This window comes from Brevibacterium paucivorans (genome assembly GCF_016907735.1).
In the GTDB taxonomy this organism is placed as follows: domain Bacteria; phylum Actinomycetota; class Actinomycetes; order Actinomycetales; family Brevibacteriaceae; genus Brevibacterium; species Brevibacterium paucivorans.
On sequence record NZ_JAFBCP010000001.1, the window covers coordinates 2,013,897 to 2,129,239 of the forward strand.

A 115,343-nucleotide genomic window follows, 5' to 3' on the forward strand; every position below is an offset into this window, starting at 1 on the left:
CGCACAGCTACTGCAGGAACTTGCCGGGGGCACCATCGCGCCCGAGGTGACTGTCGTCGGGTCTGTCCCGGAACCTAACGTGATCCCACTCCTCGCCGACGCTGCCGCCAAGCGCGTAGGTGTGGACTACACGAGTGAGCAGGTAGAGAACGCTCTCACTGCGGTGGGATGCAAGGTCGACCACGCGGTTGACGGGCAATCGACCCTGGCTGTCACAGCGCCCAGCTGGCGCCCGGACCTCACGGGGCCCGAGGACCTCATCGAAGAAATCGCGCGCGTCAACGGCTACGACCAGATCCCTTCGGTCGCACCTCAAGCGCCAGGCGGATCGGGCCTGACCCACCGCCAAAAGGCTCTGCGCACGGTGTCGAATCTGCTGGCCCACGTGGGACTGACCGAAGTTCTCACCTACCCGTTCACCGCAGACACCCGTAGCGACGCACTGCTCCTCGAAGCAGACGACCCACGTCGCACAATGGTGCGCCTGGCCAACCCCATGGCCGATGACCAGCCACTTCTGCGCTCCCACCTGCTCGCAACCCTGCCGGACGCGGTCAACAAGAACCTGGGACGCGGCTTCAAAGACGTATTCGTGTTTGAAACCGGCCTGGTCACGCAACCAGAGGCACAGGCCACTGCGACCGGCACATTCGCCCCCGGTTACCACCCAACTGAAGAGGAACTCGAAACTCTGCGTTCGGCCGTTCCGCCGCAGCCACTTCACGCAGCTGCCGTCATGACCGGCAAAATTGAGCGCCTGGGCGTGTGGGGTAAGGGCCGTAACGTCGAAGCCACCGACGCAATCGACCTCGTCCACCGCATCGCCGGAGCCCTGGGCCTGACCCTGGACGTGCGCGCGGCTCAGACAGCGCCATTCCACCCAGGCCGTTGCGCAGAGTTCACACTGGGCGACACCGTGGTGGGTCACGCGGGTGAACTCCACCCCAAGGCGATTGAAAACCTGGGGCTTCCCGCCCGCACGTGCGCCTTCGAAGTGGACCTCGACGCGCTGTTCACTCACTCGCTTGAACGTGCGTGGGACGGTGCCCTGTCCACCTACCCAGTTTCACGCCAAGACGTTGCACTCATCGTGGACGAATCAGTCCCCGCGGCAGACCTTGCGCGTGCTCTGCGCGAAGGTGCCGGGCCGGAACTCGAAGACCTGGACATCTTCGACCTTTACACGGGCGACCAAGTGGGCGAAGGTAAGAAGTCAGTCGCATTCCGCATGACCTTCCGCGCCGCCGACCGTACCCTCACCGCAGACGAAGCTTCGGCTCTGCGTGTGAAAGCCACCGACAACGCCCACGCCAAGTTCGGCGTTGAGGTGCGCTCATGACGATCGCGCTCATCACGGGAGGAACCCGCGGAATCGGAAGCCACCTGGTCCGCGGGTTTCTCACCGCCGGCTACCGCGTCATCTTCACGGCAACTGACGCCTCGAAAGCCAGCGCCCACGCTGCTGAACTGGCCCAAGAACTGGGCATAGAGCACGGCGACCGCGTCCACGGGGAAGGCGTCGACGTCACCGACCCCAACGCAATTGAAGCCCTTCTCACGAGGGTCCGTGAGATTGAAACGGAAACCGGGGACGACCTCGGCGTTCTCATCAACAACGCAGGCGTTATCGAAGCACCCGAAGGTCCCGTGTGGGACGTTCCACCGGAACAGCTGGAGCGCACCATCACTACCAATGTGCTGGGCCCGTTCTACATGATTCGCACGTTTGCGCCACACCTGCTGAGCAAAGCGGAAGCGCACAAACCCGCCCGCATCATTGACATCAACTCCGGTTCAGGCTCGCACGGAACACCGCAGTATGCGGCATATTCGGCGTCTAAAGTCGCGCTGTTTAGGCTGGCGGACTCCGTTCACCACTACGGATATGACAAGGGTCTGCGGATCTTCGAACTTGCCCCAGGTGTCATCCGCTCCGATATGACCACCTCCATGCCCGTTCACGACTGGCGTGGTGATGACGACTGGACCAAACCACAAGACGTGATCGATCTGGCACTGGGCTTCGCGTCCGGGGAACTCGACGCGTTCTCCGGCCGGTTCGCTCGCGCCGGTCACGACACCGTGGAATCGCTCAAAGCCATGAACCTAACCGAGGACCACCGGCGCCTACGTCTGACCTTGTAAAGCGGGGCTCAAAGGGGAAGGATTCTCATGCAAACGATTGTGTGGACCATACTCTTGGGACTACTCAACGCGGTAGTCGTGGGTGTTCTGGTCCGTCGCGTCGTATCCGTGGGTACGGGCATACTTCGCAACACAATCGTGTCCCTGGTGATGGGCATGAGCCTGTGGCCTATCACGCTCCAAGCGTTCGAGATCCTGAAAATTTACGACCACGGCAGTTTCCCCGGCCCCGAAATGGGCTTCGCAGCGATCATGGTGTTCCTGTTGCTCTTCGGCTGGTTCGTGGTTATCCAAATCACGCTACTGCTGGGCATTGAAATCATCATCCCGTCAGGCTCCATGACCAACGTGGTGCGTTCGCTCACCCGGATTCCCGTGCGGTACCGGCGCATGCGAAGACTCGCGCAAATTCAGCGCATCCTCATTCGGTTCGGGCTCGTGAGGTATCTGCGCCCGCGCGTCCCAAGTTTCCGTCTCAACATGCGCGAGATTGCGAAAACGACCGCCGAGGCGTTTGCGGCTGCCGGGGTGACGTTCGTGAAACTGGGGCAGTTCATCGCTACTCGCGCCGATGCCGTCCCCACTGTGTTCGTCGAAGAGTTCTCCAAGCTTCAGTCCGACGTGCCCGCTGTCGATTTCGCTGAAGTGGAATCTGATTTGGAAGAAGAGTGGGGGAGGGGCGTCGACGAGGTTTTTGCGAGTTTCGACCGCACCCCGCTTGCCGCCGCGTCCGTTGCGCAGGTCCATCGGGCGGTCATGCATGACGGGACCGAGGTCGTTGTTAAGGTCCAGCGTCCCAAGATTCGCGCTCAGGTGAGGGCGGACTCCGACATCGTTGTGACCCTGGCTAACCAGATCGAACGGATGGCCGGGTGGGCTAGGAAACTGGGAATTGTGCGCCTGGCTGAAAACTTCGTCGACGCGCTCAACGACGAACTGGACTACCGTGGCGAAGTCGGCAACATGAAGCTGCTTCGCGAATCCGCACTGGAGTCCGGTAGCACACTCATGAGAATCCCGCGAGTGTTCGAAGAGCTGTCCGGCCCCAACGTCATCGTGATGGAACACGTTCACGGCCAAGTCTTGTCAAAGGCCGGGTCTATCGTCGACAACTTGTCCACGATCGCCCGGTACGAACTGGCAGAAGAACTGTTCATCATGATTGCTCGCCAAGTGTTGGTCGACGGCGTGTTCCATTCCGACCTGCACCCAGGAAACATCATTATCGAACCGTCTGGCCGTGGTGGACTGGTCGATTTCGGGTCAGTGGGACACATCGACCGGCGCGACCGCCACGATATCGCAGTGCTCCTCATGGCGTTCGATTCGCAAAACTCCCGTGCGGCAACTCACGCAGTCCTCGACATGCTGGGCACCCCATCCGGCGTAGACGTGCGCGAACTACAGCGCGACATCGGTGAGATCCTCATGTCACTGTCGGGCAACGGGTCCGTGAGCTCCGCGATCGACGAAATGCTTGAATTCTTCCTCCGGGGTGGCTTCTCACTGCCCGGATCCATCGCTCAGGCCCTGCGCGCCCTGGCAACGCTCGAAAGTAGCATCGCCTACATCGACCCCGACATCAACATGCTGGACCTGGCACGCTCCAGAGCCAGTGGCATCATGCGCGAATCCCTGTCCTTAGAAACCGTGCGCAAAGACTCCGAACTGTACGCCCTGACTACGTCATCCCTTGCCTTGGACCTGCCCGCGCAGGTCTCCCGCGTGGTGCGCCACCTGGAGGACGGTAGCTTGGACATCGGCACCTCGGGTGTTGATTTGAGTGCGATCAAGGGTCTGGTCCGCAACGTCGTCGACAAAGGCGTCCAAACCGTTCTCGCCACCGCACTAATTTTGGGTGGTGTGGTCATGATGAGCGCTGACTTTGGCCCACCACTGACCCCAGAACTCAAACTGTTCACCTACTTTGGTGCCTGGGTTCTGCTCACCGGATGCGTACTGGGTGCGTTGGTCTTGGCTCCGTCTTTGCGCCACGAACCAGAAACTTAACCGGCTGTGGTGTAACGTTTCGCGTCAATGTGGATGAGCTGCAGACCGCCAGCTTCTACCGCATTGGCCACTGCGTCTTTGAGTTGCCCGAGGTCGTCCACCCTCACGCCGTGACCTCCGCTGGCCGCGGCCATGAGTGGCCAGTCTGGCTGAGTGAGTTCCACTCCAACGGGGTCAATGCCGGCAGAGATCTCGTTCGTACGGATTTCTCCGTAACCCCCGTTGTCCACCACGATCACTGTAAGGTCTTCGCCCTGTTCTACCACTGTGATGAGTTCTTGCAGACTGAACATAAGTGCCCCGTCACCCACAACAGCAAAAGTGGGGCGGTCCGGTGCACCGATTCGCGCCCCCAGGGCAGCAGGCAGGCCGTAACCCAGAGTCGCATATGTGGCCATATACGGAGTGGAGTTAGGGGTCGTCACTTTGATCGCGTTGAGCAGACCCAAATAACAGATCTGAGACGAGTCCGTGGACACGATCGCGTCGTGCGGAAGCGCAGCAACAATGTCTTCGGCGATCAGCGTGCTTTCCCGCGAAGTCTCCAGGCCTTCAGCGCGTGCAGCCTCCAAAGCTCCTGCGACATCAGCCCGGAAATCACCTGCCGGGCTCGTGACGTCAAGGCCGTCAAGAAGCGCACGCAACGTGGCCTTGGCGTCTCCCACCAGGCCAATGTCAGCCGTGAGATTCTTGCTGATCTGCCCTTCCGCAAGATCAATGCGCACCACGGTTCCCGTGGCTTCCAAGCGTTCGACCCACAGCTCCGCTTCACCGAGCTTCGAGCCCACAACCAGCAGAACATCGGCCGTGCGCGCATACTCGCGTACTTGAGTAAACCGAAGGTTCGCACCCAAGGACAGCGGGTGGTGCTCATCCACGACACCCTTTGCGTTGAGTGTGGTCACGATCGGTGCGCCCAGCGTGTCGACCAATTCGCGCAGTTCCTCCGCGGCACCTCGGGACCCGCCGCCGGCCACAATCACGGGACGTGACGCACCGCGCAAAGCCACACGCGCCTGCTCCAAAAGGGCTTCATCCGTGCATCCCGGACGCTGGTACGTGCGCGCCTCAAGGTCAAGCGAGTTCGCTTGGACCTGCTGTTCCAGAACATCGAGCGGCACCTCAATGTAGGTGGGGCGCGGGCGAGCCGTGGCAAAGCGCTCAAACGCCGCGTGAACCGCTTCCACCGCTTCGCTCGCGCTGGTGACCCGCACCGCGGTTTCGACAATGGCCGCCGCGGCACTGAACTGGTCCTTGGTTTCGTGCAAGGTGCCCTTGTCCGCGAACTCCGCTCCCTGCTCTGGTCCGGGTGCCAAGATGAGCACGGATCGGGATTCGCAGAATGACGTGGCAGCCGCAGACAGTGCGTTGAGAAGTCCCGGTCCCGAGGTGGTAATTACTACCCCCGGAAGTCCCGTCTGGAGGGACCAGCCGTCAGATCCGTAGCCGGCGCCCTGTTCGTGGCGGGTGGTCACTACGCGCATTCCCAAGTCCTTGAGCGACCGGTAGAACTCCAGGTTGTGGGTTCCTGGGATGCCAAAAACGGTGTCGACACCGTAGTTACGAATCGCTGTGAGGATCGCACTGCCTGTGCTGAGTGTGCTCACGTATTCTCTCCTTTGAGTGTGTTGTCTATGCCTTCAAGACCACTTTTCCAGTGGTTTTGCGCCCTTCTAATGCACGGTGAGCATCAGCGGCTTTGTCAAGGGGGAAGGTTGCGCCAACCCGGAATTTCAACCAGCCGTCCTTCAGGCCGGTGAAAAGAACCTCGCTGCGCTCCCGTAGCTCTTCAGGTGTGCGCACAAACCACTGCAACGACGGGCGAGACAAGAAGACACCACCCGCACTGTTCAGGCGCTGCACATCAAACGGAGGAACCTGCCCACTCGCACCGCCAAACACAACAAGTGAACCGCGCACGCGCAGTGAGTCCAGGGACGCGTCGAACGTGTCTTTACCCACGCCGTCATACACCACGTGGACACCTTCACCGTCGCTGAGGTCACGGACAGTCTGGGCGATGTCAACGCCTTCGCCGTACAAGAACACGTGCTGGGCTCCGGCTTCGCGGGCAAGCTGTGCCTTCTCTTCAGTGCTCACGGTGCCAATAACTTTTCCGCCCATGTGCGTAATGAGCTGCGTAAGCAACAGTCCCACGCCTCCGGCGGCCGCGTGAACCAGTGCCGTCTGGCCGGGCTCAATGCGGTGCGAGCCCGTGACCAGGTAGTGCGCGGTGAGTCCCTGCAGAAGAATCGCGGCTGCAGTGTCAAAGTCGATGTCGCCGGGCACGGGGACCAACATGTCTGCCTTGACCGCAACTTTTTGTGCGTATGAACCTGGGGCGTCGTGCCATGCAACGCGGTCTCCCACCTGGACATCCGTGACGCCTTCGCCTATCTGGCTCACCACACCGGCACCTTCAGTGCCCGGAATGTGTGGGAACTGCATGGGGTAGATGCCACTTCGGCGGTAGGTGTCGATGAAGTTCATACCAGTGGCTTTGACGTCGACAAGTACCTCGCCTTCTCCCGGGGTGGGGTCGTCTACTTCGACGTACTCCAGGACTTCTGGTCCTCCTGGGCGCTGTGCCTGTACCGCGTACATGTTCCTCCAATCCAGCTCACGTGAATAAAATTCGGCTGTGATGTATAGTTATTCATATGAAGACTTTTTCCGTCGCCGTCTCCGGTGCGACCGGATATGCCGGTGGCGAAATGCTGAGGCTACTTTCGGCACACCCATGTGCAAACGTAACAACAGTCTGTGGCCATTCTACTGCCGGTTCACTCCTCGGAAACCACCAGCCACACCTGCGCGAATACGCGCATATGGAGATCCAACCGTCCACCGCCCAGGTGCTCGCCGGGCATGACGTCGTTGTCCTGGCGCTCCCACACGGGGCCAGCGGGGAAATCGCTACTGAGCTGGAAAAACTCTCACCGGACACCCTCATCCTTGACTTGGCTGCAGACCATCGCCTCGAGTCAGCTCAGGCCTGGCAGGCGTACTACAAGTCTGAACACCAAGGAACCTGGACGTACGGTCTCCCTGAACTGCTGCGTGCCCAAGGCTCCACGCAACGCGAACTCCTTGCCCAGGCCCGCCGTATTGCAGTACCCGGTTGTAACGTCACCGCGATCACGCTGGCCGTACAACCACTTATCAAAGCTGGTCTCATCGACCACACCGCCCTCACTGCAGTTCTTGCCAACGGAGTCTCCGGGGCGGGTAAAGCCCTCAAGCCACACCTGCTGGCCGGCGAAATCCTAGGCAACGCGAGCCCGTACGCAGTAGGCGGCACCCACCGCCACATTCCCGAAATTGAACAAAACCTCGCCCACGTGATCGGCGAGGACGTTGCGCAATCCACCACGCGCATCACCTTCACCCCCACCCTGGTACCCATGGCGCGCGGAATCCTGGCAACCGTGTCCGCACCCACCCACACGTCGGCCAACCAGATCACCCAAACCCTGGCTGACGCGTATGAAGCCGAACCCTTCGTGACCGTCCTGCCTCACGATCAGTGGCCAAGCACCTCGGCTACGGCAGGCGCCCACACCGCGCACCTGCAAGCCACCGTGGACGAACGCGCCGGAACCGCGATCGTTGTGTGCGCGCTCGACAACCTGGTCCGTGGCACCGCCGGACAAGCGATCCAAAGCATGAACTTGGCATTGGGCCTGGACGAAACAACTGGCCTCACACAGCAAGGAGTGGCACCGTGACCGTAACTTCACCACGCGGATTCCGCGCATCAGGAGTCACCGCGGGACTCAAACCCAGCGGTCACCCGGATCTGGCTCTCGTCGTCAACGACGGCCCCCAGCGCGCCGTGGCCGCGGTGTACACGTCCAACCGATGCAAGGCCAACCCCGTTCTGTTCTCCCAAAAAGTCACCGCAGGTGGCGGGGCTCGTGCCGTTGTCCTCAACTCCGGGGGCGCCAACTGCTTTACCGGCCAGTTTGGGTATGAAACCACTGAGATGACCGCCGCCGAGGTCGCCGCCGGCCTGACAGCGACCGGCAACGAACCCGTGACGGCCAGCGATATCGTGGTCTGTTCGACCGGCCTGATTGGGGTGGGGGACCAGACGTGGCGCGACACTCTTCTGGGTGGAATCACGCCCGCGATCAACGCGCTGAGCACCACCGGAGGAGAAGACGCCGCCCGGGCCATCATGACCACCGACACCGTTCCCAAGAACATCGAGGTGTCCGTGGGCGACTGCACAATCGGCGGAATCGCCAAGGGCGCCGGAATGCTGGCACCTGCGCTCGCCACCATGCTCGTGGTGCTCACCACCGACGCCCAACTGACCCCTGAAGAACTCGACTCCGCGCTGCGCCACGCAACCGCCCGAAGCTTCGACAGGCTCGACTCAGACGCATGCATGTCAACCAACGACACCGTGCTCCTCATGAGCTCAGGCGCCAGCGGTGTTCACCCCGACCTCGACGCCTTCACTCAAGCACTTACCGAGGCCTGCCAAGACCTAGCCCGCCAACTCATGAGCGACGCGGAAGGTGCGGCCCACAACATCGCGATTACCACCTCGGGAGCGGCCAGCGAAGCCGACGCCGTGGAAGTCTCCCGGGCCGTGTCCCGCTCCAACCTGTTCAAAACCGCCATCTTCGGTGAGGACCCCAACTGGGGCCGGATCGTGGCGCAGGTGGGAACCACCTCGGCGGAATTTGACCCAGCAAACATCGACGTGACGGTCAACGGGGTTCCCGTGTGCGTGGCATCCGGCCCGCACGCCGACCCCCAAAGCGTGGTTTTCACCCGCGACGTGACCGTGGACATCAACCTCAACGCAGGCGACCACCAGGCCACCGTGTGGACCAACGACCTCACCCACCAGTACGTCGAAGAGAACAGCGCATACTCGTCATGACACAACTTTCACCCGCCCAGCGCGTGGCCCGCGCGCAGATCAAAGCCTCAACGCTCACCGAGGCGCTGCCGTGGATCAAGAAGTTTTCCGGCGCCACCATCGTCATCAAATACGGTGGCAACGCCATGATTTCCCACGAACTCCAGCAGTCGTTCGCTGACGACGTGGCCTTCTTGCGGTTCGCTGGGATCCGCCCCATCGTAGTCCACGGGGGCGGCCCGCAAATTGGGGCAATGCTGGATAGGTTGGGTATCCCCAGTGAGTTTGTTGACGGGCAGCGGGTGACCAGTCCCGAGGCGGCCGTCGTCAGCCGTATGGTGCTGGCTGGGCAGGTCAACCGCGACATTGTTTCGCGCATCAACCAAAACGGAGATGCAGCCGTTGGGCTGTCCGGAGAAGACGCTGACCTGCTGTTGGCACGTCCCGTCGAACGCACCGAACTGGGGCGCGTGGGCAACATTGAAGCGGTCAACACGCAGGTACTCAATGAGCTATTGGACCAGGGCCGGGTTCCTGTCGTGTGCTCAATTGCAGCTGAAGTTGGTGGCGAACCCGGCATGCCACTGAACATCAACGCCGACCTGGCGGCCGCAGCGATCGCTAAGCACATGAAGGCGGACAAGTTCATCATGCTCACCGATGTTCCAGGCCTGTACGCCAACTGGCCCGACACCGACAGCCTCATCAGCGAAATCACTGCGCAGGAACTACGTGAACTGTTGCCGTCACTCGATGCGGGCATGATCCCCAAAATGACGGCCGCACTGGAAGCCGTCGATGCGGGTGTCAACCAAGTCCACGTCGTAGACGGACGAACCGCCCACTCGATTTTGCTCGAAGTCTTTACCGACGAAGGAATCGGAACCATGGTGCTAGGAGGCGACGCATGACCTGGCAAGACGAACACAGCAACGCAATCCTGCCCGCACTGGGCAAACCGCAGCTCAAGCTGGTGCGCGGCGACGGAGCCTACGTGTGGGACTCCGAAGGTAAGCAGTACCTGGATTTCCTCGCAGGAATCGCGGTCAACTCATTAGGACACGCACACCCTGACCTGGTGAAAGCCGTGAGCAACCAGATGCTCACACTGGGCCACATCTCGAACTACTTCGCATCCGATCCGCAGATCGAGCTCGCGCATGCACTGCTCAAGGTAGCGAACGCGCCCCGAGGCTCGTCGGTGTACTTCTCTAACTCCGGATCAGAAGCCAACGAAGCGGCGCTGAAAATCGCGCGTAAAACCGGACGCCCAAAAATCGTGGCCGTCGAAGGCGGATTCCACGGACGAACCCTTGGCTCACTTTCCGTGACCCACAAACCCGCCTACCGTGAACCTTTCAACCCACTCCTCCCAGGAGTCGAGCACGTTCCGCACGGTGACATCGACGCGCTTACCCGCGCCATCGACGACACCTGCGCAGCCGTCATCATCGAACCCATCCAAGGTGAAGCAGGGGTCCGTCCCCACCCGGCCGGCTACCTGACAGCGGCACGGGAGGCCACCTCGGCGGCCGGAGCTCTTCTCATCCTTGACGAAGTCCAGACCGGGATTGGACGCACCGGATACTGGTACGCCTTCCAGAACCCAGACATTGGGGAAGGGGTCGTGCCAGACGTGGTGACCTCGGCTAAAGGGATTGGCGGAGGAATTCCACTTGCCGCGACCCTCACATTCGGGACGGCCGTGACGAAACTCTTGGCACCTGGCGAACACGGCTCCACCTACAGTGGTAACCCTGTCGCAACCGCAGCCGGACTCGCCGTTCTCAACGTCATCGAACGCGACGGACTACTAGAACACGTCCGTGAAACCGGCAAACACCTGCGCAACAGCCTCGAAAACCAGGGTGGCATCACCGGCGTTCGGGGCAGTGGCCTTCTGCTCTCATTCGAATCCAACGGGGGAGCGAAAGCCTTTGCGACCTCGGCGCTTACACACGGAATCATCGTCAACCCGGCCACCCCGGAGCGAGTCCGCATCGCGCCACCACTTATTGTGACTAGTAGCCAGATCGATGAGTTCATCCACTCGATTCCACAGATTCTTCAGGACATCGCATGACCAGACACTTCCTCAAAGACACCGACCTCAGCCCGGCCGAACTCAACGAAGTACTCGATCTGGCCGCTGAACTCAAAGCCAACCCGTACTCACACAAGCCGTACGCCGGGCCCCAGACAGTTGCGATCATTTTCGACAAGACCTCAACCCGCACACGCGTGTCCTTTGCCGCGGGTGTCGCCGCACTGGGTGGCCAGCCACTCATCATCAACCCCGGTGAATCCCAAATCGGGCACAAAGAAACCATCGAGGACTCCGCGCGCGTCATGTCGTCCATGACGTCCACGATCGTGTGGCGCACCTTCGCCCACGAAGGACTTCAAAAGATGGCGCAGAACTCCACAGTGCCCGTCATCAACGCGCTGTGCGACGACTACCACCCGTGCCAACTGCTGGCAGACCTGCTCACGATCCGTGAACACCGGTCAACCGGTGAGGGAAACGGGCTCGCGGGCCTGACCTTGAGCTACTTTGGTGACGGTGCCAACAACATGGCCCACTCGTACGCACTAGCCTGCGTCAACGCCGGAATGCACGTGCGCATCGCAGCGCCAGAGGGCTACCACCCAGCCACCCACGTACTTAACGAAGCACGTGAACTTGCCACCCAAACCGGCGGAAGCGTCACTGTCACAACAGACGCACAGGAAGCCGCCTCGGGCGCAAACATCCTGGTCACCGACACATGGGTATCCATGGGGCAGGACGCCCACGGGCGCAACGACGCCCAGTCGCCCTTCACCCCCTACACCGTCACGCAGGAACTCATGGACTTGGGCGATAACCCCATCTTCATGCACTGCCTGCCCGCATACCGCGGATACGAAGTGAGCGCAGAGGTCATCGACGGCCCCCAGTCGGTCGTGTTTGATGAAGCCGAAAACCGCCTGCACGCACAAAAGGCCCTCATGGCGTGGCTCATGGCGCAATCGCAGGGGAGTGGCGAACAGGGGAGTGGCGCGTGAGTAAAAACGGGGCCAGTGACACAAACGAAACCAATGGCGTCGCGAACGCGATTCCCGGAACAAAAGCCGCCCGGCACGCTCTGCTGATCGACATCATTCGACGCAACCACGTGCGCTCACAGACTGAACTCATCGAGCTTCTGGCCGGCACCGGAATCGCAGTCACCCAGGCGACCCTGTCTCGCGATCTGGTGGAGCTGGGCGCCATCAAAGTGCGCACACCGGAAGGTAGCGCATACGCTGTTCCCGGTGAAGGAGGCGACCGCTCCCTTGAGCAAGGGGTCAAAGGGCACGTCCTGGACGCGAAACTTCAGCGGCACTTAGAAGAACTGCTGGTGTCGGCCACATGGTCGGCGAACCTCGCAGTGCTGCGCACCCCGCCAGGAGCGGCCCAGTTCCTCGCCTCCACGATCGACCATTCGGTGATTCCCGAAATCATCGGCACAATCGCCGGCGACGACACAGTTCTCATCATTTCAGCAGACCCACAAGGTGGAAAAGACATTGCCAACCAGTTCATTTGCCTGGCTGGCGCGGAAGACAAGGAGTAAACATGACTGAACGTATTGTTCTTGCATATTCGGGTGGTCTGGACACGTCCGTGGCTATTGGGTGGATCCAGGAAGCTACCGGCGCCGAGGTCGTTGCAATGGCCGTGGATGTGGGCCAGGGTGGCGAAGACCTGGATACGATCCGTCAGCGCGCGTTGGACTGTGGTGCCGTTGAGGCCTACGTCGCCGATGCGCGTGACGAGTTCGCAAACGAATACTGCATGCCAGGGCTGAAGGCAAACACGCTGTACATGGGGGCTTACCCAAACGTGTCGGCCCTGTCGCGTCCCGTGATCGCCAAGCACCTGGTGGCAGCAGCCAAGCAGTTCGGTGCATCGACGGTATCCCACGGATGCACCGGTAAAGGTAACGACCAAGTGCGTTTCGAAGTGGCGATTACGTCGCTTGCTCCCGAGCTCAAGACCATTGCACCCGTGCGTGACCTGGCCCTGACCCGTGAGGCTGCTATTGAGTACGCAGAACGCAACGAACTGCCCATCGTCACCACCAAGAACAACCCGTTCTCAATCGACCAGAACGTGTGGGGACGTGCAGTTGAAACTGGGTTCCTCGAAGACATCTGGAACGGCCCCACCAAGGATGTATACGACTACACCGACGACCCGGCATTCCCACCACCGGCCGACGAACTCATCATCACCTTCGAAAAGGGAATCCCTGTGGCCATCGACGGCAACGCCGTGACCCCACTCGAAGCGATCATGCAACTCAACGAACGTGCCGGACGTCAGGGAATCGGGCGTATCGACATCGTCGAAGACCGCCTCGTGGGAATTAAGAGCCGCGAAGTGTACGAAGCACCCGGTGCCATGACCCTGATCGCTGCTCACCAAGAGCTCGAAAACATCACCTTGGAACGCGAACAGGCACGCTTCAAGCGCACGGTTGACCAGCGCTGGACCGAACTTGTCTACGACGGCCAGTGGTTCTCAGAACTCAAGGGCAGCCTCGACGCGTTCATCGACGACACCCAGGAACACGTATCCGGTGACATCCGCATGATCCTGCACGGCGGACGCGCAACCGTCACTGGTCGTCGTTCAGAAAACACCCTGTACGACTTCAACCTGGCCACCTACGATGAAGGCCAGTCCTTCGACCAGTCAGCAGCGCGCGGTTTCATCGACATTTACGGTCTGTCCTCAAAGCAGGCCACCGCACGTAACCAGCGCTTGGGCTACTCACACTAAGGAGAACTATGACCGGCATCAGCCTGTGGGGTGGACGCTTCGCAGACGGCCCCGACGACGCACTAGCAAAACTGTCAAAGTCCACCGACTTTGACTGGCGACTCGCCAGCTACGACCTCGCCGGATCACGTGCTCACGCACGCGTTCTGCACGCAACCGGGCTTCTGGACGAAGACGAACTTCGCGGAATGCTTAGTGCACTGGACGAACTGGAAGCGCGCGTGAACTCCGGGGAGTTCGTGCCCGACGAAGGTGATGAAGACGTCCACTCCGCGCTGGAAAACGGTCTTCTCCAGATTGCCGGTCAGCAACTGGGTGGCAAATTGCGTGCCGGGCGGTCGCGTAACGACCAAATCGCCACCATGGGGCGTATGTACCTGCGCGACTCGGCACGCATTATCTCCTCCCTCGTGTTGGACACGGTTGAGGCCCTGATTGAACAAGCCCAGGCGCATATCGACGCGCCTATGCCTGGGCGCACGCACCTGCAGCACGCGCAGCCCGTTCTGCTGGCACACCAGCTACTGGCCCACGCGTGGCCGCTCATGCGTGACGTGGACCGTCTGATCGACTTCGACAAGCGCGCAGACGTATCCGCGTACGGTTCGGGTGCGCTTGCCGGCTCATCGCTGGGACTTAACCCGCAAGCTGTGGCTGCTGAGCTTGGATTCAGCGACTCAGTAGAAAACTCGATCGACGGAACCGCCAGCCGCGATGTCTTCGCAGAATTCGCGTTCTGCGCGGCCATGATCGGGGTGGACCTGTCGCGTCTGAGTGAAGAAATCATTGTGTGGGCAACCGCAGAGTTTGGCTTCGTCAAACTCGACGACCGGTTCTCCACTGGATCTTCGATCATGCCTCAAAAGAAGAACCCGGACGTGGCAGAGCTCGCGCGCGGAAAGGCCGGGCGTCTCATCGGTGACCTCACCGGTCTTTTGGCAACACTCAAGGCTCAGCCACTGGCATACAACCGTGACCTGCAGGAAGACAAAGAGCCAGTGTTCGACCAAGTCGACACACTCACGCTTCTGCTTCCAGCTTTCACCGGAATGGTCGCCACCCTGAAGTTCAACACCGAACGCATGGCGCATTTGGCGCCGCGCGGGTTCGCACTTGCCACTGACGTTGCCGAATGGTTGGTGCGTCAAGGAGTTCCATTCCGTGTGGCACACGAACTGTCAGGTGCCGCCGTGAAACTGGCCGAATCCCGTGGTGTCGAACTGTGGGACTTAAGCGATGACGACTACGCAAGCATTTCTGAGCACTACAACTCGGACGTGCGTAGCGTGCTGACCACCCTGGGGTCGATCAACTCGCGCAACGCCAAGGGAGGAACCGCTCAGTCGGCTGTTGAACAACAACTTTCCAACGCCCGAGCGGAACTGGCGCGCCTCCGAGAATTCGGGGCAACCACCTCGGGCGGATCAGCTGGATTAGACTGAGCACTGTCATGCAGAATGGCAACAGGAAGTAGGAAAGGTAACCGTGGACATTTTTAGTGACCTAGTCAAGCGTGAGCTTGTCGCTCAGACGACCGACGAAGATGCTTTGCGCAAAGCACTGTCAGAAGAGTCACTGAAGTTCTATGTGGGCTTCGACCCCACCGCTCCCAGCCTTCACATGGGTAACCTTGTCCAGATTCTTATTGCCAGGCGCCTGCAGGCGGCCGGACACACGCCTTTCATGTTGGTGGGTGGGGCTACCGGGCTGATCGGTGACCCTCGGATGACGTCTGAGCGTTCACTCAACCCGCGTGACGTCGTCGAAGGGTGGGTCGAAAAAATTCGAGCCCAGATCCAGCCGTTCCTCGATTTTGAGGGCCCCAACGCCGCCACCATGGTCAACAACTACGACTGGACCGGCGACATCAGTGTGCTCGACTTCTTGCGCGATGTGGGTAAACACTTCTCAGTCAACCGCATGCTCGCAAAAGAAGCGGTGTCTGCTCGGTTGAATTCGGACGCGGGAATTTCGTTCACCGAATTTGCCTACCAGCTGCTCCAAGGAAACGACTACCTCGAGCTCTACCGTCGCTACGGAATCACCCTCCAAACCGGTGGTTCCGACCAGTGGGGCAACCTGACGAGTGGGGCTGACCTGATTCGTCGCGTCGAACGAACCAGTGTCCACGCGATGTCCATCAAACTCATCACAAAAGCTGACGGAACCAAGTTCGGTAAAACGGAAACCGGCACCGTGTGGCTTGACCCCGCACTGACCAGTCCATACGCATTCAGCCAGTTCTGGCTCAACACCGCCGACGCTGACGCCCCGGGCTACCTCAAAGTGTTCTCGCTTCGTGAACTCGACGAAATCAACGACATCATCGAACAGTTCAAAGAAGCTCCCCACACGCGGCTTGTGCAGAAAACACTCGCGCGAGATGTTACAGAGCTCGTGCATGGAAAAGAAGCCACTGACCAGGCCTTTGCCGCCGCCGACGCTTTGTTCGGACGCGGGGAACTCACCGAACTTGACGAACCTACGATTGCAGGCGCCACCTCGGCCCTTCCTGGAACCGACATTGACTCAGCTGCCCTAGCAGCCGGCATCAACGTCGTTGACCTGTTCGTCGATGCGTTCGCTCAGACTGGACAGCTCAAATCAAAGGGCGAAGTACGTAAAGCGATCCAGCAGGGTGGCGCGTACATCAACAACGTCAAGGTCGAATCCGAAGACCATATGATGACCGCGGACCAATTCCTGGCCGCAGGCGATCACGCGGTGGCACTCCTACGACGTGGAAAGAAGACGCTCGCAGTAGCATGTCTGCGGTGAAAAAGTTCGACAACGGTGCCCAGGCCCTTCCGGTTAGTGGAAAGGCCATCGGACTGTATGTCGTTCTTGCGCTAGCACTCGCATGGCTCGTGACGTTGCCCATCTGGTTGATGGGGATCGATCTGTCGCCCACACTTCCTGCGGTCAAAGAAACCGGGGACCCGGGGTCCGGCCCTATGCCCACGGAAGAAGAACAGTTCACGCAGAGCCTGGTCGCGCAGGCGTGCGGCATTGCCATGATGTTCACGCCCGGCATTGCCGCAGTGATCACACTGTTGGTCAGTGGCGTGAAGTTTTCCCGCGTATTTCCGCTGTTGGGGGCCAGTCGACCAGTGGACGTGCCAGGGTTTGGTCCGCGTGTAGCAGGAAACTGGCCATACGTTCGTCGACTTCTCATGGGGCTTGTGGCAACGCTGTGCGTGAGCTTACTCATCGCGCTTGTTATCACTATTGCGACACCCGTGTGGCCGGCGAACGGACATACTCTGGCACACCAGTCAGCATCGGCCTTGGGCATTCCTCTTGCGCTTTTCTTAGTACTGCAGTTCGCGCAAATTCCTGTGGGTGCCATCTTCAACGCACTACCGGCAGTGGGGGAGGAGCTGGGTTGGCGCGGTTATTTGTACCCTGCGTTGACTCAGCGCTTTGGCTTCATGTGGGCTGTGGTCATAGGCGGTGCGATCTGGGGGCTGTGGCATGCTCCCATGATCATGATGGGGTACAACTTTGGGTTGTTCGGACTGCCCGGCGTGGCACTCATGATGGTTTCGTGCATGGGCTTAGGTGCGTTGTTTGCCTACCTGTACGGCGCATCAGGTTCCATTTGGGTTCCAGCGCTTGCCCACGGCCTCTTCAACGCGGCAGCTGGAATCACGTTGCTGTTCTGGCCAGCCGGTACACCATTCAACGGCGTAATTGCGTCAGCTCTTGGTGTGTGGTCCCTTGTAGTTTTGCTCCCTCTTGGTGTCGCTCTCGTATGGCGCGTAGCGAGGTATTCGGGGCCCGCAGAAAAAAGTGGGCAAAACGACTTGCAAACCTCAGGCGAATCGGTATAGAGTTTTCAACGTTGCTCTCAGCGAGGTAACGAGCTAGAGAGCCGAATCTTACTCCAGATCAACTCGATCGCAGCATGTTTCAGATCACTTAAAACTGAAGTTGCAAAGCTGTCTCGAATGGTATAGAGTAAAGATCCGTCGCCAAGGCGAACAACTCACTACGAGCGAGTGAAGCCCTGGTGAACAAAACCACCTTTAGCGTGAGCCGGCTGTGTGTTGGTGAGTGTTTTTGTGTGTGTGTTCTTTTTCAACTCAATAGCGTGTTTGTTTGTTTTTGTGATGCCAGTTTATTTTATTTTTTCTGGTTCTCAGATTGATTTGGCTTGATTATTTTTCTTGTCTTTTCTTTTTGGGTGCTGGGGTTTTTCTTTCTTGTTTTTTGTGGAGAGTTTGATCCTGGCTCAGGACGAACGCTGGCGGCGTGCTTAACACATGCAAGTCGAACGATGAAGCTCTAGCTTGCTGGGGTGGATTAGTGGCGAACGGGTGAGTAACACGTGAGTAACCTGCCCTTTACTTCGGGATAAGCTTGGGAAACTGGGTCTAATACCGGATATTCTGCGTGATCGGATGGTTGTGTAGGAAAGATTTTTTGGTAAGGGATGGGCTCGCGGCCTATCAGTTTGTTGGTGGGGTGATGGCCTACCAAGACGACGACGGGTAGCCGGCCTGAGAGGGCGACCGGCCACACTGGGACTGAGACACGGCCCAGACTCCTACGGGAGGCAGCAGTGGGGAATATTGCACAATGGGGGAAACCCTGATGCAGCGACGCCGCGTGGGGGATGACGGCCTTCGGGTTGTAAACCTCTTTCAGTAGGGAAGAAGCGAAAGTGACGGTACCTGCAGAAGAAGTACCGGCTAACTACGTGCCAGCAGCCGCGGTAATACGTAGGGTACTAGCGTTGTCCGGAATTATTGGGCGTAAAGAGCTCGTAGGTGGTTTGTCGCGTCTGCTGTGGAAACGTGCCGCTTAACGGTGCGCGTGCAGTGGGTACGGGCGGACTAGAGTGCAGTAGGGGAGTCTGGAATTCCTGGTGTAGCGGTGAAATGCGCAGATATCAGGAGGAACACCGGTGGCGAAGGCGGGACTCTGGGCTGTTACTGACGCTGAGGAGCGAAAGCATGGGGAGCGAACAGGATTAGATACCCTGGTAGTCCATGCCGTAAACGTTGGGCACTAGGTGTGGGGTCCATTCCACGGATTCTGCGCCGTAGCTAACGCATTAAGTGCCCCGCCTGGGGAGTACGGCCGCAAGGCTAAAACTCAAAGGAATTGACGGGGGCCCGCACAAGCGGCGGAGCATGCGGATTAATTCGATGCAACGCGAAGAACCTTACCAAGGCTTGACATGCACTAGACCATCGCAGAGATGTGGTTTTCTTTTTGACTGGTGTACAGGTGGTGCATGGTTGTCGTCAGCTCGTGTCGTGAGATGTTGGGTTAAGTCCCGCAACGAGCGCAACCCTCGTTCTATGTTGCCAGCACGTGATGGTGGGAACTCATGGGAGACTGCCGGGGTCAACTCGGAGGAAGGTGGGGATGACGTCAAATCATCATGCCCTTTATGTCTTGGGCTTCACGCATGCTACAATGGCCGGTACAGAGGGTGGCGATACCGTGAGGTGGAGCGAATCTCTTAAAGCCGGTCTCAGTTCGGATCGTAGTCTGCAACTCGACTACGTGAAGTCGGAGTCGCTAGTAATCGCAGATCAGCAATGCTGCGGTGAATACGTTCCCGGGCCTTGTACACACCGCCCGTCAAGTCACGAAAGTCGGTAACACCCGAAGCCGGTGGCCTAACCTGTGTGGGGGGAGCCGTCGAAGGTGGGACTGGTGATTGGGACTAAGTCGTAACAAGGTAGCCGTACCGGAAGGTGCGGCTGGATCACCTCCTTTCTAAGGAGCAACCACCCGTTTGGGTGGGTAAGCCACGCGTGTTGTGTGTGGTGCTTATTTTTGGGTGGAACGTCACAAAAACTCTCACAGTGCATTCTTTGTGGTGTGTTGTGTGCGTGTGTTGTGTGCTCTTTGGATGGGGCATGTAGTGCATGGGTGGGCACGTTGTTGGGTTGTGGGGGAACAGACTGTTGTGTGTTTTTCTTGTTGTTGTTTTTGTTTGTGAATAGTGGACGCGAGCATCTGATGAATGATCGTCGTGATTGTTTGTTGTTGTGTGTTATCTGGTTTGCTGCACGTTTATAAAGTGTGGTGAGTGTGTAAGAGCGCATGGTGGATGCCTTGGTATCAGGAGCCGATGAAGGACGTGGTGACCTGCGATAAGCCTCGGGGAGTTGGTGAACGGACGGTGATCCGAGGGTGTCCGAATGGGGGAACCCCGCTGCATGTGATGTGTAGTGACCTGCCATTGAATGTATAGGTGGTAGGGGGGAACGTGGGGAAGTGAAACATCTCAGTACCCATAGGAAGAGAAAATAATAATGATTCTGCTAGTAGTGGCGAGCGAACGTGGATGAGCCTAAACCGTGTGTGTGTAAGCGTGCTGGTGTTGCATGCATGGTGTTGTGGGGTTGGTTTTTCTGCTCTCAGCATGGAGTGGTGCCGTGATGTGCGTGTAGGTGAATAGTCTGGGATGGCTAACCGTAGTGGGTGAGAGTCCTGTAGCTGAAATGCGTGTGTTGTGGTGTGACTGATTCCCGAGTAGGACGGGACTCGTGTAATCCTGTGTGAATCTGCCAGGACCACCTGGTAAGGCTAAATACTTCCTGGTAACCGATAGTGGATAGTACCGTGAGGGAATGGTGAAAAGTACCCCGGGAGGGGAGTGAAATAGTACCTGAAACCATGTGCTTACAATCCGTCAGAGCCCCCAAGTTGGGGTGATGGCGTGCCTTTTGAAGAATGAGCCTGCGAGTTAGTGATACGTGGCGAGGTTAACCCGTGTGGGGTAGTCGTAGCGAAAGCGAGTCCGAATAGGGCGTGGTAGTCGCGTGTTCTAGACCCGAAGCGGAGTGATCTAGCCATGGGCAGGGTGAAGCGATGGTAAGACGTCGTGGAGGCCCGTACCCACCTAGGTTGAAAACTGGGGGGATGATCTGTGGTTAGGGGTGAAAGGCCAATCAAACTCTGTGATAGCTGGTTCTCCCCGAAATGCATTTAGGTGCAGCGTTGCGTGTTGCTTATGCGAGGTAGAGCTACTGGGTGGCTGATGGGCCCTATCGGGTTACTGACGTCAGCCAAACTCCGAATGCGTGTAAGTGTAAGCGTGGCAGTGAGACTGCGGGGGATAAGCTTCGTAGTCGAGAGGGAAACAGCCCAGACCATCAACTAAGGCCCCTAAGCGTGTGCTCAGTGGGAAAGGATGTGGAGTTGCGAAGACAACCAGGAGGTTGGCTTAGAAGCAGCCACCCTTGAAAGAGTGCGTAATAGCTCACTGGTCAAGTGATTCCGCGCCGATAATGTAGCGGGGCTTAAGTACACCGCCGAAGTTGTGGCAACACCACGTTAAAAGGTTTAACGGCCGTGGTGTTGGGTAGGGGAGCGTCGTGTGGCCGGTGAAGTTGCCGTGTGAACGAGTGATGGAGGCTATACGAGTGAGAATGCAGGCATGAGTAGCGAAAGACGGGTGAGAATCCCGTCCGCCGGATGACTCAGGGTTCCAGGGGCAGGTTCGTCCGCCCTGGGTAAGTCGGGACCTAAGGCGAGGCCGACAGGCGTAGTCGATGGATAACGGGTTGATATTCCCGTACCGGTGAAAAACCGTCCATACCGAATCATGTGAGACTAACTACTCACACTTACCGAACACCTTTCGGGGTGTGGTTGTGGGTGTGGGTAGGACCTGAGCGTGTTGTAGGTAAGCGTGTTAACAGGTGTGACGCAGGAAGGTAGCCAGGCTGCGCGATGGTTGTCGCAGTCTAAGGTTGTAGGCCGTCATCTTGGTAAATCCGGATGACTTTATGGTTGAGAGCTGATGGGCACTCCACGTGGTGGAGTGATCTGGTGATCCTATGCTGCCAAGAAAAGCATCGACGTGAGGTTTGATCCGCCCGTACCGATAACCGACACAGGTAGTCAGGTAGAGAATACTAAGGCGAGCGAGATAATCGTAGTTAAGGAACTCGGCAAATTGCCCCCGTAACTTCGGAAGAAGGGGGACCATCCTGGTATTAGCCTTTTGCGGTGAAAGCTGGTGGTGGTCGCAGAGACCAGAGAGAAGCGACTGTTTACTAAAAACACAGGTCCGTGCGAAGACGTAAGTCGATGTATACGGACTGACGCCTGCCCGGTGCTGGAAGGTTAAGAGGACCCGTTAACCCTTGGGTGAAGCGGAGAATTTAAGCCCCAGTAAACGGCGGTGGTAACTATAACCATCCTAAGGTAGCGAAATTCCTTGTCGGGTAAGTTCCGACCTGCACGAATGGCGTAACGACTTCTCTGCTGTCTCTACTACGAACTCGGCGAAATTGCATTACGAGTAAAGATGCTCGTTACGCGCAGCAGGACGGAAAGACCCCGAGACCTTTACTACAGTTTGGTATTGGTGTTCGGTGTGGCTTGTGTAGGATAGGTGGGAGACTAGGAAGCATGCACGCTAGTGTGTGTGGAGTCATTGGTGAAATACCACTCTGGCCATTCTGGATTCCTTAACTTCGGACCCTGATCGGGTTCAGGGACAGTGCCTGATGGGTAGTTTAACTGGGGCGGTTGCCTCCCAAAGAGTAACGGAGGCGCCCAAAGGTTCCCTCAGCCTGGTTGGCAATCAGGTTTTGAGTGTAAGTGCACAAGGGAGCTTGACTGTGAGACGGACGTGTCGAGCAGGAGCGAAAGCTGGGACTAGTGACCCGGCCGTGGATTGTGGAATCGCGGTCGCTCAACGGATAAAAGGTACCTCGGGGATAACAGGCTGATCTTGCCCAAGAGTCCATATCGACGGCATGGTTTGGCACCTCGATGTCGGCTCGTCGCATCCTGGGGCTGGAGTCGGTCCCAAGGGTTGGGCTGTTCGCCCATTAAAGCGGTACGCGAGCTGGGTTTAGAACGTCGTGAGACAGTTCGGTCCCTATCCGCTGCGTGCGTAGGAAATTTGAGAAGGGCTGTCCTTAGTACGAGAGGACCGGGACGGACGAACCTCTGGTGTGCCAGTTGTACCGCCAGGTGCATGGCTGGTTGGCTACGTTCGGGAAGGATAACCGCTGAAAGCATCTAAGCGGGAAGCCTGCTTCAAGATGAGATTTCCATGAGGTGCCCTACAGACTATAGGGTTGATAGGCCAGACGTGGAAGCACAGTAATGTGTGTAGCTGACTGGTACTAATACACCGATCACTCACACACACTACGTGTGAGTAGACCAGGTAACACAAACAACAAACTGGTTATAACACGAACGAACTTCATCACTACTCGCGTCCACACGAACACGCAAAACAACACCGTGCACACACACTGTGTGCCCCCACAGTTTTTTGCGGTGGTTATAGCGTCAGGGAAACGCCCGGCCCCATTCCGAACCCGGAAGCTAAGCCTGACAGCGCTGATGGTACTGCACACGAGAGTGTGTGGGAGAGTAAGACACCGCCGCAAAACCAACTTCAAAGAAAAGAGGAGACCACAAAGCCGTGGCCTCCTCTTTTCTGCATTCATGACATACTGTCACACATGAGCGTGCTGAACGATCTACGTGTACCCATCCTGTGCGCCCCTATGGCAGGCGGCCCATCGACACCCGAACTCGCAGCCGCAGTCACCAACGCCGGGGGCTTAGGCTCCATCGCAGCTGGCTATCTCAGCCCGGAAGACTTCGATCAGGTCCTGACACAAACACGTGAACTCACTGACCTTTTCAACGCGAACATCTTCGTCCCCGAAACAGTTCGGCCAGACACCGATGACCTCAAACGTTACGCAACTGCACTCGGAGAAGCATTCGGTAAAACAATAGACGTCCCGGAGTTCAACGACGACCACTTCTACGACAAGATTGACATTGTTCTCGAGCACGCACCGGCGGTCGTGACGTTCACATTCGGCCTGCCAGATACAGCAGTCATCCAACGTGTTCAAGCCAACGGAAGCCACGTAGGCGTCACAGTAACTAGTACAGCCGAAGCAGTGGCATCGGTCGAAGCCGGGGCGGACTTTCTGATTGTGCAATCGACGGAAGCCGGTGGGCACCTGTCGGTTCATCGACAAGACCAGGCAGTGACGCCAACCGTACTTCCGGTCTTAGTGCAAGAAGTACGCAGTAAGGTCTCTGTGCCACTTGTGGCAGCCGGGGGAATTGGTACCGTTCGGCAGGGGCAACGAGCCCTCGACGCTGGTGCGCATGCTGTATCCATAGGCACTCGTTTTCTCACTGCCACTGAAGCCGGAACCAAACCCTCGCACGCACACGCTCTGGTCAGCGGGGAGTTCTCGTCAACGGTACAAACCAGGGCATTCTCTGGACGCATTGCACGCGGACTCGCCAATACGTTCACCACCACGATGGAACCTGAACAGATTGTGGGATACCCACACGTTCACTATATGACGTCACCCATCCGCAAGGCGCACGCCAACGACCCGCAGATGCTCAACCTGTGGGCTGGCACCGGCTTCACCCACTGTGTGACACAGACCGCGAGCCACATCGTGTGCGAGTTCTCAGCGTTGAGGGTTGATCGTCGACACGGGTAGAGTAGATGTTCGATCGACATGAACGGAGCGCAGTGAACAACTTCAAGGGACGTCGCCCAGCGCGTCGTGGCGGACAGGATAGACGACGCCAGCAGCAGCCCGGAAAACACTCCCGAGGATATGACCGACCTCGGAAGATGAAAGAACCCGAACTGCCGGAAGGCGTCTCAGGGCGCATTCTTTCTTCCTCCGTTCACCAACAGCTCACTCCGCTTTCGCGCGAACACCGCGAAGTTGTCTCCAACCACTTGGCGGCCGCGGGTACCCTTATCGACTCTGACCCTGAGGCGGCATATCAGCACGCCCGGTACGCAGTCGAATCAGCAGGTCGTATCGCGGCCACGCGCGAAGCTCTAGGACTCGTCGCATACCGCCTGGGCAAGTACGACGAAGCCCTCCGCGAGCTCCGCACCCACAAACGCATCACCGGAGCAACCGAGAACATTCCCGTCATCGCAGATGCCGAACGCGGGCGCGAAAAACCCCAAAAAGCCCTGGACATGTTCGCAGAAGCGAAGCAGTCAGATTTCGACCCGCAGACGTGGATCGAATTCGTGCTCGTAGTGGCCGGGGCGCACATGGACCTGGACAACCTGCCAGCGGCGAAAGCTCTCATCGAAGCACAAGGGTTCACCGGACACGCCCCCGGGTCGGCAGTCCGACTTTTAAGCATGTATGCGGACATTCTGCGCGCTCAAGGGGACACAGAAACCGGAGACAAGTACGAACAACTGGCCCGCCGCACCGCACAGCGCACCAACGTTCTCTTCGGTGACGAAACTCCAGACCCCAACGAGGGCATCCAGATCATCACCATCGAAGAAGAACCAGAAGAAGAACTGGCTGAAGAAGAACCAGCGACAGGAGAACCCGACGAGAAGCCGGAACCAGAGGACACCTCGGCGCCGGACCCCAACATTGACGTCGAAGACGAAGTAGACGAAATCCTGGAAGAAGCCGGCATCGACCCAGAAACCGTTCGCTAAACATGTACGACGCGATCCTTCTTGACCTTGACGGCGTGATCTACCGGGGGAAAGAACCAATCCCGGGAGCATCGCACGCTCTGCAAACGTGGCACAACGCCGGCACCCCGTACGCGTTCATCACCAACAACGCGGCACGTGACGTCGAAGAAATCGCACAGACGATTGCGTCGTTCGACATCCACTGCACGCCACAGCACGTTCGGACGTCCGCGCAAGCGGCGGCCGAAAAGCTCGCGCACGACATCGACACAAACTCCGCAGTGCTCGTTTTGGGCAGCGAGTTCTTGCGTTCGTGTGTCGCGTCGCACGGGTTTACCGTCATTACCCCTGACAACCGCGACTGGCTCACCCAGAACACCCCGGCGGCGGTGGTGCAAGGGTTCGGCCCTAGCACCACGTGGACAGACATCTCCTGGGCCATCACGGCCGTGCGTAACGGCGCCCAGTACCGTCCAACGAACCCGGACAAGGCGATCCCCACCGGCCGGGGGATCATGCCCGGAAATGGGACGTTCGTTGACATCGTGGCCACATTCAGCGGTGCCACCCCCGTGTACGCGGGTAAGCCGGAGCCCACTATGCTCACCCAGACCATCGACGCGATGGGCGCGTCCAATCCGCTCATGGTGGGGGACCAGCTTGAAACCGACATCGAAGCAGCCGTGGCAGCCGGGATCGACTCGGCACTCACACTCACGGGCGTGACCAGCATCGACGCCGCATTGCGTGCCCCGCAGCACCAGCGCCCCACCCGGATCGTGTCCGGGCTACCTGATCTGCTGGAAGAGCTCCCCGCCGCCGAGGTGGGCCCCACCGAAGCGCGGTGTGGTTCGGCTTCCGTGCGGGTTGAGGCGGGTGCCGTGGCCCACGACGGAGATCCGCTACTGGCAGTGAACGCAGCCCTTGCATACATGCACGCCCACAACACGGACCTGGACGCCGGCACCTTGAGCGGGCAACTATGAACTGGGAACAGCGCGCCCAGGACATTCAGGCGTTACCTGGGGGAGACCTCGGCGAGATTGACACCGCAATCACCCAACTGCACGAACTTCTTGACTCCATGGCCACAAAGCTGGATGGGTTACGGCCCTAGTGCCCAGGCTCGACACCGAACTGGTGGCCCGCGGACTCGTCGCCTCGCGTAACCGGGCCGCCCGCGAAATCGCGGCAGGCAACGTCACGGTCAACGATCATCCAGTGACAAAACCCAGCCACACGGTAGGGCCACAGGACCAGCTGGCGCTCACCCAAGCAGACCCGTGGGTATCGCGGTCGGCGCACAAACTCTTAGGCGCGTTCAGTGATCTGGCAGTTGACCGGTTAGACGGGCTGACATGCTTAGATGCGGGTGCCTCGACAGGCGGATTCACACAAGTCCTGCTCACAAAAGGTGCTGCGCACGTCTACGCGGTGGACGTGGGCCACGACCAACTCCACGCGAGCCTGCGTACCGATCCGCGCGTGACGAACCTCGAAGGGCACAATCTGCGTGAACTCACCCCAGAGTGGACGCGTGGCGAAGTAGACCTGGTTGTTGCCGATGTGTCCTTTATTTCCCTCACGCTGTTCATCGACCGGCTCATGGACATCACACGCCCCGGCGGGCACATGCTCCTCATGGTGAAGCCCCAGTTCGAACTGGACCGTTCGGCCCTGGACAAACACGGGGTGGTCACCTCGGAGCAGAAACGCGAAGAGGCCGTCGACCGGGTTATCTCGCACATGCGTTCGGCGGGGGCGCACATTCTGCGAACCCACGAATCTCATCTTCCTGGACCCAGCGGAAATATCGAGTATTTCGTCTACGCTGAAAGTCCGGTAGTTTCACAAGGGGAGGTGACATGAGAAATATCGTCGTCGTTTTGCACCCGCACCGTGCGCACGCCAGACAGGCGGCGCTTAACGTGTGCTCGCTTCTGCACGCAGAAAATGTCACCCCCGTCATGTCCCACGACGATTACGCCGGACTGGTCAGTTACGAAGGCGAACCGTCCACCCCCATCAAAGTGCTGTCTGCCAATGAACTCGAAACCGCAGACCCTGAACTCATCATGGTCTTGGGAGGCGACGGCACCATTCTGCGCGCGGCCGGCATGTACCACGAAACCGCGGTCCCCATCATGGGAATCAACCTGGGCCACGTGGGATTCTTAGCTGAGTCGGAACGCAAGGAACTCGAACAAGCCACCCAAGCCGCCATCATGCGCCAGTACTTTGTCGAACAGCGCATGGCACTCGACATCTCCGTCACACAAGACGGCCACTTGCTCCACCGCGATTGGGCTCTCAACGAAGCCACGATCGAAAAGGGGCGCTACTCCTCAATGATCGAAGTGGTCGTGGGGGTGGACTACCGGCCCGTGTCGTCGTTCGGATGCGACGGGGTCATTTTCGCAACCCCCACGGGCTCCACGGCGTACGCGTTTTCTGCCGGTGGCCCGGTTGTGTGGCCAGAAGTCGAAGCGCTCCTCATGATCCCTATTTCTGCCCACGCGCTTTTCACAAAACCGCTGGTGGTGTCGCCGCGTTCACGTTTGGGCGTGGAGTTCATTCCCACTCAGTCGCACACCGACGCGCAACTGTGGTGCGACGGGCAACTCCGCTTTAAAGTCCCTGCGGGTGCCCGCGTCGAAGCCGTGCGCGCACAGAAGTCCGTCTCGTTGGCTCGACTCAACCGCGACTTGTTCACCGACCGCCTCGTGGCTAAGTTCCAGCTCCCCGTCAGCGGGTGGAGGGGGCCACAAGCGTGATCGAGTCACTGTCGATTAACAACATGGGCGTGATTGAGAACGCCCACGTGGACTTGCGCCCAGGCTTCACCGTGGTGACTGGTGAAACAGGTGCGGGAAAAACCATGTTCGTGTCCGCGTTGAACCTGCTCACGGGCGCACGGGCAGAAACTCAGGCCGTGCGCACTGACGCTTCCAAGGCCGTTGTTGAGGGGATCTTTTCCGTAGATTCCCAGCCCGAGGTCGTTGACCGGGTGGAGGATGCCGGCGGGTCCGTAGATGACGGCGAGTTGGTGGTCACCAGGACGATTCCCACCTCGGGACGGGCCCGTGCCACAGCCGGCGGACGCACGGTACCTATCGCAGTTCTTTCCCAAGTGGGGGAGAAGCTTGTGAGCATGCACGGCCAGTCGGAACAGCTGACGTTGCGCTCCGCGTCTAAACAGCGCGAACTGCTGGACACTTACGGCGGCGAAAACCTGGCGCGCGTGCGTGACGCATACGTGAACGCATTTGAGGAATGGAAGCGCGTTCAAGCGCGAGCACAAGAGTTGCACGCGAGCGAACAGGAACGTAACGCACGCATTGAGTACCTAGAAGGAGCGCTTGCGCACATTGACCGGGTTCGTCCGGTCGACGGCGAGGATCAGCAACTCAAAGGAATTGTGCTGAAGCTAGAAGCCGCCGATGACGTGAAACAGACAGTCCAGACCGCATGCGACATGCTGGTCAGCGACGGTTTTTCAGAAGCGCCCACAGTGGTGGACTTGCTTCACCGCGCAGCCGACCACGTCAACCACGCACGCGCTCACGACGAAGCAGTGAAAGAACAAGCTGAGGCACTCACGGCACTGGCCCTGTCCGCCTCAGACGTGGCCTCGGAACTGTCTGCGTACCTCGCGAGCTTCGCGGAACTCGATGACGTATCGCTCGAAGATACGCACACGCGAATCGCTCAGCTAGCTGAACTCGAACAGTACGGCGATGACGTCGAGGCCATCCTGGAGTTTGAAACGAAAGCCGGTGAAGAGCTTCTTCAGTTGCGTGCCGACAGTTCTGACCTCGCAGGGATCGACGAACAACTCAGTCAGTGCGAAACTTCATTGCACGAGCACGCACGCGCGCTCACCGAGGCTCGCATGAGTGCCACACACGACTTTACCGACGCAGTTCAGGGAGAGCTCACCGCCCTTTCCATGCCACATGCCCGTGTTGTTTTTGACATCGAGCCTACGGAGCCTGGACCCCACGGAGCAGATACGATCCGCCTGCTGTTTTCTGCCCATGGAGGAACCGCGCCGGGTGATATCTCCAAGCTTGCATCCGGTGGTGAACTTTCGCGAGTGATGCTTGCGATTGAAGTGGTGATCGCGCGTGCGCACGCATTCCCCACGTTCATTTTCGACGAGGTTGACTCCGGCGTAGGCGGTGCCGCGGCTACTGAAATTGGGCGCCGCCTGGCGCTTCTTGCACGACACAGCCAGGTGATTGTTGTCACACATTTAGCCCAGGTTGCGGCATGGGCAGACACACATTTGGTGATTCGCAAAGACGATTCCAACCCCTCCGGAGCAGTCTCTGGAGTGACAGAAGTCGCGGATAATCAACGCGAAGCCGAACTGGCGCGCATGCTGGGCGGGGTGAGTGACTCCGCTGCAGCGCGTGAACACGCAACGGAACTCATGCAGACGGCCCGAGCCCAGAAACAGGGCTTTGTGGGCTAAACATGTCACAATGATTCGATAATGACGCAAAAGAAGGACCCGCGCACTCAGCTCGACTCGCTGGTAGGCGAGTTCGCGAGCGAACTTGGCGCCACGTTACACGAACACCCGGACCTCGTTGAGTCCGACATCGAGCTTCCTGAACTTCCTCAGTCGCTTCGCTCACGGCAAGCACTGGTTGTGGTCGCTGGCGCGCACTACAAAGAAGACCTCGAAATGTTGCGCGGGTACATCAAGGAATACAAACCAGTCCTGATCGGCGTCGACACAGGTGCCGACGCCCTGCTGGACGCCCGGCTCACTCCCGACATTATTGTGGGAGACCTCAACTCGGTCGCCGATGCGTCAGCGAACTGTGGCGCACTGCTCTTAGCCCACTCACCTGACGAGGATGGTTCCGCAGGTACGGAACGCATGAAATCGCAAGAGCTGAAGTATCACAAGCTTCCCACGCTGGGCAGTAACCGCGACGCAGGTTTGCTCGTGGCAGATTCGCTGGACGCGCCTCTTATCGTGGCCGTCGGAAGCAATGACGTGCTCACCGACATGGTCGACGACGATGCGACCCTGTACGGCCCCAGCCTCATCACCCACTTACGCTTGGGAACACGCCTGATCAATGCAAAAGGTGTCTCGCTTCTGTACCGCCGGCAGTTCTCCAACTGGTTCTTGGCAGGACTGGCGTTAGCCGGCCTGTTCGCCCTGTTTGTCGCACTCATGGCAACCGCTGCCGGACAGACCTTCTTGGGTCTTTTGGGTGCGCAATTCGATGGATTCTTTAGCTGGATAGGTAATCTCTTTTCGTGGTGATACCTCCCCGGATGGAAGGACAACTGTGATTGATTTTCGCTATCACCTAGTGAGCATCATCTCTGTGTTTTTGGCACTGGCCGTAGGGATCGTCCTGGGCGCAGGGCCACTCAAACAACCCATTGGTGAATCTCTTCAGTCACAGGTCGATTCGTTGCGTTCTGACCGCGATGATCTGCGCACCAAACTCGACACCGCAAACGGTTCAATCGACAAACTGAACACGTACATCACGGAGTCGGCACCTGCGCTTCTCACCGATACTCTCAAGGGAACCAAAGTCACTCTGGTCTCAACCCCAAACACACCCTCGCAGACCATCAAAAACGTGCAAGGGCGCCTAGAAGATGCCGGAGCCACCGTGAGCGACGGGGGACAACTCACTCCTGAGTCACTCAAACCTGAAGAGAGCGATAAAGCAATCGCAGCTCTCAAAGAGATCGACCCCAAGCTTCCAGCCGACCCGCGTGAGGCATTCGAGAAAGCGATTGCTCAGGCCTACGCCGGTGAACACGAAGGCGCGTATAACCCTGATCAAGCCACCAAAGTGATCGACGAACTGCGCTCGGCTAAACGCCTCAACGGCGGAAGCTACGCACGCGCCGACGTCGTGGTGTTCCTTTTAGGCGACTCCACTGAAGAAGACGCGCAACCCGTAGACGACTACACGGGACTGCTCACTGAACTTGGCGCAACAGCACCCACCGTTGCGTCTGGCACAGTGGACAGCGGAAGCCAGGGCGCCGTAAAACAACTGCGTGACCGCAAGGTTCCCGCTACCACGGTCGACGGCGTTGACCTTTCAGCTGGCACCGTCATCACAGCCCTTGCAGTTGCCGATCTCCAGTCCACCAAAAAACACCAATCATACGGTTTCGCTGACAGTGCAAAAGCACTCGTGCCTAACCCTCTTCCTGAACCTCGCAAAGGCTGATCTTGAACTCGGGTGGAATTCGATAGGCTAGGCGTATGGGTCCCACCGGTGAAAGGAACACAATGAGTGAACTGCTACCTGCAGACACACGCATTATGCACGTTCTGACTGACGCTAATTCGGTTCTCGCAGAAGTAGCACGTCACGCAATTCAGGCACAGCTCGACGCTGGCTACCGTGTGGCAGTTGCGTCGCGCGAGTCGGTTTTCAAGGCCTTGAACGTGGCCGGCGACCGCTTGCGTCACATCGAAATCGGGGCAGGTGCAGGCCTTCGCTTGGATGACCCAAACACGGCGCTGACACTGCACAAGTACTACCGTCACATCGACCTGGTCCACGCGCACGGTCTGCACGCAGCGGCTCTTGCCGGCGCTGGTCTCACCGGCCTACCGCAGTCCATGCACCCGTCGATTGTCGCATCCGTAGGGCGTGACGGCAGCATGCTCGCTGACGCCCAAGCACAGATCGTCGCCAAAACTGCCACGGTGGTTTTGGGAACCACAGAACCCATCGTCGAAAAGTACGTGGACACTGTTGCGGTCGTGGAACGTGCTCAGTTGCTCTCAAGCGACGTCGACCCGGTGGCTCAGCCACGGCTGTCACGCGAAGAGGCGCGCGACCTGCTCGATGTTCCGTCTGGTGCGTGGCTCGTGTCGAGCCCGGTCGCTCTCATCGATTCGCCTGCCGTGACCACCATCGCCGAGGTGGGTGTCCGGTTGGCAACGTACCGCTCCGACCGCTCGTGGGTGTTCGCGCTGACCGGTGGCGGACGTTCCCGCTCTACGGTGCGTAGCGGAATCGTCGACAGGGTCGAGCACATGCGTTTGGCAGAAGAAGTGTCCACGGTCGATGTTTTGGCAGCGTCCGATGTCGTTGTGGCGTCTGACCGGATGACCGCGGTTGACGCTGAACGTCTCATGCAGTTGGGCCGTCCAGTTGTGTTCGTCGGCTCGGAACAAAACGGCCGTATGTACGGCGACGGTGTTCCACAGTTCGCACCAGACGATGTGGACGGTGCGCTACACGCTGTCGCGGAACTTATCGACCGTCCGGCCCTGCGCGTGCAAAACGGAATCCACGCTCACGACCGCGTGAGCACCGCGCGCCACACGTTCATCGCTGACCACCTCTTGAGCGTGTACGCACAGGCGCTTGTCCTCAACGACGACTAATGCGCGACCAGTACGTCGACACGCACATTGTCGACAGCTCAGTGGTTTTCACTGGCGCTGTGTGGGACGTGGTTGAACAACGCTTCGTGCTACCAGGAACCGACACCGCACTTACCCGCCAGGTCATGCGCCACCCGGGCGCTGTGGCCGTTGTGGCTCTCGACGACGACAACCGCGTCATGCTCATGCAACAGTACCGGCATCCGCTACGAGTCATCGAGTGGGAAGTTCCCGCTGGACTTCTGGACCACGCTGGAGAAGAACCACACGTGGCAGCTGCCAGGGAACTGCGCGAAGAAGTCGACTTAAGCGCCAAAACCTGGAACGTACTGGCCGATCAGCTGACCTCACCCGGGGGTTCTTCGGAAGCGCTACGCATCTACCTGGCCCGTGACATCACCACGCACCCAGCGAGCGAGCGCACGGCAGAAGAAGCCCAGATCAAACCACACTGGGTGCCCTTAGAGGATGCCGTCCAAGCGGTCATGGCCGGTCACATCACCAATGCAACAGCATGTTTGGGCATCCTTCACACAGCTAGGCACGCAGAAACTGGATTTACGAACCTGCGCCCAGTCGATGACCCGTGGCCCGCACGTAATCACCTGCTCAACGGATTCCTGAACTCGTGACTGGGGCACGGCACGGGGCGTCCCTCCTGCCGGATGCCCCCTCAGGTCTCATCCGCCCCGTGAGCGAGTACCTCACGTACCTGCAATTGGAGCGGGGGAGTTCACGCAACACCGTCGACGCGTACGCCCGCGACCTCGCAAAATACGTCACCTACCTGGCAGACGCAGGGGTCAACGACCTCGGGGCCGTCACCAGCGAACACGTTGCCGGTTTCATTGAACACATTGCGCAACAGAACTTTGCCGTGACATCCAGAGCCCGGATCACGGTAGCTGTGCGCAGGCTCCACCACTTCACCGCGGCCGAAACCGGGGGAGCGAGCCCCGCCGATGACGTGCAACCACCCACCGACACGATGCGGCTTCCCAAAGCGCTGAGCGTCGACCAGGTGGGCCAGATCATTCACGCTGCCGGCGATCCACACAGCGCCGACCCCGCCCAACTGCGCGCCGTCGCTTTAGTGGAGTTCCTGTACGCCACCGGCGCTCGCATCAGTGAGGCCGTAGGGGTTGACCATGACGACGTCGACGTGGACGTCGGCATTGCGCGCGTGTACGGAAAAGGAAACAAGGAACGCCTGGTGCCGTTGGGCTCCCACTCGATTGAAGCGTTGGGGGCGTGGTTGACGCGCGGCCGGCCCGCGTGGGCCGCCTCAAGTCCCGCTGTTTTTCTCAACGCCCGAGGTGGCAGACTGTCCCGGCAAAGCGCGTGGGCGATCGTGAAAAAGGCCGCCGAGGTTGCCGACGTTCCGGGTGTCACGGCGCACTCGTTGCGGCATTCGTGCGCAACCCACTTAGTGGAAGGTGGGGCCGATATCCGAATTGTCCAAGAACTCTTGGGGCATTCGTCCGTGACAACCACTCAGATATACACTCAGGTCACGAGCCAAGCGCTGAAAGAGGTCTATGCATCGACCCACCCCAGAGCGCGATAGGGTGAAAGAAGATCGTTTCGAAGAAAGGCACGTGCGTGGAAGAACAGGAACTCGGACCCACCGGCCGGCCGGTTCGACAATTTCCGGAACCGCCACCGCTTGAAAGCCACGGTCCCGCACGGATCATCGCGATGGTCAACCAGAAAGGTGGCGTGGGTAAAACCACGTCGTCGGTCAACTTGGGTGCCGCTTTGGCGGATTACGGGCGTCGCGTACTTCTGGTTGACTTCGACCCGCAGGGCGCACTTTCGGTGGGCCTGGGGCTCAACCCGCACGACTTGGAACAGAGCGTGTACAACGTACTCATGTCGAGTCGCGTGAACCCGTCAGACGTCATCCAGCACACGGAACACCAGCTCATTGACGTGTTGCCGGCCAACATCGACCTGTCAGCCGCAGAAGTTCAGCTGGTCAACGAAGTCGCGCGCGAACAGGTGCTGGCCCGGGCACTGGACAAAGTTGCTGACGAATACGATGTCATTCTCATCGACTGCCAGCCGTCTTTGGGACTTCTCACCGTCAACGCGTTGACGGCAGCGCACGGTGTCATCATTCCGCTTGAAACCGAATTCTTCGCCCTGCGCGGTGTGGCCTTGTTGGTCGAAACGATTGAAAAAGTTCAAGACCGCCTCAACCCGGGTCTTGAAATCGACGGTATTTTGGCCACCATGTTCGACGGGCGCACACTGCACGCCCGCGAAGTGATCTCACGTGTCGTCGACGCGTTTGACGACAAAGTGTTTGAAACCGTGATCAACCGCACCGTGAAGTTCCCAGACGCCTCCGTGGCCGCCGAACCCATCACCAGCTTCGCGCCCAAACACTCGGGCGCGGAGGCGTACCGGCAACTGGCCCGTGAACTCATCTCCCGAGGTGGGGCTCCCTGAGCCACGAATTCGTTGTTGAACTCGACAACTTTTCCGGCCCGTTCGACCTTCTGCTGGGGCTCATCAGTAAACGTAAACTCGACATTACCGATGTAGCCCTCGCGGAAGTCACCGACGAGTTCGTCGAACACGTGAACGTGCTTACCACCTCGGCCCAGGAAGCCGGCTGGAGCACAGCCAAAACCCTGGACCAACTATCCAACTTCCTCCTGGTCGCCTCCACCCTGCTTGACCTTAAAACCGCGCGCCTGCTGCCCGCCGGGACTGTCGAAGACGAACTCGATTTAGAACTGCTCGAAGCCAGAGACCTTCTCTTTGCGCGACTCTTGCAATACCGCGCGTACAAAGCCGTGTCTTATGAACTGGGCGAACGGATCACCCAAACCGGATACTCGGTGGCCAACAGTGGCAACATGAGTGACTTCCAGGGCGTTCTGCCCCCGCTCATCATGTCGGCGACACCAGACATGCTGGCCGCCATGTATGCGACCGTGCTGGCACGCGACACCACGCCGCCCACCGTGTCGATCGACCACATTCACCTCCAACACGTCAGCGTTCCCGAACAGCGCGCCCACATTCTTGGTTTGCTCACCGAACGTGAGACGATTACATTTGATGAACTTGCCCAGACGGCCGACTCCACCCTGGTGGTCGTCGCACGGTTTTTAGCACTGCTGGAGTTGTTTAAAGCCGGCACAATCGATCTGGACCAAGACGCACCGCTGAGTACACTCGTCATCTCCGGGAGGACACATGACACCACTGACCACACGGATTGAAGCGATCCTGACGGTCATTGGCGAACCGGTGACCACCGACGAACTCGCGACCGCACTTGAAGTCAGTCCACAAGAGATTGAGCAGGCGATTGAAGAGTTACACGACGAATACTCCACCGGACGCGTCAGCGGTTTCGAAATCCGCAAATCAGCAGGTGGGTGGCAGTTCCACTCCCGCCCAGAACACTTCGACACCGTCAAACAGTTCCTGACTCGTGGCCAGACCGCCAAGCTCAGCCAAGCAGCCCTGGAAACCTTGGCAGTTGTCGCGTACGCACAGCCCGTGACCCGCGCGCGCATCGCAGCCATCAGAGGCGTTAACGTCGACGGAGTGGTGCGTACCCTACTCATGCGCGGTCTCATTGTTGAAGCCCCAAAAACAGAAGGCCCCACCCAGTTCGTCACCTCCCACGTGTTTCTGTCAGCCATGGGAATCGACAGCCTCGACGAACTTCCAGCAATCGCCCCATTCCTCCCAGAAGACGTCCCACAAGAAGCCACCTTTGACACGAAGGAAACAACGTGAACTTTGACAAGAAGCGCCCCAGCCGCAAACAGCGCGAAGCCAACATCGCCCGCGCCCAGAAACAAACCACCTCGGACCCACACACCCAAACCGGGGTACGCCTCCAGAAAGTCATGGCGGACGCCGGACTGGGGTCGCGACGCACGTGCGAACAGATGATCCTGGACGGGCGCGTGGAAGTCGACGGCCACATCGTGATCGAACTGGGTACCCGAATCGACCCCACCAAACAGCGCCTGGTGGTCGACTCCATGCCCATCGAGGTGAACTCCGAAAAGGTGTACTTCGCACTCAACAAACCCGCCAAGGTCGTCTCGTCCATGGGCGACCCCGAAGGCCGACGCAACCTCGACGAATTCGTCCGCGACCGCACCGAACGCCTCTTCCACGTAGGACGCTTGGACTACGAAACAGAAGGGCTGCTCCTTTTGACAAACGACGGGGACATGGCCAACCGGCTTACCCACCCACGCTATGAGATCCCCAAGAAATACCTGGCCCAAGTCAAGGGCCCCGTGGCCAAAGACGTGGGCGCTCGCTTGCGTGAAGGAATCGAACTGGACGACGGCATCAGCCGGGTGGACTCGTTTAAACTCATCGACTCCCAGCCCGGGGTGGCTCTGGTGGAAGTGATTCTGCACTCTGGGAAAAACCGGATCGTTCGACGCTTGCTCAGTGCCGTGGGCAACCCGGTCCTACGCCTGGTGCGCACCGAATTTGGGCCCATTGCCCTTGCAGAACAGCGCCAAGGAAAAATGCGGCAACTGCGCCCGGAAGAGGTTTCAGAACTCATGAAAGCTGTTGATCTGTGAACGTACACATCGTAGGGACTGGACTGTTAGGCACCTCGCTTGGCCTGAGCTTGTCCCGGCACGGTTACCGTGTCACCCTCGAAGACCTTTCACCCACGGCCGTGCAACTCGCAGCCGACATGGGAGCCGGCGAAGCGGATCACCCTAAGGACCCCGACGTCGTCGTCATTGCCACGCCTCCCGACGTGGTCGCACAGGTCATCGTCGACGCACTGCGCACATGGCCCAACGCCACCATCACCGATGTCGCGAGCGTCAAAACCGCCATCTTGGACGCAGTCAAGCAGCACACACGCGACCGGGAACTGGACCGCTACATCGGTTCACACCCCATGGCCGGTCGCGAAAAATCCGGCGCGATCGCAGCCCGGGCCGACCTGTTCATGGGTCGCCCATGGGTCGTGTGCTCCGACGAAGACACCCCACAGGAGCGCTTGGAACAGGTCGTGACAATCGCGCAGGCCGTAGGTGCCTCGGTCATGCACCTGGACCCGCTGTTCCACGACTCCTCAGTGGCCCGAGTCTCTCACGCCCCGCAAGTCGTGGCCTCGATCATGGCTGCCCAGCTGATCGACATGCCGTCAGAAGGCGTTGCGCTCGCTGGTCAAGGACTGCGTGACACCACCCGGATTGCGGATTCTGACCCGGGGTTGTGGACTCAGATTTTGGCGGGTAACGCCGCCGAGGTGGCAGCGGTGTTGCGTGATATCCGCAGTGATCTGGATAGAGTGATCGACGCGTTGGACGTGCGTCCGGGATCGCTGCGAACGATCGCCGGTTCGATTGCAGCTGGAAACGACGGTCGGGCTCGGATTCCCGGTAAGCACGGAATGGCACCGGCAACCTATGAGACGGTCACGGTGTACGTGGACGACGCGCCGGGAACGCTGTCACGGCTGTTTGCCGACATCGGTGGCCTGGGTGTGAACATTGAAGACATCCGGATCGACCATGCCACGGGCGTTAAACTGGGTAGCGTCGAACTTTCGGTCGTGCCCGCTCACGTGCAAGTTCTTGTGCAAGGCTTAAGCGAAAATGGGTGGCGTCTACCGGAGCAGGCTCTCGATCCCAAGGAGGAAAAGTGACCGTTATTGCTATCGATGGCCCCAGCGGAGTTGGGAAGTCCAGCGTTTCGCGTGAGGTTGCGCGTCGTAACGGCTTTGGGTACTTGGACACGGGGGCGATGTACCGGGCGATGGCGTGGCTGTGCTTGCAGCGTGGGGTGAGTGATCCCGGCGACGTGGTTGAACAAATCCGTGGCGTGGACTTCGAAATCTCGACCGACCCTGAACACGTTTCCGTCGAGGTCGACGGGATCGACGTCACCACCGACATCCGGTCAGAAGACGTCTCCACGAATGTGCAGATTGTTTCAAGCGTGCCTGACGCTCGCGAAGAACTCATTGGCATGCAGCGTGACATCATTTCTCGCGTGAGCGCAGACAAAGGCGGAATCGTCGTTGAAGGGCGTGACATTACAACTGTCGTTGCCCCCGACGCCGATGTTCGGATTCTCATGACCGCCCGCGAAGACGTGCGCATTGCTCGTCGGGCAGGCGAGATCCACGGTGAAGCCACCGAAGAATCAGTCGAGGCTACCCGCGCTCAGGTCGCTGACCGTGACCGCAAGGATTCGGCAACCACCAGCTTCCTCACGGCAGCCGAAGGCGTTCACACGCTGGACACCACCCACATTGACTTCGACGAATCGGTTGAGGCAGTCATGGGGCTCATTGACCAGGCGGACGGCGGTAACAAGTGACCAAGGAACCCGAATTTTCGCCTGTTCCTGACGAGGATTTTCACGAACGTTTCTCTGCTATTGACGGTGATGAAGAACGGCTCAGGGAAGAAAGTCTGCGAGCCGGCCTCGACGACTACGAACTCGAGGACGAAGACCGCGAACTTCTGGACCGTTCCCCGGACGACCACGACGCGAGTGGCCCCACGGGACCGTCACCGATCCTCGCGATTGTGGGCCGTCCAAACGTGGGTAAATCCACGCTGGTAAACCGTATTTTGGGCCGACGCGAGGCCGTTGTTGAAGACGTTCCTGGTGTGACCCGTGACCGCGTGAGCTACACGGCTCACTGGGCTGGCCGTGACATCACCCTGGTGGACACCGGAGGATGGGACATCGATTCGAAGGGGATGGCCTCACGGATCGCTGAGCAGGCTGAAATCGCGGTCGAACTCGCCGACGCCGTTGTGTTCGTGCTCGACGTACACACCGGCATCACCTCGACCGATGAGCACATTGTTCGCATGCTTCGCCGCACTGGTAAACCGGTGATCGTGGCGGCGAACAAGGTTGACGATGAGCGCTCGGAGTTGGCCGCGTTTGAGCTGTGGAACCTGGGGCTGGGCGAACCGTCACCGGTTTCGGCTATGCACGGCCGAGGTGTCGCTGATCTTCTGGACCGAGCTGTCGACGTTCTCCCCGCCGTGTCCGAGGTCGACCAGATGATGGAAGAAGGCGGGCCGCGCCGAGTGGCTCTCATTGGGCGCCCGAATGTGGGGAAGTCTTCGCTTCTGAACCGCCTTGTGGGTAGCGAACGCGTCATGGTGGACAACGTGGCTGGCACCACGCGCGACCCCGTGGACGAACTGGTGGTTTTGGGGGATCGGCAATGGCGTTTTGTGGACACGGCCGGTATCCGTAAGCGGGCGCGGCAGTCGTCTGGGGCTGACTATTACGCCGCCTTGCGTACGCAAACGGCGTTGGAGCGCGCCGAGGTGGCATTGGTTTTGTTGGAAGCCGATCAGCCCATCTCGGAGCAGGATCTGCGTGTGATCAACAGCGTCATTGAAGCTGGACGCGCCCTGGTTTTGGTGTTTAACAAATGGGACCTCCTGGATGAGGACCGGCGTCTTGAGCTCGAAAAGGAAATCGAGCTACAACTTGGGCACGTGTCGTGGGCGCCACGTGTGAACATTTCGGCAAAGACGGGGCGTCACGCCGACAAGCTCGTGCCCGCCCTGGACGGGGCCCTGAAGGGATGGGATACGCGGATTCCGACCGGCCGTCTTAACGCTTTCTTGGGCGAACTCGTTGCGGCGAACCCGCACCCGTTGCGCGGAGGAAAACAGCCACGCATTCTGTTTGGAACGCAGGCTCACCCGCGTCCGCCCAAGTTTGTTCTGTTCACTACGGGATTCTTGGACCCGGGGTATCGGCGGTTCATTACGCGTCGCTTGCGTGAAACGTTCGACTTCACGGGAACCCCAGTTGAGATCAACATGCGCATTCGCGAGAAAAGGAAGCGCTAGTGGACACTGATTCCACTCGCCAGCCGATTCTTCCGCGATTCCTCATCATTGTTTTGGGACTCGCGGGTTTGGCGTTTGGAATCCAGTTTGTGCAAGGGCTGCAAACGATCGTGGCCCCTGTGTTTTTGGCGCTGAACCTGGTGGTCGTGGTGCATCCGCTGCAGGCGTATCTGATTTCTAAACGCGTGCCAGCGATTATTGCAGCGTCGATCACCGTGGTGTTGGTCATGGCTCTGTTGGTTGCGTTCTTTGGGCTCAACGCGTGGGCAATCGCCGAACTGGTCATTGTACTTCCCAGCTATTCGGGAAAACTGGCGGAACTCTACGGGGACATCATTGGCGTCACCACGTCGTGGGGACTCACCCCCGAGGTGATCCAGAGCCAACTCAACGCGTTCGACTTTTCGTCCTTGACCGACGCGGCCCTGAAAGTTCTGTCGAATGTGTCAGCCATTGTTGCGTTGTTGACCACGGTGATCATGACGGTGTTCTTCGTGATTATGGATTCGTTGCAGTTCCCGGCTCGTTTACAGGCGATCAGCAATGTGGCCCCGCAGTTCACCTACGCCATGCGCTCCTTTGGGCAGGGCGTGCGACGCTACTGGATCGTGGCTACGATTTTTGGTCTGATCGTGGCGGTTTTCGACGTCATTGCTCTGTGGATCATTGGTGTTCCACTCGCTTTAGTCTGGGGTGTTCTGGCTTTTACCACCAACTACATCCCCAACGTGGGACTCATCATTGGCCTGGTTCCACCCACCCTCATGGCGTTGCTAGAAGGAAGCTGGTGGGACGCGTTTTGGGTGGTCGTCGCGTACTTGACGCTCAACTTCGTCATCCAGTCGATTATCCAGCCCAAGTTCACAGGCGAATCGGTGGGTGTGACTCCCTTTATCTCGTTCCTTTCGCTTCTGTTCTGGTACTGGGTCTTAGGGCCGTTGGGCGCTCTTCTCGCACTTCCTGCCACCCTGTTGGTCAAGGCACTCTTGGTGGACGCCGACCCCCGGGCGCGGTGGATCAACCTGCTGATCTCGTCAGGTTTTAACCGGCACACCGGCAAGATACTCGCCACGTCCGGAGCTCCCACGGGCCCGGAACCGGAAGCCACCTCGGAACCCGCAGCCACCGCGGAACCTGCACCCACCTCGGATCCGGAAGAGGATTCAGAAACCACCTCGGAGGATACAGAAGACCCAGAAAACCCGGAAACCACCTCGGGGGACGCCATAAAATAAAGCATGGCTGAAATTCTTGAGATCCATCCGGAAAACCCTCAACCACGACTCATTTCATCTGTTGTTGACGTGATCACAAACGGCGGTTTGATCGCCTACCCAACGGACTCGTGCTACGCGCTTGGGTGTTCGCTGGACAACAAGGACGGCATCGAACGCATTACGCGGATTCGGCAGTTGAACGCGAAGCACCACTTCACGCTCATGTGTCACGACTTCGCTCAGCTGGGCCAGTTTGTCATTGTCGACAACAGCGCCTTTCGTACCATTAAAACGCTCACGCCTGGGCCGTATACGTTCATTCTCAAGGCCACAAAAGAGGTTCCCCGGCGCATGTTGCACGCCAAAAAGAAGACTGTGGGAGCACGCATTCCCGACAACCGACTGTCGCTGGATCTGATTGAGCGCGTGGGCGAGCCGATCCTGTCGTCCACCTTGCTGCTGCCGGGTGAAGATGAGCCTTTGACTGATCCGGTTGATGTGGAAGCACGCATTGGCAAACTTGTCGATGTCATTGTGGCTTCGGGGGTGCCAGGAACTACTCCGTCGACTGTTGTGGACTTCTCAAGTGGCGCTCCCGTTGTCAGGCGCGTGGGGGCGGGATCGATCGATCTGTTCGACACGGTCGACGAGGACTGAACACACGTGAGAACCGGTTGCATCTAAACGAGTGTTCAGTTAAGAATGTGATAGACCACACAGACGTGGAGAATAGAGGTTGATTGTGAATAGAACTGCAATTGTCACCGGTGGAGCTCGCGGAATTGGCGCGGCTATCGCTACTCGTCTCGCACAGGACGGGCACAACGTAGCTGTCATCGACCTGCGCGAAGAAGACACTCAAGCCGTTGTCAAAGAGATCGAAGCGGCAGGCGGAAAAGCACTGGGAATCGGTGCCGACGTTACCGACGAAGCCTCCGCAACCCAAGCCGTTGAACGTATCGCTGAGGAATTGGGCGCGCCCACCATTCTGGTGAACAACGCAGGCATCATTCGCGACGACATGCTCTTCAAGATGCCATTGGACGGCTTCACCAAGGTATTGGACGTTCACCTCACGGGTAACTTCATCATGACTAAAGCCGTGCAGAAGTACATGGTGGAAGAAAAGTTTGGCCGCATTATTTCCATGTCGTCCACCTCGGCACTGGGTAACCGTGGGCAGACCAACTACTCGGCAGCTAAAGCCGGGATTCAGGGCATGACCAAGACGTACGCGTTCGAACTGGGTAAGTTCGGCGTGACCGCCAACGCTATTGCTCCTGGATTCATCCAAACCGACATGACCAAGGCCACGGCAGAACGCCTGGGCATGGACTGGGAAGAGTTCGTCAAACTCAACGTCTCCCAGATCCCTGTTGCACGCCCAGGTGTCCCAGAAGACATCGCCCACACCACGTCGTTCTTGGCTTCAGAAGGTGCCGGATTCGTTTCCGGTCAGGTCATTTACGTCGCCGGTGGGCCACGCAACTAAAGGAGACGACTCATGACAGACGCAGTCATCGTTTCAACTGCACGCACCCCCATTGGTAAGGCTTACCGCGGTGCGTTTAACAACACGCAGTCGCAGACACTCGCTGGTCACGCGATCGAACACGCAGTCCAGCGCGCCGGTCTCGAAGGTGGCGAAGTTGAAGACGTCATCATCGGTGCAGCACTTCAGCAGGGTGCCCAGGGCGGTAACGTGGCACGTCAGGCTGCGATTCGTGCGGGCCTGCCTGTTGAGGTGTCCGGCATGAGCGTGGATCGCCAGTGTGCCTCTGGTCTGATGGCGATTTCGATTGCCGCCAAGCAGATTCTGGTTGACGGTATGAATGTTGCTGTGGGTGGTGGCGTTGAGTCCGTGTCGCTGGTTCAGAACGACAAGATGAACACGTTCAAGACCAAGGACCCGTGGATCGTTGAGCACCGCCCGGACACGTACTACTCCATGTTGGAAACCGCCGAGGTCGTTGCTAAGCGGTATGGCGTGTCCCGTGAGGCTCAAGACGAGTATTCGTACCAGTCGCAGATGCGCACGGCGGCCGCCCAGGAAGCTGGGAAGTTCGACGACGAGATTGTTCCTTTGGAATCCACCATGTTGGTGCAGGACAAAGAGACAAAAGAGATCTCGGAAAAGACGCTGACGCTCACCAAGGACGAAGGTAATCGTCCGTCCACAACGCTTGAAGGACTCGCAAGCCTCAAGCCGGTGCTGGAGCCAAGCGAACTGTCCGACACTCCGTGCATCACAGCCGGAAACGCGTCACAGCTTTCCGACGGTGCATCGGCAGCAGTTCTCATGAGCGATGCCGAAGCCTCACGCCGCGGCCTGGAGCCACTGGGCATCTACCGAGGGATCGCGGTTGCGGGTCTAGCCCCTGACGAAATGGGGATCGGACCGGTGTATGCGGTTCCAAAACTGCTCAAGCAACACGGGCTGACGGTCGATGACATTGGCCTGTGGGAGCTCAACGAAGCGTTTGCCGTTCAAGCCCTGTACTGCCGTGACCGTTTGGGAATTGACCCGGAAAAGTACAACGTCAACGGTGGCGGTATTTCGGTTGGACACCCGTACGGAATGACCGGTGCGCGCCTGACCGGGCACGCACTCATCGAAGGTAAACGACGCGGCGCTAAGTACGTTGTTGTCACCATGTGCGTTGGTGGCGGCATGGGCGCCGCAGGACTGTTCGAAGTCTGTTAACAACCCCCACACCGGGTGGCCACCGCGCCACCCGGTGTCTTTGTCACAAAGGAGTGACCAATGAGCTGGATTGACGAAAAACCTTGGATTAAAACCGCGTACGACAACCCCGAGGACGCGACTCCTATTCCTCTCACACCTCCGCTTGATCTGTGGATTGACGCGGTCAACGAGGTTCCTGAACACCCCGCGATCTATTACTACGGAACCGAACTCACCTACAGCGAAGTCGACCGCATGAGTAACGCGTTCGCGGCGTACCTTTCCCAGAACGGCTTTGGTGAAGACGACCCACTGGGCGTGTACCTGCAAAACGTTCCGCACTACATGATCACGGTCATCGCCGTGTGGAAACTGGGCGGAGTCGTTGTCCCACTCAACCCCATGTACCGGGACGAACTCGACCACATTTTCAGCGACTCCGAGGTGAAAGCACTCGTGGTTTCGGCAGCAGCGTACATGGATCGGGTGAAGGACCACGCCGGTGACATTCCACTGGTGGTGACGGTGGGCGAACACGATTTCGTCACCACCAACGAACCGGCCATTTTCGACATGTTCCCGCAACAGATCGACACGGGGAAGCCCGACTTCCTCGCCGTGCTCAAAGAACACGACGGTGCCACGGTCACCGTCAACAAGCGCGCGCACGACCCGGACGCGGTGGGCCTCATCGGGTACACCTCGGGGACTTCTGGGAAATCTAAAGGCGCGCTCTTGCCGTTTAAGGGGCTTGGCGTCAACTCACTCATGCTGGTGCACCGTTATAAGTTCGAACCCAAGCTGACGTTCTATCAAATGGCGCCGGTATTCCACATCACCGGGTTTGTGTGCATTTTCTTGTCCGCAATCTCCACCAAAGCCACTCTGGTGCTCAACTATCGCTTTGACCCTGCAGTTGCGCTCAAACAGTTCCGCGAAACGCGCCCGGTTTACATGGCCGGGCCAGCCACAGCGTTCACGGCACTGCTCGCTCAGCCGGACTTCACGCCGGACGACTTCAGCTCCTTCCGCTCCATCATGTCCGGCGGAGCTGCTTTGCCTGAAGGCCTTGTCAAGAAGTTCGAAGAACGCGCGGGCATCTACGTAGGTCAAGGGTACGGGCTGACGGAAACCAGTGCTCAGTGCATCACCGTTCCCCACTGGTTGCGCGCCCCCGTGGACCCGGAGTCGGGCAACCTGTCGTGTGGTCTGCCCAGTGTGGACGCGCACGTGCGCATTGCTCGTGAAGACGGCTCCGACTGCGACCCAGGCGAAGTGGGCGAAGTCTATGTCAGCGGCCCTATGGTGGCGCACTGCTACCTGAACAACCCAACGGCAACAGAAACCGACATTCCGGACGGCGAACTCCACACCGGCGACGTGGGCTTCATGGACAAAGACGGATGGGTATACATCGTGGACCGCAAGAAGGACATGATCAACGCCTCCGGCTTCAAGGTGTGGCCACGTGAGGTCGAGGATGTCCTGTACCTGCACCCGGCCGTATCGGAAGCCGCCGTTGTGGGTGTCCCGGACGACTACCGCGGTGAAAACGTGGTCGCGTTCGTGACACTTCGGGCCGGCGAGGACGTCACTGAAGATCAGATCATCGAACACTGTCGCAAACACTTGGCGGCCTACAAAGCGCCACGCCAGGTGAACTTCATCGACGCACTGCCCAAGACCGCCTCGGGCAAAATCCTGCGCCGCGAAATGCGCGCGGTCGCCGCGGACCACTAACCCACGCTGCGATAGAAAAACCACAAAACCCACACGCACGGGCTAGCCCACTACAATTGGGGCCCGTGCGTGCTGTTGATCGTGACATTCTTCGTTTGGCGCTTCCGGCTTTGGGAGCGCTCGCTGCCGAACCCATCTTCCTCCTCGCCGACACTGCGATGGTAGGCCACCTGGGGAAGGACGCGTTGGCGTCCCTTGCGCTGGCCGGTGTGGTAGTGCAGACGGTCCTGGGACTCATGATTTTCCTCGCGTATGCGACCACCCCGCGTGTGGCCAGGTTTGTGGGCGCAGGGGATCTGAAACGGGCCGTGAGCGCCGGGTTTGACGGCATGTGGTTGGCCCTGGTGGTGTCCGTCGTTCTGGTGGCCGCCGGTCTGCCCCTGTTAGGCCCGGTTTTGCGCATGTTTGATCCCTCGCCCGAGGTGTTCGCCGGCGCCCTCTCATATGTCACCGTGTCGTGGTGGGGACTGCCGTTTATGCTGATCGTGATCGCTGCGACGGGACTGTTGCGCGGTATGCAAGACACCGTGACGCCACTCATCGTGGCAGCTGGTGGGTTTGGCCTAAACATTGGGCTCAACGCCGTGTTCATCTACGGAATGGGCTTAGGTGTTGCCGGTTCGGCGTGGGGGAGCGTGCTGGCTCATGCCGCCATGTGTTCTGTGTACCTGGTTTTCGCCGGGCGGGCGGCCCGGCGCCACAACGCCTCCTTGGCGCCCGACTGGTCGGGAGTGCTGTCAGCGGCTTCCACCTCGGGCTGGCTTCTCATCCGATCCGCGAGCCTGCGCGCGGCCCTCATTGTGCTGGTATCTGTTGCCAGCGTGATGGGCACCGTGAGCCTGGCGGCTGTGCAGATTGCCCAGACCCTGTTCAACTCGCTTGCGCTGGTGCTGGACTCGCTGGCGATCGCCGGGCAGGCCATGATCGGACTGTACGTGGGTAAGGACGACACGCAGAAGGTTCACACAGTCAAGACCCGCTTGATTGTGTGGGGTGTGGGATTCGGAGTCGTAGTGGGTGTTGTGCTCGCTGTTGTGAGTCCGTTCGTGGGAAGAGTGTTTACGTCCAGTCCCGAGGTCGTTTCCACCGTAGCTGTCCTGGTGCTGATCTTGGCACTGAGTATGCCTCTGGCCGGGTACGTGTTTACGCTGGACGGGATTCTCTTGGGTGCCTCCGATGCCCGTTATCTGGCGCTTGCACAGTTTGGTGCAGCTGCCGGTTTCGCCCTGCTGGTGTGGGCGGCGATGGGCATGAGCTTCACGATCAGTGCGCTATGGGCGTGCTTCTGTTTTGGGTTCATGGCTTTCCGTGCCGTGGGCTTGGGGGCACGGATGCGCGGCGAAGGGTGGATTCGTCGTGCGCGCGCCGTTGCGATACTCGACGCAAAGCAGAAAGAACATTAGCCTGGTGCCATGAACTTTAGTGGTGCGACAGAGCCGTCGACAACGCAACTTTTAGAACCGTTTCTCATGCTGTGCATTAACTGGTCAGGCACTCACACCAGTTTTGACGAACTCGACCCGCACGTGCGCGCCTACGTGGAGGACTGGGGCCAAGAAGGCGACCACGCACTGATTGCGTGGGAAGACGACCAGCCTGTGGGGGCTGCGTGGGTCCGTTACTTGCCCCACGGGTACGGGTATATCGCCGACGATGTTCCTGAACTCGCAGTTGCGGTCATTCCGGAGTTTCAAGGCCGGGGGATTGCGACCAAGCTCATTTCTAAACTCCATTCCAAGTTGTATGACGAAGGAATCGAGTCTGTGTCACTGTCGGTGAACCACGCCAACCCGGCGGCCGCACTGTTTGCCCAGTTGGGCTACATTACCGCCGGTGTTAACGGTGATTCGAGCTTGATGATCGCCTCGACCTAGAGCGGTTCTCAGGCGGTTTTTAGAACAGCCCGCCTGGGAAAGGCGGGAGTGACTGTTCGTAGAGCCACGGTGTGAGCACATCGTTGGCACCTTCGCCACAGACCTGATTCGTCATGGTGAGGAAATCCGTTGTGGTGGCATTCGCATGCTTATATGTCTGTGTCCAGGCGCGCAGAAGCGTGAAGAACTTCTCATCGCCCACGTGATGACGCAGGGCATGAACTGCTAGCGCGCCCTTTTTATACACCCGGTCGTCAAACATGTCTGGGGCACCGGGATTAGTGAGAATGAGCCCAGGCTTGAGCTTGAGCAAGCCCCAGTGGCGCTTGGCATGATTCGAAGCCACCTGGTGACCCTTGGACTCCGCCCACAGCCATTCGGAATAACACGCGAAACCTTCGTTGAGCCAGATGTCTGACCACGTGGTGAGGCTGACAGAGTTCCCGAACCACTGGTGGGAAAGCTCGTGCGCCACCAGACGTTCGGCTTCCCAGGACTGGCCAACATGGTTGGGGCCCAGGATGGAAAGCGGTTGGCTCTCAAGTGGGATCTCTAAGTGTTCGTTTGTGACAACCACGCCGTAACGGTCAAACGGGTAGGGGCCAAAAAGGTCTTCAAACACGTTCATCATTTGGTGCTGCAGGCTCAAGAAGTTCTGTGCTTTAGCCCAGTTGTGTTCGGCTGTTGCAAGCGCCATGGGAATACGAGACGCTTTATGCTGGCCAGGCTCCAGGGGTCCCATCTTGTAGGGGCCGATCTGGACGGTAGCCAGATACGTGGCCATGGGGACATTGCACTCCCAGACCCATTCGGTGCGCGACGCTTTGCGCCGGGTAGACGTGAGCGTGCCGTTCGCAATCGACACGTAGTCGGAGTCCGAAAGGATCGTGATGGTGTACGTGGACTTGTTCCGCGGGTGGTCGTTGCACGGGAACCACGTGGATGCGCCGTTGGGTTGACCGGCAACCAGCACGCCCTCTTCGAGTTCTTCCCAACCCACATCGCCCCATGTGCCCATGGCAGGGGCGGGGTTTCCGTTGTAGCGAATCTCGGCGCGAACTGGTGTCCCTGGAGTAAGCGCGGACCGGACGGTGACTTGACCCGGGGACTGCTTGAACCTGGTGGTCTTGCCGTTGACATACACCTTGGTGACGGTGAGACCAGACAAGTCGAGTTTAAAAGAACTGACCGCCTCGAGAGGTTCGATCTGGAGTGTGGCAATTCCGTTTAAACGGTTTGGGGCAGTGTGGTAGTCCAACCGCAGATCGTAGTGTGCAACTTTGTACGAAGTGCTCCCGCTCTGCGGTAGATAAGGGTCGGTCACGTAAGTCCTTTACTCTTGGTCAACAGGCGCATCGACCCAGGGGACAACTGGGTTGCCTGTAAAGTACGCGTTCGCGGGAACAAATTCTCCACGCATCACAAGTGACGTGGGTCCCACGGTAGACGACCTGCCCAGTGTGGCGGCCGGCAAGATAACGCTGTTTGGCCCAAGGGTAGCACCGTCCTCCAAGGTCACCGCGTCAAGGGACATGACACGGTCGTGGAAAAGGTGCGTTTGGACCACGCATCCACGGTTCACCGTGGAGTTGTTCTCCAAGACCACCAGATCGGCTTCTGGCAACCAGTACGTTTCACACCACACGCCGTGGCCAATCTTGGCCCCGAGCGCACGCAAGTACCACACGAGAGCCGGCGTTCCCACAGCCTTTCGGGTAAACCACGGGGCAGCAATGAGCTCAACAAAGCAGTCAGCGACCTCGTTACGCCAGATAAACGAGGACCAGAGCGGGTGTTCACCAGCAGGGATACGACCCACAAACAACCACTTGGTCACCACGGCCACACCGGCGGCAACAGCGCCAGCGCACATCATGACCAGTCCGGACAACACAATGGCCCACACAGCTGACTGTGTCGCTTGAGTAATCCACATAAGCGAAAGGATCACGCCAGCGACCATGAGACCAGCGACACCCACGGACAACAGACGCAGAGTCTCCCACGCTCCACGCGCCACCTTGAGTTTCTTGGGAGGTGCGTACGTGAGCGATTCGTCGGCCGCCACCTCGGCGCGCCGGAGCTCAACAGGAGGCGAACCGATCCACGAGCTACCCTTCTTTGACTTGGGAGGCGCTGCCGACAACACCGCAACCAGGGCGTTCTTCGGAACCCTGCGCCCGGCTGCCGCAATTCCAGAGTTACCCAGGAAGGCGCGCTTACCCACTTTGGCGTGGCCAATACGCATCCACCCGTTACCCAGTTCGTAACTGGCGACCATGGTGTCGTCGGCGAGGAACGCGCCGGAAGCGATGTGCGTCATCTTGGGAACCAACAGCACCGTCGAAGCTTCGACACCTGAACCCACCTTGGTGCCCAACAGTCGCAACCAGATGGGCGTGATCAGACCGGCGTACATGGGGAACAGTAGATCCCGGGCCATGTCCATGATGCGTTCGGTAGCCCAGACCCTAAAGCCCATGAGCGAACGCACGGGATACGTGCCTTCGCGCAAACCAATCGACAGCGTGCGCACCGCAATGAGGACAAACAAGGCGGTGAAAACAAACCAGATGAGTGCCAGTGCCGGTGACCACGCGAGAAGAGTCAGCGGCTGAGTGACAACGTCAACACCGTACATCCACAGCATGAGCGCAATGGGCGGAACCGCGGCCAAATATGGAATAGACGCGTGGAGTAGCGAACCGATCGCGTAGAGCAAGAACGGCAAGTGCGCGCGCTTGCTTGGCGGTGCCGGCCAGCGATGGTGCTTCTTCGATGTGCGCTGAGCAGGGGACCCGGAGTACACCTGCTTCTTGCGCACTTTACCCGTCACTGCCGAGCCCGGAGCGACACGGGCTTCTGCGCCCACGCGCGTGCCGGGCATGAGAGTTGAACGGGACCCAACAACGGCGTACTTGCCCACGTGAATGGGGCCAACCCGCAACAGATCTCCATCGACCCACCAGCCCTTGAGATCCACCTCGGGCTCAATTGCGGCACCCTCTTCCAAGGTGAGCATGCCCGTCACCGGTGGGATGGAGTGGAGGTCGATATCGCGCCCCAACTTGTTACCCAGCAGGCGCGCGTACCACGTTACCCACGGGGCAGAACCAACCGAGACGGCAGAGGCGTTGTCGGCGATATGTTCGGCCAACCACAGGCGCAAGTGAACCCACCCGGAGCGCGGATACACGCCGGGTTTGAGGTTGCCCAAGAGCAGGCGCGCACAGCCAGCTGAGACCAGCATGCGCCCCCACGACGTGACGAACACCAGGTAGAGAACACCGATCAGCCACCATGACGTGGTGATGACAGGCGCGCCCATGAGTGCGAGCACGTTCATTGCGACCAGCGTCATGACGATCCAGTGCATCGCCGCCAAAATGTGGACCGGAATGCCCAAGAGGGTCTGCATCCACTGCATGAAGCGACTGGTGCGCTTCACGGTGCGTTCGGAACGCTGGGTGGTGGGCTCGGTTCCCGTACACATTTCAGCGAGTGCGCCGAAGCGTGGGTGTGCGTAAATGTCACCTACGGTGATGGTCGAGAAGTTGGTGCGCAAGCGGCTCACCAGCTGAGCCGCGGCCAAGGATCCGCCACCGGCGTTAAAGAAGTCCGTGTTCATGCCGGGTGCTGCGCCCAGGGTGGCCTCCCACTGTTCGGCGATCCAGGCGTATTCGGCTGGGACATCACCGGTGTCCTCGGAGGTGTCCATGCCTGGAAGAGGCCAGGGGAGTGCGTTGCGGTCAACCTTGCCCGAGGTCTTGGTTGGCAGATCGTCGACGATGGCTAGGCGCGGAACAAGGGCAGGTGGCAACACGTCACGGAGTTGCTGGGACCAGGTTTCGAGCTGCTGCGCGTCAGCAGTGACGCCGGGTGAGGGTGCCAAATAACCAATCAGCAGTTGAACCCCGCCAGAAGTGGTTTTCACCGCGGCCGCGCCACCGTGAACGTCGGGTAGCGATTGGAGGGCGGCGTCGACTTCACCCATTTCAATACGGCGGCCACCCAGTTTGATCTGTTCGTCGGCTCGTCCAACGAAGATCAGGCCGGCTGGGTCGTTGATGACGAGGTCACCGGATCTGTATGCGCGCTCCCAGCCGAGCGTTTCCATAGGAGCGTATTTTTCGGCGTCTTTTTCTGGGTCCAAATAACGTGCGAGGCCCACGCCGCCGATGATGAGTTCGCCCGTTTCACCTTCGGCAACTGGGATGCCGGTTTCTGGGTTGACGACGGCCAGATCCCACCCGGCCAGAGGAAGACCAATACGCACGGGTTCTTCGCCCAGCGGGGCAGCACACGCAACCACGGTGGCTTCGGTGGGACCGTATGTGTTCCACACTTCGCGGTCCCCGTCAGACAGGCGCTGAGCCAGTTCAAGTGGGCAGGCTTCGCCACCAAAAATGAGGAGGCGCACATTGTCCAAAGTTTCTGGTGGCCACAGGGCTGCCAGCGTGGGGACCGTGGAGACGACCGAGATGCGCCTACTCGCAAGCCACGGGCCCAAGTCCATTCCGGACTTCACCAACGCGCGGGGAGCCGGAACCAGGCAGGCTCCGTGACCCCACGCGAGCCACATTTCTTCACAGCTCGCGTCGAATGCCACCGACAAGCCGGCTAGCACTCGGTCGGATGGACCCAACGGTTCGTCCTGGCAGAAAATCTGTGCTTCGGCTGCCACGAACGCGGCCGCGGACCGGTGTGTGACGGCAACACCCTTGGGTTTGCCCGTAGATCCCGAGGTGAAAATCACCCAACAGTCGTCCTCGGGGACCGGGGCGCGAAGTTCGGGTGGCGTTTCGCGCGTGGTCACTTTGGTGATCGTGGGGCCGTCGGTGATGACGGCAGCGACATTGGCTTCTTCGAAGACCGTACGGGCACGCTCGTCCGGGTCGTCAACATCGACAGGGACGTAGGCCGCGCCGATCATGAGCACCGACAGAATCGACACGTACAGATCAACGGAACCAGAGGAGACGCGAACACCCACCTTGTCGCCTGGCCCCACCCCGTGCTCGTGCAGAGTGAGTCCAAAGCTACGCATCTGCTCAACGAGCTCCGCGTATGTGAGAACTGTGGTGCCGTCGTCGATCGCTGGAGTGTCCGGGTGTTCTGCGACGTTCTTTAAAATGAGGTCGACAAGGGTTCCGGGTTCACTTGCGAGGTGACCGGCCGGAAATTGAGGCTCGTACGTGTTCACAGACCACCTTGGGTAGGGCTTTGAGATCGCCTTAATGGTACAGAACTAAACCGCTGGAGTTAATTTGGAGGAACGGGAGTGGATGCGCGAATCGTGAGGGACACCGATGCTTCAGCAGACCACATGCTGACTCAACTTGTGGCCCACCACTACGGTATCAACCCACATGACCTGCAGGTTAAATCGCACGCGCGAGGTAATCCCATCGTCACCGACGGTAATCACATCGTGGAATGTTCCGTGTCCCGATCACACCCTTACACGGCTGTTGCAATTCTCACACCAGGGGAAACAGGCTGGATCGGCATTGACATTGAACCGGCAGATGCCCTCACAGTTCAACCCCACACTTTCACCCACATCCTGGGACCCCACGAACGGCCGCACTTTACAGACCTTCCCGAGGACGACCTCGGCCGGGCCCTTCTGCGCGCCTGGGTGCGCAAAGAGGCAGTTCTCAAAAGCATGCACACCGGATTTGGGGCGTTAGAACCCGCTCAGATCGAATGCGGGCCACCCCAGAACGCCGACTGCACATCACACTCCTGGATCACCGTGACCGACATGGTGACGAAAGAATACGTGGCTGCGCTCGCGGTCAATCCAGCAGGTGGCAACGGCAGTGAGTAACATGCGTAACTAGCACGAGAGAAAGGCACGCATGACGGAATCGGCTTTTGACCAGGCAATCGCGGTGAGCTTTGACGGCAACCGGGCACAGGCCAGCACACACCCCAAGTTTCACAACATGGTGGGCCCGTTTGGCGGGATCACTGTGGCCACCATTTGCCACGCAGTCCAGACCCACCCTGACGCCCAGGGGAGGCTCGCAGCAGTCACCACGAACTTCACGTCACCTGTGCGCGACGGCGACTATGAGCTGGAACTGGTGTGCGTGCGTACCAACTCGTCGAACCAACACTGGGTGGTGAAGGGGCACCAAGGTGAGGACACGCCACTGACGGCCACAGTGTTGCTGGTCGCCGAGCGTGGCCAGTTGCGCGCAAACGAGATTCCGTTCCCTTCTGTGGCAGCGCCGGAAGAGTACCCGGTCGCCGACGGCGCAGGACGGCCCGAATGGTCAAACAACTACGAACTGCGGTTTGTCGAAGGTGGCTGGGAACGGATCCAGGAAGGGCCGCAAGAGGACACCACATCCACGTACTGGCTACGACACGCAGATGGTCGCCCATGGGATTACGCGGCCCTTGTTGCGGCTTCCGATTCGTTCTTCCCCAGGTCCTTCCTGCGCGCGGGACGTCCACTGCCAGCCGGCACTATCACGATCACCACATACTTGTCGGCGGACGCGCACGTGCTGGAATCGGCAGGCGCGGACATTCTGTGTTCGGCGCGTGCGCAGTGGTTTGGGTCTGGTCTGCACGACCAAACAGCTCAGCTGTGGACGCGGTCGGGCGAGGTGCTCGCTGTCAGTCACCAGCTGGTGTACTCGAAGCTGTAACGCGGGCCTTTTGTTCGCTGTCGCGGGCTCTTTACTCCTGTGGGCGTGAAGGCAAGCGCGACAGACCTTCGAGGAGGAGGTCGGTGTCGCCTGCGAAGCACACGCGTACCCACCCTTCACCGTGCTGTCCAAAAGCGGTGCCAGGGGCTAGAGCTACTTTGTGTTCGAGCAAGAACTGTTCGGCCCATGTGCTCACGTCACCACCCGTGGCGTGTGACATGTTGATAAACAGGTAGATCGCACCGCGCGGAGTGAGGTACTCGATGTTCTTTGCGTCCAGGACTTCGCGTGCGCGGGCCAGGTTTGTGCGGTAGTGCTCAAGCGCCTTGTGGACTTCGTCCTGCGGGCCTTCAACCGCGGCGAGCGCCGAGTACTGTGCTGGGGTATTCACACACGACACGTTCGCTTCCTGCAGAGCGCCCACGCGAGTGGTCATCCCAGGGGGCGTGACCAAGTAGCCCACGCGACCGCCTGTGATGCCATAGGTTTTTGAAAAGGAATATACGGACAAGACGCGGTTGTCGTTGTCGAGGGTAGCCGGCGAAATGAACTCGCCGTCAAACACCAGGTACTCGTAGACTTCGTCGCTGATGACCCACAGGTCGTACTCCTTTGCGAAGTCCATGAGGGCGACCATGACGTCGCGTTCAAAAACAACACCCAGCGGGTTGGACGGGCTGTTGAGCAAGATGGCTTTGGTGTTGGGAGTAACCAGTTTTTCGAGGTCTTCGATCTGTGGAGTGAAATCGTTTTCAGACTTCAAGGGGTAACCCACTGGGGTTGCGCCCACCGTGCGTGGAGTCATGAAGAACGTGGCGTAACCGGGGTCAGGTACAAGAATTTCGTCACCGGGCCCAAGCGCCAGGCTCATGGCCATGTGAAGCGAATTAGATCCACCAGCGCCGATGTGAATCTGGTCGGGGTCCACCGGGTACTTGTTGAACTCGGTGACTTTCTTTGCCAGTGCGCGCCGCAGTGGCATGATTCCCGAGTTGGGCGCGTAACGGATCATGCCGTCCTTAAATGCGCGAGCTCCGGCTTCCAGAATGTGTTGGGGGACAGGAAGATCGGGTTCCCCCACGCTCAAAGGAATGACGTCGTCGAGTTCAAGAGAGAGCTCGAAGATGCGACGGATCTCGGAGTCAGGGAAGCTGTGCGCTGTCTGGCTGAGTTTGGGCATGTGTAGTCCTCATTGATTACGTCTTGAAGGTGGCAGATGCTGGGGTCAGTCGCTACCACTCACTGAGGCATGATTTTAAGCACTAGCTTACTCTTCATCAACAGCCACATAATCATGATCGTCAGCAGCCCAACGAACATGTTCCACAGGGAGCCCTGTGCTTCAGTGATGATCACGATAAACGGCAAAATAATCGCCTGCAGACAGTAAGCAGTGAGCGAGTACTTTCCGAATGGAACCAAGACCCACCCCAAGAATTTCATAATGGGGTCGCGCAGGACGTGGAAGAACGCGAGGAGCCCACCAAACCAGATGAACGCCAGGATCATGCGCCCTGGTTGCATGGGGAAGTTGGAGAAGGTGCTGTTACCCCAGTGGTGGAGGTTCGTCTGGAAATCGCCCAGACCAAGCTGGTTCATCAGGTGCTCTCCGTGGATCGCAATCCCACTGAGCACCATTGTTACGGCGGTGACGGATACGAGTCCCACGATCATGACATTGCGCCACGTCACGTGATTCGCCATCCAATTTCGAACAGGTGTGAAGACATACCCCAACGCCGCCGCCAGGAAGAACAACAGTTGCCACTGGACGACCGCCTCGGGCGTTTCAAAAAACAAACTGGAGGCGTACACAAGCACCGACGCCAGAACTGCCACCCACAGTTTGCCTTTGCGCACTAACCAGAGGAATACAGGCGTCACCAGCAACATCACCGCGTACATGCGGAGGAAAAAGATCCATGCGTGAAACGTGCGCATGAGTAGGACGTTCACAACGGTGCTACCCACCGTGGTGTCTTCGGGAGGGAGAGAAGGCAAGGTATTCACGTTGTCCGGGGGAACCAACGCCGTGATCGCCATGAGGAAAAGAGTGATGCCCACACCCCACAGATAGAGCTTGAGGGCGCGTCGCCACAGGCTCTTCGTGACCTGCCACAGGTCTTTGTGACGTCCCTTGTACGCGCGAATAAAACCGATAAGGAAACCGGAAATGAGGAAGAAGCCTTCTGCCGAACTCACCCACAGCCAACCCTTGCCAGAGAAGAATGCAAGAGGGGAGGGCCAGTAAGCCAGATGGTCAAGCGTAATGACCATGATGAAGAAGCCCCGCAAAAGGTCAAACTCAACGATTCTGCGGGAAGTAGCGCGTTTTGCCATGTGTTGTTATGAATCCTTCCGTCTCTGAAGGATAGCCCACAAGACCTTGTCGAACAGACTCTGTTGAGCCGTGTTTTGCTCAGGGTGGCGCCACGCTTGACCCGTGGACTTGCGGGCGATGTCATCGGCAATCGCGTCACCAATTTTGGTGCAGTCCTTTTTTGTGAAACGTGTGTCCAGAATCTCGTTCCAGTAGTGCACAACTTCGCGGTGATAACTGTGCCCGCGACCACCGGGGAGCTGAACCGACCGGGGCATATCCGCCAGGAGTTGCCAGAACGTGAGCCAAGGGAACCACACAACATAGGGGCTCACGTCTTTGCCCCGTGGTTCGCGTAGCCAGTCGGGCTTGCGGAACATTACGGATGGTGACCACCAGACCACCGGATCGGACGGATGCTGCGCGTATACGATGCGCGACCCAATCCACGGGCGATACGGGCCCAACGGAGACTCTTTGAGCTGTTTGGGCTTCTGCACGAAGCGGATGCGGCTCCCGCGGCCAATCACCGGTTGAATTTCGGGGGAGAGGACGTGACGCGATGCGATGAGGCCTTTGAAGATAGGGGTGGTGCGAGGGGTCCCCGTCCACAGGGCGCCGTCCACGCGCTGGCGCATATCGGTGATGCTAGTGAACGCGCCGTGTCCGCCCAAGGCGCCCAGGGATTCGCCGGTCACGTAAATGCGGGGGCGTTTGCCTAATGTGCTGACGTGACGCTCAACGGCCTCAAGTAGTGCGCGGCTGGCGTAGATTGCTTGATCGCGGTGGATGAGGAATGCCAGCCAAGAGCCTGCAAAGCTGTATTGGATTGCGACCGATGCGCAGTTTCCTCCCATGAGGTATTCGAAGGCTTCGATTGACCACTGTGGGGTCCAACCGGATCCGGTGTTGGTGACCAAGAGGAGGGCTTCGCGGTCGAACGCTCCCGCGCGGTCGAGTTCGCGTACGGCTGCGTCGGCTGCGTCCGCGAGGTCGGGGTGCGACAGGCGCCCGATGAACACGCGGATAGGTTCGTGGGCGGCGTCGGTGGGGGTCTGTGATTTGCCCGAGGTGCGTGTCAGTGTCGCTTGGATGCGGTCTTTGCGCGGGCCCGAGGCGACGAAATCACGGCCGTGGTAACCCAAGGTGGAAAAGGGTTCTTGTGAATAGCGCGAACCGGAGCGTTGAGGTTCAGACGGGCGGCGGGCGAGTGATGGGCGGGCGAAGTCGGAGCGCACGGCTTCTTCGGCGAGCCTGAACAGCAGTGTGGTGATGAGTTTGCGTGATGAGTAAATCATGGCGCCGGCGGACAGCGTCGTGATGAGCAGTTCGGGCATGAACGGCAAACGTGTGTGGAGTCGGCTTTCGAGGAACCGACGGAACCGGTTCATCCCCAGGGACGCAAGGTCCAGACTCAGCCAGCCGAGTTCGCCTACGAGGTAACCGAATACGTGCTCACGAAGCGACACGGTGTGGTCGTTGGTGCGTTGCGCAATGTCTTCTTGTTCACGAATCGAACGCGAGATCGCGAATGCGGACCCCGCGCCTGCGAGGGACAGGAGCGCGATGTTGCGACTCACGCTTTGTGTGGCGGGACGGGCGATGCGGAAGCCGATGCGGTTGGATTGTGAGGGGTGTGGCGGTTGCGAAGAGTCAGCGGTGTTATGGCGTCTTCGGTTGAGTAGAGCGTAGGCGAGTTCGCCTGCTTTTTGTCCTGCGTACGCGTTGGCTGCCACGTTGATGGCGGTCATCCACCACGTGCGGGGAACGAGACTAGGAGTAAGGGCGGTCCAAGAACTTGCGTGACCAAAAGCGGCGGCAATGCGTTTCACCACGTGTCGCTTTCTCTTCGCTTCAAGGGGTGCATCGCTTAAGAACGATAATTTAAGACTACACAAATGTCGGGCTAGCGGGATTTGAACCCACGACCTCTTGACCCCCAGTCAAGCGCGCTACCAAGCTGCGCCATAGCCCGTACATGCATTGCGCACGAACTCCGACAGTCTACACATGCGCCACAAGCAAAAGCAATTTGCTTTGCCAGCAGGCATCTTAACTGTATATAGGTGGCGCAAATTACACGGACGTGGGCAAAAGTGCTAGCCTTCATGTGTTCAGCTGTTTGCACTATCCACCACGATAAGCTGAGAACAGCTATGCTTGAGTGTACAACTCGAGCTGATAACTTGAGCCGTAAATTGTGTAAGTGGTTTCTGCGGAAGCAACGCGTTATCGAGGGGGTCTGATGTCTCAACCTAACCAGCCTACTGGTCAGGGCGACTCATGGTATCAGGAGGACTCGGGCCAACAAGCTAAGAAGTTCCCGCTGGGTGGCCCAGCCAACGACAGCCCCCAGACCTCAAACGGAGCCGTTCAATCTCAGCCCGAACAGAACTCCAACCCGTTTAACCCCTTCGCAGGGCCAGGCCAGCAGGCGCCCGCACCGCAACAGGGATCCGCGCCTCAGCAAGCATCGGCTCCGCAGTACGGGTCTGCACCACAACAAGGTTCTGCACCGCAACACGGAACCACTCCAGGACAGTACGGCGGTGGCATCGAGCCACAAGTAGGATCCTCTGACCAGGCTCCACACCAGTCGTTCGCGAGCACCCCAGCTAACCCACACAGAGGTAACCCAAACAGCAACGAACAGACCGACCAGCACCAGCCTGCGCAGTCTGCGCCTGCTCAGCAGAATGACAGCGTCCCTGGCATCTACGACCCACGCACCGGCGATGTCATGCCGGTTGCTGACCTCAACCGACTGCAGGACACCGACGCTCTGCTCGTTGTCGTATCCGGCCCGGACGCCGGCGCACAGATTCTTCTCGACACCGATGTCGTCACGGTTGGCCGTAGCCCTAATGCGGACATCTTCTTGGACGACGTTACGGTTTCACGTAAGCACGCAGAATTTGTTCGCACCCCATCAGGGTTCACCTTGCGCGACACCGGATCGCTCAACGGCACGTACGTTGGCCGCCAGCTGATCGACTCGGTGGAACTTCGCAACGGCGCTGACGTTCAGATTGGAAAATTCCGCATGATTTTCCAACAGCGCCCCCGCCAGTAACAGTGGTGCACATCGAAGTTGAAGTTGTGGGCATCCGTGTCGAAATGCCCGCAAATCAGCGTGTCCTCCTGCTCAAAGGAGTAGACGTACCCAAATTCTTGCCCATTTGGATCGGTGCCCAGGAGGCCAACGCGATCAGTATTGCCGAACGCGGGTGGGAACCACCTCGGCCGCTGAGCCACAACCTCTTGGTCGACATCGTTGAGGCATTCGGAACGGAGCTGGACCGCGTGGTCATCACCCACCGCGACGGGCACACCATCCACGCCGAGCTTCGTTTAAGCGACGGCAAAGTCATTTCCGCCCGCCCTTCGGACGCCGTCGCCATGGCACTCGTCTCTCATTGCACAATTGAAACCACTCAAGAATTGCTCGACGACATCGGTATCGACGCGCCTCAGGCCGACGAAGAAGAAGTTGCACAGTTCCGCGAGTTTCTTGACCACGTGTCGCCCGAAGATTTTGACTAACTGAAGGTAGGTAAGTTGAACGACAACATGTTCACCGCTGCAGGGACCGTTAAAGCATCGCAAGAGACCCTTGACGGTCTGGAACGTTGGCGCGAACTTAACCCGCTACAGCAGCCCACCTACCTGGACGCCGCCGAACTCGAAGAAGCACTCGCTGAGCTTCGACAGCAACCACCGCTGATTTTCGCCGGTGAGGCCGACGTTCTCACTCAGCACATCGCAAAAGCATCGCGCGGAGAAGCCTTCATCCTGGCTGGCGGTGACTGCGCAGAAACCTTCGCAGACGCAACCGCCGACCAAATCAGCCGTCGCGTGCAAACCATTCTGCAGATGGCAGCGATCCTCACCTACGGTGGTTCGGTTCCCGTCGTGAAAATGGGACGCATGGCCGGCCAGTTCGCAAAGCCACGTTCAGCCGAGACCGAAACCCGCGACGGCGTCACCCTGCCGTCTTATCGCGGGGACATCGTCAACTCGCACGAATTCACGGAAGAAGCCCGCAGGCACGACCCTCGACGCCTGCAGGAGGCATACAACACCTCGGCGTCAACCTTGAACCTCATTCGCGCGTTCACCACGGGAGGGTTTGCCGACCTGCGCTTTGTCCACCAATGGAACCGCGGCTTCCTCAGCGCAAACGAAAACTACATGCGTTACGAACGCACAGCAGCCGAAATTGACCGCGCACTGAAGTTCATGGAGGCGTGCGGAGCCGACTTCCAGAACCTCCGCTCAGTGGAATTCTTCGCAGCCCACGAAGCGCTTCTCCTCGAATACGAACGTGCGCTCACCCGTATTGACTCACGTACCGGAGAACCGTACGGGACGTCGGGGCACTTCCTGTGGATCGGGGAGCGCACACGCGACATCGACGGTGCGCACGTCGACTTCCTGTCGCGGGTCAAGAACCCTGTTGGCGTTAAGTTGGGGCCAACCGCCACAACCGATGACGCGCTGCGCCTTGCCGAAAAACTCGACCCTCACGGCACACCAGGACGCCTGACATTCATCACCCGGATGGGTGCTGAAACCGTGCGCGAACGCCTCCCAAAACTACTCGCAAGCGTTGACTTGCCCCACGTCACCTGGGTGTGCGACCCCATGCACGGCAACACCATTACCAGCTCAAACGGTTTCAAGACCCGCCGATTCGAAGACGTTATGAGCGAAGTCTCGGGCTTCTTTGACGCTCACGCCGAAGCCGGGACCATTCCCGGCGGGCTCCACATGGAACTCACCGGAGACGACGTCACCGAGGTGATGGGTGGTGGCGCCGAAATCGACGAAGAAGGCCTGCGCCGTCGCTACGAAACGCGTGTTGACCCACGCCTCAACCACGACCAGTCACTTGAAATGGCATTCCAAGTCGCGGAGTACCTGACGTCGCACTGACGGACTACTTGTCCTTCTTGTCGTCCTTTTTAGGTTCGTCCTTCTTTTTGTCGCCAGATTTCTTGTCATCCGCGGGCTTCTTGCCTTTAGAGATACGCAGAAGGATGAAGTCGCCGGGGTGTTTGGGCGTGCCGGGCGCAGGGTGCTGTGAGATGACGCGACCCTTTGGAACCGTGTCGTGGTACTTCTCATCGGTCCCTACGCGGAAGCCAAGCTTCAACATCTTGTGGTAAGCACTCTTGAACTCCAGGCCTTTGACGTTGGGCACGGAGATCGGCTCTTCACCCTTGGACACCGTAATGTTGACGGACTCCGAACGTTCGACCTTGTCGCCGGGCTTGCGGGACTGTTCGATCACTTCGCCCTTAGGCGAGTCGGAGTATGTGTCCTCAACGTTGCCAATGGTGATGCCGGCCTTTTCGGCTTCCTTTTCCGCGTCGTTACGCTTGAGCCCCGTGAGCGTGGGAACCGCGACCAGGTCCTTACCCTTCGAGACGACGAGCGTGACGGTGCCACCCGGTTCCACCTGACTTCCCGGGGCCGGGTGGGTTTCCAAAATCCTGCCGGCAGGCACCTCGGAACTGAACTTCTGGGTGATCGCGACGGTCAAACCCGCCGATTCGATCATGTGCTGCGCGTCCGACTGTTCAACACCGGTAGCAATTGCGGGCACTTCCTTAGGTGCGTCCGTGTTCTGCCGGTTCCACACGATTCCGGACGCGACCAACACCAGGATGGCCGCTGCTGCGATGAGCGCGAAAATGGTGCGGCGTCGGCGTGCGACGCGGGGGTTGGGCGCCGAGGCGGTCGCCGGCTCTGGGCGTGAGCCTGCGCCTTTGTCATGTGCGCCTTTGTCTTCTGCGCCTTCCTCCATGTCTGCCGTGTGAACCACGGTGGTGGGGGAGAGCGTCTCGGCACCGTCGTCCTGCGCCTGGCTCTGTTCCGCTTTGTCCTCATCTACGTCGTCGCTGACCAGAGGCTGTTCGTTGGGGCGTTGAATCGGGTCGGAGGACTCGACATCGGCGGTCGCGGTGATGACCGGCGCCGACGCATCCACGGGTTCCGACGAACCAAAGTCGAGTTCCTCGTCGCTGAGCTCAGCGCGCGCCTCGTTGAGTGCGTCCCTAAACGCTCGCGCAGATTCGGGTCGGTCCTCCGGTTCAGGGGACGTTGCCCACAACACCAGAGCGTCGATCGCAGGAGGTAGGCCCGGGAGGGCTTCGCTAGGGGCGGGAACTCTGTCGTGAACGTGCCGATAGGCCACCTGAATGGGCACTTCGTCGGTGTATGGCTGGGACCCGGTGAGCATTTCGTAGAGCATGATGCCCAGCGTGTACAGGTCCGTGCGCGCGTCGGCCCCAGCCCGCGTGACAAGTTCCGGTGCGACGTACCCCACCGTTCCGATCAGGGTTTTTGTAGTCGTCGCTGTGGTGACCGCACGGGCCAGACCAAAGTCGGTGAGTTTAATTTTGCCGTCGGTGCCCAACAGAACATTGTCCGGTTTGAGGTCACGGTGAATCATGCCTGCGTCGTGAACGGCTTCGAGGGCTGCCAAAATTGCGTTGCTGACAACGATCGCCTGCCGAGGTGTGAGCTTACCCCGGTGCCGAAGCTCCTTGCGAAGTGTTACGGATTCGAGGTACTCCATCACCAAGTAGACGACGTCCCCGTCGCGTCCTTGGTCGGTGACCGAGATGAGGTTGGGGTGTTCGAGCCGCGACGCGTTCATGGCTTCGCGCTCGAACCGTTCCACGAATGACGCATCCGTCGCCAAGTGCGGGTGCATGACCTTGATGGCGATCTGCCGGTCCGTGGTCAGATCGGTGCCCAGGTACACCATGGCCATGCCACCGCGCGCGATTTTGTCATCGACGCGGTAGCGCTTGTTGAGGACCGTCCCTACGAGCGGGTCTTTCACTGCGCACCGTCCGTAGAAGATTCGCCGAGGTGGTTGCCCGGTGACTGCGTAGATCCGGTTGTCGCGAACCGGTCGGCGAGCACTTGAACAGCACGTACAAACGCGCGCGTATCGGGTGCGAGTCCATGAGCTTCGATGCTGGCCGCGCCTTGATAGTACGCGGCGATTGCCGCCGGTACGGATTCGGTTGACCGAATGAGCGACCTGAGGATGACCAGCCCCGCCACGATATTGTCGGCAGGGTCGGTGATGTTGAGGTGACGTCCTGCCAGGGATGAAGCCCACATTCCCGCTCGTGGCGTGACTTGCATGATGCCTATCGCGTTGACAGGGGAGACGGTCCGGTGGTTGAGCCCGGACTCCTGGGTCGCGATCGCAAGCCCCAAGTGCGGGCTCACCCCGATCTCAGAGGCCAAGCGTGTGAGTGTTTTGTACACCCAGTCTCGGCGCGGTGCTGGGCGGGTCGAAAGCACCCACTTGTTAAAACGGGCAGCTTCGACAACGTGTTCGGGATACGGCTCGTCACCGTGGCGGGTAGGAAGTTTAGGTAGACGCTGGTCGACGGCAGGACGGGTCCTGCCAGATGTGGCTCCCGAACCCTGCAACATGAGTAGCTCGCCTACCACAATGTGTTGGCTGGTCATCGCGTTGGCACGCATGAGAGCGCCAACGGTGGTCGAGTATTTCAGCGCGATCGATTCGAGCGAATCTCCCGGGCACACGCGGTGAGAGGCCGGCGGGGGAGCAACGTTCTTTTCTGGCAGAGACAGAATCTGGCCGGGACGTACCGCTCCTCCAGTCAGGTTGTTCAATTCCACGAGCGCGGGAATCGATACCCCGTGTTTCTTCGCGATGCTGAGTACCGTATCTGAAGTTTTGACCCGGTAGGTGCGTCCCCCGTGCGTGACGGGGACGGCCTCGGTCAGGGTACCCGAGGTGAATCCCGGCGCGTCGTCAATGAGGGGGCGCTCTTCATAGCGTTCAGGAAGTGTGCGCGGCTGTTCGTGTTCCCGCTGGAGCAGAGCCTCGACCTCGAGCGCATCGGCACCTGGGTGCGTGCGCGGAGGTCGTTGGCGCGACGTGCGGAAATTGGTCATGAAAAATGCTCCGGGGGAAGACGGGTTTCGCACCTCCAGATTAGTTGCGGCCATCCATGTTTAGGTGGGTTTGCAGTGCGGCGTGTCGCAAGTACTCTTAAACCATGACTGTTGACACATGGCTCACGCGTGAAGAAGTTGCCCAGCTTCTGGGCGTCACCCCGTCGAAAGTGCGTCGCCTGCTGGAGGACCGGTATGTGTGCGGAGTCAAAGATGGGCACGTGATGAAGATTCCGGAACTGTTCTTCAAGGACAGCGAACCGGTTCCTGCTTTGCGCGGAACCATCACGCTTTTAGACGACGCAGGGATGGACGATCACCAAATCATCCAGTGGCTGTTCACTGATGATGAGACGCTTCCCGGTCGCCCCATCGACCACCTGCGCAAAGGCGCTAAATCAGAAGTGCGCCGCCGTGCGCAAGCGCTTGCGCTGTAGAGCTTTTACGTATCTCTGCGCGTGAGCCGGTTGGCGTAGGCGCGCAACAACTCCAGATCATTCGAGCTCACTCCGTGCTCACCCAGGGCGTCCAGCGCGACGAACGCGTCCTGGAGCTTCGAATCAATCAGGTCTTCGTGTTCGCGTTTCGCACCGCACTGATCCAGGAGCTCAATCATGCGACCGGTGTCGGAGTCGGTTCCCAAGCGCTCACGGAACCACTGGGCGTCGTCATCGTTCATGCGTGCCAACGCCAACCCCACTAGGACGGTCTTCTTCCCTTCAACAAGATCATCACCCGCAGGTTTGCCGGTCGCCTGCGGATCACCAAACACGCCCAGCTCATCGTCACGCAGCTGAAACGCCTGCCCCAACGGCAAAGTGAAAGCCGAAAGAGCGCGCACAAACTCTGGTTTGGCACCCGCTAAGCGCGCGCCCAATTCAAAGGGCTGTTCAACCGAATACTTCGCGGACTTGTACGTGAGCACTTCCATGGCCCGGTCCACGATCTGTGCGTCTGGTACCGGGGCCGCCTGGATACGAATATCCAAGTATTGCCCCAGCATGACATCGCGACGAAACGCGTCGTGCGTGGCCCGGACATGGGAATCGGCCACCTCCAAACCGGAGGCAGTGAACAACTGCTCGGACAACCCCAGGCACACGTCACCTGCAATAATTGCGGCATTGATTCCGAAGCTCCGCGCATCGCCTCCGAACCCTTCGTCACTGTGCATGTGAGAAAAGAACGCGTGGGTAGACGGGTTCCCACGGCGCGTATCCGAGTTGTCAATAATGTCGTCGTGTATGAGAGCAGCCGCGTGAAGAAGCTCAACACTGGCAGCCACATGGACAATTCCAGGATGTGTGCCACCCGCCAGTTGGTAACCCCACCACGTTGCCAGAGCGCGGATCCGTTTTCCGCCCACGCAGAACGCGCGAATCGGGTCGGTAAGTTCAGAAGCCACAGGCGACAAACCGGCCAGTTCATCAGCGAACGTGCCAAGTTCCTGTTCCAAAACAGCGTCGACGTGGGCAATAATGTCCGCAGGCTGATGTAACCGATCCATGCCTGCAAGCCTACAGGGGGAAGTGTGAGCCGCAAGCAACTCGCCCGGTCTGGTGGGGACCTGTCCACGCTGTCCGGTGACGACACCGGGTGTACCACCCTGCATGTGGACATGGACTCCTTCTTTGTGTCCGTTGAGCTCTTGGATCGCCCGGATCTCAAAGGCGCCGAGGTGATTGTGGGCGGCCGCGCAGGTCGCGGCGTCGTGGTGTCGGCTTCCTATGAAGCGCGCGCATACGGTGTCTACGCGGGTATGCCCATGAGTAGGGCGCTCGCCCAATGCCCTTCAGCGGTCGTGATTCCGCCGTCCCGTGGCCTGTATTCGCAGTATTCCGCCCGGGTTTTCGACATTCTGAAAACCTTTACCAACGAAGTGCATCAAGTGAGCGTCGACGAGGCGTACATCGACGTCGCCTCGGCTGTGCGCAGACTGGGGCGACCGGGCGTGATCGCGCAGAGTATGCGCGCGCAGATCCGTGAGGCCACAGGGCTTGCTGCGTCAATTGGTGTCGCTCATTCACGTGTGGTCGCAAAAATGGCGTCCGCGCGGGCCAAACCCGATGGCATGCTCGTTGTTCCGCGTGCCCAAGTGGCACAGTTTCTTCACGACATGCCCGTTGAAGCAATCCCCGGTGTAGGGGGTAAGACCCAAGACAAACTGGCACGGTACGGAATCACTACGATCGGTCAGCTTGCTGCGTGCTCACCCGATTGGCTCAACGCCCGCTTTGGTGCCCATGGAAAAGGCCTCTACGCATCTGCTCACGGTGAAGATTCGCGTGACCCCAACAGAGTCCGCGACCACTCGATCAGCGCAGAACACACCTTTCCAGCCGACATTTTCTCCATCGACGAGCTTGAACTCGAACTCATCCGTTTGGCCGACACCGTGGCGAGCCGGGTGCGCAAAGAAGGCAAAGCGGCCCGCACCGTGAGCCTGAAATACCGAACCGCGGACTTCTCCACCTTCACCCGGTCTGTGACTCTGTCAGCCCCCAGCGACGTCGCCAGCGAGTTCCGAGACGCGCTCCTCCCTGCACTCCGCACCTTGCACACACGGGGAACTGGAGTGCGCCTGCTGGGCGTGCGCGCGGCCGACCTCAACGACCTCGGCGAGGTTGGTAGGCAAGCAACGCTGGAGAATACGGACTCAGGAAAGCGGGACTCGGAGATCGCGTTAGACGCCGTTCGCAACCGTTTTGGGAGCGGGGCGATTTCACGCGCGTCGCTCATTCGCAACAATCCTGACAAAACCCATGACGCACCTGCGCACAAGACCGACTATGATAGTGATACCGAGCTTTGAAATGGGGGATTTGTGATGGCGCTGTCGGAACACGAACAGCAACTTCTTGACCAGCTGGAAAAGCAGTTGCGCAATGAAGATCCGCGATTTGCGCAAAACATTTCACAAACCCACAGCCCTGCAGGTATCGCACTTTCTCCTAAGCACCTGGTTACTGGCACGCTCGTGCTGGTCGTTGGTTTAGCTATCGCGCTCGGCTCGGTGTTCTTCTTGACATCGCCTCTGTCCATCGTGGGTGGAGTGCTCGGGTTCTTCCTCATGGTGGGAGGCGCCTACTACGGTTTCGCAGCAGCGTCTGCATCAAAGCCCGCGGGATCCGGTTCTAAAGCTCAGAGCTCGGCAAACAAGCCAAACAAGAACAGTGGTTTCATGAACCGTGTCGAAGAACGCTGGGACAAGCGTCGCGGTTCGCTCTAGCCCTATTTTTCTTCAGCCTTATTTTTTCTTCCACAGACTCCGGGGCCACAGGGTGGCTTTCACGCGCCCAAACGCTGAACCAGCCCGGTCTTTCTTCACGTCTTTGACCAGCCCACGAGCGTCGATATCGAGGGACTCCGAGCCCGTTCCCGCGTAGTGCTCACGCTCCAAGGTGCCGACCAGTTTCGCAATGTCGTCCGCGTGGTCGGGGTACTGCTCCGACAGATCGCGGCCGCGCTTGGCAAGCGTATCCGACGCCGGGGCAGCGTAACCGCAATCCACCTCGGTCGCCCGGATTTCTTCCCACACCAGGTTGGCGTTCAACGGGGTGCGCAGTCGCCGGCTGCGGGCCCGCGCACGCAACAACAGCGGTAGCAAGGCCAGGATGACCAGCGCAAACACGGCCGCTCCCACAATGAACGGAACCGCCGAGGTCGTCTCCGACTCCTCTTCCTGAGCTGGCTCTTCCTCTGGGGTAGGCGTGGGTTCGGCGGCTTCTTCCTCTGGCGCCGGCTCCTCTGAGGGCTCCTGGGTAGGTTCTTCCGGTTCCTCAGGGGCCTCGCCGCCTTCGACCGACCACGGTGGTGGGGGACCGGCAGGGCCACCTGGGGTGGGTTCGAACCGCACCCAACCGGCGCCTTCGAAGTACAGTTCGGGCCACGCGTGAGACCGCTGCATAGTCACGTCATATCCGCCCGCGTCGTTGGGCTCACCAGCAGTGAACCCAACCCCAATGCGCGCCGGAATACCTTCCATGCGCGCCATCGTGGCCATTGCGGCCGAGAATTGAACACAGTATCCACGACGGTCTTTGAGGAACTGCGACAGCACACTTCCCGACGCCTCATTGGGAGCATCGAGCGAGTACTCAAAGTCGCGGAAGTGCGCCTGCAACTTCGCGGCTTTGTCCCAGTCGGTTTTGGCGTCTTTGGTGATTGCGTCGGCTTCTTCTTTAATGTCGCTAGGCAGATCGTTTGGCAGCTTCAGATACTGCTCGAACGCGCCCTCATTCACAGGAGGAGCCTTCTTCAACTGTTCAGCCGTGGGTTCAACCGACCGGTATGTGAGCGAGTAGTTCAGCCCTTCAACTCCCACGTTGTTGCCCACGATCGTGAGGGTGTCACGGTCATAGACCCACCGGTCGCCCAGGCCCGAGGTCTCAAGCGGGGCGTACTGAGCCGGCAAGTGATTGCCACCCAGCCCTTTGATCGTAAAGGTGCTGGTGTAGGAGTTGGCTTCAATGTCTGGCCCGAGGTCGCCCACCGGTAGTCCTGCGTCAGGCGAGGCACCGCGTTTAAAAGAGAAGGCGGCTGGTGCCCACTTCTTGCCGTCGAATTCGGACACGGACGTGAGTCGTACGGGTGGTTCCAGCGGGTCAGTTGATTCGTATGAGAAGACGACGTCGTCACTCTTGTTGGTCAGATTCGCCCGCAGGTCAAGGAACGGGTTGATGACTTTGACATCCTGGTCTTCTCCCGCCGGCTTGTTCGCTTGAGGAACGATGGGAGGCATGAGGAGAGGTAGGCCGATCCCCAAGATGAGCGCAAGGGCTCCAGCGGTGACAGCCCACAAGAAACCTCGCGACGCTCCTGTGTGCGCGGTGAGCAAAAGCAAAATGAAGGCAACGGCAACGGAACATGTGTGCCACCACTGGATTGACGAGGCTGCAATGAATACGGGAATGAGCCACGTGGCAAGAACCAGAGCGCCTGCGATGTGGGTTAAGTGCAGGTCATGGACCAGGCTGTCGACCAACATGGTCAAGAGCGCAAAAGATACTGTGGCGAGAACGGTGAGGCCGGCCGTTGACGGGGCCGGGGCGGGAGCCGCATACACGTCTCGGAAACCTTGTGCGATCGACCCCGCGAGCTCAGAAAAGCTACTTCCTGTGGGGATCACACCAGCGACAGTGGTTTCAGGCAGTGTAACTGCGATGACCGCAAAGAACCCCACCACGAACTGCACGATCACGGTAAGGCCCGTGTTACGCGCGGTTTCAGACAAACGCGACAGCCACCCTGTGGCCACCGTGAGGAAGACCACCGCAACGGTGGGTACGAACCAGTTCCAGTCGCTAAAGACGGCCGAGGTCGCCACAACTGACAGAACCATGGCGACAAATACTGTGAGAGTCGAGATTATGCGCATGACACACCTCGCAGGCTCCACTGAGAAGGAAGGTTCACATCTCCACCGAACATGCCTGTGAAGTTCATATCGTCAATGGTTTCGCTATCGATGTCCGAGGCGTACCAGCGATGCGTGCGGACGCGCTGGCCACCGGTGATCCGGGGGACGTGATCGGGATCAGGTGCGCAGACAACAAGTTCTGACAATGCGCGCATTTCCCGAGCAGAAGGCATGCGTGCGGGTGCAGCATGTGCCCGGGCTGCCAAAACATCGACCGACAAATTGCGTTCTCTGGGTTCAGCTTGAACCGAATGTTCGCCCATGACGACACGGACCGAAAAACCGGACTGCGTGAGAGCGTGAACAGCGCTCATGGCCGCAGCCACCAGCAAGTCGAATTCGACGGGGTGTGAAATGCCTTCACCGTGAACGATCACAGCCGCTACCGGGTTGTCTTCATCGGCTTCTTGCCTGACAACCAGCTGACCGGTGCGCGCCACAGTCTTCCAGTGTATGTGTCGCAAATCGTCGCCTGGCGCGTATTCGCGTGTATAGAAATCGCGGGTGGAGGTTCCACGCGACAAACGTTCTGTTTCCGCAAGCGGGTTTGGTCGCCCACTCAAACCTGGGCTAGCCAACTGAACTCGCGGGGGAGCGACCGCAATCTTGAGACCCTGGGACACTTTCTTCTTAAACATCGTCAGCCTAAACGGGCCATTCACCGCCACCGTGACAGCTGAAATCCCTCGGAGACCTCGGGCCGATGGAGTGAACGTCGCATCCACCTCGACGGTCCCGCCGCCCGCGACCGAAGGAACCTGCACCCCCTGGGGGAAGCCGAACCCGTTTTCCGGCTCAACCTCCAGGTAGAACGACCCGCTACGAAACGGAAGCGCGTTCGTCACACTGACACGTACATCGGTGTCTGTGCCCACGTACGTGAGGGGGTATCCGCTCACATGGGGCGCAAACGCCCGGAGCTTTACCTTCATGCGGGTGCTGGTCACGAGGGCGAAGATGAGTGAAAAAACCGTGAGGAAGACCAGCAAAATGCCCACTGGTAGCAGTGCCGGAAGCTGAAAACGGTACGCGGCAATGCACAGGCTCACGCCTGCAATCAAGAAAACAATGCCAGAGGTGGTAACGCGCATTAGGAAACCGGGGTTGCGGCCACCACGTCACGGATCAGCTGGGAGGTGTGTTCTGGGTGGTCGCTTTCAACAGCGATAATGCGGTGGGCCAAAACCTCCTGAGCCAAGTCCTGTACATCGTCAGGAGTGACGTAGTTGCGTCCATTGAGGACCGCGTGAGCCTGGGCTGCGCGCAAGAGGAGGACGCCACCACGTGGGGAAACACCCACGGAAATTGCGTCGTGAGAACGTGTCGCCGTCAACAAGCGAACCATGTAGTTACGTAGCTCGGCTGTGGCGGTGACATTTGTGACGGCCACACGGGCACGTTCGATCTCTTCCAATGTTGTAACGGGGCTCAGTTCGTCTAACGGGTCGCGCCCGGTGTTGTGCGCCAACATTTGGGCTTCCGACTCAACCGACGGATAGCCCACCGACGTGCGGATCATGAAACGGTCGCGCTGAGCCTCCGGAAGACTGTACGTGCCTTCCATATCAATGGGGTTCTGAGTTGCCACCACAATGAACGGCTGTGGCATGAGATACGTGGTCCCGTCGACACTGGCCTGACCTTCGGCCATGCACTCCAGCATCGCTGACTGGGTCTTGGGGGAAGCGCGGTTAATTTCGTCGGCAATCACGACATTGGAAAAAACAGGTCCCGCACGGAACTCAAAATGGCGAGTTTCCTGATTAAACAGGTTCACACCCACAACGTCCGTGGGCAGAAGGTCAGGTGTGAACTGGATACGACGGACTGAACCGTCGACGACGCGACCCAGCGCTTTAGCGAGAAGGGTTTTACCTACGCCAGGGACGTCTTCGAGGAGAAGGTGTCCGCCTGCCAGAAGAGTAATCAAGCTCAGCTCAACAACACGATCTTTGCCATCGAGGACCGTGTTCATGGAGTTGCGGGCGCGCGCTGCGAGTTCAGCGATGGATGCGATTTCTGCCTCTGTGGGTGTGCTCATTTCTCCATTTTGGCCTATTGCGCAAGTCATCTCCACTTCACTCCACACAGCCACCCCACTTTGCCCCACTGAACACCTCCACTTTCCTCCCCTCGGTGTGTAAACGCCGAAGATCCGGGCGAAAAACATGGCTTTGACCCCTGAAAACGACACAACGCTGAAAATTTCTCCCACTTTCCTCCACCTATTTGACCTGCAGTTATATATGTTATCAGGGAGTAGAAGGCCGAAAAAGTGTATTTGGTGGGGGAAAGTGGAGTACAGTGGTCTTTGTCGGAGCTCGTGGAGTTTCGAAAGGGGTGAGATGACATGTTCTTGGGCACGCATATGCAGCGGCTCGACGACAAAGGTCGCCTCATCCTGCCCGCAAAGTTCCGGGAGGAACTGGCCGGTGGACTCGTTGTAACTCGCGGTCAAGAACACTGCCTCACCCTGTTTTCAGCCCGAGAGTTCGAAACGGTTCACGAAAAACTGCGGACCGCCCCCATGACCAGTAAGGACGCTCGCGACTACCTGCGTGTGTTCCTCTCTGGAGCTTCGGCAGAACAACCCGACAAACAAGGACGCATCACAATCCCGCAGATTCTTCGCAAATATGCGGGACTCGAGCGCGAGCTCGCGGTGATCGGCCTGGGAAATCGCGTTGAAATCTGGGATGCCCACACATGGGAGTCCTACTTGAACGAAACCGAACAAGGATTCGCGGATCGTACCGACGAGGTCATCCAGGGAGTCTTCTGATGTTGCTGGATTCCGATCTCTGTTCGTCCACGTTGTTTTGGAGCACTTCCCCGGTTCCAAAGCCCTAGTCCTGACACACTTCCCCGGTGCCAGGGCCGTGGACGAACGGAGTTCAGTTTTCAGCAGCACTACAACAGCCAGGAAGGAGGAGACCATGACATATCCACACATTCCCGTTCTGCTCGACATGTGCGTCGAACTGCTGGGACGAGGAGTCGAAGAAGCACGGGCCCGCGACATTGCGCCCGTCATTATCGACTTCACTTTAGGCATGGGCGGTCACTCCGAAGGCATCCTGCGTGCATATGACGATGTCCACGTCATCGGAATTGACCGTGATCCCGCGGCGATCGACATCGCATCGTCGCGGCTCGCCCCGTTTGGTTCCCGCTTTGAGGCTGTGTGTACCTCGGACGACGACATTGCCCAGGTTCTCGACCAACGCGGAAACCCGCCGATCTCCGGAGTCCTTTTCGACCTCGGCGTCTCCTCTTTACAACTCGACGATGACGCACGCGGTTTCAGCTACTCCCGCGACACCCCGCTGGACATGCGTATGAACCCCGAAGAGGGAATCAGTGCCGCCCACGTGCTGGCGACGTACTCAGAAGAGGATCTCGCTCGCATCATCTCCACGTACGGAGAAGAACGGTACGCGCGCAAAATCGCTCGCGCGATCGTCGCCGACCGGGAACACACACCATGGACGACCACTCAGCAGCTCGCAGACCTCATTGGGCGGGTAGTCCCCGACCCAAAGTACCAACGGAAGCGGTCTCACCCAGCTAAACGCACGTTCCAAGCCCTGCGCATCGAAGTCAATGACGAACTTGGCAACATCACGCGCGCTCTACCTGTGGCGCTCTCTGCGCTCCACCTCGGGGGAGTGGCCGTTGTGGAGTCCTACCAGTCTGGCGAAGACACCATTGTCAAACGCATTTTCCGCCAAGGGACGACCGTGCAAGCGCCCCCCGACCTTCCAGTTGTGCCTGACCACCTCAAACCGTGGCTAGAAGAAATTGTCCGAGGCGCCTACAAAGCGCCACAAGAAGAAATTGACCAGAATCCCCGCGCAGCCTCTGTGCGGCTGAGAGCCGTGAGAAAAATTGGAGTTGATCCCGCGTGAGCACTGCACTAAAGCGCTCCGTACAGCGGAGCCCAGTCACTACCCAACGACCCCTCAAGCTCATCACCTCTCCGGTCCGACGATCACGGTCGTTCCCGTTTGTATGCATGGGCATTCTGTTCATCGGCGTAGTAGCGGTGCTACTGGCCAACATCTTCGTGTCGAACACCACTTACCAGATCAACGAACTGAGCGAACGTAGCGAAGATCTCAAATCTCAGCGCGACCGACTTTCTGAAGACATCGCTTACCGGCAAAGCCCGCAGAACGTACACAAAGCAGCGCACGAGATGGGCTTGGTGCCCGCTGACAAGGTGTACTTCGTCACCACTGACGGCAAAGTCGTTGAAGCGAAGGAAGATCCTGGAAAGAAAGTGGGAACCGTGCCTGGTCCGCGTGCCGATACACGGGATGACGCCCGACCAAACTTACGATCGGATGAGAGGCTTCCCGCAGTCGGTGAAAGTGGAAAAGACCTCGAAGCACCCACGATCAGAACCCCGTAGAAAAGGATGAAAAATGCCCGCGACGATTGCCAGCCGAAAGGTTGCTAATCCTAAGCGTCGCATGGCATTAGTCGTATTCGCGATTGCCGCTGTCCTTGTTCTTATCGTGGTCAAGCTCGTGTCGATTCAGGGCATGGACACCGCGAAACTGGCAGAGCAGGCGTTGGACTCCCGCCTCGTAAACAAAACATTGCCCGCCAAACGCGGCTCCATTCTTGCGGCTGATGGAACCGTTCTCGCAGATAACGCCAGGCGTTTCAAGCTGGTTGCCGACCCGGTCAATGTAGCGGCTTACAAGGACGAAAGCGGTCAGGTTGTTGGTGCGTGGGGCGCTGCAAACGAAATTGCGACCGTTCTCAACACCGACCCAGGACTTATCTACCCCAAACTCAAAGAACAAGGGGATAAGCGGTGGAGCCCCATCGCTGACGGCCTCACGAGCGAAATTTGGGTAAAAATTCGCGAACTCAAAATCCCTGGTATCACCGTCGAAGAGTCCTCAGTTCGCACCTACCCAGCAGGTGAAGTGGCCGGAAACATTGTGGGATTCGTCGGATCTGACGGTGAAGCCCTCACCGGTGTAGAACGCCAGTACCGTCACCTCCTTACCGGTAAAGACGGAAAAGAGCAGTACGAACGCGGACTGTCCGGTGACCCCATTCCACTGGGAAGTAATTCGCAAGTTCCACCCGTGGACGGAACGGGTCTCCAGCTCACCATCGACACCAATATTCAGATGTATGCCCAAAACGCCATTGGCGAAGCCGTGAAAAAGCACAAGGCCGAATGGGGATCCGTGGTTATTCAAGAAGCAGGCACAGGACGTATCCTGGCCGCGGCCGAATCGCCCACTGTTGACCCCAACAACCCCGGTAAGAGCAAGGCCGAAGACCGCGGGTCACGCACCTTCACCTCCACCTTCGAACCTGGGTCCACAGCGAAACTCATTACTACCTCGGCGCTCATTGACGCTGGCAAAGCAACCGCGGATTCCCAATACGTGGTGCCGTACAAATGGAAAGCCCCCAACGGCGAAGTCTTCCGCGACTCCCACGACCACGCTGACCAAAACCTCACCTTGGCAGGAATCCTCATGGACTCCTCCAACACGGGAACGCTGATCGCAGCCGAGGGGTTGAACAACCAAGAACGCTACGATTGGCTCAAGAAATTTGGGTTCGGCACGCCCCCGGAACTGGAGTTCCCCGGAACGAGCCGTGGCATTCTGCATCACCCCAAGTCGTGGGACGGACGTACCGAACATGCCGTCTTGTTCGGTCAAGGTGTCGCCGCGACCGCGCTACAGACCACGCAAGCCTTTTCCATCATTGCTGATGACGGAATGGCACACCCGCAACGCATCGTCAACGGAACCGTGGACCCCACCGGAAAAGTCACGGAAATCCCCCTCAAAGACGGAACCCAAGTGGTCAAACCCCAGACCGCACAGTCCATGCGGGAAATTCTCGAGGCGGGAGTCGAGGAGGGGACCGGTAGCAACGCCAAAGTTCCTGGTTACCGAGTGGGTGGCAAGACCGGAACCGCTCAAGCGCCAGCCGAAAAAGGTGGCGGATATGACGGCTACACCGCGAGCTTTATTGGAATCGCGCCCATCGACGACCCCAAGATCACCGTGTCGGTGACCCTGCAACGACCACGCAAAGGGTACTATGGCGCTGCGGTGGCCGCGCCAGTATTTTCCGATGTCACCGGCTACGCGCTCAAACAGATGCGTGTGCCTCCCTCCGGCCCTGTCCCTGAACTTCCAGCTAGAGAGTGGAAAAATGAAGATCGCTGACCTCACGCTTGAGAACACCACGGTGATGGGCGACCCCGACCGTGACATCACGAGCGTGGACAACGACTCACGCACGACCAAGCCGGGTGGGCTATATGCAGCCTTTCCCGGTGCCAATGTCCACGGCGCGAGCTTCGCAGCCCAGCTGGTCGACCAAGGCGTTCACGCGTTCCTCACCGACCCCGCCGGCGTCGAGATCATGCGCGAAGCAGGCCTGGATATGTCCGATCTGACAATCCTTGTTCACGAGTTCCCGCGAGCAGTAGCTGGCCACATCGCCGCGCAAGTGTATGGAACCGGAGCAAGCCCTGCCATGTTTGGAGTGACAGGCACCAACGGTAAGACCACAACCACGTTTATCCTCGATGCGTTCCTCCAAGCGCTTGGTCACACGACTGGGTTGATCGGAACGGTTGCCACAGTGATCGCAGGTGACCGGGTTGACAGTGTGCGCACCACCCCCGAGGCTGCGGCTTTACATCAGCTTTTGGCTCGGATGCGGGACGCGGGTGTCGATACGTGCTCGATGGAAGTGTCCTCCCACGCGCTGAGCCAGCACCGTGTCGACGGGGCGCACTTCGACGTAGTGAGTTTCACGAACCTGTCCCAGGACCACCTGGACTATCACGGCACCATGGACGAGTATTTCAACGCGAAAGCTACTCTTTTTACCCCGGTGTTTGCTTCCCGAGGAGTGGTGGTTCTTGCGGACGACTGGGCGCGCAAACTCGTTTCGGTCTCGCAGATCCCCGTGGTGACTGTGTCGATGAACAGCGAAGACAAGCCCGATTATCTGGTGGTTCAGGGTGAGAAGTGGGAATTGCATACGCCACAGGGAAACATTCCGTTCACGCCCGTTCTTCCGGGTTTGTTCAATGTCACCAACACCGCGCTGGCCCTTGCCATGCTGTTGGAGTCCGGAGCTTCGTTTGAGGCAGTCGCGTCTATTGCGAACGGGACCGAGGTCGTTGTTCCCGGACGTATGGAAGTGGTCAACGCTGCGCACCCGCGGGCAATCATCGACTATTCGCACACGCCAGACGCCATTGAAAAGGTGCTGGATCGGTTGTCGGGCGACCCCGTGGTTGTAGTCGTGGGTGCCGGAGGCGACCGAGACTCCACCAAACGTGCTGCGATGGGTGAAGCCGCCGCACGCGGTGCGGATGTGGTAATTGTCACTGACGACAATCCGCGGTCAGAAGATCCGGCCTCGATTCGCGCGCAAGTTTTAGCTGGTGCGCGCGAAGCAACTGACGTACGTGCTCACACCATTGAAGAGGCTGATGGCCGTGGTTTAGCGATCCGCCGAGCAGTTGAGCTCGCGGGTGTAAACGGGACTATTGTTGTTGCTGGGAAGGGACACGAAACCGGTCAAGAAATCGCCGGTGAAGTGCTCCCGTTTAGTGACCGTGACCAGACACGCGAGGCCATTGAGGCCTATTACCGTGAAGAGAACCGGTAAAGTTCAGGAATGATATGAAGGAATTCACCGCACAGCAGATTGCTGACATCGTTGGGGGAGAGCTGTATGGCATAGACCCCCAGACAACCCTGAGTGCCGGAGTTGAAACCGATTCCCGCGAAGTCTCCACCGGCGACATTTTTGTGGCTCGTCGAGGAGAAACGACGAACGGAATCGAGTTTGCGCCCTCGGCGATAGCCGCAGGTGCCGCGCTTGTGATCGCTGAAGCGGTCCCCACCGTTGGCGATGACACACTCCCATCGTGTGTGGTCACAGACGCGACAGTCGCGCTCGGAAAGCTCGCCTCGGCCAGTGTTGAAGCATTGCGCGAATCGATGACCGTCATCGCGATCACCGGCTCAAGTGGGAAAACCTCGGTGAAAGACCTCGTGTCTGTTCTTTTGGCCGGTGAAGGTGAAACCGTCTACCCGCCCAACTCGTACAACAACGAGGTGGGCGTTCCTCTGACAGCCCTGCAGGCAGGGGAGTCGACCCGTTTCCTCGTTCTCGAAATGGGCGCGCGATCCATCGGAAACCTCGCCTACCTCACGTCGCTTATCCGCCCCGATATTGCAGTCGAACTCAACGTCGGTGCCGCTCACTCGGGCGTTTTCGGTTCGATCGACAACACTGCGCGGGCCAAAGCAGAGCTGGTTGAGTCGCTTCAGGAACCAGGCTGGGCGGTCCTCAACGCCGACGACCCGCGCGTGCGTGACATGCAGAACGTGCTTGCCCAGGGTGTTAACACCATGTGGTTCAGCGAAGGCGAACCCACCAACCCAGACTCAACGGTGTGGGCGAGCGACGTCACCACGGGAGCAACCGGACGCTCTTCGTTTGTTTTGCACCTTCCTGGCGAAGAACCCGCACAGGTTGAACTGTCGCTCTTGGGTCAGCACCATGTCTCGAACGCGCTGGCGGCCGCGACCGTAGCGCACCTGTGTGGCGTGACTGCCCGCTCAATTGTGACCACCCTGGCTACCGCTGGTGCTGCAAGCAGGTGGCGAATGGAACTCGTCGACTCACCAAATGGTGTGACCGTCATCAACGACGCGTACAACGCCAACCCCGACTCTATGCGCGCCGCCCTCAAGACGCTCGCCGAGATGGGCCGAGGCGATGACGAGAACCCACCTCGGCGCACGGTAGCGGTGTTGGGTGAAATGCTCGAACTGGGCGATGCGTCAGTCGAAGAGCACGACAAAATTGGAAGCCTTGTGGTGCGCTTGAACATCTCACGCACGATCGCGGTAGGTGAAGGCGCACGTCCCATCTACCAGGCAGCAAACCTCGAAGGATCCTGGGGGAACGAAGCCACATGGGTTGAGAATGTCTCGGACGCCCGCGACCTTCTGCAATCCGAACTCAAACCAGGAGATCTGGTCCTTTTCAAGTCCTCGCGTGATGCTGGACTGCGCTTCCTCGGCGATGAGATCGCCGGAGTTTCGGGGGCCCAGTGATTGCCGTACTTCTTGCCGCATGCATTGCGCTCGTCCTGACGCTGGTGGGTACGCCCCTCTTTATCCGTGTGCTCGTGAAACGCGGTTACGGACAGTTCGTCCGCGACGACGGTCCAGCGTCCCACGCCACCAAGCGCGGTACCCCCACCATGGGTGGTGTCGTCATTCTGTTGTCGGCAGTTGTTGCGTACCTCCTGGGGCACTTGTTCACCAGTTCGAGCCCTACGCCTTCCGGCCTTTTGGTGTTGTGGTTGGCAGTGGGCCTGGGAATCGTCGGGTTCTTGGACGATTACATCAAAGTGTCCAAACAGCGGTCGCTCGGTCTGCGCCCCGCAGGCAAACTGATCGGGCAGGGTTTCGTGGGCGTCTCGTTCGCGGTTCTTGCCCTGCTTTTTCCGAATGACTACGGGCGCACTCCGGCGTCAGCAAAAATCTCTTTTTTGCGCGATATTGATGCGTTAGATCTCGCTTTCTGGGGAACAGCAGTGGGGATGGTCCTGTTTGTGGTGTGGGCCAACCTCATCATCACTGCTGCATCGAACGCGGTAAACCTCACCGATGGGTTGGACGGACTCGCTTCCGGTGCGGCCGCGGTGGTATTCGCCGGGTACGTCATCATTACGTCGTGGCAGTCGATCCAGAACTGTGACCTCATGAGCACTGCCCGCGCCGGATGCTACATCGTCCGCGACCCACGCGACTTGGCCATGGTCGCAGCGGCAATGGGGGCAGCGTGTATTGGGTTCCTGTGGTGGAACGCTTCGCCCGCCAAGATCTTCATGGGTGACACTGGTTCGCTCGGAATCGGTGGTGCGATTGGTGGTCTCGCGATGATGTCACGCACCGAGCTTCTGCTGGTTGTCTTGGGTGGCCTGTTTGTCATCATCACCGTTTCGGTGATTGTCCAGGTGACATCGTTCAAGCTTACCGGTAAACGCGTGTTCCGCATGGCCCCGCTGCAGCACCACTTTGAGCTGAAAGGATGGGGCGAAGTGACCATCGTGATCCGTTTCTGGATCGTGGCACTTATCGGTGTTGTGATCGCAGTGGCCCTGTTCTACGCCGAGTGGGTGTCCTACCTTGGCTGATGTCTTGGTACCCGGTGCCACACCCGTGGACTATCCGCTCGCTGACAAGATCCCCGAGCAGATTATTGGCCCTGAGTCGCCCTTAGACGGTCTCACGATTGTAGTGACAGGCTTGGGTGTTTCTGGCTACCCCATGGCCGTTCACCTCGCTGAACGAGGCGCTCACGTCATTTGTGTCGACGGCGACACTCAGATCGACCGGAGCGAACACGAAAAGATCCTGCGCGTATTCGACGTGGACATTCGCCGTGGCCCCGAACACGTCACGGAGCTTCCCACGGCCCCCGACGGTTCGCTTCCCGACCTGGTGTGTACGTCCCAGGGATGGCGTCCCGACCAGCCGCTTTTGGTGGACGCTCAAGCCAAGGGCGTGCCAGTGATCGGTGAAGTCGAACTTGCGTGGCGGGTGCGTGGCACGAACGCCGCACCGTGGCTGGTCGTCACGGGAACGAACGGTAAAACCACGGCCACGTCCATGCTCGCGTCGATGTTTCAGGCCGCGGGCGTGAACGCTGTTGCGTGTGGCAACATCGGTTCTCCTCTTCTTGAAGCTGTTTTGGACCCGGCTGCTGAAGTCCTTGCGATTGAGCTTGCGAGCTTTCAACTCCACTGGCAGTTTTCGATGTGCGCCCACGCCGCAGTGGTACTCAACCTCGCGCCTGATCACGTGGATTGGCACGGCTCGTATGAGAACTATGTGGCTGACAAAGCACGGGTGTTCTCGAACGTAATGAAGGCATGCGTGTACAACCGGGAAGATCTGGCTACGCGTACGTTGGTAGAAGATGCCGAGGTGGTTGCCGGGGCCCGCGCGGTCGGTTTTGGTTTGAGTGTCCCCGGGCCCGGAGAGTTTGGCCTGGTAGAAGACGTCTTAGTGGATCGCGCCTTTGCGCCTAACCGCTACTCGAGCGCGTTGGAATTGGCCAGCCTGGAGGATGTTGCGCACGCAGCTGGAACAACGTCTGCTCCAGCCCACTATGTCATGAACGCGTTAGCAGCGGCTGCGCTTGCTCGCAGTATCGACCTTCCACCAATTGCGGTGCGTGACGGCTTGCGGTCGTTCTCGCCAGGTGACCACCGGATGCGAGTTGTGCGCACACACGACGACATCACGTGGGTGAATGACTCGAAGGCGACGAACCCGCACGCAACAACGGCAGCGCTGGGATCCTTTGACCCGATCGTGTGGATCGCCGGTGGTCTGCCGAAAGGGGCCGACTACCACGACATCGTTGCCACCTTTAAAGACCGCCTCAGGTCAGTGGTCGTCATTGGTGAAGACGACTCTGCACTGAAGAGCGCACTGGAAGCGTCGCAGGTTGACGTGATCCGCATCCAACCTGGGCCCAAGGTCATGGAACGCGCGGTCAGTGCCGCTAACGACGCCGCGCAGGCTGGTGACACGGTGCTGTTGAGCCCAGCCGCAGCAAGCATGGATCAGTTCACGAACTACGTGGAGCGTGGCGACGCTTTTGAACAGGCAGTAAGCGAGCTGTAGACGTGGCGAGCCAGGCAGTAGAGAACCCGTCTCGTGCGCGCCGTTGGGTCGAGCAGTGGAAAGAACTGTTAGACGCCCCGGTCGCCACGTACCACATCGTGCTGTGGTGTGTTGTTCTGCTCACCTCGTTTGGTCTCATCATGGTGCTTTCGGCGTCGTCCATCACCTCGTACGCAGGTGGTGAGGGAAACCCTTTCAGTGTGTTTCTTCGGCAAGCCATGTTCGCTGTGGTCGGGATGGGCTTGATGTTTGTTGTCGCACACTTCAAGGTAAAGACCTGGAAGAAGCTCGCTCCCGTGCTTCTGATAGGTGGACTTCTGCTACAGGTTCTGCCGTTGACCCCGCTTGGCGTTGAAGTCAACGGAAACCGGTCATGGTTCTCGGTGGGTGGCGGTTTTCGAATCCAACCAGCGGAGTTCGTCAAGATTGCGCTGTCGCTGTACATCGGTCGTTTCATGGCAGCGAAAATCCGAGAGCTTTCGTCTTTTACCGTTGTGATTCCAGTCCTTGCCGCCACTGGCCTGTCGATCGGGCTCGTGATAGCCGGGCACGACCTCGGGACCGGGCTGGTGCTCATCGCAGTTGCCCTTGGCGCGCTTTTTGTGGGGGGACTGCCGTGGAAGTGGCTCATGACGCTCATGGCGGCCGCGATCGCTGGTGTGGCGGTGTTGGTTCTGACGAATGCGAACCGAATAGCGCGCATTCAAGCGATGTTCACCGGTCACTCGTCTGACGTGTCGGATCCGCTGGGGCAGCACTGGCAGTCCAACCACGGTCTGTACGCGCTTGCCTCCGGAGGATGGCTAGGAGTCGGCCTCGGTTGGAGCCGCGAAAAGTGGGCGTGGTTGCCGGAAGCTCACAACGACTTCATTTTCGCGATCATCGGCGAAGAGCTCGGGCTCGTGGGAACGTTGGCTGTAGTCTTGCTGTTTGCTCTTTTGAGCTACGGAATTGTGCGCATCATCATGCGTTCGCAGGACCGGTTTGTCCAAACGGCTTCGGCGGGACTCTTAGCGTGGTTGGCCGGTCAGGCGTTTATCAATATCTCGGTTGTGACTGGCCTGTTGCCGGTGATCGGTGTGCCTCTGCCATTCGTGTCATACGGTGGTTCTTCGCTGGCCGCGACACTGATAGCTGCGGGGGTTTTGTTGTCATTTGCACGTTCTGAACCTGGTGCTTCGGAAGCGCTTGCGTCGCGTGGTTTCCACCTGCGAAGTACGCTGCTGGGCCGAATGTCAAGAAAGAGTAAGAATGGTTAACGTCCTTTTTGCTGGTGGTGGGACAACGGGGCACGTGGCTCCGATGCTTGCCATTGTCCGCGACTTCACGTTCCAAGACCCCAACGGAAACGTGACGATCCTGGGTACCGAGGAAGGGCTAGAGAGTCGCCTCGTTCCTCAGGCAGGATATGAACTCAACACAATTGAAAAGGTGCCGTTTCCCCGCTCCATCAATGCGTCGCTTGTGAAGTTCCCCGGTCGTTTGGCCGGAGCAGTTTCGCGTACCAGGAACTTGATTAAGCAGAACAGCGTCGACGTGGTTGTGGGCGTGGGTGGATACGTGTCCACACCTGCCTACTTGGCCGCAAAATCCTTGGGAGTGCCAATCGTGATCCACGAAGGCAACGCCGTACCGGGACTAGCGAACAAACTGGGTGCGCGTTTTACCAAGCATGTCGGCTACACGTTCGCCTCGACCCCAATGAAGGGGAAGCACGTGGGAATGCCCATGCGTCGCGAGATCGCTCAGATCAACCGCAAGGACCCGCTGACTCGGTACGAAGCCATGCAGAAACTCGGCCTGGACGCGTCCCTTGCCACCGTGATCGTGACGGGCGGTTCCAGCGGTGCGCAGGCCATTAACGACGCGTTCTGCGACGCGGTTGACGAAATTCGGCGCACCGGTGTCCAGGTACTTCACATCACGGGAATCGGCAAGGCTGACAAGATTCGCGAAGCCACAGCAGACCTGCGCAACTACCATGTCACGGAGTACGTAGACGGTATGGAGACGGTGTACTCGGCTGCGGACCTTCTGATTTGTCGAGCTGGCGCAGGGACCGTCGCCGAGGTGACCATCGCCCAAGTGCCGGCTCTGTATGTTCCACTGGCGATCGGCAACGGCGAACAAGTGAAAAATGCCTCGGATCCTGTCACTGCCGGTGGGGCGCTCATGGTGGACAACGCGGCGTTTAGCGCAACGACCATCAAGAACACGGTGATTCCGCTTGCCAAGGATCCCCACCGTTTGAAGAACATGACCAAACGCTTGAACGAACTCAAGTTCCCGGCAACAGCCGACCGCGACGTGACACGCATGATCTTCGAGGCAGCGAACGTCCCGTACCCGGACAGGGCATACCCGTATGAACTCATGACCCGTGACGAACGAGAGGACCAGACGTGAGCACGTACCACTTCATTGGGATCGGAGGAGCCGGCATGTCCGGCATTGCCCGCATCATGCTCAGCCGTGGCTACACCGTGACTGGTTCAGACGCAAAAGAGTCAGCCGTGGTCGATGCGCTACGTGCTCAAGGTGCCCACGTGTTCATTGTGCACGACGGCTCGCACGTCGAAGGCGCCGACACCGTTGTTGTGTCTTCCGCGATCCGGCCCACTAACCCCGAAATCGTGCGCGCACAGGAACTCAACATTCCAGTGATTCACCGTTCGGACGCACTTGCCATGCTCATGGAGGGCAAGCGGACCATCGCGATCGCCGGTACGCATGGAAAAACGACAACCACCTCGATGACCACAGTGGCCCTGCAGGCGGCAGGGGAGGACCCTTCCTTTGCGATCGGTGGGCAACTCTCGAAAACTGGTACCAACGCGCACGCCGGTTCAGGAGATGTGTTCATCGCTGAGGCTGACGAATCTGACGGGTCGTTCTTAAAGTACCGCCCAGAGGTTGGCGTCATCACGAACGCTGAAGCAGATCACCTCGACCACTATGGGAGTTGGGAGCGTGTCCGCGAAGCATTCGTCGACTTTAGCTCCCACGTAGGAAAAATGAGCGGGACCCTCATCGTGTGTGCAGACGACGAAGGTGCGGCCTCGATCGGACGTGAAGCTCGTGAACGAGGGACCAGCGTCATCTTCTACGGTGAAAACGACGATGCTGATGCGTGCGTTAAGGCGACGACCCACGGACAAGGAGTCAGCGTTTCGATCACATACGAGGGGCAGATCTATGGGTTCGACATCGCATTGCCTGGAACGTACAACGCGCTCAATGCAACAGCTGCGTTCTTGAGTGCGCGCACGGTAGGAGCGAACCCTGCAGGAATCATCCAAGGGTTGGAAAGCTTCACGGGTACGCGTCGCCGTTTTGAACTGCGCGGAACCGAAAAGGGAGTGCGCGTCTACGACGACTACGCCCACCACCCCACCGAGGTGACAGCTCTGCTGACGGCAGCGAACAGAGTGGTAGACCCGTCAAACAAGGTCCACGTGGTATTTCAACCGCATCTGTTTAGCCGTACCAAGAACTTCTACCGTGAATTCGCACAAGCTTTGAGCCTGGCCGACGACGTTATCGTCCTGGACGTCTTTCCTGCACGCGAAGATCCAATTCCTGGCGTAACAGGGGAACTCATCGCTCGCGAAGTCACGAGCGACGTGACATATGTGCCCTCGTTTTCTGACGCAGTACCAACTGTCGTCGAACGTGTGAAACCCGGCGACATTGTTTTGACGGTGGGCGCAGGCGACGTCACGATCTTGGGACCGGAGCTACTGGGAGCACTCGCGCGGTGACATCCATCCCGGTCATTGGGAAGAAACGCGGAATCCACCTCGGTGTGAAGGTGGGAGCCGGAATCGTCGCGGGGCTCGTACTCGTTGCGTGTCTCATGTTCTTTACGCCCATCATGGGACTCAAAAACGTGAGCGTAGAGACCGGAGATCTGACTCCGGCAGAAGACGTGCGCACGTTTGTGCTCGAACGACATGGCGGACGTCCACTTCCCAGAATCTCCATGAATACGCTTTCTGGGGATATCCGCGCCGCATTCACGAAGTCCGAAAACGTGCGCGTGAGATGGTCAGGGATCAACGCTCTGCACGTCACCATCACGGATAAAAAACCCGTTGCAGCGCACAAAACCGACGACGGGTGGGTCAGGTACTCGTCGCGTGGCGAAGAAATCGACGTAGTTCAGCAAGATCCTGAGCTCGTCAACATTCGTGGAGGCAGCCCCCGCGCAATTGAACAAGCTCTCGTTGTGGTTAAACACGTGCCAGATATTTCACGCGTAGAGTCAGTCGATGCACAAACCGAAGACGCCATCACGGTGGTGGTGACGCACGATGAGTCCACGCGGCAAATCCGAGTAGGAGACGCCAGCGACATCGAGAAGAAGTTGAAAGTAGCGTTCAAACTCCTCGACCATTCCAAGGAATACGTCGATGTTTCTGCGCCAGATACCCCTGTCGCGCGATAAAGTTGAGGGCAGAGCCCACTCGGCTTAAACGACACACCGCGGCGGTAGTTGCGCGAGTCCGTGAGTGGCAATAGCGTCGAGACAAAGACACCTGTCCCTTAAGCGTCGAAAGAGGAACCGACTTGGCTGAATACCCTCAATCCGGAGCAGACATCAAGGTCGCCGGAACCGGTGGCGGTGGTGTTAACGCTGTACAGCGCATGATCGACGTGGGCCTCCGCGGTGTCGAATTCATCGCGATCAACACCGACGCCCAGGCACTCGTGCTGTCAGAAGCAGACACCAAACTTGAAATCGGGCGCGAGCTCACCCGCGGTCTCGGTGCCGGTGCCGACCCAGAGATTGGTCGCAAAGCTGCTGAAGACTCCGAAGAAGCCATCCAGGAAGCACTCGAAGGTGCCGACATGGTGTTCGTCACCGCAGGTGAAGGTGGCGGAACCGGAACGGGTGCGGCGCCAGTTGTCGCACGCATCGCCCGCTCACTGGGTGCGTTGACCATCGGTGTCGTCACACGCCCCTTTACCTTTGAAGGACGTCGTCGTTCCGCACAGGCCGAAGCCGGAATTGAAGCACTTCGCAAAGAAGTCGACACGCTGATCGTCATTCCGAACGACCGACTCCTCACGATCTCCGACCGCAACGTCTCGGTCGTTGAAGCGTTCAAGTCAGCCGACGAAGTTCTGCGCTCCGGTGTGCAGGGCATCACCGACCTGATCTCGACTCCCGGCATGATCAACCTGGACTTCGCCGACGTGAAGTCAGTCATGCAGGACGCGGGAACCGCGCTCATGGGTATCGGTTCTGCGGTCGGTGAAGACCGCGCAGTCAAGGCAGCCGAAGCAGCAATCGCTTCGCCGCTGTTGGAAGCGAGCATCGAAGGTGCGCACGGAGTCCTTCTCTCGATCCAAGGTGGCACCGACCTCGGCTTGTTCGAAGTCAACGAAGCCGCCCGCCTGGTGCAGGAAGCCGCTCACCCAGAAGCCAACATCATTTTTGGTACCGTGATCGACTCCAACCTGGGCGACGAATGCCGTATCACCGTTATTGCGGCTGGTTTCGACGTTCCTAAGAGCGAAACTCAGTCGGCAAGCCCAGCGGTGGCGACACAGGAAGCCGCGCCCGCCTCGGACGGTCCTGCACAGGAAGCGGAAGAGAGCCCAGCGCCGGCGCCGACAACGGAAGCCGAGCCAGCCCCTGCGGCGCCTCCAGTTCCGGAGTCCCTGCCCGAAGAGCGAACCAAGAACTTCGATAACAACATCGAAATTCCGGACTTCTTGAAGTAAACGTGCTCTACAGCCGTTTCGTCCTCCCCAGCAGTCGCACACGCGCGCACGTTGCGTTCACCGACCGCTGGGGAGGTTTCAGTTCTACCCCATTTAGCACGCTGAACCTGGCGTTGCACGTGGGTGACGATGGCACAGATGTGGCGGCTAACAGGGGAGTCCTCGCCAATACGCTGGGGCTCAATCCTGAAGCCCTGCGGTTCATCGACCAGGTTCACGGAAACCGGGTGATCGCGTGGGACGCAGACGGAGCGCACGATCCCCACACAGGTGAACGCACGGAGTCGGTGACGGCTGACGCGCACGTGACGAAAACGCCTGGGCTGGGGTTGGTCATCATGGTGGCTGACTGTGTGCCGGTGATGTTCGCAGACCCCGAGGTCGGTGTCATTGGGGCGGCGCACGCAGGGCGAGCAGGAATGGTAGACGGCGTGGTGCCAGCAACGGTGGCGGCCATGCGTGAACTAGGTGCGTCTAAGATCCAGGTGGCGATCGGCCCGTCGATTTGCCCCCGCTGCTATGAAGTTCCTACTGACATGCGCGCTCAAGTATCAAGCGTTGAACCGGTAACGGCTTCGGTTTCCCGGGAGGGAACACCCGCTTTGGATGTCGCTGCCGGGGTCGCTGAACAGGCCGCCCGTGAAGGGTGTGAGATTGTCGACTTCTCGAGCACGTGTACTCGCGAGTCCTCAGATCTGTTTTCCTACCGCAAAGACTCTGTTACAGGTCGGTTCGGCGGTCTGGTGTGGCTAGAAGAATTAACGACACACCCACGCAAAGACGCATAACAACACCCGCCCTCCGGTACCTTCAAATAAGAGGGAACCAAACCACGAGGAGGGCCAATGTCCACCCTGAAGAAAATCAGCAACTACTTTGGCTTCGGCGAAGAAGAAGCCTACGAAGCCGAGCCACGTCACGAACGCAACAGTCAGTACGAAGCTCCTGTGTACGAAGAAGAACCACAGGAAGAGGAACCCGCTGACGTCACGCCTATCCGTTCTTCTGTCCGCCCAGTAGAAACGGCATCGCCTGCGAACATGTCAAACATCCACGTGATCCACCCACGCAGCTACAACGATGCGAAAACGATCGGTACTGCTTTCCGCGACGGAATCCCCGTTGTCATGAATCTGTCTGCCATGGACGAAGCCAACGCAAAGCGTTTGGTGGACTTCTCTGCGGGCTTGATCTTTGGCTTGCACGGATCGATCTCTAAAGTGACAAACAACGTGTTTTTGCTTACTCCTGCCAACGTTGAGGTGGGCGAAGAAACCGATTCCGTAGCAAAGACCCAGGCGAGCTTTTTTAACCAAAGCTAATTCGTGATTGTTCCCTCTGACGGGCTACCGTATACGGTGGTCCGTCAATTTTTTCTGAAAGAGGTTTCGTGGCAATAGTTCTACAGATTCTTGCGTGGCTCTTGTCGCTGTACGTGTATGTACTTATCGGCCGAGTCATTATCGATCTGATTCAAGTCTTTGCCCGAGACTGGCGCCCCACGGGTGTGGTGTTGGTGCTGTGTGAAATCATTTACACCATCACCGACCCTCCAATTAAGGCAATTCGCAAAGTGATTCCTCCACTCAGACTAGGAAATGTTGCGATTGACCTAGGGTTTATCCTTGTATTTATTGGGGTTCAGATGCTTTCGAGGTTTCTCTTCGTCCTCTCGACGCAGGTAGGTTAGACTGTCTCCATATGATGACTTGACACATTCATGCTGGTGGTGCGGTATTGTGGCAGTGATCATCAAAAAAGAATTTGTACGCACAACCGAAGGTGGCCACATGGCTCTTACGCCTGAAGACGTAGTCAACAAACAGTTCCAGCACGTTAAGTTCCGTGAAGGATACGACGTAGACCAGGTTGATGACTTCCTCGACGAGGTTGTCGTTGAACTGCGTCGCTTGAACGAAGAGAACGATTCACTTCGTCAGAAACTGTCTGTGGCTGAACAGCGCGTAGCCGAACTCGAAGCTAAGGGTTCGAACACTGAAGACGTGAACGCTACCCAGGCAATGCCAGCAGCTGTTGATGCTCCTAAGGAAGAAGCGCCTAAGGAAGCCGCTACTAAGAAGGAAGAAGCTAAGCCTGTTGTTGCTCCACAGCAGCCTGCTTCTGTTAAGGCGGAACCTGCTGAGGCTGACGCTCCAAAGGAAGAGGCACCTAAGGCTGAAGCGCCAAAGGCCGAAGCACCTAAGGCCGAGGTTGCCGACGACGCTAAGGTTGGCGAAGAAACCCAGGTTGCTCCTGCAGTTGCTACCCCAGACGCAAAGCCTGCAGCTGCTCCTGCCGCACCTGCTGCCACCGCACCTGCTGCGGCTCCTGTTGCTGGCGCAGGCGACAAGGACGCTCACGGCCTGATCGCTTTGGCACAGCGCGTCCACGACGAACACGTTGCTGAAGGTGAGAAGACCCGCGACCGACTGATCGGTGAAGCGAAGAAGAAAGCTGCCGACATCGTTTCTGAAGCTCAGAAGAAGCGTGACGAAACCCTGCAGCAGCTTGAGACGCAGAAGGTCAACCTGGAGAAGGACATCGACGGTCTGCAGAACTTCGAACGTCAGTACCGCACCCGTCTCAAGAGCTACCTCACCGACCAGTTGCGCGACCTCGAAAGCTCAGGTTCGCTTGCTCCTGAGACCCTTTCCAAGGACGCTAAGCACACTCTGTAAACAAGAGTCCGTGTGTAGTCTTTGACACAAACACGTTAAACGCACCGCACGTTCCGACGTGCGGTGCGTTTGTATATCGTAAGATCGAATTCGTTGACGAAGCCCAAAGGAGAAGTACGTGAGCACACGAGCTGTGACGCTATATGCACTAGCGCTAGGCGTCATCGCCATTGATCAGCTCGCAAAAGTTCTCGCGGTTAACCTCCTTCAAGGTCAGCCACGAATCGCAATCGTGGGCGACCTGGTGGGACTCACGTTTTTGCGCAATCCCGGAGCAGCGTTCGGAATCGGTGCCGGGGCAACGTGGATTTTTTCGGTGATCGCCATTGCAGTGTTCGCGGTGATCGTCTTTATCTCTCGTAGACTTGCCTCAACGTGGTGGGCAATCGGCCTGGGCTTGCTGTTAGGCGGTTTGACGGGGAACCTCATCGACAGGTTTTTCCGCATGCCAGCAAATGGGCAAGTCCCACAGTTTATGCACGGAGCCGTTGTCGATTTCATTGATTTGCACTTCTTTGTGTGCAACATTGCTGATATCGCAATCACAGGTGCAGCCGTCGTCATTGCACTTCTCACACTCAAAGGCACCAGCATCGACGGGAGGGAAGAGTAGTGGAACGCTCAATCCTTGTGCCCGAAGGGCTCGAAGGTGAACGCATCGATACCGCACTGTCGCGCCTCCTAGGCCTGTCACGTTCGGCAGCTGCCGGACTCGCCGAGAACGGCGACGTTGAAGTCGACGGTGCCAAGGTGCCTAAGTCGATGCGAGTGACGGCAGGTTCACGTATCGACGTGACAATGCCGCAGCCTAAGGAACCGTTGTCGATCGTTGCTGAACCAGTACCGGGAATGAATGTGATCTACGACGACGACGCGTTTGTCGTGGTCGACAAACCAGTCGGAGTCGCGGCACACGCGGCCGCCGGGTGGTCCGGCCCCACCGTGATCGGTGGTCTTGCCGCAGCTGGGTACCAGATTGCCACCTCGGGAGCGGCTGAACGGCAAGGGATCGTTCAGCGTCTGGACGTGGGCACCTCGGGAGTCATGGTGGTCGCCAAAGGCGAACACGCCTACTCCGTCCTCAAACGGGCGTTTAAAGAACGCACCGTCGACAAGACCTACCACGCCCTTGTGCAGGGGCTCCCAGACCCCGTGGTGGGCACAATCGAAGCTCCGATCGGCCGGCACCCACGCAAAGACGGTCTGTACGCGGTACGCACAGACGGCAAACACGCCGTCACTCATTACGAAGTGATTGAAGCCTACAGGTCAGCGTCGCTGATTGAAGTCAAGCTGGAAACCGGGCGCACGCACCAGATTCGCGTACACATGTCCGCTACTAAACGGCCTTGCTGCGGTGACATTCCCTACGGGGCGGACCCCGTGTTAGCTCAGAAACTGGGGCTTGAACGCCAGTGGCTCCACGCCGTCAAACTCGGTTTCGAGCACCCCGAAACAGGGGAGTATGTCGAATTCACATCTGACTATCCACACGATCTCGAGACCGCGCTCGAACGCTTACGAGCAGCACAGTGGTGAGGTAATTGGCTGACGACTTCGTACACCTGCACGTCCACACTGAGTACTCGATGCTCGACGGGGCGGCCCGTCTGGGTGACCTCATGGCGGCAACTAACGAACTGGGAATGCACGCATTGGCCACCACCGACCACGGGTACCTGTTTGGTGCGTTCGACTTCTGGAACCAGGCCACTAAAGCGGGTATCAAACCCATCATTGGTGTCGAAGCCTACGTGACTCCCGGAACGGCACGTAACGACAAAACCGTCGTGAAGTGGCGCACCGACGAGTCCCAGCGTTCCGACGACGTGTCAGGTGGTGGTCGCTACACGCACATGACACTCCTGTCGCGCAACAACCGGGGAATGCAGAACCTGTTCAAAGCCTCGTCTTTGGCATCTTTGGATTCCGCTTTGGGTAACCGCCCGCGTTTGGACCGGGAACTTTTGCAGAACTATTCGGAAGGTCTGATCGCGACCACCGGGTGCCCGTCCGGTGAAGTCCAGACACGTCTGCGTTTGGGCCAGTACGAAGAAGCCCGCAAAGCGGCGGGGGAGTACCGCGAAATTTTTGGCGCGGACTACTACTTCTGCGAACTCATGGACCACGGGCTCGAAATTGAACGCCGTGTCACCAAGGATCTTTTGCGGCTGGCTAAAGAGCTCAACCTGCCGCTTGTCGCCACCAACGACTTGCACTACACCCATGAGTCCGACGCCACAGCGCACGAGGCTCTGCTGGCTTTGCAATCCGGGTCCAAACTTCTTGAACCCACTTATGATCAGGGCGGAAGCCGGTTCGCGTTCTCGGGAACCGGCTACTACCTCAAATCGCCTGCCGAAATGCGACACCTGTTCAAAGAGCTCCCCGAAGCCTGCGACAACACGCTCAAAATCGCAGACATGTGCGACGTGTCGTTCGACACCAGCGCGAACTACATGCCCAAGTTCCCAACGCCCGAAGGCGAAGACGAAACGTCGTGGCTCATCAAAGAGGTCGACAAAGGGTTGCACTATCGCTACCCGCAGGGCATTCCTGATGAGGTGCGGAAGCAAGCCGACTACGAACTCGACATCATCATCAAGATGGGGTTCCCCGGTTACTTCCTGGTGGTTGCCGATTTCATTAACTGGTCCAAGGACAACGGAATCCGGGTGGGGCCAGGTCGTGGGTCCGGAGCGGGCTCCATGGTGGCGTACGCGATGCGTATCACCGACCTCGACCCCCTTCAGCACGGCCTGATCTTCGAACGGTTCCTCAACCCTGAACGTGTGTCCATGCCGGACTTCGACGTGGACTTTGACGACCGTCGACGCTCCGAAGTGATCGACTATGTGACACAGAAATACGGTTCCGAATACGTGGCGATGATCGTGACGTACGGAACCATCAAGACCAAACAAGCGCTCAAAGACGCGGCCCGCGTGCTGGGGCACCCGTTCTCGATGGGTGAAGAACTCACAAAAGCCCTGCCACCTGCCGCCATGGCAAAGGACATCCCTCTTGCCGACATCGAAAACCCGGAAGCACCTCGGTATAACGAAGCCGGGGACTTCCGCAACCTCCTTGCCACCAATGAACAAGCACGCGAAGTGTTTGAAACCGCCCGAGGTCTCGAAGGGCTGAAACGTCAGTGGGGCGTTCACGCGGCCGGCGTCATCATGTCGTCTGAGCCCATTATTGACGTCATCCCCATCATGCGACGCTTCCAAGACGGTCAGGTCATCACCCAGTTCGACTACCCCACCTCGGAGGGGCTGGGCCTTATCAAGATGGACTTCTTGGGGCTACGCAACCTCACCATCATTTCTGACGCTCTTGAAAACATTCAGCGCAACCGCGATGTCGAACTGGACCTTGAGCGCCTCGAGCTTGACGACGCCGACACGTACAAACTTCTGGCACGCGGGGACACGCTGGGTGTGTTCCAGCTCGACGGTGGGGGGCTACAAGGGTTGCTCAGGCTTATGCAGCCGGACAACTTCGAAGACATTTCCGCAACGCTTGCTCTGTACCGTCCGGGCCCCATGGGTGCCGACTCACACACCAACTACGCCAAGCGTAAGAACGGCCTGCAAGAGATTACCCCGATCCACCCGGAGCTTGCTGAACCGCTCAAGGAGATCCTGGACACCACGTTCGGTCTGATCATCTACCAGGAACAGGTGATGGCGATCGCGCAGAAGGTGGCCGGGTACTCGCTGGGTCAGGCCGATATTTTGCGCCGCGCGATGGGTAAGAAGAAGAAGGCCGAACTGGATAAGCAACAGGTCGGGTTCTTTGGTGGCATGAAGGAACGGGGCTACTCCGAAGAAGCAGCCCAAGCGCTGTGGGACATCCTCCTGCCATTCTCTGACTACGCGTTCAACAAGGCTCACTCCGCTGCGTACGGTGTGGTGTCTTACTGGACGGCGTATCTGAAAGCCCACTATCCGGCAGAATACATGGCCGCTCTGCTCACCAGCGTGGGTGACAACAAGGACAAACTGGCGGTGTACTTGGGTGAGTGCCGCAAAATGCACATCACGGTCCTGCCACCGGATGTAAACGAATCTGAACTCAACTTCACACCAGTGGGCAACGACATTCGCTTCGGCATGGGCGCGGTGCGTAACGTGGGCTACAACGTGGTCGACGGGATCGTGGAATCGCGTACCGAAAAAGGCTCGTTCACGTCGTTCTCCGACTTCTTGGACAAGGTGCCTGCACACGTGTGCAACAAGCGCACAGTGGAGTCTCTCATCAAATCCGGTGCCTTTGACTCGCTGGGTCACACCCGCAGGTCACTGGTCGAAGTTCACGAAGAAGCCGTCGATTCGGTTATTGGGGTGAAACGCCAGGAAGCCGCGGGGCAGTTTGATCTTTTCGCTGGGCTCGGTGACGAAGACTCTTCGAGCTTCTCGGTCCCTATCCCGGATCGAGTGGAGTGGGACAAGAAAGAGAAGCTGGCGTTTGAACGCGAGATGATTGGGCTGTACGTCTCGGACCACCCGCTCAACGGTCTTGAGGGGGTCATCGCGTCTGAATCCGATCTTCCTCTTGTGGATCTCATCAGCCACGGGCGACCCGACGGGTCCACCATCACGGTATGCGGCATGATCACGTCGCTTGTGCGGAAGGTTTCGAAGAACACGGGACGTCCATACGCGATTGTCACGATTGAAGACTTGGAGGCTTCGATCGAGGTGCTGTTCTTTGGTGACGTGTATGAACCCGTTGCCGACATTCTGACGAGTGATTTGATCGTGACGATCCGCGGGCGTGTCAAACAGTCCGAAGACCGTCCCATCAGTCTCATGGCACAGTCCGTCACGCTTCCCGATGTCTCCAACGCGTCTGGTAGCCCGTTGCAACTGACCATTCCGCTAGATCGCGCAACCCAGAACACCGTGGAGGAACTCGACGAGATTCTGCGCGCGAACCCTGGGCCCACGGAAGTACGGGTCAATGTGATGGAACCGGGGAAGCGCACGTTAATTCGTTTGAACCGCCGGGTCGAAACTGGCCCCAGCCTCTACGGGGACCTGAAGGCTCTGCTGGGCTCCCGCTGTCTGGGATGACCCGCTGCTATATGGGGGTGGGACGCCGAGGTGTTCCACACCACTCTGAGTAGAATGGCTGTGTGAACGAACTGTTAAGAATCATCAAGGTGCCAGCGGGAATTGCTACTCGTGAGCTTCGCTCACTCGTTCCGCGAGCACATGATTCTTTGGACAAGGCACGCTCCAGTGTCGCCCCAGTGGTTGACGATGTCCGGGACCGAGGTCGTGCAGCAGTCATCGATGCAACGTCGCGTTTCGACGGGGTTGAGTTAGAAAACGTGCGGGTTCCTCGCGAAGAACTCACCCGCGCTCTGGCCGAATTGGGCTCAGGAGTACGCGAAGCACTGGAAGAGTCAGTTGCGCGCTTGCGTCAGGTGAGCACACGCGATGTCCCGCAGGGTTCGACGACGGACTTTGGCGGTTCTGTCGTGTCAACGCGGTGGACCCCGGTGGACCGCGTGGGACTCTACGTTCCCGGTGGTCGTGCCGTGTACCCGTCCACGGTCGTTATGAACGCGGTGCCCGCACAGGTTGCGGGCGTGGGGTCGTTGGCGCTCGCGTCGCCTCCCGGACCTTCTGGTTTGCCTCACCCGGTAGTTTTGGCGACAGCTGAACTTTTGGGTGTGGATGAAGTGTGGGCCATGGGAGGAGCCCAAGCGATAGCGGCGTTTGCATACGGTTTTGACGACGGCGAAGCATGTGAGCCCGTCGATGTCATCACCGGTCCGGGTAATGCGTACGTGGCAGGCGCTAAGTCGCTTGTCCGGTCGTTTGTGGGCGTTGATTCGATTGCAGGGCCCACTGAGATCATCGTGTGTGCTGATGATCATGCGAGGCCTGAGTTTGTGGCCGCGGATCTCATCAGCCAGGCTGAGCACGACCCGTTGGCGGCTTCTGTTCTTGTCACGGACTCTTCCGACCTGGTGGCTCGTGTGCAGGACGAACTGGCCCGCCAGATCGAAGAAGCCACACACCGCGAACGGATCCGAGAAGCGTTTGCTGGGTCACAGTCGGGTGTTCTGTTGGTCGAATCGCGTGCGGACATGGTGCGCGTGGCGAACGTGTACGCGGGCGAACACGTCGAAGTCATGATCGAAAACCCTCACGAGTTTGCGCAGGCACTGCGCCACGGTGGAACGATTTTCATCGGCGACTACTCTCCTGTGGCATTGGGCGACTACTGCTCAGGGTCGAACCACGTACTGCCCACAAGCGGAACAGCTACCCACGCGTCGCCACTAGGGGTTCACAGTTTCATGAAGAGTAGCCAGGTTGTGAGCTACACACGTAACGGTTTGCTCGATGTGGCCGATCACATTGAGACGCTGGCCGATGCTGAAAACCTTCCCGCCCACGGTTATGCTGTGCATCTACGGAGGGAGAGCTAATGCACTGTCCGTTTTGTCGCCACAGTGATTCGCGTGTTGTCGATTCGAGAACCGCTGAAGACGGTGCGTCGATCCGCCGTCGCCGTCAATGCCCCAACTGCTCACGCCGCTTCACCACGATCGAAGCGACGAGCTTATCGGTGATTAAACGTTCGGGAGTCTCCGAAGAGTTTTCCCGTCAAAAAGTGGTCTCCGGTGTGCGTAAAGCATGCCAAGGACGTCCCGTCTCTGAGGACGATTTAGCGAAACTCGCTCAACGCGTCGAGGAGAACATCCGCTCGCAGGGGATCGCTGAAATCGATGCCGACGAAGTGGGATTGGCCATTCTGGACCCGCTACGTGAACTCGACCAGGTTGCGTACCTGCGTTTCGCTAGCGTGTACCAGGGGTTTGACTCACTCGAAGACTTTGAAGCGGCAATCTCCTCACTCCGTGCAGAACGCGAAAATGCACGTCTCGAACAGTAAAACCGTAGCCTAAATGGTCAGAAACTGATTCGGTTTGCTCCTTGCACTGGGGTTCTGTGTAAGATGAAAGGGCGCTATGGCGCCTGCCACTGGTGGCTTCGGAGGGGAAGCCGACGCCACCAGTGGCCTTCTTATATTCCTGCAGGTCACTCGCGGTAAACCTCTACGCTGCTTGCGCAAGCTGAGGCTTGCGCGTAACCGCCCGGATTCCCTGCGCTGTGAGCTGACATTCCACGTCCTCTGCTGTTGCGCTCGGACCCCACTCGTCAGCGATCTCGGACAGAGTACGCAGATAGGTTCCATACGTTGAGGCAGTCCACGCTGACCTTTGCTTCATGTTCAAAGCTCGAGCAGTTCGACCGTCGAGAATCAGCGGCATGTTCTCGCTTTCGTACAAGGGGTTGCGTCGCGAAAAGTACATGAGCTTCGTGAAATGCGACGGTCCCACGAACGGGATCCGCAGATCGGTGCTCCATGCCAGGTACGCATCTTCCGGTTCACATTCGCGGGTCCTCGTAATCGCGTCGTAAAGACGTAGAGCAAAATCTTCGGTTTCGAGCGGTTTGCATGCCCGGTAGACGGACCTGGGCGCGTTCCCGGCTGCCCACATGCTCACACCGGCATAGAAATTGAGTGCCGATTCAGGATCGTGGATGTGCGAACCCAAGTTAAAGAGAGTCCAACGGCTGATGACCTCGCTGGCTCCATTGAGAATCGCAGGGCGAGGACCCGTCCAAAACTTATCCCAGTGCGCTCTGCGCACGGGAGCTGACAGGGATGGAACGTGGGGTATATGTGGGCTGAACGATTGAATGAGTTGTGCGTACATTTTTCCTCCTGTTGTGTGTTGTGTACACGATCGTGACAGGAGGCACTGACACAGTTTTTCGATCACATGTACGAGTCGAGCACCGACTCATTCGACGTGACAACAGTGAGACGTGACGTTGCACGTGTCAGCGCAACATACAGCTCACCCACGCCTTTCTGCGAATGTGCAATGAACGCAGGCTCAAAAATCACGACGTTGTCGAACTCCAGACCCTTTGCTCCGAACGGCGTGAGAACAGCGACTGTGCGGTCGATCCCCGCAGGGCCCATACCGTAGTCAAGCCCCGTCTCCGTAAGCATTGCTTCAAGGATCTCGCGGTGTTCGGCGGCTGTGATGATCGCGCACGTTCCACCCAATTCCCGGTCAGTCAGCACTGAAGCCAACCGAGCCACGGACTCAGAAACCGAGGCAGTCCGAACGACCTCGGGATCGTGAGTGCCTTCCCTCACTGGGGTGGGGACGGCCAGCGTGGGGAAGTGGTCACTGAGAAGCTGGTTCGCAATCGACATGATGCGCCCCGGGGTGCGGTATGAAACCGTGAGCTCTTGAGCGTCAAAGGAATCGACGTGCGGTGACAGCATGGTGTTCCATGTGCGCTCTGAGTCCACAATTGAAGCCTGAGCCAGGTCACCCACAAGCGTGGCAGACTTGGACGGCACTCGGTTAAACAACAGGCGCAACTGCATGGGGCTGAGCTCTTGTGCCTCATCGACGATGAGGTGCCCATACGTCCATTCGCGATCCTCGCTGGCCCGCTCCGCCAAGGTCTGAGACGCGCCTGTGTCCGTGTACCGTTGCGCCAACTGCTCGGCAGAAATAAGGTCACCCGTTCCCGTCATCTCGAGGACACGTTCGGCGTATTCGACCTCGTGGTTCTGTGCATGTGCCTGACCGGGGGCGGCTCCTAATAGTTCGGCCAGCTCGTCCAGAAGAGGGACGTCCTCGACCGTAATGTCTGAGCCCGCAGGACGACGCAGACGCGCCATCTCTTCAAACGTCAGCACCTTGTCGGCAGCCGCCACCAACTTGTGCGGCTTGGAAAACAGAGCGTCCAGAACACCTCGGGGAGTCAACGGCAACCAGTGCGAGTTGATCGCAACACGAGCGTCGCGTGAGCGGCGCACATCATCGACGATTTCCGCAATCTGGTCCTGCGACGCACCGCCCTCGCCGTTATCCACGATCCGCTGTGCCAAAGCATTCATCAACGTTGTTGCAAAAACTTCGCGCGCGCGGTTGTGTGTGTACCCGGACCGGCGTGCTCGTTCGCGTGCGGTCTTCACCATGTCTCGAGTGAGCGTGACGCGCCGCAATCCCACGCTCAACTCGATGTCTGAAGCGGGGATTCGCTGGTAGTTCCGCACAGCACGCGACAGCACCTTCACCATGCGGAGGTCACCCTTCACCGCCGATGTGGCAGAAGAGTCCCGTAGCGTCGTATCGACCCCGGGGAACAGTTGGCCCGGGGTTAACAGAACGGCGCCTGTCTCACCCAAGCTGGGCAAGACCTTCTCGATGTACTTAAGGAACACAGGAGACGGCCCAACGATAAGAACACCCGACTGAGCTATGGTCGTGCGGTGTTTATATAGGAGGAACGCGGCGCGGTGGAGCGCAACAGCGGTCTTTCCTGTTCCAGGTCCACCCTGGACGACGACAACGCCCGAAAGTGGTTTACGAATAATCGCGTCCTGTTCTGCCTGAATCGTTTCGACGATGTTCGACATCCGGCCCGTGCGGTGGGCATCGAGCGAGGCGATCAGGGCGCCTTCGCCACGCAGGTGCTTACGCTTGTTAGAGTCCAAGTCGTTCAAGTTCAGAACATCGTCTTCGATGCCCACAACTTCACGCCCGCGCGTGGTGAGGTGACGCCTGAGCACCAGGTTTTCTGGTTGCGCGGCAGTCGCGCGATAAAACGGTTCACTGGCCGGGGCCCGCCAGTCCATGAGCAGCTGCGACCGGTCCTGATCGCTGATTCCGATCCGCCCGATATACGTGGTGGTGCCGTCGCGGTCGTCGATGCGCCCAAAGCACAGTCCTTCTTCGGCACTGTTGAGGCGAATGAGCTGATCTTCGTACACCGTGGCAAACGCATCGCGTTCAGACCTGTTCTGGTGGTGATTTCCCACGTGTGTGAGCCGTACACTCTGAAGTTTCTGGGTGGTTTCGGTACGGAGTTCGTCTAGCCTCGTGTAGACCGCATCGACGTGTTGCTGCTCGATGGAAATTTCGTTCAAATCGTTCACCCTGTACCTTTCCGGCATTCAATTATGCCGGAACCGAACGACCTTGGCGTCGAATTCCATGTGAATTTTGGTTCGTGCGCCGTGAGTTAAGTCATGCTTTGGTAACGGTGGCCGGAGCGAACCCAGTTCGCAATGCGGCAGCAAGGCCAGTTGCGTTGATGGTGCTCGCTGAGGCCACTACTACGACGTTCGCGCGCTGCCCCCGCGTCCGCCCGGTCGCGTTGACGACGTACACGTGTGCGAAGTGGGTGGCAAGCGCCTGGATTTCTTGTCGCGCGTGCGCTGGGGTTCCTGCGATATTGAATAGCGCCAGTCCTTGTGGTTGAAGGGCCGAGGCGGTGTGGGCAAAGTAGGCATCAGTCGTGAGTGCCTGTGGAGTTGCGTCTCCGTCGAACGCGTCACGGACCACGATGTCGAGGCTTTCCGGTGCGAACGTTTGGATCTCGCGTGCCCCGTCACCCACCCGGAGCGCAAGTGCGGGGGAGCGGGGAAGGTCAAACCACTGGCGTACGTAGTCCATGAGAAGAGCGTCGATGTCGATGGCTGTTTGCCGGGACCGTGGGTGAGTGGCGTGCAACCGGCGGGCTAGGGAACATCCGGCTGCTCCAATGTGGACTGCTCTGACCGAGGTGCCGGGCGGGAAAACCTGATCAATTGTGGTTGCCATCCAGTGGAGGTATGGGAAGTCTAAGCGATTCGGATCGTCCGTCGTGATCGACGAACTGGGTACTGAGTTGACGTAGAGAATCCACGAGTTGGGTTCATCTGGAATGGTTTCCTTGCGTGCAATTCCTGTGGATATCTCGACCTCGACGCTGGTGTCGCGTGCCCGTTTCCGTCCCATATGGGCCAAGTGTAGTTGTTGTCCCCGGTCACAGAGGTGGAATGCGGGAACCGTTCGTGTGTACACGGAGAGTGTTGCAGTGGCTTCTCGTTGTGGAGAAAACGGCTATATCCACAGGCTGAAACGAGTGGGTTTCCGGTGGAGTAGATGAGCATGAAAGTGAAGTCATGGAAACAATAAACATCAGTACACCCGTCGATATTGTTCGTCTCGTCAACATGGCCATGGGACACGTCCCGCCCGATTCGCTTGTTTTTGTTCTAAAGCGCAACGTGGAAGGTCCAGGGGCTCTGGGCGGAAGCGTACGCGTCAATTTCGATATGGAAGCTGTCCGTAGATTCAGTGCCGACGTCGCTCAACAAATAGCGCAGGTGGTTCTTCGTTTCGAGCCGTGCGAAGTGGTCTTCCCTGTGTTTTCGTGCGACGAAGTCGCTCAAGCTCTAGGGCACACAGGAGAAGAACTCAGGAGCTCCGATGTTCACGCTCTTGTTCACGCATGGACTGGGATTCAACGCGAACTCTCAAAAGTCGGAGTGAGATCTATTCCTCCTGTGTGGACAGGCCGCAACAAATGTGGCTGGGTTCTAGACCCAGAAATGTGTGCACCCGTTTCGAACGTAGAAACCACCACAAATCTGCCACCGCTGTCAGCACTCCCACGCGTCAGGAAACGTGTGCGTGCGCAACTCGAGAGCTGCGTAGGTGACAAACGGAGCGACCTCGAAGCGCTTATCAGTGATGCAAGTGAGCTTTGTTCCTTCGCTCTTTCAGAAAACACCCCGCCCGATTGGGACAGTATCCACGTGAGCGCAGGAGCAGTCCGAGCTATCGAGACGTTGAGCGACAACGGTGTAGGCCGAGACGCTCTCATCACTGTGTTTTCTGCGCGGCACCCCAGCTTTAGACCCGATGTGGTGGGGAACTTGAGTCCAGAAGAATTTCTGGAAACAATCTTGGAAATCTTAGAAGGGGACATTGAACAGTACCTTGCTGGAATGGACGCGATAAGGCCGCACATGCCATACACGTATTCCGTTCTTATGTACCTCAAACTCGTCGCAGTCCACGCTGCTGACGAGTACTTTAGTGAACTCCTAGGCGTGATCGCGTGGTTCGAATGGGTCGCCGGGCACAACTCGTACGCTCATCATTTCGCACGGTCGGCGCTCGCTGTCGACTCGGCCAATAGCTTTGCTGGCACTGTCGAAGCGTTTGTAGAGCGGGGGATCACCGCTGTGTGGACGCGTTAATTTCACTTGCCGGGAATATCGTGCGAAAATTGGGTGTTGACCCAGTTGTATCCGCGAGGATTTGACTTGGGTCTTAGTACTGCCCATGTGGCAACTTAGGTGAAAGGTGACTTCGTGCCAGCTGTCGATAACGAGAAGCAAGCCTCAACTACTGCAAAGAAGAAGGCGACAACATCTAAAGCCTCTACCACTGCAAAGAAGAAGGCGACATCGACATCTAAGTCAACAGCTTCGAAGACTACCGGCACCAAGAAGACCGCCACCACGGCTAAAAAGACTGCTACGACTGCAAAAACTTCCACAGCGAAAAAGAGCACCAGCACTGCCAAGAAGTCGACCGGTTCGACCGCGAAGAAGAGCACTGCAACTACCAAGAAATCCACCACGGCAGCCAAGTCGGCAGCTACTGCGAAGCGCGCGGCCAAAGCAACTGCGGCAAAAGAAGCAGCGGCAAAGACCTCGACCCGAAAGAAGGCTCAGGACGCTGAAGAGGTCGAGACCGACAAGGTCGAAACCGACGACGTCGAAGATCTCGCTACGACTGACGAATCGACGGAAACGCGTAACTCCCAAGAAGAGGAGAAGGACGCTCAGATTAAAGAAGCCGGTGGCTTCGTGGTGTCCGACACCGACGACGAGGATCAGCCTGCACAGCAGGTTGCGACTGCCGGTGCAACCGCTGACCCAGTTAAGGACTACCTCAAGCAGATCGGTAAGGTCGCACTCCTTAACGCCGCCGAGGAAGTCGACTTGGCAAAGCGTATTGAAGCCGGAATGTATGCTGAGCACCTTGTCGAAGAAGGCAAGGTTACCGAAGCGCGCGATCTTCGTGACTACAAGTGGATTATCCACGACGGTCGTATTGCCAAGAACCACCTGCTCGAAGCTAACCTTCGACTCGTGGTATCGCTTGCAAAGCGCTACACGGGTCGTGGAATGCTGTTCCTGGACTTGATCCAGGAAGGTAACTTGGGTCTGATTCGTGCGGTTGAAAAGTTCGACTACACCAAGGGCTTTAAGTTCTCCACGTACGCAACCTGGTGGATCCGCCAGGCGATTACCCGCGCTATGGCCGACCAGGCACGTACCATTCGTATCCCGGTTCACATGGTGGAAGTCATCAACAAGCTCGCACGTGTGCAGCGCCAGATGCTTCAAGACTTGGGTCGCGAACCCACGCCAGAAGAACTTGCTAAGGAACTCGACATGACCCCCGAACGTGTTGTCGAAGTTCAGAAGTACGGACGTGAACCGATCTCGCTACACACCCCGCTTGGTGAAGATGGTGACAGCGAATTTGGTGACCTCATTGAGGACTCCGAAGCCGTTGTGCCTGCTGACTCGGTCAGCTTCACCCTGCTTCAGGAACAGCTCCACTCGGTTCTCGACACCTTGTCAGAGCGCGAAGCTGGAGTCGTTTCGATGCGTTTCGGACTCAACGACGGGCAACCCAAGACGCTCGACGAGATCGGCAAGGTGTACGGCGTGACCCGCGAACGTATCCGCCAGATCGAATCGAAGACGATGGCTAAACTCCGCCACCCGTCCCGCTCCCAGGTGCTGCGCGACTACCTCGACTAATACCGAGGCCCATCAAGGGCAGTGCGCAACTCAGCGAGTTGCGCTCACAATCGCGATGGCCGCGTTGTGGCAGTCAATGATCTGCGCGACGCGGCCCAAGTGGGTGTCGACGGGCTGTGATAAAACAGCGCCTCCGTGTTCTTGCGCGCGCTCCAAAGTTTCATCGACGTCGTTGACGCGAACGTAGATCTTCCAGTGCGCAGGAATTGAGAGGTCTGAGATATCGACCATTCCTGCAACGGGGGATCCACCAGTGGAGAAGGTGGTGTAGTCGTCCTCGTTCGCTTGAGTCTCCCATCCGAAGACGGTGGTGTAGAAGTCTGCGACACCGGTATCAGTGGTGTGAAGTTCAAACCACGCCGGCGCACCGACCGCATCGGTGAGGGCGAATCCACGGTCGTCGCCATACGACAAAACGCCAAAGCCGGTCTGTGCTGAGTCGGCAACGAGGGCCACCGAGGCGTCACCGTCGAAGTTGGGGATCGCCATCAACGCCTGTCCCTTGTTTTCGGCGATGTTTTGCAAGAACCCCTCGAAATCCGCGACATGGAAATACAAAGACCAGAACCCAGGCTGACCTTCGGGCGCCTCGGCGGGTTGCTGACTGATACCTGCAACGGACGAGCCGTTCACAACGGCCCGCGTTCCGATCCCCATGGGACCTACCCCGTCAAAATCCCACCCAAAAACAGCGGAATAGAACGACTGGGATTCTTCAACGTTTGGAGAGCTCAGCTCAATCCAGCATGGGGTTACAGGCTTGTTGTCAGTCACAGCCCCATTGTTGCATAGGAAGCATATGTGTCGATGCCGTCGACTAACGCTTTCGCATATGCCTCCGGGTCCTCCTGCATACGTTTGGCTTCGTCCGGATTGCGCATTTCACCACATTCGACGATGACAGCTGGGACGGATGCGTGGTTCAAACCAGCGAGATCGGTGCGCTCCACTAAACCCTCCTTACCGTAGCCTGCGCGGTTGATGGGGAATTTGTTGTCCGTGAATCCTTGAACAATCGCTTCGCCTAGTTTTGTGGATTTCTCGAGGTTGTCACCCGGCGCCACAATCACGCCAAATCCGCGAATCGACCGATTCTCCGATCCATTGGCGTGAATGCTGACCATGAAGTCGGCGTCGTCAGCGAACTTCCCGCGTTCATCCACACACGGCCCGACCCCGTCATTGGAATCGCGCGACATGATGACGCGCGCCCCACGTTTCTCGAGTTCGTCGCGCACCTTCGTTGCGACGTTCCAGTTGAATTGGTGTTCGGGAAACCCATTGTCGGTCGCTGTGCCCGTGGTGTTGCACGCCTTTTTCCCGCCTCGGCCGTCGGGAACCTTCTTGTTGATGCGGGAAAGGTGCGAAGCATTGCCACCGTTGTGGCCGGGATCCAGGGCGATGACCAGCCCGTCAAGGGACTCGCCAGGTTTGCTTTGAGGAGTTTCCGGGGCCGAGGTGTCCCCGGGGTTGTGTTCGTTTGTAATAGGTTCGGGTTCAACCGTGGTGCGGGGCTGTGCTGTCTGGGTGCTCCCACAGCCACCCAGAAGGACCAATACTGCACACGCGTATAGCGCTATTGCGTGTCTCACACCCATCAGTCTACTCGACACAAGCCCCGTGAATCCAAAGTTTTGCACCGGCGTCGGCCTAGACTAGGACGGTGGCAACATCGGATTACGGAGCACGGCAACTGCAGGTCCTCGAAGGTCTCGAGGCGGTTCGTAAGCGTCCCGGAATGTATATCGGGTCTACCGACTCGCGGGGCCTCATGCACTGTCTGTGGGAGATTATCGACAACGCTGTGGACGAGGCGTTGGGCGGTCACGGCGAAAACATCACGGTGACCCTTCACGAAGACGGATCGGTCACCGTCGAAGATAACGGACGTGGAATTCCCGTCGACATCGAGCCACGCACAGGGCTCACTGGTGTTGAACTCGTCATGACCAAGCTTCACGCAGGCGGAAAGTTCGGTGGAGGCTCGTACTCCGCAGTGGGTGGCCTCCACGGTGTGGGTGCGTCAGTGGTGAACGCCCTTTCGAGTCGCTTGGACATCGAAGTGACGCGGTCCTCCAAGGTATACCGCATGTCCTTTCAGCGGGGAGCACCTGGAACGTTTACGGATAAGAATGAGCCACACCCGGATAACGACTTCACCCCATTTAAAAAAGAGTCCAAGCTGGAGGTCGTCGGCAAGGCGAAACGAGGCGTCACGGGTACCAAGATTCGCTACTGGGCCGACCCTCAAATCTTCATTACCGACGCTAAGTTCAACTACGACCACCTCGTGGACCGTGCCCGCCAAACCGCGTTTTTGGTCCCGGGGCTTAAGATCACGCTTGTCGACAATAGGGGAGTGGCCGTCGACGAGACCGGGGCACCTATTCCTCACCGCGTTGAAGAGTTCCAGTTCGACGGTGGGATCTCGGCGTTCGTCGACCACTTGGCACATGACGCAGCGGTGACGGACACGTGGCGTTTCACTACACAGTCCTCGTTTAAAGAGACGGTCCCAGTTCTTAACTCCTCAGGGCACATGGAGTCGCAGGAGGTGGAGCGCGACATCACGGTCGATGTCGCGTTGCGCTGGGGAAACGGTTACGACACCATGCTGAAGTCGTTCGTTAACATCATTGCCACCCCTAAGGGCGGAACGCACGTCTCCGGGTTTGAACAGGGGATCGTGAAAACGGTCCGCAAAGCGGTGGAAAGCAACGCTCGTCGCCTCAAGGTGGGCAAGGACAAACTTGAGAAAGATGACATTCTCGCCGGTCTCACCGCGGTGGTGACAGTTGCACTGGCCGAACCTCAGTTTGAGGGCCAGACAAAAGAAGTCTTGGGAACGCCTCCTGTTAGAGGAATCGTTTCGCGCGCGGTTGAAAAAGAGCTGACCTCTGTTCTTGAGTCTTCGAACCGCACTACTAAATCCCAGGTGAACACCCTGTTGGAAAAAGTGGTTGCGGAAATGAAATCGCGCATTTCGGCGCGTACACACCGCGAGAACCAGCGTCGCAAGACAGCGTTGGAAAGTTCGTCTCTACCTGCCAAGCTCTATGACTGCAGGAAGTCAGACGTCGAAGAGACCGAGCTTTTCATTGTCGAAGGTGATTCGGCGATGGGAACCGCTAAAGCGGCGCGAAACTCGGAAATGCAGGCGCTTTTCCCCATTCGTGGAAAGATTCTCAACGTGCAAAAGGCTTCTGTTGCCGACATGCTCGCCAACGCCGAATGCGCCGCCCTCACACAGGTCATCGGCGCGGGTTCGGGGCGCAGTTTTGATCTCGAGCAGGCACGCTACGGAAAGGTCATCATCATGACCGATGCCGACGTTGATGGTGCGCACATCCGTACACTGCTCCTGACTCTGTTTTTCCGCTATATGCGTCCTCTTGTCGAGGCAGGTCGGGTGTTTGCCGCTGTTCCACCCCTTCACCGCATTGAGGTCGTCAACCGGGGTAAAGCAAACGACGTGATCTACACGTATTCGGAAGCCGAACTGCACAAGACGCTTGCGCGGTTGGACCGTCAGAAGAAGAACTACAAGACCCCGCAACGCTACAAGGGTCTGGGCGAGATGGACGCGGATCAGCTTGCGGAAACCACCATGGATCCAGAACATCGCATGCTGCGACGCGTGACAATGGACGACATCGCTCACGCTGACTCCACGTTCAACCTTCTGATGGGCTCCGAAGTGGCTCCCCGCAAACAGTTCATTGTCTCGGGCGCCGCGTCCCTGGATGCTGAGCGTATCGACGCGTAGATCACGCTCACAATTGCCATCGAAACCTCCAGCGTGACTGGGGTAACTACCCCTAGCCGAAGAATGAGACCAACCATTTCGAATGTGTCTAACCGGCCCTGCAATCCTGTGAAAATCGTTAAAATTGTGAAGGATTAACCGCACTGTTGCGCACGTGGTGTGCACTTTTGAGGAGGCGACGTGGACCCGGTACTTATCGGACGGTGGCAATTTGGAATTACCACCGTGTACCACTTCTGGATGGTCCCGCTCACCCTCGGGCTTGGACTGCTCGTGGGTATTATGCAGACCTTGTATTACCGCACCGGTGATGAACGGTGGCTACGCTCCACAAAGTTCTGGGGCAAGCTTTACCTGATTAACTTCATCATGGGTGTCGCTACTGGTATCGTTCAAGAATTTCAGTTCGGAATGGCGTGGAGCGAATATTCGCGTTTCGTGGGGGACGTCTTCGGTGCGCCTCTCGCGATGGAAGCACTCATCGCATTCTTCCTTGAATCGACATTCCTGGGAATTTGGATCTTCGGGTGGAAGCGTCTTTCAAAGTCGTTGCACTTGACCGTTCTGTGGGCCGCCGTGATCGGATCGTGGTTGTCGGCCTTCTTCATCATTGTGGCCAACTCGTGGATGCAGCACCCTGTAGGTGTTGAAATGGTCGATGGCCGCCCAGTCATGGTTGATGTTCTGGCTGTTTTGACCAACAACACGGCCCTGTGGGCGTACGCTCACACCCTTGCAGGTGCAGTCGCTGTTGGTGGTGGGTTCCTCCTCGGTATTGCGTGGTACCACCTGTGGCGCCGTCGCAAGGACGGAATCGACACTGTTGATGACAAGGGCAATGTGGTCGTTGGCGACGCCCCTGAACTTGCTGGCCGTGACGCAAAAGACCACTCAGTGTGGATCAAGTCGTTGCGCATGGGTGCATGGACCGCCATCATCGCTTTTGTGTTCGTCGCTATTACGGGTGACTTCCAAGCGAAGCTCATGTACGAACAGCAACCAATGAAGATGGCTTCTGCTGAGGCTGCCTGCCACGACGGTGGACAATTCTCTGTCCTGACCGTGGGCAAGCCCGACCTCAACTCGTGTGACTCTGTTAAACCGATTATTGAAATTCCTGGCTTGCTGTCCTTCTTGGCAAAGGGTGACTTCACCAGCGACGTACCCGGTGTGAACACCTTGCTTCCGGAATATCAAGAGAAATACGGAACCACTCTTCCCGAAGGCGATATGTATGGGGAGTACTCGGGTGCGGAAGTGGACTACCAGCCACTCATGATCGTCACTTACTGGGGATTCCGCATGATGATTGGATTCGGTGTCCTCTCAGCTGCGTTTGCCGCTCTGGCCCTGGTGCTGACTCGCAAGGGAACAGTGCCACAGGCTAAGTGGCTGAACACCCTCGCCGTTCTGTCGATCTTCGCTCCGTTTATTGCGAACACCGCAGGTTGGGTGTTCACCGAAATGGGACGTCAGCCGTTCGTGGTTGCCCCCAACCCCGACCCGTCAGGTGTGGACGGTGTGTTTCTCTACACGGCTGCGGCGATTTCACCGTCAGTCTCGGCAGCTGAACTCTTGTTCAGTTTGATTACCCTGACGCTTCTGTATGGTGCGCTCATGGTGGTTGAGCTTAAGCTCCTCATCAAATACACCCGTGGCGGTGTTGCGTCTGCCATGCCAGAACTAGACACCCGCAACAACAAGCCCACCGTCGACGCGAAGAATGACGACGTCCTGTCGTTCGCTTACTAAGGAGTGGCAATGGAAATTCTGCAGATTATCTGGTTTATTCTCATCGCCGTCCTGTGGCTGGGGTACCTCTTCCTCGAAGGCTTCGACCTGGGAGTAGGTGTCCTCATGAAGACACTGGCGAAAAACGAAAAGGAACGTCGCGTTCTTCTCAACTCAATTGGTCCTGTGTGGGACGGTAACGAAGTGTGGCTACTCACCGCTGGTGGTGCCACGTTCGCCGCCTTCCCCATGTGGTACGCGTCCCTGTTCTCGGCGTTGTACCTGCCTTTGACGCTGGCACTTGTTGCACTGATCCTCAGGGCCGTGTCGATCGAGTACCGCGGAAAAGGTCATTCGGATCAGTGGCGTAACTTCTGGACCTGGGCTATGGCTGGAGGCTCAGCATTGGCAGCCTTCTGTGTGGGTGCAATGCTCGCACTGACAACGACCGGTCTGCCGCTCAACGAAAACGGTGACAACACTGGTGGGCCATTCGCGTGGGTGACGCTGTACGCCGTCATCGGTGGCCTGGGCGTACTCGGCTTCTCGATTCTGCACGGACTGCTGTTTGTCAGCCTCAAGACCGAGGGCGACATTCGCCACCGCGCTCACGCGCTAGCCGCGAAGTGGGGCCCTGTGTTCTTGCTTCCGATCGTCGTGTGGGTAGTCATCGTTCAGGTGATGCACGGTCCTGCGTGGGGCTGGGCAATCATCGCGGTCGCCGCAGTTTTCGCTGCGATCAGCTGGGTACGCCTGCGTGCCGGTTCGGAAAAGGGCGGTTTCATTTTCCAGGGACTGTTCCTGGTCGCGGGAGTCGTGAGTGTATTCGCTTCGATCTTCCCCAATGTCTTTCCGTCCACCATCAACCCGGACTTCTCGCTCACCATCGCAAACGCGTCGTCGTCTAACTACACGTTGGGCGTCATGCTGTGGGTGACGGTGATCTTCGTGCCGATCGTTCTGGCGTACACGGTCTTCTCGTACACGCTGTGGGCGAAGCGTCTGCACGTTGACCACATTCCGGAAGCTCACCAGATTCCGGTGGCAGCTCGAATCAAAGCGTGAGTAAATCTCCCGTAGCGATAGCGCTCGGAGCACCTCAGGGTGCCCGGGCGCTCGCTTGGTTGGGGCTCGTCGCGGTTCTCAAAGCGGTGGGCCTCGTCCTCATTGCTGAATCCTGTGCGCGGGGAGTCGTCGCGCTCATGCACAATGAACCGTTTACATTCGCGCTCGTTTTGGGGTGTTTGGGTGCATGTGTGCGCGGTGTGGCGGTGTGGCTGACGAAGGCCGTGGGTGCGCGAGCCTCAGTGGGCTTTAAAACGGAGCTGCGTTCACGTGTGTTAGCCCGGGTGACCGCGGGTTCCGGCCGCGACACCGGAGTGTCTGACGGCGCCCTGTCGGTGAGCGTGACACGGACGCTGGACGAACTGGACGACTATTTTGTACGTGTTTTGCCAGCACTGTTAACCACTATGTGCGTGCCGGCGATCATCATTGTGCGAGTCCTGTTCGCAGACTGGGTCTCGGCCGTTGTGATCGTCGTGACGCTCCCGTTGGTGCCACTTTTCATGATCCTGATCGGCAAGTACACGCTTGAGCGTGTGAGTGAAGCGACCCAGTCGCTGGATCAGCTGTCGAACAACCTGGTGGAGCTTGCCCGTGGCTTGCCGGTGCTGGTGGGTCTGGGCCGAGTGTACGCTCAGACCGCGGCGCTGAAGTCCATGAGCGAGTCCTACCGCACCACCACACTGCAGACTTTGCGTGTGGCGTTTCTTTCCGCCCTGGCCCTTGAACTGATCGCGACCCTTTCGGTTGCAGTCGTCGCGGTGTTCATTGGCGTTCGCCTGGTAAACGACGGTTTGGACCTGGAAGCGGGTCTGCTCGCGCTCATCCTCGCGCCTGAGTGCTTTTTGCCTCTGCGTCAGTTGGGCGCGGCTTTCCACGCAACCGAGAACGGTATGGCTGCGTATGAGCGGGTCAACGACGTCATTTCGCGTCCCGTTGATGCGCCAGTTGAGGGCCGCCCTGGCGGCCTTGCCGTCGCCGAGGTGTCCGTCACCTACGCGGGTCGACCTCGGCCGGCGCTGTCCCCAGTGTCAGCTGACTTTTCAGGTCTTACAGCCGTGACAGGTGGGTCCGGTACTGGAAAATCGACGTTACTGGGTGTGCTGGCTGGGCTTGTGAGGTCAAACGACACGTGTACCGTGAGCGGGCACGTTGTGGGTGTCCCCGAAAATATTGCGTATGCGGGTCAGGCACCTCGCACATGCGGAGAGACTCTTGAAGAAGAGGCTCAGCTGTACGGCGCTGAGCTCACGCCCTACCTCCAGCGCGTGGGATTGGACCTCGACCCGCTGACGCCACCGTCGGCCCTGAGCCCGGGGGAGTTGCGCCGCTTCGCTATTGCTCGTGCTCTCATGCGGATTGACGCAGGAGCGGAACTGCTCATCGTGGATGAGCCAACCGCCCACCTCGACGCGCAGACCGCGCAGACGATCCGCACGGAGCTCCTCAACATCTCGCAATCGATCCCCGTGATCGCTGCGACCCACGACCCGGAACTCATCAAACTAGGCAATGAACTGCGCTTAGACGGTACCGCAGCCTCGGCGGAAGCCCAGGCAACCCCGCTCCCAACCCAGCCTGCACGCACCTCGAAAGCAGCGCCCACCTCGGCGGGGGAATCCCACATCAGCACCCGCACGGCCCTTCGCAGGCTCATGAACGCCATGAACGTGCTGTCCGCGAAGTTCATCGTGTCCACGTTGTTTGCGGTGGCTGCCGTGGCGTCCGCGACGGCCCTGTCCGGAGTGTCCGCGTGGCTCATTGTCCACGCGTCGTTCCAACCGCCCATCATGTATTTGCTGGTGGCGATCGTGGGTGTCCGGTTCTTTGGACTGTCCCGGTCGGTGTTCACCTACGTCAAGCAGTTGCTGCTCCACGACGCGATGTTGACGTCGCTTACGCACTTGCGCGAACGCGTGTGGTTGGGCTTTGCGCGGGCCGGTACCGCGAACCGCACGCTGGTCCGAGGAGAGTTGGCACTCACCCGGCTTGTCGCCGATGTCGACGATGTTCGCGACGGCGCCCCTCGTGTTGTGCAACCCCCGATCGTCGCCGCTGTGATCGCGGTGACGGCGACCGTGGTGATGGCGCTCATCCACCCGTTGGCGGCCGTGCTGACTGTTGTGTGTGCGTTGGTGAGTTTGGTGCTCGCGCCCACGGTGACGCTTGTGGTGGACGGTCAGGCGAGTTCCGCCAGGTTGAGCACGCGCACCCAAGTGTTGGCGCGGATCAGCGCGTTCTTGTGGGCACGTGAGGACGTCATGGTCAACGGCAGGGCCGCCGAGGTGGTCGACCGTATCCGTGAAATTGACCAGCGGGCGTCGCGCGCCGAACTTCGGGTCCTGTGGGCGGCCGGAGTTGGCGAAGGTGTCGTCACAGTGGTCACCACACTCAACGCGGTTCTCATGCTTCCACTTTTGGCGACAGCCGTGGGTAGCGGAGCGGTTTCACCGGAGCTTTTGGCAGTGACCGTGCTGTTGCCACTTGCGCTCATCGACTGTTACATCGATTCGCTGACGGCCGTTCAGAACTGGCCTGCTCTTAAACACAGCCTGGCCCGTGTTCCGGCGCTGGACGAACGTGGAGAGATACTGCGTGATGCTCGCGAACCGATTGCTGAGTTTGATTCGGCTGAGCTCGACGATGTGGCCGCCCGCTGGCCGGGAATGACCGAGGACGTGTTCAGTGGCGTCTCGGCCTCCATTACCCCGGGGTCGTGGACGACGGTGACGGGGCGTTCGGGATCGGGGAAGACCACGCTGGTGAGTGTTCTGTTGCGCTTCATTGATCCGGTGCGCGGAAAGTACACGCTCAACGGCAGCGACGCCGTTGAACTCACAGCCACACAGCTGTCGTCGGTGTTTGCGTGGTGCCCGCAGGAGTCACACGTGTTCGACTCCACGGTACGCAACAACCTGGTGATTGCCCGCGACCGGGACAATGCCCCAACGGATCAAGAGATTCGCGAGGTTCTGGCCCGTGTGGGCTTGGAAGAACTGGCTGAAGTCGACTCCCGGATCGGGGCCTCGGGTGCGTACCTTTCGGGAGGTCAACGTCAGCGACTAGCCGTAGCTAGAACGCTCCTCGCAGGGGCACAGGTCATCATTCTGGACGAACCCACCGCCCATCTAGACGAACAGCTCGCAACATCGCTCATGGACGATCTGCGGGAGGTCCTCAAAGACAAAGCAGTGGTCGTGGTGACCCACGACCACTCACTGGTCCGGCCTAGCGACCGCGTGATTGCCGTGGGCGAGTTGCGCCGTTGCTAAGCCGTAGATGGCCGTCCGTAGTGGGACGTAGACGCTAGTCCTTCTTCCCGAACATGATTTCGTCCCAGCTGGGAACCGAGGAACGTCCCTTCTTCTTGGGCTGTTCGTCGTTCTGTTCGTCTGCGTAGTCAGACACCCCAGGTTCGTCCAACAGCGACGGCTGGTCATCGTCCTGAGTAGGAGCCGGAGCGGCCATCACGGCGTCGTCGTGTGCGTCCTGCGGGCGCGACAGCGCCGAGTGAGCGCCGTCCGGCTGGGATTCGGGAGCGTCAGGAACAGACTGCACAATCGGCTGTGTTTCGTTCTTGCGACGACGTAGGCTCTCGAGAATGCGACCAGTTTCGGTCTGAGGGTCGCGGGTGTCGCGCTGGGTGTGATCGGCTTCGACATTAAACACCGAACCGTAGTCCGGGATGGGGCCGGAGTCAGATGGACCGGTGTCCGACAGCCAGCGTGCTTCTTCGTTGAGCGCGGTGACGGAACCGGAGCGGTACTCCCAGCTTGCGACCGAGGTCGTGTCGCCCACTGGGTAACGTAGCTCAACGTGCCACGCACCGGTGTCGGTGCGCCATGCGTCCCATGACTGATCCTCAATGTCTCGTGCCTCGAGGCGTTCGGTGACAACCTCGCTGAGCGGGCGGGACCCGGACTCGGAGTACACCGGGCACTGACCGGCTGTGTACGCGATGTGGCGACGTTCCGCAAGAACCGGGCCCTCGTACTGCTGGATCTGCGTCAGTGGGGCACCGGTGTCGTGTGCGACGTCCTCGGCCGACATGCCGGAACGAATCATCGCCTGAATCACCTTTGGTCGCACGTGGCCCGAACTGTGGCCGGTAACAGCGTGTGTGCGAACTCGACGGATCGCAGCGAAAACGTCTTCGGTAGCAGGCAAGAAATACTCGTTGCCTTGCTCATCGACGAGCTTGAGCGAGCCTTCTTCAATGCTCTGAAACGACAATTTAGTCACAACACACCATCCTTTTAGTCTTTCTAAGCGTGTCACGTCCAGGCGTCTGTCCCTGTCATCTTGGCGTGGCGAGTCGAAATTCTCTGGGTCCAGAAGTCAGGGTTAAAGTGGTTGTATGACTGAATCGCCCCTGTCGCCATTCGACGCAGTAGTTCTCATGTCTTTCGGGGGCCCTGAAGGGCCCGACGACGTTCTCCCGTTCCTCAAGAACGTGACAGCTGGTCGCGGGATTCCCGAAGAGCGACTCAAAGAAGTGGGCGAACACTATTACATGTTCGACGGTGTATCGCCCATCAACGAACAGAACATTGCACTCCTGCAGCAGCTCGACGGTGAGCTTGAACGTCG

The 115,343-nt window shown here is 58.7% G+C and carries 95 protein-coding genes, 1 tRNA gene and 3 rRNA genes (2 of these 99 cut by a window edge); 79 read left to right on the top strand and 20 right to left on the bottom strand.

What is annotated here, in order from left to right:
- The 3 genes in view from pheT to JOE56_RS09355 are tightly spaced (at most 27 nt apart) and all read left to right on the top strand, a layout consistent with a single transcriptional unit that may run on beyond the window.
- On the top strand, nt 1–1,339 hold the 3' portion of the coding sequence (gene pheT / locus JOE56_RS09345) for a phenylalanine--tRNA ligase subunit beta (protein ID WP_102239612.1). 1,220 nt of this gene lie to the left of the window's left edge; only the last 1,339 of its 2,559 coding nucleotides appear in the window; its start codon lies off the left edge, out of view; the stop codon is at nt 1,337–1,339.
- Nucleotides 1,336–2,145, top strand: a complete 810-nt coding sequence (locus tag JOE56_RS09350; RefSeq protein ID WP_102239611.1) for an SDR family NAD(P)-dependent oxidoreductase — start codon at nt 1,336–1,338, stop codon at nt 2,143–2,145. Before pheT ends, JOE56_RS09350 begins: the two co-directional genes overlap by 4 nt.
- Nucleotides 2,146–2,172: 27 nt before the next feature.
- Nucleotides 2,173–4,155: an ABC1 kinase family protein gene (locus tag JOE56_RS09355; RefSeq protein WP_204515754.1), complete on the top strand. Its 1,983-nt coding sequence runs from the start codon at nt 2,173–2,175 to the stop codon at nt 4,153–4,155.
- Here the strand turns inward: JOE56_RS09355 and JOE56_RS11660 are convergent.
- Both JOE56_RS11660 and JOE56_RS09365 read right to left on the bottom strand, forming a co-directional pair.
- A complete protein-coding gene (locus JOE56_RS11660) occupies nt 4,152–5,762 on the bottom strand; it encodes a thiamine pyrophosphate-dependent enzyme (protein ID WP_204515755.1) in 1,611 nt (536 codons plus the stop codon). The genes JOE56_RS09355 and JOE56_RS11660 overlap by 4 nt on opposite strands.
- Before the next feature lie 25 nt (nt 5,763–5,787).
- Nucleotides 5,788–6,759: a quinone oxidoreductase family protein gene (locus JOE56_RS09365; protein ID WP_204515756.1), complete on the bottom strand. Its 972-nt coding sequence runs from the start codon at nt 6,757–6,759 to the stop codon at nt 5,788–5,790.
- 56 nt (nt 6,760–6,815) lie between these two features.
- Here JOE56_RS09365 and argC point away from each other — a divergent pair, with 56 nt between their 5' ends.
- From argC to JOE56_RS09555, 39 genes are all read left to right on the top strand, one after another.
- Nucleotides 6,816–7,883, top strand: a complete 1,068-nt coding sequence (argC, locus tag JOE56_RS09370) for an N-acetyl-gamma-glutamyl-phosphate reductase (protein ID WP_204515757.1) — start codon at nt 6,816–6,818, stop codon at nt 7,881–7,883.
- Nucleotides 7,880–9,052, top strand: a complete 1,173-nt coding sequence (gene argJ / locus JOE56_RS09375) for a bifunctional glutamate N-acetyltransferase/amino-acid acetyltransferase ArgJ (RefSeq protein ID WP_204515758.1) — start codon at nt 7,880–7,882, stop codon at nt 9,050–9,052. The genes argC and argJ overlap by 4 nt, the downstream gene beginning before the upstream one ends.
- The gene (gene argB, locus JOE56_RS09380; RefSeq protein WP_204515759.1) at nt 9,049–9,942 is read left to right on the top strand and encodes an acetylglutamate kinase; all 894 of its coding nucleotides are present in this window, start codon (nt 9,049–9,051) and stop codon (nt 9,940–9,942) included. The genes argJ and argB overlap by 4 nt, the downstream gene beginning before the upstream one ends.
- Nucleotides 9,939–11,114, top strand: a complete 1,176-nt coding sequence (locus JOE56_RS09385; protein ID WP_204515760.1) for an acetylornithine transaminase — start codon at nt 9,939–9,941, stop codon at nt 11,112–11,114. The genes argB and JOE56_RS09385 overlap by 4 nt, the downstream gene beginning before the upstream one ends.
- A complete protein-coding gene (gene argF, locus JOE56_RS09390) occupies nt 11,111–12,079 on the top strand; it encodes an ornithine carbamoyltransferase (protein ID WP_204515761.1) in 969 nt (322 codons plus the stop codon). The genes JOE56_RS09385 and argF overlap by 4 nt, the downstream gene beginning before the upstream one ends.
- Entirely contained in the window at nt 12,076–12,630 is a 555-nt protein-coding gene (locus JOE56_RS09395) for an arginine repressor (RefSeq protein ID WP_204515762.1), read from the top strand. The genes argF and JOE56_RS09395 overlap by 4 nt, the downstream gene beginning before the upstream one ends.
- Before the next feature lie 2 nt (nt 12,631–12,632).
- Nucleotides 12,633–13,841, top strand: a complete 1,209-nt coding sequence (locus tag JOE56_RS09400) for an argininosuccinate synthase (RefSeq protein WP_102239601.1) — start codon at nt 12,633–12,635, stop codon at nt 13,839–13,841.
- Nucleotides 13,842–13,849: 8 nt separating this feature from the next.
- On the top strand, nt 13,850–15,283 hold the full coding sequence (argH, locus tag JOE56_RS09405) for an argininosuccinate lyase (RefSeq protein WP_204515763.1): 1,434 nt from the start codon (nt 13,850–13,852) through the stop codon (nt 15,281–15,283).
- A gap of 43 nt (nt 15,284–15,326) precedes the next feature.
- A complete protein-coding gene (gene tyrS / locus JOE56_RS09410) occupies nt 15,327–16,619 on the top strand; it encodes a tyrosine--tRNA ligase (protein WP_204515764.1) in 1,293 nt (430 codons plus the stop codon).
- Nucleotides 16,616–17,674 carry a CPBP family glutamic-type intramembrane protease gene (locus JOE56_RS11665; protein ID WP_204515765.1) on the top strand — a complete coding sequence of 353 codons (1,059 nt, stop codon included), beginning with the start codon at nt 16,616–16,618 and terminating at the stop codon, nt 17,672–17,674. The genes tyrS and JOE56_RS11665 overlap by 4 nt, the downstream gene beginning before the upstream one ends.
- A gap of 378 nt (nt 17,675–18,052) precedes the next feature.
- A 16S ribosomal RNA gene (locus JOE56_RS09420) occupies nt 18,053–19,574 on the top strand.
- A gap of 309 nt (nt 19,575–19,883) precedes the next feature.
- Nucleotides 19,884–22,972 (top strand): 23S ribosomal RNA (locus tag JOE56_RS09425).
- A gap of 132 nt (nt 22,973–23,104) precedes the next feature.
- A 5S ribosomal RNA gene (gene rrf / locus JOE56_RS09430) occupies nt 23,105–23,221 on the top strand.
- Together the 16S, 23S and 5S rRNA genes form the textbook arrangement of a ribosomal RNA operon.
- Before the next feature lie 75 nt (nt 23,222–23,296).
- A complete protein-coding gene (locus JOE56_RS09435) occupies nt 23,297–24,316 on the top strand; it encodes an NAD(P)H-dependent flavin oxidoreductase (RefSeq protein ID WP_204515766.1) in 1,020 nt (339 codons plus the stop codon).
- 32 nt (nt 24,317–24,348) lie between these two features.
- Nucleotides 24,349–25,302: a tetratricopeptide repeat protein gene (locus tag JOE56_RS09440; RefSeq protein WP_204515767.1), complete on the top strand. Its 954-nt coding sequence runs from the start codon at nt 24,349–24,351 to the stop codon at nt 25,300–25,302.
- Between the two features lie 2 nt (nt 25,303–25,304).
- A complete protein-coding gene (locus tag JOE56_RS09445) occupies nt 25,305–26,270 on the top strand; it encodes an HAD-IIA family hydrolase (protein ID WP_204515768.1) in 966 nt (321 codons plus the stop codon).
- Nucleotides 26,267–26,401: a hypothetical protein gene (locus JOE56_RS11495; RefSeq protein ID WP_275577226.1), complete on the top strand. Its 135-nt coding sequence runs from the start codon at nt 26,267–26,269 to the stop codon at nt 26,399–26,401. Before JOE56_RS09445 ends, JOE56_RS11495 begins: the two co-directional genes overlap by 4 nt.
- Nucleotides 26,401–27,153 carry a TlyA family rRNA (cytidine-2'-O)-methyltransferase gene (locus JOE56_RS09450; protein WP_204515769.1) on the top strand — a complete coding sequence of 251 codons (753 nt, stop codon included), beginning with the start codon at nt 26,401–26,403 and terminating at the stop codon, nt 27,151–27,153. Before JOE56_RS11495 ends, JOE56_RS09450 begins: the two co-directional genes overlap by 1 nt.
- Nucleotides 27,150–28,058: an NAD kinase gene (locus JOE56_RS09455; protein ID WP_102238300.1), complete on the top strand. Its 909-nt coding sequence runs from the start codon at nt 27,150–27,152 to the stop codon at nt 28,056–28,058. The genes JOE56_RS09450 and JOE56_RS09455 overlap by 4 nt, the downstream gene beginning before the upstream one ends.
- On the top strand, nt 28,055–29,761 hold the full coding sequence (recN, locus tag JOE56_RS09460) for a DNA repair protein RecN (protein WP_338028656.1): 1,707 nt from the start codon (nt 28,055–28,057) through the stop codon (nt 29,759–29,761). Before JOE56_RS09455 ends, recN begins: the two co-directional genes overlap by 4 nt.
- Before the next feature lie 21 nt (nt 29,762–29,782).
- Nucleotides 29,783–30,571 (top strand): putative cytokinetic ring protein SteA, encoded by a 789-nt coding sequence (gene steA / locus JOE56_RS09465; RefSeq protein ID WP_204515771.1) that lies wholly within the window; start codon nt 29,783–29,785, stop codon nt 30,569–30,571.
- A gap of 25 nt (nt 30,572–30,596) precedes the next feature.
- Nucleotides 30,597–31,505 carry a copper transporter gene (locus JOE56_RS09470; RefSeq protein ID WP_204515772.1) on the top strand — a complete coding sequence of 303 codons (909 nt, stop codon included), beginning with the start codon at nt 30,597–30,599 and terminating at the stop codon, nt 31,503–31,505.
- Nucleotides 31,506–31,567: 62 nt separating this feature from the next.
- Nucleotides 31,568–32,677: a glycosyltransferase gene (locus JOE56_RS09475; RefSeq protein WP_204515773.1), complete on the top strand. Its 1,110-nt coding sequence runs from the start codon at nt 31,568–31,570 to the stop codon at nt 32,675–32,677.
- Nucleotides 32,677–33,309, top strand: a complete 633-nt coding sequence (locus JOE56_RS09480; protein WP_204515774.1) for an NUDIX domain-containing protein — start codon at nt 32,677–32,679, stop codon at nt 33,307–33,309. The genes JOE56_RS09475 and JOE56_RS09480 overlap by 1 nt, the downstream gene beginning before the upstream one ends.
- The gene (locus JOE56_RS09485) at nt 33,306–34,244 is read left to right on the top strand and encodes a tyrosine recombinase (RefSeq protein WP_204515775.1); all 939 of its coding nucleotides are present in this window, start codon (nt 33,306–33,308) and stop codon (nt 34,242–34,244) included. The genes JOE56_RS09480 and JOE56_RS09485 overlap by 4 nt, the downstream gene beginning before the upstream one ends.
- Before the next feature lie 35 nt (nt 34,245–34,279).
- On the top strand, nt 34,280–35,131 hold the full coding sequence (locus JOE56_RS09490; protein ID WP_293847642.1) for a ParA family protein: 852 nt from the start codon (nt 34,280–34,282) through the stop codon (nt 35,129–35,131).
- Nucleotides 35,132–35,214: 83 nt separating this feature from the next.
- Nucleotides 35,215–35,913 (top strand): segregation and condensation protein A, encoded by a 699-nt coding sequence (locus tag JOE56_RS09495; protein WP_420867796.1) that lies wholly within the window; start codon nt 35,215–35,217, stop codon nt 35,911–35,913.
- Nucleotides 35,888–36,439, top strand: coding sequence for an SMC-Scp complex subunit ScpB (gene scpB / locus JOE56_RS09500; RefSeq protein ID WP_204515776.1), 552 nt, complete (start codon nt 35,888–35,890; stop codon nt 36,437–36,439). Before JOE56_RS09495 ends, scpB begins: the two co-directional genes overlap by 26 nt.
- Complete coding sequence (locus JOE56_RS09505; protein ID WP_204515777.1) at nt 36,436–37,251, top strand: pseudouridine synthase; 816 nt, start codon at nt 36,436–36,438, stop codon at nt 37,249–37,251. Before scpB ends, JOE56_RS09505 begins: the two co-directional genes overlap by 4 nt.
- A complete protein-coding gene (locus JOE56_RS09510) occupies nt 37,248–38,336 on the top strand; it encodes a prephenate dehydrogenase (protein ID WP_204515778.1) in 1,089 nt (362 codons plus the stop codon). The genes JOE56_RS09505 and JOE56_RS09510 overlap by 4 nt, the downstream gene beginning before the upstream one ends.
- Nucleotides 38,333–39,013 (top strand): (d)CMP kinase, encoded by a 681-nt coding sequence (gene cmk, locus JOE56_RS09515; RefSeq protein WP_204515779.1) that lies wholly within the window; start codon nt 38,333–38,335, stop codon nt 39,011–39,013. Before JOE56_RS09510 ends, cmk begins: the two co-directional genes overlap by 4 nt.
- The gene (gene der, locus JOE56_RS09520) at nt 39,010–40,521 is read left to right on the top strand and encodes a ribosome biogenesis GTPase Der (protein ID WP_204515780.1); all 1,512 of its coding nucleotides are present in this window, start codon (nt 39,010–39,012) and stop codon (nt 40,519–40,521) included. Before cmk ends, der begins: the two co-directional genes overlap by 4 nt.
- Nucleotides 40,521–41,756, top strand: coding sequence for an AI-2E family transporter (locus JOE56_RS09525; protein WP_204515781.1), 1,236 nt, complete (start codon nt 40,521–40,523; stop codon nt 41,754–41,756). Before der ends, JOE56_RS09525 begins: the two co-directional genes overlap by 1 nt.
- Nucleotides 41,757–41,759: 3 nt before the next feature.
- Nucleotides 41,760–42,395, top strand: a complete 636-nt coding sequence (locus JOE56_RS09530; RefSeq protein WP_204515782.1) for an L-threonylcarbamoyladenylate synthase — start codon at nt 41,760–41,762, stop codon at nt 42,393–42,395.
- Between the two features lie 85 nt (nt 42,396–42,480).
- Nucleotides 42,481–43,230 (top strand): SDR family oxidoreductase, encoded by a 750-nt coding sequence (locus JOE56_RS09535; RefSeq protein WP_204515783.1) that lies wholly within the window; start codon nt 42,481–42,483, stop codon nt 43,228–43,230.
- Nucleotides 43,231–43,242: 12 nt separating this feature from the next.
- The gene (locus JOE56_RS09540; RefSeq protein WP_204515784.1) at nt 43,243–44,442 is read left to right on the top strand and encodes an acetyl-CoA C-acyltransferase; all 1,200 of its coding nucleotides are present in this window, start codon (nt 43,243–43,245) and stop codon (nt 44,440–44,442) included.
- Nucleotides 44,443–44,502: 60 nt separating this feature from the next.
- Nucleotides 44,503–46,164 (top strand): class I adenylate-forming enzyme family protein, encoded by a 1,662-nt coding sequence (locus JOE56_RS09545; protein ID WP_204515785.1) that lies wholly within the window; start codon nt 44,503–44,505, stop codon nt 46,162–46,164.
- Nucleotides 46,165–46,229: 65 nt separating this feature from the next.
- The gene (locus tag JOE56_RS09550) at nt 46,230–47,567 is read left to right on the top strand and encodes an MATE family efflux transporter (RefSeq protein ID WP_204515786.1); all 1,338 of its coding nucleotides are present in this window, start codon (nt 46,230–46,232) and stop codon (nt 47,565–47,567) included.
- Between the two features lie 9 nt (nt 47,568–47,576).
- Complete coding sequence (locus tag JOE56_RS09555) at nt 47,577–48,038, top strand: GNAT family N-acetyltransferase (RefSeq protein ID WP_204515787.1); 462 nt, start codon at nt 47,577–47,579, stop codon at nt 48,036–48,038.
- A gap of 19 nt (nt 48,039–48,057) precedes the next feature.
- On the opposite strand, the gene JOE56_RS09560 is transcribed toward JOE56_RS09555, so the two are convergent.
- Together JOE56_RS09560 and JOE56_RS09565 are read right to left on the bottom strand one after the other, a co-directional pair.
- Nucleotides 48,058–49,362 carry a M1 family aminopeptidase gene (locus tag JOE56_RS09560; RefSeq protein ID WP_204515788.1) on the bottom strand — a complete coding sequence of 435 codons (1,305 nt, stop codon included), beginning with the start codon at nt 49,360–49,362 and terminating at the stop codon, nt 48,058–48,060.
- A 9-nt stretch (nt 49,363–49,371) separates the two neighbouring features.
- On the bottom strand, nt 49,372–53,241 hold the full coding sequence (locus JOE56_RS09565; RefSeq protein WP_204515789.1) for a Pls/PosA family non-ribosomal peptide synthetase: 3,870 nt from the start codon (nt 53,239–53,241) through the stop codon (nt 49,372–49,374).
- 78 nt (nt 53,242–53,319) lie between these two features.
- Here JOE56_RS09565 and JOE56_RS09570 point away from each other — a divergent pair, with 78 nt between their 5' ends.
- Together JOE56_RS09570 and JOE56_RS09575 are read left to right on the top strand one after the other, a co-directional pair.
- Nucleotides 53,320–53,871 carry a 4'-phosphopantetheinyl transferase superfamily protein gene (locus tag JOE56_RS09570; RefSeq protein ID WP_204515790.1) on the top strand — a complete coding sequence of 184 codons (552 nt, stop codon included), beginning with the start codon at nt 53,320–53,322 and terminating at the stop codon, nt 53,869–53,871.
- 31 nt (nt 53,872–53,902) lie between these two features.
- Complete coding sequence (locus JOE56_RS09575) at nt 53,903–54,703, top strand: thioesterase family protein (protein ID WP_204515791.1); 801 nt, start codon at nt 53,903–53,905, stop codon at nt 54,701–54,703.
- A gap of 31 nt (nt 54,704–54,734) precedes the next feature.
- Here JOE56_RS09575 and JOE56_RS09580 read toward each other — a convergent pair whose 3' ends face one another.
- From JOE56_RS09580 to JOE56_RS09595, 4 genes are all read right to left on the bottom strand, one after another.
- Nucleotides 54,735–55,883 (bottom strand): pyridoxal phosphate-dependent aminotransferase, encoded by a 1,149-nt coding sequence (locus JOE56_RS09580; RefSeq protein ID WP_204515792.1) that lies wholly within the window; start codon nt 55,881–55,883, stop codon nt 54,735–54,737.
- Between the two features lie 59 nt (nt 55,884–55,942).
- Nucleotides 55,943–57,043, bottom strand: a complete 1,101-nt coding sequence (gene opgC, locus JOE56_RS09585) for an OpgC domain-containing protein (protein ID WP_204515793.1) — start codon at nt 57,041–57,043, stop codon at nt 55,943–55,945.
- Between the two features lie 6 nt (nt 57,044–57,049).
- On the bottom strand, nt 57,050–58,858 hold the full coding sequence (locus JOE56_RS09590) for an alpha/beta-hydrolase family protein (protein ID WP_338028658.1): 1,809 nt from the start codon (nt 58,856–58,858) through the stop codon (nt 57,050–57,052).
- Between the two features lie 66 nt (nt 58,859–58,924).
- Nucleotides 58,925–58,998: transfer RNA gene (locus JOE56_RS09595), tRNA-Pro, on the bottom strand.
- A 270-nt stretch (nt 58,999–59,268) separates the two neighbouring features.
- On the opposite strand from JOE56_RS09595, the gene JOE56_RS11750 reads away from it, so the two are divergent.
- Genes JOE56_RS11750 through JOE56_RS09610 form a run of 3 tightly spaced genes read left to right on the top strand, consistent with a single transcriptional unit; the run spans nt 59,269 to nt 61,958 of the window.
- Entirely contained in the window at nt 59,269–60,096 is an 828-nt protein-coding gene (locus tag JOE56_RS11750; protein ID WP_204515795.1) for an FHA domain-containing protein, read from the top strand.
- A gap of 5 nt (nt 60,097–60,101) precedes the next feature.
- Complete coding sequence (locus tag JOE56_RS09605) at nt 60,102–60,566, top strand: bifunctional nuclease family protein (protein WP_477021224.1); 465 nt, start codon at nt 60,102–60,104, stop codon at nt 60,564–60,566.
- Nucleotides 60,567–60,593: 27 nt separating this feature from the next.
- Nucleotides 60,594–61,958, top strand: a complete 1,365-nt coding sequence (locus tag JOE56_RS09610) for a class II 3-deoxy-7-phosphoheptulonate synthase (protein WP_204516125.1) — start codon at nt 60,594–60,596, stop codon at nt 61,956–61,958.
- Between the two features lie 4 nt (nt 61,959–61,962).
- On the opposite strand, the gene pknB is transcribed toward JOE56_RS09610, so the two are convergent.
- Both pknB and JOE56_RS09620 read right to left on the bottom strand, forming a co-directional pair.
- The gene (pknB, locus tag JOE56_RS09615; RefSeq protein WP_204515797.1) at nt 61,963–63,876 is read right to left on the bottom strand and encodes a Stk1 family PASTA domain-containing Ser/Thr kinase; all 1,914 of its coding nucleotides are present in this window, start codon (nt 63,874–63,876) and stop codon (nt 61,963–61,965) included.
- Entirely contained in the window at nt 63,873–64,973 is a 1,101-nt protein-coding gene (locus tag JOE56_RS09620) for a lytic transglycosylase domain-containing protein (RefSeq protein ID WP_204515798.1), read from the bottom strand. The genes pknB and JOE56_RS09620 overlap by 4 nt, the downstream gene beginning before the upstream one ends.
- A gap of 104 nt (nt 64,974–65,077) precedes the next feature.
- Here JOE56_RS09620 and JOE56_RS09625 point away from each other — a divergent pair, with 104 nt between their 5' ends.
- Complete coding sequence (locus JOE56_RS09625) at nt 65,078–65,410, top strand: Rv2175c family DNA-binding protein (protein WP_102238262.1); 333 nt, start codon at nt 65,078–65,080, stop codon at nt 65,408–65,410.
- Nucleotides 65,411–65,415: 5 nt separating this feature from the next.
- Here the strand turns inward: JOE56_RS09625 and JOE56_RS09630 are convergent, their stop codons facing one another.
- A complete protein-coding gene (locus tag JOE56_RS09630) occupies nt 65,416–66,480 on the bottom strand; it encodes a polyprenyl synthetase family protein (RefSeq protein ID WP_204515799.1) in 1,065 nt (354 codons plus the stop codon).
- A 24-nt stretch (nt 66,481–66,504) separates the two neighbouring features.
- On the opposite strand from JOE56_RS09630, the gene dinB reads away from it, so the two are divergent.
- Nucleotides 66,505–67,785, top strand: a complete 1,281-nt coding sequence (gene dinB / locus JOE56_RS09635) for a DNA polymerase IV (RefSeq protein ID WP_204515800.1) — start codon at nt 66,505–66,507, stop codon at nt 67,783–67,785.
- A 15-nt stretch (nt 67,786–67,800) separates the two neighbouring features.
- Nucleotides 67,801–68,202, top strand: coding sequence for a DUF3040 domain-containing protein (locus tag JOE56_RS09640; RefSeq protein WP_204515801.1), 402 nt, complete (start codon nt 67,801–67,803; stop codon nt 68,200–68,202).
- Between the two features lie 18 nt (nt 68,203–68,220).
- Here JOE56_RS09640 and JOE56_RS09645 read toward each other — a convergent pair whose 3' ends face one another.
- Genes JOE56_RS09645 through JOE56_RS09655 form a run of 3 tightly spaced genes read right to left on the bottom strand, consistent with a single transcriptional unit; the run spans nt 68,221 to nt 72,433 of the window.
- Nucleotides 68,221–70,350 carry a transglutaminase TgpA family protein gene (locus JOE56_RS09645; RefSeq protein WP_204515802.1) on the bottom strand — a complete coding sequence of 710 codons (2,130 nt, stop codon included), beginning with the start codon at nt 70,348–70,350 and terminating at the stop codon, nt 68,221–68,223.
- Nucleotides 70,341–71,483, bottom strand: coding sequence for a DUF58 domain-containing protein (locus tag JOE56_RS09650; RefSeq protein WP_204515803.1), 1,143 nt, complete (start codon nt 71,481–71,483; stop codon nt 70,341–70,343). Before JOE56_RS09650 ends, JOE56_RS09645 begins: the two co-directional genes overlap by 10 nt.
- Entirely contained in the window at nt 71,483–72,433 is a 951-nt protein-coding gene (locus tag JOE56_RS09655) for an AAA family ATPase (RefSeq protein WP_180965286.1), read from the bottom strand. The genes JOE56_RS09650 and JOE56_RS09655 overlap by 1 nt, the downstream gene beginning before the upstream one ends.
- 309 nt (nt 72,434–72,742) lie before the next feature.
- Between JOE56_RS09655 and mraZ the strand changes: the two genes are divergently transcribed.
- The 22 genes from mraZ to nrdR all read left to right on the top strand — a co-directional run bounded on the left by mraZ (nt 72,743) and on the right by nrdR (nt 97,438).
- Nucleotides 72,743–73,174: a division/cell wall cluster transcriptional repressor MraZ gene (gene mraZ / locus JOE56_RS09660; protein ID WP_102238258.1), complete on the top strand. Its 432-nt coding sequence runs from the start codon at nt 72,743–72,745 to the stop codon at nt 73,172–73,174.
- A 154-nt stretch (nt 73,175–73,328) separates the two neighbouring features.
- On the top strand, nt 73,329–74,300 hold the full coding sequence (rsmH, locus tag JOE56_RS09665) for a 16S rRNA (cytosine(1402)-N(4))-methyltransferase RsmH (RefSeq protein WP_204515804.1): 972 nt from the start codon (nt 73,329–73,331) through the stop codon (nt 74,298–74,300).
- Nucleotides 74,297–74,806, top strand: coding sequence for a cell division protein FtsL (gene ftsL, locus JOE56_RS09670; RefSeq protein WP_146004623.1), 510 nt, complete (start codon nt 74,297–74,299; stop codon nt 74,804–74,806). The genes rsmH and ftsL overlap by 4 nt, the downstream gene beginning before the upstream one ends.
- Before the next feature lie 13 nt (nt 74,807–74,819).
- The gene (locus JOE56_RS09675; RefSeq protein ID WP_204515805.1) at nt 74,820–76,604 is read left to right on the top strand and encodes a peptidoglycan D,D-transpeptidase FtsI family protein; all 1,785 of its coding nucleotides are present in this window, start codon (nt 74,820–74,822) and stop codon (nt 76,602–76,604) included.
- Nucleotides 76,591–78,066: a UDP-N-acetylmuramoyl-L-alanyl-D-glutamate--2,6-diaminopimelate ligase gene (locus JOE56_RS09680; protein ID WP_204515806.1), complete on the top strand. Its 1,476-nt coding sequence runs from the start codon at nt 76,591–76,593 to the stop codon at nt 78,064–78,066. The genes JOE56_RS09675 and JOE56_RS09680 overlap by 14 nt, the downstream gene beginning before the upstream one ends.
- 14 nt (nt 78,067–78,080) lie before the next feature.
- Complete coding sequence (locus JOE56_RS09685; RefSeq protein WP_204515807.1) at nt 78,081–79,526, top strand: UDP-N-acetylmuramoyl-tripeptide--D-alanyl-D-alanine ligase; 1,446 nt, start codon at nt 78,081–78,083, stop codon at nt 79,524–79,526.
- Nucleotides 79,523–80,614, top strand: coding sequence for a phospho-N-acetylmuramoyl-pentapeptide-transferase (mraY, locus tag JOE56_RS09690; RefSeq protein WP_102238252.1), 1,092 nt, complete (start codon nt 79,523–79,525; stop codon nt 80,612–80,614). Before JOE56_RS09685 ends, mraY begins: the two co-directional genes overlap by 4 nt.
- Complete coding sequence (murD, locus tag JOE56_RS09695; RefSeq protein WP_204515808.1) at nt 80,607–82,112, top strand: UDP-N-acetylmuramoyl-L-alanine--D-glutamate ligase; 1,506 nt, start codon at nt 80,607–80,609, stop codon at nt 82,110–82,112. The genes mraY and murD overlap by 8 nt, the downstream gene beginning before the upstream one ends.
- A gap of 2 nt (nt 82,113–82,114) precedes the next feature.
- On the top strand, nt 82,115–83,371 hold the full coding sequence (gene ftsW / locus JOE56_RS09700) for a putative lipid II flippase FtsW (protein ID WP_204515809.1): 1,257 nt from the start codon (nt 82,115–82,117) through the stop codon (nt 83,369–83,371).
- Entirely contained in the window at nt 83,364–84,518 is a 1,155-nt protein-coding gene (gene murG / locus JOE56_RS09705; RefSeq protein WP_204515810.1) for an undecaprenyldiphospho-muramoylpentapeptide beta-N-acetylglucosaminyltransferase, read from the top strand. Before ftsW ends, murG begins: the two co-directional genes overlap by 8 nt.
- Entirely contained in the window at nt 84,515–85,873 is a 1,359-nt protein-coding gene (murC, locus tag JOE56_RS09710; RefSeq protein WP_204515811.1) for a UDP-N-acetylmuramate--L-alanine ligase, read from the top strand. Before murG ends, murC begins: the two co-directional genes overlap by 4 nt.
- Nucleotides 85,870–86,559 carry a cell division protein FtsQ/DivIB gene (locus tag JOE56_RS09715; RefSeq protein ID WP_204515812.1) on the top strand — a complete coding sequence of 230 codons (690 nt, stop codon included), beginning with the start codon at nt 85,870–85,872 and terminating at the stop codon, nt 86,557–86,559. Before murC ends, JOE56_RS09715 begins: the two co-directional genes overlap by 4 nt.
- A 122-nt stretch (nt 86,560–86,681) precedes the next feature.
- The gene (gene ftsZ, locus JOE56_RS09720) at nt 86,682–87,842 is read left to right on the top strand and encodes a cell division protein FtsZ (RefSeq protein WP_204515813.1); all 1,161 of its coding nucleotides are present in this window, start codon (nt 86,682–86,684) and stop codon (nt 87,840–87,842) included.
- A 2-nt stretch (nt 87,843–87,844) separates the two neighbouring features.
- Complete coding sequence (gene pgeF, locus JOE56_RS09725; RefSeq protein WP_204515814.1) at nt 87,845–88,630, top strand: peptidoglycan editing factor PgeF; 786 nt, start codon at nt 87,845–87,847, stop codon at nt 88,628–88,630.
- Between the two features lie 57 nt (nt 88,631–88,687).
- Nucleotides 88,688–89,164, top strand: coding sequence for a cell division protein SepF (locus JOE56_RS09730; protein WP_102238244.1), 477 nt, complete (start codon nt 88,688–88,690; stop codon nt 89,162–89,164).
- Nucleotides 89,165–89,232: 68 nt separating this feature from the next.
- A complete protein-coding gene (locus JOE56_RS09735; protein WP_204515815.1) occupies nt 89,233–89,532 on the top strand; it encodes a YggT family protein in 300 nt (99 codons plus the stop codon).
- Nucleotides 89,533–89,632: 100 nt separating this feature from the next.
- Nucleotides 89,633–90,520 carry a DivIVA domain-containing protein gene (locus tag JOE56_RS09740; protein ID WP_204515816.1) on the top strand — a complete coding sequence of 296 codons (888 nt, stop codon included), beginning with the start codon at nt 89,633–89,635 and terminating at the stop codon, nt 90,518–90,520.
- A 118-nt stretch (nt 90,521–90,638) separates the two neighbouring features.
- A complete protein-coding gene (locus tag JOE56_RS09745; RefSeq protein WP_204515817.1) occupies nt 90,639–91,133 on the top strand; it encodes a signal peptidase II in 495 nt (164 codons plus the stop codon).
- A complete protein-coding gene (locus JOE56_RS09750) occupies nt 91,133–92,059 on the top strand; it encodes an RluA family pseudouridine synthase (RefSeq protein ID WP_204515818.1) in 927 nt (308 codons plus the stop codon). The genes JOE56_RS09745 and JOE56_RS09750 overlap by 1 nt, the downstream gene beginning before the upstream one ends.
- A gap of 50 nt (nt 92,060–92,109) precedes the next feature.
- Nucleotides 92,110–95,601 (top strand): DNA polymerase III subunit alpha, encoded by a 3,492-nt coding sequence (gene dnaE / locus JOE56_RS09755; protein WP_239530793.1) that lies wholly within the window; start codon nt 92,110–92,112, stop codon nt 95,599–95,601.
- A gap of 62 nt (nt 95,602–95,663) precedes the next feature.
- Complete coding sequence (gene hisD / locus JOE56_RS09760) at nt 95,664–96,971, top strand: histidinol dehydrogenase (RefSeq protein ID WP_338028659.1); 1,308 nt, start codon at nt 95,664–95,666, stop codon at nt 96,969–96,971.
- A complete protein-coding gene (gene nrdR / locus JOE56_RS09765; RefSeq protein WP_102238238.1) occupies nt 96,971–97,438 on the top strand; it encodes a transcriptional regulator NrdR in 468 nt (155 codons plus the stop codon). The genes hisD and nrdR overlap by 1 nt, the downstream gene beginning before the upstream one ends.
- 163 nt (nt 97,439–97,601) lie before the next feature.
- On the opposite strand, the gene JOE56_RS09770 is transcribed toward nrdR, so the two are convergent.
- The 3 genes from JOE56_RS09770 to JOE56_RS09780 form a co-directional block, all read right to left on the bottom strand.
- Nucleotides 97,602–98,267 (bottom strand): 8-oxoguanine DNA glycosylase OGG fold protein, encoded by a 666-nt coding sequence (locus JOE56_RS09770; RefSeq protein WP_204515820.1) that lies wholly within the window; start codon nt 98,265–98,267, stop codon nt 97,602–97,604.
- Between the two features lie 62 nt (nt 98,268–98,329).
- Nucleotides 98,330–100,516 (bottom strand): HelD family protein, encoded by a 2,187-nt coding sequence (locus JOE56_RS09775; protein WP_338028660.1) that lies wholly within the window; start codon nt 100,514–100,516, stop codon nt 98,330–98,332.
- A 91-nt stretch (nt 100,517–100,607) separates the two neighbouring features.
- The gene (locus tag JOE56_RS09780; protein ID WP_204515822.1) at nt 100,608–101,360 is read right to left on the bottom strand and encodes a spermidine synthase; all 753 of its coding nucleotides are present in this window, start codon (nt 101,358–101,360) and stop codon (nt 100,608–100,610) included.
- A gap of 803 nt (nt 101,361–102,163) precedes the next feature.
- Between JOE56_RS09780 and JOE56_RS11345 the strand changes: the two genes are divergently transcribed.
- Nucleotides 102,164–102,610: a hypothetical protein gene (locus JOE56_RS11345; protein WP_239530426.1), complete on the top strand. Its 447-nt coding sequence runs from the start codon at nt 102,164–102,166 to the stop codon at nt 102,608–102,610.
- A 114-nt stretch (nt 102,611–102,724) separates the two neighbouring features.
- On the top strand, nt 102,725–104,191 hold the full coding sequence (locus tag JOE56_RS09790) for an RNA polymerase sigma factor (RefSeq protein WP_338028661.1): 1,467 nt from the start codon (nt 102,725–102,727) through the stop codon (nt 104,189–104,191).
- A gap of 30 nt (nt 104,192–104,221) precedes the next feature.
- Here the strand turns inward: JOE56_RS09790 and JOE56_RS11670 are convergent, their stop codons facing one another.
- A complete protein-coding gene (locus JOE56_RS11670) occupies nt 104,222–104,965 on the bottom strand; it encodes a VOC family protein (RefSeq protein ID WP_204515825.1) in 744 nt (247 codons plus the stop codon).
- Complete coding sequence (locus tag JOE56_RS09800; protein WP_204515826.1) at nt 104,962–105,789, bottom strand: N-acetylmuramoyl-L-alanine amidase; 828 nt, start codon at nt 105,787–105,789, stop codon at nt 104,962–104,964. The genes JOE56_RS11670 and JOE56_RS09800 overlap by 4 nt, the downstream gene beginning before the upstream one ends.
- A gap of 65 nt (nt 105,790–105,854) precedes the next feature.
- Between JOE56_RS09800 and JOE56_RS09805 the strand changes: the two genes are divergently transcribed.
- The 4 genes from JOE56_RS09805 (at nt 105,855) to cydC (ending at nt 114,025) form a co-directional block, all read left to right on the top strand.
- Nucleotides 105,855–107,957, top strand: coding sequence for a DNA gyrase subunit B (locus JOE56_RS09805; RefSeq protein WP_204515827.1), 2,103 nt, complete (start codon nt 105,855–105,857; stop codon nt 107,955–107,957).
- Nucleotides 107,958–108,137: 180 nt separating this feature from the next.
- Nucleotides 108,138–109,709, top strand: coding sequence for a cytochrome ubiquinol oxidase subunit I (locus tag JOE56_RS09810; protein WP_204515828.1), 1,572 nt, complete (start codon nt 108,138–108,140; stop codon nt 109,707–109,709).
- A gap of 9 nt (nt 109,710–109,718) precedes the next feature.
- Nucleotides 109,719–110,753: a cytochrome d ubiquinol oxidase subunit II gene (gene cydB / locus JOE56_RS09815; RefSeq protein WP_204515829.1), complete on the top strand. Its 1,035-nt coding sequence runs from the start codon at nt 109,719–109,721 to the stop codon at nt 110,751–110,753.
- A complete protein-coding gene (gene cydC / locus JOE56_RS09820; RefSeq protein WP_204515830.1) occupies nt 110,750–114,025 on the top strand; it encodes a thiol reductant ABC exporter subunit CydC in 3,276 nt (1,091 codons plus the stop codon). The genes cydB and cydC overlap by 4 nt, the downstream gene beginning before the upstream one ends.
- Before the next feature lie 34 nt (nt 114,026–114,059).
- Here cydC and sepH read toward each other — a convergent pair whose 3' ends face one another.
- On the bottom strand, nt 114,060–114,995 hold the full coding sequence (gene sepH, locus JOE56_RS09825) for a septation protein SepH (RefSeq protein ID WP_204515831.1): 936 nt from the start codon (nt 114,993–114,995) through the stop codon (nt 114,060–114,062).
- Between the two features lie 115 nt (nt 114,996–115,110).
- On the opposite strand from sepH, the gene JOE56_RS09830 reads away from it, so the two are divergent.
- Nucleotides 115,111–115,343, top strand: the start of a protein-coding gene (locus JOE56_RS09830; protein ID WP_204515832.1) for a ferrochelatase. The gene runs 865 nt beyond the window's last position; 233 of the gene's 1,098 nt are visible here — the first part of the coding sequence; the start codon lies at nt 115,111–115,113; the stop codon falls past the right edge of the window.

Bases quoted from the DNA above. Each gene is read 5' to 3' on its own strand.
- JOE56_RS09350 (WP_102239611.1), top strand. From the start codon at position 1,336: ATGACGATCGCGCTCATCACGGGAGGAACCCGCGGAATCGGAAGCCAC.
- JOE56_RS09355 (WP_204515754.1), top strand. From the start codon at position 2,173: ATGCAAACGATTGTGTGGACCATACTCTTGGGACTACTCAACGCGGTA.
- JOE56_RS09365 (WP_204515756.1), bottom strand. From the start codon at position 6,759: ATGTACGCGGTACAGGCACAGCGCCCAGGAGGACCAGAAGTCCTGGAG.
- argC (WP_204515757.1), top strand. From the start codon at position 6,816: ATGAAGACTTTTTCCGTCGCCGTCTCCGGTGCGACCGGATATGCCGGT.
- argB (WP_204515759.1), top strand. From the start codon at position 9,049: ATGACACAACTTTCACCCGCCCAGCGCGTGGCCCGCGCGCAGATCAAA.
- JOE56_RS09385 (WP_204515760.1), top strand. From the start codon at position 9,939: ATGACCTGGCAAGACGAACACAGCAACGCAATCCTGCCCGCACTGGGC.
- argF (WP_204515761.1), top strand. From the start codon at position 11,111: ATGACCAGACACTTCCTCAAAGACACCGACCTCAGCCCGGCCGAACTC.
- JOE56_RS09400 (WP_102239601.1), top strand. From the start codon at position 12,633: ATGACTGAACGTATTGTTCTTGCATATTCGGGTGGTCTGGACACGTCC.
- argH (WP_204515763.1), top strand. From the start codon at position 13,850: ATGACCGGCATCAGCCTGTGGGGTGGACGCTTCGCAGACGGCCCCGAC.
- JOE56_RS09435 (WP_204515766.1), top strand. From the start codon at position 23,297: ATGAGCGTGCTGAACGATCTACGTGTACCCATCCTGTGCGCCCCTATG.
- JOE56_RS09445 (WP_204515768.1), top strand. From the start codon at position 25,305: ATGTACGACGCGATCCTTCTTGACCTTGACGGCGTGATCTACCGGGGG.
- JOE56_RS11495 (WP_275577226.1), top strand. From the start codon at position 26,267: ATGAACTGGGAACAGCGCGCCCAGGACATTCAGGCGTTACCTGGGGGA.
- JOE56_RS09455 (WP_102238300.1), top strand. From the start codon at position 27,150: ATGAGAAATATCGTCGTCGTTTTGCACCCGCACCGTGCGCACGCCAGA.
- steA (WP_204515771.1), top strand. From the start codon at position 29,783: ATGACGCAAAAGAAGGACCCGCGCACTCAGCTCGACTCGCTGGTAGGC.
- JOE56_RS09475 (WP_204515773.1), top strand. From the start codon at position 31,568: ATGAGTGAACTGCTACCTGCAGACACACGCATTATGCACGTTCTGACT.
- JOE56_RS09480 (WP_204515774.1), top strand. From the start codon at position 32,677: ATGCGCGACCAGTACGTCGACACGCACATTGTCGACAGCTCAGTGGTT.
- scpB (WP_204515776.1), top strand. From the start codon at position 35,888: ATGACACCACTGACCACACGGATTGAAGCGATCCTGACGGTCATTGGC.
- JOE56_RS09530 (WP_204515782.1), top strand. From the start codon at position 41,760: ATGGCTGAAATTCTTGAGATCCATCCGGAAAACCCTCAACCACGACTC.
- JOE56_RS09540 (WP_204515784.1), top strand. From the start codon at position 43,243: ATGACAGACGCAGTCATCGTTTCAACTGCACGCACCCCCATTGGTAAG.
- JOE56_RS09545 (WP_204515785.1), top strand. From the start codon at position 44,503: ATGAGCTGGATTGACGAAAAACCTTGGATTAAAACCGCGTACGACAAC.
- JOE56_RS09555 (WP_204515787.1), top strand. From the start codon at position 47,577: ATGAACTTTAGTGGTGCGACAGAGCCGTCGACAACGCAACTTTTAGAA.
- JOE56_RS09575 (WP_204515791.1), top strand. From the start codon at position 53,903: ATGACGGAATCGGCTTTTGACCAGGCAATCGCGGTGAGCTTTGACGGC.
- JOE56_RS09580 (WP_204515792.1), bottom strand. From the start codon at position 55,883: ATGCCCAAACTCAGCCAGACAGCGCACAGCTTCCCTGACTCCGAGATC.
- opgC (WP_204515793.1), bottom strand. From the start codon at position 57,043: ATGGCAAAACGCGCTACTTCCCGCAGAATCGTTGAGTTTGACCTTTTG.
- JOE56_RS11750 (WP_204515795.1), top strand. From the start codon at position 59,269: ATGTCTCAACCTAACCAGCCTACTGGTCAGGGCGACTCATGGTATCAG.
- JOE56_RS09610 (WP_204516125.1), top strand. From the start codon at position 60,594: ATGTTCACCGCTGCAGGGACCGTTAAAGCATCGCAAGAGACCCTTGAC.
- JOE56_RS09620 (WP_204515798.1), bottom strand. From the start codon at position 64,973: ATGACCAATTTCCGCACGTCGCGCCAACGACCTCCGCGCACGCACCCA.
- JOE56_RS09625 (WP_102238262.1), top strand. From the start codon at position 65,078: ATGACTGTTGACACATGGCTCACGCGTGAAGAAGTTGCCCAGCTTCTG.
- JOE56_RS09630 (WP_204515799.1), bottom strand. From the start codon at position 66,480: ATGGATCGGTTACATCAGCCTGCGGACATTATTGCCCACGTCGACGCT.
- JOE56_RS09640 (WP_204515801.1), top strand. From the start codon at position 67,801: ATGGCGCTGTCGGAACACGAACAGCAACTTCTTGACCAGCTGGAAAAG.
- JOE56_RS09645 (WP_204515802.1), bottom strand. From the start codon at position 70,350: ATGCGCATAATCTCGACTCTCACAGTATTTGTCGCCATGGTTCTGTCA.
- JOE56_RS09650 (WP_204515803.1), bottom strand. From the start codon at position 71,483: ATGCGCGTTACCACCTCTGGCATTGTTTTCTTGATTGCAGGCGTGAGC.
- JOE56_RS09655 (WP_180965286.1), bottom strand. From the start codon at position 72,433: ATGAGCACACCCACAGAGGCAGAAATCGCATCCATCGCTGAACTCGCA.
- mraZ (WP_102238258.1), top strand. From the start codon at position 72,743: ATGTTCTTGGGCACGCATATGCAGCGGCTCGACGACAAAGGTCGCCTC.
- rsmH (WP_204515804.1), top strand. From the start codon at position 73,329: ATGACATATCCACACATTCCCGTTCTGCTCGACATGTGCGTCGAACTG.
- JOE56_RS09675 (WP_204515805.1), top strand. From the start codon at position 74,820: ATGCCCGCGACGATTGCCAGCCGAAAGGTTGCTAATCCTAAGCGTCGC.
- JOE56_RS09680 (WP_204515806.1), top strand. From the start codon at position 76,591: ATGAAGATCGCTGACCTCACGCTTGAGAACACCACGGTGATGGGCGAC.
- JOE56_RS09685 (WP_204515807.1), top strand. From the start codon at position 78,081: ATGAAGGAATTCACCGCACAGCAGATTGCTGACATCGTTGGGGGAGAG.
- murG (WP_204515810.1), top strand. From the start codon at position 83,364: ATGGTTAACGTCCTTTTTGCTGGTGGTGGGACAACGGGGCACGTGGCT.
- JOE56_RS09730 (WP_102238244.1), top strand. From the start codon at position 88,688: ATGTCCACCCTGAAGAAAATCAGCAACTACTTTGGCTTCGGCGAAGAA.
- JOE56_RS09740 (WP_204515816.1), top strand. From the start codon at position 89,633: ATGGCTCTTACGCCTGAAGACGTAGTCAACAAACAGTTCCAGCACGTT.
- dnaE (WP_239530793.1), top strand. From the start codon at position 92,110: ATGCTCGACGGGGCGGCCCGTCTGGGTGACCTCATGGCGGCAACTAAC.
- nrdR (WP_102238238.1), top strand. From the start codon at position 96,971: ATGCACTGTCCGTTTTGTCGCCACAGTGATTCGCGTGTTGTCGATTCG.
- JOE56_RS09770 (WP_204515820.1), bottom strand. From the start codon at position 98,267: ATGTACGCACAACTCATTCAATCGTTCAGCCCACATATACCCCACGTT.
- JOE56_RS09780 (WP_204515822.1), bottom strand. From the start codon at position 101,360: ATGGGACGGAAACGGGCACGCGACACCAGCGTCGAGGTCGAGATATCC.
- JOE56_RS09800 (WP_204515826.1), bottom strand. From the start codon at position 105,789: ATGGGTGTGAGACACGCAATAGCGCTATACGCGTGTGCAGTATTGGTC.
- cydB (WP_204515829.1), top strand. From the start codon at position 109,719: ATGGAAATTCTGCAGATTATCTGGTTTATTCTCATCGCCGTCCTGTGG.